The sequence below is a fragment of the Mycoplasmoides fastidiosum genome (genome assembly GCF_024498275.1).
Classification (GTDB): Bacteria; Bacillota_I; Bacilli_A; order Mycoplasmatales; family Mycoplasmoidaceae; genus Mycoplasma_N; species Mycoplasma_N fastidiosum.
The window spans coordinates 115,344-230,686 of the sequence record NZ_CP101809.1 but is presented as its reverse complement, the minus strand read 5'-3'; the positions used below and the strand labels follow the sequence as shown (position 1 = coordinate 230,686).

Sequence of the window (115,343 nt, the reverse complement as noted above, 5' to 3'; positions counted from 1 at the left end):
TAACAGACTTGGCTCAACAAATAAACCCTTTTTACTACTTCGAGACATAATAATGTACTTGATCCTTTATTATTTACGCTTAGATTTCATGTGACGGGATTTCACAATTAAAGAATTAGATGGTTTTTTCTTGTTGCGGGTTCGCACTCCCATATGCGGTTTCCCCCATGGTGTTCGGGGTTGTTTACGTCCAACTGGACTTCGACCTTCTCCCCCACCGTGAACGTGATCGTTCGGGTTCATGGCTGATCCCCGTACGGTTGGTCGAATTCCTAACCGACGAGAAGCACCAGCTTTACCTAAATTCACTAAATTATGATCAGAATTAGAAACTCGACCAATAACCGCGCGACAATCTAATAAAAATTTGCGCATTTCATTAGAAGGTAATTTAACAACAACATATTTCTCGGTTTCATCGCGTCCTAAAACTTGGGCTTGACTTCCCGCACTTCGCACTAATTGAGCCCCCTTACGTGGAGCTAACTCGATGCTGTGAATGAAGGTTCCTTCAGGGATTTGACCTAATGGTAAGCAGTTACCTGGTTTAATGTCAATGTTTTCATAACCAGAAACAATTTTATCGCCCACTTTTAATCCATCAGAGTTCAACACATAACGTTTAGTTCCGTCTTTATAAGCCACTAAAGAAATAAAAGCGGTTCGGTTTGGATCATATTCAATTGTTTTCACAGTTGCTTCAATGTTGGGTTTATCGTAGTGAAAATCAATCATCCGGTACTTACGTTTGTGACCACCGCCACGGTGACGGGTAGTAATTTTACCTAAGTTATTTCGTCCCCCCGTTTTCTTTAACGTTTTGGTTAAACTTTTTTCGGGTTGGGTCGCAGAAAGACTACGTTTATAATCAATTAACCGGATATTACGGCGACCACTACTACGTGGCTTAACGTGTTTAATTGCCATACTAATTATTTATCCTCTTTCTTCGCCACTGACTCTTGTGTTAGATCAGTTTTTGGTTCAGCGGCTTCTGCGGTATTTTCAGCTGCTTGATCAGCATACAACATGACACCTTTGTCAACTGAAATATACGCAATTTTCATTAACTTAGTACTACCCCGACGACCTTTGTTCACGTATCGGGTTGGTTTTGGTTTGCGCAAAGTGGTGTTAATTGCCACTGGTTCGGTTTCAAAGATTGCCACAAAAGCATCATGAATGTGTTTTTTAGTTGCTTTTGTTGCGACCACAAAGGCATATTGGTTTTGTTGGTTTCGTAACAAATACGCTTTTTCAGTATTTAAGGGTCGTAAAATTACTTTTGTTAAATCCATGATCTATTGTCCTTTAGTTGCTGGTTGGGAATTGGCATCGAACAAATTCAATTTCATTTCCAAGTTAGTGCGTAAACGAATAATTGCTTGAAAACCACCCAATTGCATCACTACGTGTTTATTATTTAGTAAGTCACGTACAGAAACACTTGAAGCAGTTTTCACAATTAAATTTTTAATGTTACGGGCTGCTAAAAATAAGTTAGGATTGTCATCGTTCACAACAAACAAAACCTTTTGTTTAGTTAAATTAAAAGTTTTTAACAAGTCGTTAACTGCTTTGGTTGAAGGTAAGCTGTCACGGTGAAAATCATCAGTTAATAAAGTTAATTTTTGACTATTAACAGTTTGTGAAAAAGCAGACAAAAATGCTAAAGCATAAACTTGGCGATTCATACTTTTACGGTAATTACGACCTGGTTTAGGACCAAATACAACTCCACCGCCCACAAAATGCGGGTTGCGACGAGAACCTTGACGAGCATTACCAGTGTGTTTTTGGGCTAATGGTTTTTTACCAGTTCCAGAAACTTCTGCTTTAGTTTTAGTAGAATGAGTGCCTTGACGCACTGAAGCTTGTTCTAATAAAACCGCATCAAATAAAGATTGATTGTGAATTTCTTCAGCAGTTAACAATTGTTGAGATAACTCTAATTCACCAACTGTTGCACCATTACTGTTTGTAATTTTAAAATTCTTCATAGTTCACTTCCTTATTTAGTTGCGCCAGAATCACGGACAAACATTTGGAAAGGTGTTTTGGTCGCTTTTTTCGAGCGGGTAGTAGTTTTAATCCGTAAAACTCCCTTATTACGTCCAGGCACTGAACCACGAACTAATAATAAATTTTGTTCTGGTTCTAGTCCTACAATTTCTGAATGAATTACTGAAACAGTTTCGTTCCCGTATCTTCCGGCCATTTTTTTCCCTTTTCACACACGTTGCGCACTCGCGCCACCACGACCAGCAGTTAATGAACCTTGGTAACGGTGGGGTCATCCAGCCCCGTGAGAACGGGCTCCCATGGAAAAGTTTCACAATTTAATTGCTCCAGTGAAACCATGACCACGTGAAGTTCCTTGAATATCCACGAAATCCCCAATTTGGAAACTATCTTCTAGTTTTAACAAATCACCAACGTTATAACCAGTTACACCACGTAATTCAATTAAATGACGTTTTAATGGTTGATTTGCTTTTTTGAATTGCCCCTTAACTGGTCTAGAAACTAGTTTTTCGCGAATATCGCCATATCCCACTAAAACTGCATCATAACCATGAGTTGATTGGGTTTTCACTCCTACTACCACGTTTGGTTCAACGTGAATCGCAGTTACTGCAATTAAAGTCCCATCTTGACTAAACATTTGGCTCATACCAACTTTAGTTCCGATTAATGATTTCATCATCTTACCTATTTACTTCTATTTAATTTCAAAATTTACTTCTAAATCCGCTGGTAAAACTAATCTTTGAATTGCTACCATCACATCATTATTGAAGTTAGTTAAAACGATTAACCGTTTGTGGGTGCGTCGTTCAAATTGTTCCATGGAAGGTTTGTTAACGTGGGGTGATCGTTGAAAAGTTCAAATTTCTTTTTTAGTTGGTAGGGGAATCGGGCCTTTAATTTTGACATTATTGGCGTTAGTAATTTCAATAATTTTTTTCACTCACTGATCTAATAGCCGGAAATCATATGAGATTAATTTAATTCGAATTTCATTCATAAAATGTTAAAAACAATCTTTTCTTTTTTAGTCAAAAATCATTTATCAACAAGATTTTAGTTCCATAAGACACAAATAAAACTAAGTAACTTCACCTTCGGTTAGTTACTTAATTTGTATTTTTTATGAAACAAAATGCTGATAAACTGGCAAAAACACTCGTATTTTCCAAGAAAAATCACAGTTTAACCTGGATTGAAAATCGTGAGAAAATGCAACAGTTTTTGGCGTATCATAAAGATACATTCAACAGACAATTGTACAAGAAATTTTCTTTTTTCCAAATTAATTTACTATTTTTTCACAAAAAAACACGCTTAAAAGCTGTTAGAGATGGTTTTGAAAAGATCATTTAAATCCCAATTCAGAAGCAAAACTGCTAATTTAAATCTTTTTTGCATTCTTTTAGTAATTATTTAGAAATTTCCCAATAAAATAAAAAACACAGGTGATCCACTGAATTTGATCTAAATCGCCATTTATCAAATTTTTGAAATTCAAATTAATCCAATTTGAGAATTTATTAAGAAATATAGACATACACATGGGTAACAAAAATAATAAAGAAACCAACCAAGATAACCCCACTAAAATTAAACAAACGGTTTTACAAGCTCAGACTACTGAAGTAAATCCTAACCAATCAAAACTAAAGCAAAATCAACAAGCTGTAACAAATCCCCAACCAGTTCAGACTGTGCAAAATAATGCCACCGCAGCGAATAAGCAAAATAAGCCAGCTGCTCAACAGTCAACTAAACAACCCAATCAATCAAAACAACCCGTAGCTAAAAAATCAACAGTTACTGAAAATAAAAATTCTACTCCTAAACCAGTTCAAACAAATAATCAGCAACCTAAAGATGCAACGGTTTTACAAGCTACGTCTAAAACTAGTCATCATCCAGCTCAAAACAAAGTTGAACCTGTTGTAGTTTCACAACCCCAACAAATACCAACTGGTTTACTAACACAATTAAACCAACCACAAATACACCCAGCAACAGCTATTGTAAATTCAGTTCCAGTTAATTCTGATGAACCTAGTTCTTTAACTTCTAATTTAGCAAGCAAACCTAATCCCCAACTAGGAATTAAATTAAAAGATAAATTAGATGATTCCAAAGAAAAACTAGAACTACCGTATTACACTCAAAATAACTTTGTCTGTCCTTCTTGTTTTAAACGTCGTAATCAAGATTGGTTATCAATTGAAGAATTAGTCAAATTAGCCCAAACTAGTCCCCAATTACAAAAATCAGGCTGACAAGAAAAACTGAAAACATTCAATGATAATAGTTTGAAATTGTCTTATTGTAAAAACTGTAAACGGTTTGCTTATTGAAACATTGAATATTATGACCAATTCAAAAAAGAATTCCGTCAGTTACATGGGGGTAATGAAAAAGCTTGGGATATGGAAAAATTTTATAAAGTTTGCTCCAACTTACAATTAGTCTATCCCGTCCGTCATCTGAATGTTATTAGTCAACCTAATCTGGATATGGATAATTTGTGCATTAATCTCTTCAATGAAGCCGCTAAAGTTTATGCGATTTCACCTCGGAGTGCTGCTGTTTTATTGCGGGTAATCATGGAGCAAATGTTTCAAACTATTTGTAAAAATAACACTTCAATTGGGGTGAATTTAAAAGCAATTGAAGAAAGATTATCTGATCACTTTAAAGAAAATTATTTAGAACAATTACATGCAGTTGTTGATCTGCTAAACAATGCCTCACATTGTAAATTGAAAGAACTGCCCCAACAGCATGTGTTGTTAATTCATAATACTTTTGAAATTATCAACCGGCTAGCAGACGAGTTATTAACCAGACCCCGCATGTTAAACCAAATTGCATCCAACAAAAAAGAGGTTAATTCATAATTAACCTCTTTTTTTATTCTAGTATTGGTTTCATTAAAGAAAATTATTTATTGAAGTTTCTAGTTGCTGTAATTTCTTTATCAAGTTGTAATGCCTTCTGACGACGGTTGTATTCTGCTTCCCAATTCGAGATTAATTGTTGACTAATCCGGGCTTTGACATTCCGCACTAAAACATAGTTCCGGAAACGAATCACAATTCCCATTCCCATAACAAAAACAACAACTGGAATTAATGTGGCTAAAACTAAACGAATAATACTTGCATCACGGGTGCTGGTTTGGTGTAGTTGCTGAAAGCCTTGTAACACAATCCCACTGTTCACCAATTCTACATAACCCTGACTAGTTAATTCTTCGCGGGGAATGAATTGATAATCAAAACTAATGTTATTATCTGCATCAACTATAGCTGAACCTTCATGATAACGCATGATTGTTTTATGCGCTTGGGTTTGTGGTGTTGGGTTTGAATTAGTTTGTTGTTCAGTTACAGCATCAGGACGTTGGACAAAGAAAAGTAATTGGGCTGTACCGATGGTTTCATCATAAACGTAGTAGATAATTTTTGGTAAATTATTTAAAATACTACCACTGAAACTAAAGTATTTAGCTAGGAGACTAGCATCAATTTGTGATGCTAATAACCCCGAACGAATTGTTGCTAATTCTTGATTATCTAGTGCATTAGGAATTAGTGGATCAAAAGTTTGCACTTGCCGGCTAAATTCTTGGGTGTTAATTTTAAATCCCGAAAAAGTTTGACTAAAACTCGTAAACCCTTCAGTAAAGTTTCAGTTGTTAAATGCAAAATCAACGCGTAAAGTTCCTAACTGATCATCAGCTGTTAAATCAACTCTCAAATCAACTGGATTATCACGATAGCGTTCTAGCACTGCTGAAGAAATAAAAGCAAATAATTGTACGCGGTGAATTAATGCTTGTAATCTAGCAACATAAGTGCTAAATTCTGAAGCTAATAATTCTGTTGGAGGTGGTAATTGATGAGCTAATTCTCCAGGACTAGTTGCATTCGGGGTTTCTAAGTCATTGAAAGATTTTCAGCTTAAGAAATATTCAGTCCGACTTGTTTGGGTTGTTTGGGTTGGCGCAAATCCCCTAATCACATGGTGAATTCGTTTATTAGTTACTAACCGTACTTGGCCCGTAGTTCCAGGAGTGATTGTTTCTGTTCTTTCAATGAAATTAGGAAAGAATAAAGTAACTAGTAATTCTCCTTTGGAATCATTTGGCGCTAATGAAATACTGTAATCACTATCAGCTGCATTTTTAGAAAGGGTGATTAAACCACCTAAAATACGGTTCGTATCACTTAAAGTGTTTGCGGTTCGGGTTAATAAATCTGATTGGGCAACTGCAGACGGAACTAAATTAAATAAGTTTTGTTCTTGTGGTGGATTGAATCGGGCTAAATAATCTTCTTTATTAATGACATTGACTTCAAAAAGATCATCTTCTGTTAAAGCAGATCTTTGGAAATTTTGGAAACGATGGCTATATCTTAGAGTGCTTGTATGACCTAGTGGTTTGGTTAGAATAATTTCTAAATCCAAAAGTCCTAATAAATCTTGGGATTTAGTAATGCTAACTGCACCAATTAAATTTCGCACTAAAGGTGAAACTTTAACTAATCCCCATTCTTCCACAACTAATTTAATTTTGTCCTCTAGATTTGCTGCATTTCGTAATCGGTTTTCTAATGTTGAAGGAGATAACGAAGGTGTTACAGCGCTGTGAGTAGCAATTTCTTGGGAAGTGTTAAAGTATAAAGCAATTGCTTGGTTGATTTCAGGGGTTGCTTTAAAGACATTATCAGTTTTTCAAGTAATTGAATTACGAGTCACACTAATGGCATCTTTATTACTTGGTAAATGAATATTTAAATTAGTGAACTCAAAAGTTAAAGTAATTACTGCATTACCTTCAGCTTCATTTGGCAAAATTTGAACTGTTTGTTTTTGGGCTGCTAAAAAGTTAGAAAGGGTAATGAAGTTGTTACGTAAATCATCTTGTTTTAAATCTGCCGGGCTCATTTCCCGGAATTTATTAGCAATTTGGTTAACATTTAAAGGATTTAATGTGTACGCTAAATTATTCAGATTTTCCCCGATGGAAAAATCATTATAAGTAAAATCATAAATCTGGTTAGTTAATTGGGTATTTGTGCTATTCATAGTTTTTCACAAATGACCAATGTTAACAGTTAATCTTAAGGTTCCGTTGGTATCATTAGGATGAAAATTTAGAGTAACATTTCTGGTCCCATTGCTTCTTAAATCATAAATATCAACATTAGTTAAATTTAAGAAACGATCAATTGCGGCATTTAAATTACGTGGTTGCGAATAAAAACTTGCTACATTAGATGCTAAAACAGTGTGACGATCAAATACATTTGTTTTAGCAGCAACAGTTGCTGCAGCATTGTATAAAAAGTACTGATAACTTCCTAAAAAAACTCGGGGTGATGCATTAGAAGTTCCACCAACATTATTTGTGGTAGTGTTAACTGTGCCATCAGCTGATAAATGACGGAGTCTTTGATAAGCATTTACTGTAACAGCATGAGAATAGTTAGCACTTGTATCCGTTGGAGTTGCTTGAATAAAATCAAATTCTAAATTAGGTTTAACCCCTTCATAAGCTGGAACATACTGCACCATTTTTTCCCAGTCTTGTCTGTAAGTACTTTGAAAATCACTAAAACTTTTAGTGAAATATTTCGCTCCATCTACAATTTCGGTTTGGGCTGTAAAAGCAATTGGTGTTACTAATTCAAAACCATTATTTTGGGAAAGTTGACTCACATATCCTGCAAATCCTCCATTATCATAAGCCATGATTTGCCCGTCAGATAAGTAGAATAAATAATAATGAACACCCTTCACTAACCGAATAATTTGATTAGCATTAGTTCCAATTTTTTGGTAATTATTCACTAAAGATAGTACTGATACAAAATTAAAAGTTTCATCTAAACCAATCAATAAATCATTATCACTCAGCGCCAAATAAGTGGTGTTTGGCAATAATAAATTGGGATTGTGAATTCTGACAATCCCTTTTAAATGTCGTCCATTTAAATGTGGAATAGTTCGTTGAATTGGGGTTGCACTTGTACGAGCATTATTTAGGTTTAAATTCATGGATAATTCGTACATGAACAAACCAGTATCACTGGAACTAGCAGTTCCAGAAGTAGCAACACTAGGTTGTGCAGAACTTGTTGTTGTATCAGGGGCAGTTGTTCCAATTAAATAAGTTTTGTTTTCATCCCTTCAAAGATTGAAAAATGTTTGTTTTCCACTGATTAAATTTATTTCAGTGGAAATCGGTGCATTTAACCGAGATCCGTTTAAAGAAAAACTATAGATAGTAGCTTTAGTTGGTGGTGTAGTATTTTCTTTATGTTGGGTAATTAAAACTAATGCTCCATCTAAAATGAAGGAATTAGTTACAATAATTTTTCGATTTCCCTCATCTTCTAAATACTTTGCATCTTCAGGTGATAAATTTGCATTTAATAAAGAATTCACCCCACCACTCACACCATTTTGATCAACAAAAACTCCAACAAAATCCTGACGGATTTTAGTATTAGCATTTGTTGTTGTGTTTGAATTTTCGCTTAAAGATTTATAAAATTGGGTTCGTAAAAGAAGTAACACCGGATTAGTGCCATCACGATTAATTTCTAAGTGACTAAAAGGCCGGTTTTTATAATCAACATTCCCTGTATTAGTCATTTGAATATTATTGCGCGCAGAATCAAAATAAACTGAAGCAACTCCATCAGTTCGCTTAATTCTGAAAATTACGGTTGCACCATTATCACCATCATCACTACTATCAGTAGAAGTTAGAACCGCAGCTGCTAAAAAGAAACTATCAGATGCTGCGGAATAAACCACTTTATTTAAAATCAATTTAGCTGCTGTTTTGGAAGTAACACCATTACTAGTACGGTTAGTGTTTAAATTAGTAATTAATGCGCTGCTTTCTCATGCTCAAACAACGTTATTATTTGTGCTATTCAAATAAACTAGACTATCAATTAATTCTTCTGGTTTTATTGGGTCTGTACTAGAAGTACTTCCACCTGAAGCCGATTTTTTCTTAGCATAGAGTAAAGAAAATTCTGAACTAGCAACATTATATAAATTACGCACATTGTAAGTACTTAAATGTTCTCCCCCAACAAACTCTACAGTTGGAAAATGAAAATTAGATAATGAATTAGAACTACTGTTAGGACTGAAACCATTGTTAGTTGCAGTGAACTGAGCAGCTTGGGTTTGGGGTTTTTGGTTCACTAAATTTTGGTGATGAGCCGAACTTAAAAAACTTGAATTAGTTAAACTGAAAAAGGGAATAAGACTGAAAATTAAAACTATTTTTGCAAAAATAGCTTTTTTAAAACGTTTACAAAAATTTCAAAATTGATTCATAATCTATTCCTCGCTTTTGAATTTTTTCTTCTTACTATTAGTTAATTTTTTCTCGGTGTCAGATGCTAAAAAGTGGGAATTTTTTAATCGTCAATTACGAATTAAAACATAGAGTCCAGTAACTAATAAAATGCCAAATAAACCACCACCAATTGATGAACCAATCATTAAGATTTCTTGTTCGGTTAAAACATCGCCTAAAATTTTTGGTGATTGGTTATTAGAAAAGATGCGGCTGTTGCCCCCAGTAAAACCATCAATGCGGAACCGAATAACTTGGTTATCCGGATCAATCGCTGTTTCATCATCATGCAAAACTTTAGTTTTAAATGCTTGATTAGTTGGAGTTGCAGAATTATTATTTCTGTTGGCATTATGGGTTCCACTAGTTAAATCATTTCAATTTAAACTAACTTCAACAATAATATAATCACTCCCCCGTTCAACAATTTGAATATTATCTTCAGATAACAAACTAAAAATTTGTTCTGGTAAAGTGTCAAATAAATTGTTCAAAACATCTTTAGGAGTTAGATCAACAATGCTTGCTGGATCTTTAGCTAAAAATTCTGAACTTAAATTAATTAATGGAGTAAAGTTTAGTTCTAGTTTGGTTTTCAAAATTGTGTTAATTTTAAAATTGGTAAATTTGTAACTAAACTGGTATTTTTCAATGTTATTGAATTTGGGAAAAATAATGGAAACAATTAATTCTCCCAAGCGATCATTAGCCGCATAAAAGAAAGTTGCTTCATCTAAAGGACTGGTAAAATTTTGACCACTTTCTGGAATACGAAAATTAAATAAATTACGGATTTCATCTAACGTTAATTCACTTGCCAATTTATTTGAATAAATATGACCTTGAAACGCAAAATTAGGATTTGGTCGTAAAGTTGCTTGTAAAGCTGAAGGAACAATTGTAGCCTGAGAAGATGGATAAAAATACTTTCGGAAAATTTTATCTTTTTCTTGACCAAATTGAGCGAATTGAACTTGTACCAAAATGCTTTCGGTTGTTTGTCTAGTTGTGGGATTTGTTACAGAGTTAACACTTAATGAAACTTTGGCACCTTCGTTTCTTAATGAATCATATTTCGCATTGTATTTATCTAAAATATATTCAGAGCCAGTAAAGAATTGTGACACAAAAGTTTTAGCTTGTTCGGTATCAACAAAATTATTTAAATTAGAATTAGCAGGATCTAATCCAGCAGTTTCTTGGAAAATACTTACTGTATTAGCGGGAGTTAAATTCGCATATTGCTCGGGTAGTTTATCTTTTCAAGAAAAGAATAAAGACTGCCCCGTATCAACATTCGTTTGAAACCCTTGATAAATAATGATTTCTGGAGTTCCTTCAATTAAAGCGCCACTTTCAGTGGGACTAGTATAGTGGACTAATAAATTTAAAGTTCCTGCTCGATCATTGGGATAACCTTCAATTTTGGTAATACCAAAATTGGATAAGTTCCCAAGGTCTGCATCCCCACTTTTCTTGCCATTAAATGTTAAATAACCAATTCCTTTTTCCATGCCTTCTTCTTTTGAAAGTTCCAGTGCAGGTGTATTCCCATATGTACTACTATTAATAGTTTCGCCATTAAACAAATCAACAAAATTAAATAAGCGTGTTTGTTTTTCTGGGGAAGTTGGGGTTGCAGCCGAACTTGAACCCCCAGATGCAGCTGGAGAGGTTGCAGAAGCTGATGCTGCAGGTGCAGAATTAGAAACGCTTGTAGCAGGTGGATTAGTTGTGGTTGTTGAAGATGATGGTGTTGATGGGTTTGCACTATCCAAACTCATTTCTGGTTTTGGAGTATATTCGATTGTTGCTATGCGATTAGCATTCACATCAAAAAATTGTGATGGCAGTAAATCCTTGACCTGTCTGTTAACATAATTAACTTCTAGTACGCCACTACCTGAATTTCAAACTGGTTGTTTAATTACCGCATTAGTTAAAACTTGTTCTGAGATGTAATTTAATTTAATACCTTGATTAGGAATTGTTGAACCACTAAAGCCAAAAAAATTGCGTTTAACTTCTTTAATGGAATTGCGGTATTTGGGGTCTAGTTTAATTGTTACTTCTAATTGACCATTGGCATCATTGGGTTTACGTTCTACTGTAAATTGGGGCACATCATGATTATGTGTTGTGTTATCAAATGTTCTTAATACACTAACCAAATAATTTTTGACATCAGTATCAGTAACTTCTGATGCTTTTTTACTAGAATTACGAATTCAGTCATTAACTAACCGATCGGTTTTTCAAGCAAAAATGAATTCATCTTTTTTTAATGGAAATTGATCAGTTGGTAAATACCACACTGAATTATCAACTGGTGTTGTCGCTGTTCCGCTTTTTGCTGACACGTCCCGAGCAGCCCGAACTGGCGCAGCCGGAGTGGAACCACCTGAAGATGAAGTGGTTACTGCAGGTGTTTCAGTTGCTGGTGTTTGGGCTGCTGGAGCAGCCGGAGCAGCGGGTTGGGCAGCAGTATTCGATGCAGCCGGAACTGGTTCAGGAGTTGTTGGTTTAGTGCCATATTTAGTTGGTGGTAAAATCACAGCCCGATACTGACTAATTTTGTCTAAATTAGCCGTACCACGACTAAAAGTAGATCCTTCAACCGTATATGTTTGCAAAGTTTGATAAACTCGGAATCCTAAGACTCCAGCTAAATCATCAACTTCCACAATTTCAATTCCAATTGAATTTAAACTTGAAGCAGTTAGAGTGCCTAAACTAAAACCTAAATCCGTATTTAAATTATTTTTCTCCACCGATTCATAAGTTTTGGAATTATCAGTTTTCAGTTTTTCGAACTTATAACCCGAATTATCCTGGGTTGGTGTTTCTGCACTATTGTTTCCACTTCCTGCTGGATTAATAACTAATAACTGACGAATTTTTTCGGCTGTGATTTGTGACGCCAATAATAAATTGTCTTGATCTCATGCATGCTCACTGTCAGTTAAACTAACTGAACTTGGTAGATAGATGCTGGTAGTTGGACCAGTTACACTACTGCTGTGTGTGACTCTGGTCAACATGTGGGAGAGCAATGGATTGGCAGTTTTAGCACCATTTAACTGGTGGTTTAAACCTGTGGTTTGTTGTTGATTTATTGTATGTGATGACAACTTGACTTCAGTTCCAGTTATGGAAAATGAAATTAACAAAATCGTAAAAATTCCTAAAAACTTCACTTTACGTTTTGTCATTCGGAAATCCAACTTAATTTTTAAAAACTAAAAATTCTGGATATGAATTTTTCAACTTTGAAGCTTATAAATTATTCAATCGTAATTCAAGCGTATCAACCTGATTTGTAACAGATGTACAAATAATATGAAATTTTACCATTTTTTTCATTTAGATCTTGTCTCTGATGACAGAATTAACCCTTGAATAATCAAAATTATTCAAGGGTTAAAGTTGTTGATATGTTAAGAGTAAAATCTAAAAATAAACTGATAAATCTAACCTAAATTTTTGGCTAATTTAATTGTTTTATCTAGTTCATCAATTTTTTTCCGACGGTGGTTTTCTGCTTCCCAATTCGAGATTAATTGTTGACTAATTCGGACTTTCACATTGCGTACTAAAACATAGTTACGATAACGGATCACAATCCCCATTCCCGCAGCGAAAACAACAATTGGAATTAGTGTTGCTAGAACTAAACGCATAATGCTGGCATTCCGTGTGCTGGTTTGGTGTAATTGTTGGAAGCCTTGTAACACAATTCCACTATTTGCCAATTCTACATAACCCTGACTAGTTAATTCTTCGCGAGGAATAAATTGATAATCAAAAATGATGTTATTATCCGCATCAACTGTTGCAGATCCTTCATGATAGCGCATGGTTGTTTTGTGAGTTTGGGTTTGCGCTGTTGAAGCAACATTATTTTGCTGGCTAATAGCATCAGGACGTTGGACAAAGAAAAGCAATTGGGCTGTACCAATAGTTTCATCATAAATGTAATAAACAATTTTAGCTAAATTGTTTAAGATGCTACCACTGAAACTAAAGTATTTGGCTAATAAGTTGGCATCAATTTGTGATGCCAATAATCCCGAACGAATTGTGGCTAATTCTTGATCGGATAAAGCATTAGGAATTAAGGGATCAAAAGTTTGTACTTGCCGGCTAAATTCTTGGGTATTAATTTTAAATCCCGAAAAAGTTTGACTAAAACTAGTAAACCCTTCGGTAAAGTTTCAGTTGTTAAATGCAAAATCTGCTCGTAAAGTTCCTAACTGATCATCAGCTGTTAAATCAACTCTCAAATCAACTGGATTATCACGATAGCGTTCTAAAACTGAAGAAGAAATGAAAGCAAACAATTGTACCCGATGAATTAAGGTTGGTAATTTCGAAACATAAGTACTAAATTCAGAAGCCAATAATTCTGCAGGTGGGGGTAATTGTTGGGCTAGTTCTCTAGGATTAATTGCATTAGGTGTTTCTAAATCATTAAATGATTTTCAACTTAAGAAATATTCAGTCCGACTAGTTTGTAATGTTTGGGTTGGCGCAAATCCCCTAATCACATGATGAATTCGTTTATTAGTTACTAATTGTACCCGACTTGTACTTGATGTGCCAACTGCTTCAACTTTTTCAATGAAATTCGGAAAGAATAAAGTAACTAGTAATTCTCCTTTAGCATCATTTGGCGCTAGTGAAATACTGTAATCACTATCAGCTGCGTTTTTAGAAAGCGTAATCAGTCCACCTAGAATCCGGTTAGTGTCACTTAAAGTATTTGCGGTTCGAGTTAATAAATCAGATTGAGCAACCGCAGAAGGCACTAAATTAAATAAATTTTGTTCTTGTGAAGGATTGAATTTTGCTAAATAATCTTCTTTATTAATTATGTCAACTTCAAAAACATCACCTTCAGTTAAAACTGATTTTTGAAAATTTTGAAAACGGTGTGTGTATTTTAAATTATTTGTATGACCCAAAGGTTTGGTCAAAATAACTTCTAAATCAAAAATCCCCAATAGATCTTGCGATTTGGTAATGCTAACTGCACCAATCAAACCGCGGACTAAAGGTGAAACTTTCACTAATCCCCAAGTATCAACAACTAATTTAATTTTATCTTCTAATTTGGTTGCATTTCGCAATTGGCCTTCAAGTCCTGAAGGATTTAATAAAGGAGTGGCCGCATTATGAGTAGCAATTTCTTGCGAAGTATTAAAGTATAAAGCAATTGCTTGATTAATTTCGGGAGTTGCTTTAAAAACATTCCCCGTTTTTCAAGTGATGGAATTTCGGGTAACACGAATTGCTTGGGGATCATTTGGTAAATGAATGTTTAAATTATCAAAGTCAAAAGTTAAAGTGATTACCGCATTCCCATCAGCTTCATTAGGAAGAATTTGAACGGTTTGTTTTTGGGATGCTAAAAAATTAGAAAGGTTGATGAAGTTATTTCTTAAATCTTCTTTCTTTAAATCAGCAGGACTCATTTCCCGAAACTTATTAGCAATCTGGTTAACATTTAAAGGATTTAGTTTGTAAACTAAATTATCAGCATTTTCTCCAAGAGAAAAATTATTGTAAGTAAAAGTATAAGTTTTATTGTTTTGTAGACTGTTAGCGCTACCTGATGTTGTTCATAGATGACCAATATTAACGGTTAAAGTCAATACACCAGTTGTATCATTAGCATTAAAATGTAAAACTACATTTCTCTTGCCATCAGATCTTTGGTCATAAATATCAACATTGGCTAAATTTAAAAATCGATCAATTGCCGCATTTAAATTACGTGGTTGGGAATAAAAACTAGCAACATTCGAAGCTAGAACAGTTTGCGGATCAAAAACATTAGTTTTAGCAGAAACTGTGGCAACACTGTTGTATAAAAAATATTGGTTGCTGCCCAAGAAAACTCGGGGCAATGATGCAGAATTTGTGCCAGTGTTAGTATTCACTGTTCCATCGGCATTTAAACTTCTTAGTTTTTGATAAACATTAACTGTAACAGCATGAGAGTAATTTGCCTTTGCATCTGTTTTATTGTTGTCAATAAAATCAAATTCTAATTCGGGCTTAACTTCATCATAAGCTGGAACATATTGCACCATTTTTTCTCAATTACTTTTATAAGATGTTTGAAACTCACTAAAAGTTTTAGTGAAATATTGTGCTCCATCTTTAATTTCAGTTTGTGCCAAGAAAGAAATTGGTGTAACTAATTCAAAACCATTAGTTTTGGATAATTGACTGGCATATCCAGCAAATCCCCCGTTATCATAGGCCATAATTTGACCATCAGATAAATAGAATAAATAATAATGAATCCCTTTAACTAACCGAATAATTTTATTAGATTTGTTGCCACTTTTTTGATAGTTGTTAACTAGAGCCACAACTGATACAAAATTAAATGTTTCATCTAAACTAACTAATAAGTCATTATCACTGATGCCCAGATAAATTGCTTGGGCTGGTAATAAATGGGAATTATGAATTCTGACAATTCCTTTTAAATGTCGTCCGTTTAAGTGAGGAATAGTTTTTTCAATTTTAGTTGCGGTTGTGCGCGCATTATTGAAATCCAAATACATCGATAATTCATACATGAATAAATCAGTGTTAGTTGGAGTTGGAGTTCCAGCACCAGCGGGATTAGGTGCAGAAGAAGCAGACGTAGTATCAGGTGCAACTGTACCAATTAAATAAGTTTTAGTTTCATCCCTTCAAAGATTGAAAAACGTTTGTTTACCATTGATTAAATTTATGTCAGTGGCAATTGGCGCATTTAATCGAGCTCCATTTAAAGAAAAACTATAAATTGTTGCTTTAGTTGGTACAGTAGTACTTTCTTTTCGTTGGGTTACTAAAACTAATGCTCCATCTAAAATGAAAGAATTAGTTACAATGATTTTTCTGCTGTCGTCTCCATCAAGATAAGTTTGATCTTCAGTTGATAAATTAGCATTTAATAAAGAATTAACTCCCCCACTAACTCCATTTTGATCAACAAATACACCAACAAAATCTTGACGAATTTTAGTGTTGGAATTTGCTTGATTAGTTGAACTATCACTTAAGGTTTTATCAAACTGTGATCGTAAAAGAATTAACATGGGATTGCGACTATCACGATTAATTTCTAAATGACTAAATGGGCGATTTTTATAATCAACATTACCTGTATTAGTCATCTGAATTTCATTTCGTGCAGAATCAAAATAAACCGAAGCAGTCCCATTAGTTCGATCAATTTTGAAAACAACTGTTGCTCCAGCATCGTCATCATCACTATCATTTGTCATTTTTGCCGCAGTTGCTAAGAAAAAACTATTTGCTGCAGCAGAATAAACAACTTTATTTAAGACAAGTTTAGTAACGGTTTTAGAGCCAATGCTATTACTGGATCTGTTAGTGTTTAAATTAGAAATTAATCTACTGCTTTCTCAAGCTCAGACAACAGTATTATCATTGCTGTTTAAATAAACTAAACTATCAATTAAATCTTCTGGATTAGTAGAAGAAGTTCCTGATTTAGTTCCGCTTGGGGTTTTTTTAGCATATAATAGTGAAAATTCTGAATTAGCTACATTGTATAAGTTACGAATATTGTATGTGCTTAAATCTGCACCAGCAACAAATTCTACCGTTGGAAATTGAAAATTAGCCACATTATTAGAACTAGTTTCAGGACTGAAAGTAGTGTTAGTTGCTGTTAATCGGGCTGATTGTAACTGGTTTTTCTGATTAACTAAATTATGATTATTGTGAGAAGTTAAAAATCCTGAATTAGTTAAACTCAAAAAGGGAACTAAACTAAAAACTAAAACGGTTTTAGCAAAAATAGTTTTTTTAAAACGTTTGCAAAAATGTCAAAATTGATTCATAATCTATTCCTCTTTTTCGAATTTTTTCTTCTTAGTCTTAACTAGTTTTTTCTCTGCTTCAGAAGCTAAAAATTGTGAATTTTTTAACCGTCAATTCCGAACTAAAACATAAAGCCCTGTTATCATTAAAATACCAAACAGCCCTCCACCAATGGATGAGCCAATCACTAAAATTTCTTGTTCTGTTAAAACATCACCTAAAACTCTAGGTGATTGGTTATTAGAAAAGATGCGGCTGTTGCCCCCAGTAAAACCATCAATGCGGAAGCGAATAACTTGATCATCCGGATCAACAGCTTTTTCATCATCATGCAGAATTTTAGTTTTCCGTGCTTGAGTGGTTGGGGTTCGGGAATTAGCATTTGTTTCATTAGTTAAATCATTTCAGTTTAAACTAACTTCAACAATAATATAATCATTGCCCCGTTCAACAATTTGAATGTTATTTTCAGATAGTAATTTAAAAATTTGTTCTGGCAAAGTATCAAACAAATTGTTTAAAACATCTTTGGGGGTTAGATCTACAACACTTGCTGGATCTTTAGCTAAAAATTCTGCACTTAAATTAATTAATGGAGTGAAGTTTAGTTCTAGTTTAGTTTTTAAAATTGTATTAATTTTAAAATTGGTAAATTTGTAACTAAATTGGTACTTCTCAATGTTATTGAACTTGGGGAAAATAATGGAAACAATTAATTCACCTAATCGATCATTAGCTGCATAGAAGAAAGTTGCTTCATCTAAAGGACTGGTAAATTGCTGACCATTATCAGGAATTCGAAAATTAAATAAATTACGAATTTCATCTAAAGTTAATTCACTTGCCAGTTTATTAGAATAAAGATGGCCTTGAAATGCAAAATTAGGATTTGGTCGTAAAGTTGCTTGTAATGCTTGGGGAACAATTGTTGTTTCAGAAGAAGGATAAAAATATTTTTGGAAAACTTTTTCTTTATCTTGGCCAAACTGAGCAAATTTAACTTGAGCTAAAATACTTTCAGTTTCTTTATTTGTGGTTGAGTTTTTGACTTTATTAACGCTTAATGAAACTTGAGCTCCTTCGTTTTTTAGCGAATCATATTTTGCATTGTATTTATCTAAAATATATTCAGAGCCAGTAAAGAATTGTGACACAAAACTTTTGGCCTGTTCGGTATCAACAAAATTATTTAAGTTAGCACTAGAAGGATCTAATCCCGCTATTTCTTGGAAAATACTTACCGTATTAGCTGGTGTTAAATTTGCATATTGTTCGGGTAATTTATCGTTTCATGAAAAGAATAATGATTCTCCCGTATCAACATTAGTTTGGAAACCTCGATAAATAATGATTTCAGGAGTTCCTTCTACTAAAGTACCATTTTCAGTTAAAGTTGTATAGTGAACTAGTAAGTTTAAAGTTCCGGCTCGATCATTGGGATAACCTTCGATTTTAGTAATACCAAAATGTGGTAAATCACCTAATTCTGTATCACCACTTTTTTTACCGTTAAATGTCAAATAGCCAATTGATCCGGTCGTATTATCACCTTGTGAAACTGTAATGGCTGTTGTATCTCCATATGTAGTACTTTTAATAATTTGACCATTAAATAAATCAACAAAATTAAATGGACGAGTTAATTTTTCTGGTTCAGCAGAAGTGGTGCCAGCAGATGAACTTGCTGATACAGTTGGTGTGTTTGAAGATGAAACAGAACTAGAAGATGACGGTGTTGTAGAAGGTGGGGTTGGTGCTGTAGCTGATGAAGTGGTTGTAACAGATGGAGTAGTAGAAGAAGGTGGAGTTTGATTTTTATTTGAATTTGTTTCTGGTTCTTTTGTGTATTCAACTATTGATTTACGATTAGCATTCACATTAAAGAATTGTGATGGTAACAAACTCTTTACCTGTTGACCAACATAATTAATTTCTAATTGACCACTCCCTGAATTCCAAACCGGTTGTTTAATTACTGCAGTTGTTAAAACTTGTTCAGGCAAATAATTAAATTTAATTCCATGATCAGGAATTGTTGCTCCATTAAATCCAAAAAAAGTTCGTTTTACCTCTTTAACAGAATTGCGGTATTTGCTATCCAACGTAATTGTTATGTCCAATTGGCCATTAGTTTCGTTGGCTTTTTTGGTTATTGTAAATTCTGGCACATCTCTGTTGTGAGTTGTATTGTCAAATGTTCTTAATACACTGACAAAATAATTTTTCACATCATCATCTGTAACAGCAGATGCGGTTTTTTTAGAATTACGAATTCAGTCATTAACTAATCGATCAGTTTTTCAAGCAAAAATGAATTCATTTTTTCTTAATGGAAATTGATCAGTTGGCAAATATCAAGTTGCATTATCTGTTTGAGCAGTAGTTTTTGCATCTACAGCTCTTTTAGCACGGGGAGCTGGAACTGGTGAAGTTGGTCCAGTTGTAGTAATTGCAATGTTTCCAGCTGGTGCTGCAGCAGCTGGTGGATTTGATTGTTGAGCAGGTACAGGAGCAGCAGGAGCAGGTGTAACTACTTCGGGTTCTTGGGGTTTAGTGTTGTATTTAGTTGGCGGTAAAATCACAGCCCGATACTGACTAATTTTGTCCAAATTAGTTGTACCGCGTTTGTAAGTTGTTCCATCAACTGTATATGTCTGTAAAGTTTGATAAACTTGGAAACCTAATACTCCTGCTAAATCATCAACTTCCGTGATTTCAATTCCTAAGGAATTTAAACTAGAAGTAGTTAACTCACCTAAACTAAAACTTAATTCTGAATTTAGACTGGTTTTTTCCACTGGTTGATAAGTTTTAACAGACCCTGTTTTCAGTTTTTCAAACTTATAACCCGAATTAGTTGCTGTGGGAGTGCCAGAAGTATTATTTGCACTTCCTTCTGGATTAATCACTAACAATTGTCTAATTTTGTCAGTTGTGATTTGCGAAGCCAACAATAAATTATCTTGATCCCAAGCATCTTTAGTCTCAGTTAAAGTAACTGAACTGGGTAAATAAATACTGGTAGTCACTCCAGTAGTACTACCACTTTGTCTCACGGCTTTCAATGTGTGACTTGGTAGATAATCTGCAAGTCTAACTCCATCAGAATAATGGTGTTTTAATGCTTGGGTTGTTTGGTGACTGGTTGTTTGTGATGCTAACTTGATTTCAGTCCCCATAACAGAAAGTGAAACCAACAAAATCGTAAAAATTCCTAGGAACTTAACTTTACGTTTCGTCATTCGGAGATCCAACTTAATTTTTAAAAAACTAAAAATTCGGGATGTGAACTTTTCAACTTTGAAGCTTAAAAACTATGTAATGATAATTTAAGCATATCAACCTGATTTGTGACAAATGCACAAATAATAGGCTATTTTATCATTTTTTAATTTAAATCAGGGTACTGATTACAGAAAAAACCCTTGAATAACAAGGATTATTCAAGGGTTGGAATGGTTAAAAAACTTAGATCAAACCAAGAAATGAAAATAAATTTATTAACGCAAATTTTGGGTTAATTGAATTGTTTGGTCTAGTTCTTTCATTTTTTGTTTTCGCTATAATTCAACATCCAAATTTGCTTTTAGTTGCTGACTAATTCGGTGTTTTAGTCTTCGTACTAAAATAAAATTACGGAATTTTAAAATTAATGGGAACAAAATAACAAAAACAAGTACGGTGATGATTACCAAAACTAAATTAATAAAACTAGTTTCACGAGTGCTTGTTTATAAAACTGGTTGAAATTCTTTTAAAATTGCGCTCAATTTTAGTATCTGTTAAATGAGCATTATTGCCATCTAATTGCATTGATAAATCATACATTAATAATTTTTCAGTGGTAGTTGTTTTCCCAAATGAAGTTGTTGTTGCTCTAGTTAATTGATTAGCTGTAGTGGCAATTAAATAAGTTTTATTTTAATACTTTCACAGCTTAAAAAAAGTTTGCTGATTAGCAAAAAATTCAAGATTAGTTTCAATTGGTGCATTAATACGATTACCATTTAATGAAAAACTATACGCAACCGCTTCAGTTGGTAGTGTATTATCTGCACTAAATTGTTGGGTAATAAACACTAATGCTCCGTTCAAAATAAAGGAATTGGTCACAACGATTTTATTGTTAGCATTAGCATTAATAAAACTAAGATCAGTGGCTGATAATCTCGCATTGGATAAATTATTCATAATTCGTCCAGCACGAATTAACATCACTAAAAATCCTTGTTGGATTTTATTACCCTGATTAATTCCAGTAGCTGAGGTTTGATTAACTATTGTGCTTTCATCAGTTAAAGCTTTATAAAATTGGGTTCGAGAAACAATTAGGGTTGGAGTTGTGCCATCATTTTGGATCTCAATATTATTAAACGGGCGTTCTTTATAATTAACATTGCCCGTATTGATCATGTCGACAATAACTCGTGCAGAATCAAAATAAACCGAGGTAGCTCCAGTGGTTTGGTTGATTTGAAAAATCACTGTATGTCCTTGATCATTGTCATGATTATTGGTTTGTGCAGCGATTGCTAAATAAAAATTTTGAGAACGAGCCGAGAAAACTACTTTATTAAAAATAATTTTAGTTGCCACTGTAGCACTAAGATGATTAGCAGATCGATCTGTTGTTAAAGCAGTTATTAGATTAGTTGCTTCTAAAGCCCAAACTACTTGATTTGTATTAGTATTTAAATAAACCAAACTATCAATTAATTGATCTGGTGTTACAGTGCCTGTAACAGAATCAACAGCAGTTTGTTTTTTAGCATATAACAATGAAAATTCTGAATTAGCAATGTTATATAAATTGTGAATGTTATAAGTGGTTAGTTTATTACCATTAACAAATTCTGGAGCAGGAAAGCGATAATTACTAACAGTAAAGTGAGTAGTTGCAGGTAAAAAAGTTGTTGGGGTTGCAGCTGCTTGTTGAATTTTTTTTGCATTGCCAGAATTTAAAGTTGTTTTTGATGGTTGATTAACAAATTGGATAGAAGAAAAAAACGGCAATACTCCAACCAACATCAAAAAAACTAATACAAATCATTTTTTCAATTTTTGAAAGTCATTTAAAAACCGTTGCACTGTTAATGCTCCTTTTGGAATAGGATCAAGAATTTGACAATATTTGTTGAGTATTTCTCTTAAACAAAAAAGTTATTAACTAAATTAAAAATGAGAGTTGATTTCTGAAAATCTAAAAATAATAATCATTATTTTTTGATGATTTTTAATTTGTCATTATTAGCTTTTAAACTGATATTTTGATTAATAAAAATGCATTGAAAATGTAATTTTTATCATTACAATTCTAAATTTTGACAAGTGTTGTAATTGTATCAGTTCCTAAAAAAAAAAAAAAAAGCGCCTTAGTATTGAATAATTTCTGGTGATAAATTTTGTGAAATTTTTAGTTGAATTGAATTTAATTTCCCTTTATTTTTTTAATAAACAACAAAAAAATACCCACAAAGTTTACGGGCTTTGTGGGTATTAAATGAGGATAAAAATAATGCTTAATTAAAAGTAATTTTAACGAATAGTGCGGGACATTTCAATGCTCTCATCCAATTCCATAATTTTTTTACGGCGAATCATTTCGTTTTCTAAATCAGATTGCAATTGGACACTAATTCTTCGTTTTACATTTCGAACCAAAATATAATTTCGCAAGCGAAGAATAATTGGCATCAATAAAATAAAGACAATTGCTGGTACAACTGTTGCAATCACTAAATTGATAATACTACCTTCACGAGTACTCAATCGAGAAGTTGTACGAAAACCATTTAATAGTGCGTTCGCATTAATCAATTCCACATAACCCTGTTCTTTTAAAGTCTCACGGGGAATAAACGAAGTATCAAAAGTCACTTCTCCGTTTTCACCGGTTGTGACGTCGGTTGCTGCGTGCTGAACTAAAGTTTGTTGTGCTAGTTGCTGGTTGGGTGTGCTAGAAATTTGGTTTTCACTTTCAGGTGTTCGGACAAAGAAAATTACTTCAGCTGTCCCCGCTGCTTCATCATAAATAAAGTAAATAATTTTGTGTAAGTTATTCAAGATTGTGCCAGTGAAACTAAAGTAACGTGACAAGATATCCGCATTAACTTGTGAAGGCAGTAAACCAGAACGAATTTCACTTAATTCCCGATCAGTTAAAGCATTGCGCACTAAGGGATTAAATTCACGCACTTGACGGTTAAATTCAGTGTTATCAATTTTAAATCCTGAAAAAGTTTGACCAAAACTAGTAATTCCTTCGGTAAAGTTTCAGTTATTAAACACCACATTAACTTCTAAAGTCCCTAATTGATCATTTGGTGAAAATTTAATATCTAAATCACTGGTTTCCACATTGCGGTATTTTTCAAACACAGTGGCAGAAATAAAAGCAAATAATTGAACGCGATTAATTACTGATAAATTTTGCACAATTCGCACATATTCAGTTGGCGATAATTGACTTGGAGGTAATTGGGCTTGGGGAATTTCTCCAGGTAATTCCAAATCTGGACTAGTTAAATCGTTGAAGGATTTTCAACTTAAAAAGTATTCGGTTTGATTAGTTTGAATGTTAGTTGAACGAGCAAATCCAGTGAAAATTTGATAAATCCGTTTACTGTTTACAACTTGAATTTCTTCACGTTTAGTAATTGGGTTTTGGACTTTTTCGATGAAATTAGGAAAGAATAAAGTTACTAACAATTCACCAGTTGTATCATTCGCTGCTAAAGTGGTACTAAATCCTGCTTGAACCGCATTCGCTGAAATATCAATCAAGCCACCTAAAACCCCATTAGTTTCGCTTAATTGGTTTTGATTCCGGATAATTAAATCAGATTGGGTCACTAAAGATGGTACTAAACTAAATAAGTTTTGTGAACCTTGAGGGTTGTACCGGGTTAAATAATCTTCACGATTAAGGAAAGTGACACTAAAAATATCTTCATCAGTTTTAGCTGTGCGGGCAAAATCAGTGAACGAATGAGAATATGAACGCACATTAGTACCAGGTAATGAATCTTTTAAAGTAATTTCTAAATCAAAAATGCCTAATAAATCCTGAGGTCGAGTTACTGTAATATCACTAATTGCCCGACGTACAGTGGATGAAGCATTGACTAAATTTCATTCATTAGTAATTAACCGAATTTTTTCTTCAACAGTTGCAGTGTTTTGAATTCGGGTAGCAATTGCGGTGGGTTGCATTAATTGGGTTGCTGCACTCTTGCTAGCAATTTCTTGAGAAGTATTGAAATAAAGCAAAATTGCTTCATTAATTTCTGGGGTTTGTTTGAAAACTGACAGGGTTTTTCAAGTAATGGAATTGCGGGTAACATTAATTAAATTAGGATCAGTTTTTTGGGGTAACTGAATATTGGGGTTGGTGAAGTTGAAGGTTAAAGTAACAACCGCTGTTCCAGTCACTTCATCAGGGAGAATTTGCACCGTTGGAGTTTGAGCTGCTAAGAAATTAGATAAGGTAATGAAGTTATTACGTAAATCTTCATACCTTAATTCACTCGGACTCATGCTGCGGAAACGCTCATTAATCCGATCAATCGCAAAGGGGTTAATTGTGTAATCTAAATCATTATCAGAAACCCCGATGGTAAAGTTATTAAAATTAAAAGTGTAAGTTTGGTTTCCCAGACGCACACTATTATTATTTTGGTTGACGTATAAAAAACCAACTGCTACAGTTAAAGTTAAAACACCAGTAGCATCATTCGAACTAAACTGTAACCGCACATTTTGGAAGCCGTTTGTCATTTTGTCAAAAATGTCAACGTTTTCAATTGTTAAAAACCGCGTAATTGCTGCACCGAAATTTTCAGTTCGGTTATAAAATTCAGCAACATTGGAAGCTAAAATGGTTTGGTTTTCAAACACGTTTCTTTTTTGTTCTAGTTTGGAAACACCATTGTACAAATAATAACTATGATGCCCCAAGAAAATGCGGGGACGGTTTGTTTCAGCATCTGCTTGATAAACTGTCCCATCCGTACTTAAATTACGTAAACGTTGGTAGACAAAAACATCAACTTCTTCAGAAAAATGGGTATCAGCAGCCGTAGCTTCTTTTTTTATAAAATCAAATTCCAATTTGGGATCAACCCCAATATATGCGGGCACATATTGTAGTAAGCTGCGTCAATTAGTTTGAAACGTAGTTTGAAATTGAGCAAAACTTTGAGTGAAATAATCAGCTCCGTTACTAATCTCTTTTTGATCCACAAATGAAATGGGAACAACTGCTTCTAAGCCTTCAGCTTTAGCTAAATTAGCAGCATATCCAACAAACCCACTGTTGTTATAAGCAATGATTCGTCCGTTTGATAAATAAATTAAATAATAATCGCGTCCACTTACTAATTGGTTAATTGTTGTGGCATTAGCTCCAGTGGTGTTATACATGTTGACTAATGCAACAACGTTAACAAAATTAAAATTAGCATCTAAAGCTAGCAGTTGTTGATTATTACTAATTGTTAAGTAGTTCACATTCAAACTTAATAACCGACTATTAGTAATTGGTACAATGCCTTTTAATTGTGAACCATCAAAATTCGGAATGGTTTTACTAATTTTGGTTGCAGTTAAATTAGCATTGTTAACTACTACTTGCATTCCCAATTCATACATTAGCAAATCACTGTTATTGGTTTGATTAGCTTGGGGTTGAGTGGGAATCGAAGTGGTTGTTAAATAAGTTTTACCCTTATTATTTCAGACGGTATAAGTAGTTAATTTATTGTTAATCACCTCTAAATTTTGGGGTAATGGTGTGTTGAACCGGTTTCCATTTAAAGAAAAACTATAAGCTACAGCTTTAGTAGGTAAAGTGGTGCCTGATTGGTGTTGGGTGATTAAAACTAAAGCATTATTCAGCAAGAAAGAGTTGGTAGCAATAATTTTAGCATTAGGATTATCTTCAATAAATTTCGTATCTTCTGCTGAAAAACCAGCATTTAATAAATTGTTTAAAATGCGTCCTTCAGACATTAACATCCCCACAAATTCTTGACGAATTTGCACCCCATCTTGAGCAGTACTGTTATCACTTAGGGTTTTATAGAATTGGGTTCTTAAAACAATTAAAGTAGGATTAGCACTATCGCGTTGAATTTCAATGTTGCTAAATGGTCGGGTTTTATAATCCACATTACCAGTATTAATCATATTAACACTCGTACGGGCTGAATCAAAATAAACTGTAATTCCCCCGTTATCGCGATTAATTTTAAAAATCACCGTATGACCTTGATCGTTTGTGTGTGTAGCTGTTTGCGCAGCAGTTGCTAAAAAGAAACTGTTAGTTGCTTGGGAAAAAACCACTTTGTTAAAAATAATTTTGGTTGCAACTGAGTTACTTGCTCCATTTGCTGAGCGGTTGGTGGTTAAATTACTAATTAAATCATCCTTAGTTACAGCTCAAGTCACAGCATTATCAGCTTGATTTAGATAAACCAAACTATCAATCACTTGATCTGGAGTCGCATTAGTGTTCAAACTACTGGTTACAGCACTAGTTTTTCTCGCATACAATAATGAAAACCCAGTGTTCCCAACATTATAAAGATTACGCACATTATAAGTACTTAATCCGGTTCCTCCCGCAAATTCTACAGTGGGAAAATGAAAGTCATTAACGGTGTATGAAGAAGATGGCACACTAACTGCATCAACTTGGAAATGTTTAGATTGTCCCATTAAAGCCGGTGGATTAGATGGCATTCTACCCCAATGACCCATTAAACCCAACATAGGAATAAGTGCTAATAAAACAAAAATTTTAGCGCCAATGATTTTTTTAAACCATTTGATTCAGTTATAAAATTGTTGCATAATTATGCACCTCCCTTCGTTTTATTTTTCTGTTGGCGATTGACTGGAGGAGTGTCATCAGACTTCAAAAATTCTGAACGACGTAACCGGAGGTTGCGCACTAAAACATAAAGTCCAGTTAAAACAATAATTGTGAATAAGCCACTGCCAATTGCTGCCCCAACAATGATAATTTGATTATGGTTTAATACATCATCAGGTACTTTAGGTGATTGGTTATTGGCGAGTAAAGCATTGGTGCCACCAATAAATCCATCAATCCGAAACCGAATCACTTGGTCAAAAGGATTTGCAGGTGTTTCATCTTCATGCAAAATTTTTCTAGTTGCACTTTGTTGCTGAGCAGGATTGCTAGGGCCAACATTAATTGCTTGGTTGGTTAAATCATTTCAGTTCACATTTACTTCCACAATAACATAATCTGTACCCCGTTCAACAATGCGAATGTTGTTTTCAGACAGTAGTTTAAAAATTTGTTCTGGCAAATTATTAAACAAATTATCTAAAATATCTTTAGGAGTCAAACTAACAATACTGGTTGGATCACGTGACAAAAAATCCGCACTCAAATTAATTAATGGAGTGAAGTTTAGTTCTAATTTGGTTCGTAAAATATCATTAATTTTGAAGTTATTAAACTTATAACTAAATTGATATTGTTCAATATTATTGAATTTGGGAAAGATAATGGAAACTGATAATTCACCTAATCGATCATTAGCCGCATAGAAAAAAGTGGCATCGCTTAAAGAACTAGTATAAGGCGATCCCCCCTCAGGAATCCGGAAATTAAATAAGTTTTTAATTTCATCTAGAGTTAATTCACTTGCTAACTTACTAGAATAAATATGGCCCCGGAAAGAGAAGTTGGGATTTGGTCGTAAAGTTGCTTGTAAAGAAATTGGCACTAAAGTATTGGTAGAATTTGGTTCAAAAATTTTAGTGAAAACTTGTTCAGCAATTTGGCCAAACTGGGCAAACTTAATTTGTACTTGTAAATTAGAAGTACGTAAACTGGGATTAACTGGATCAGTGGTAGTAGAAATGCTTAATGAAACTTGAGCACCTGTTCGTGCAGCTAAGTTGTACCGTTCATTATATTTTTTGAAGACATATTCAGAACCAGTGAAAAATTGGGTAACAAAATTTTTAGCTTGTTCATTATCGACATAATTAGTTAAACTCGGATTGACACTTTGACTTCCCGCTGCTTCTTGAAAAATATTAACTGTATCTGCAGCTGTTAAGTTGGCATATTGTTCAGGAATTTTTTCGTTTCAAGCAAAATATAAAGATTCTCCCGTATCAATATTGGTGCGAAATCCGCTGTAAGTTAGAATTTGTGGAGTCCCCTCAATTAAGGTTCCATTTTCAGATAAGGCACTAAAATAAACTAATAAATTTAAAGTCCCTGCTCGATCATTTGGATAACCTTCAACTTTGGTAATCTCAAATTTATCCAAATCGGCCAGATTGCCCTCACCACTTTTTTCACCATTAAAAGTTAAATAACCAATTGATCCAGTTTGATTTGCTCCCTCAGTGACTGAAATTGCGGGAGTATTACCATTTTGGGGTGATTTAATTTCTACCCCATTGAATAAATCTAAAAAATTATATTTGCGGTTAATTTTAGCTGGCTTGGAATTATCATCAGTTTTCTCGGGATTATCAACCTCGATCATGATGTTTCTAGTTGCGTTAACATTATAAAATTCAGAAGGTAATAATTGGTTTACCTGCTGGTTTAAATAGTTCACTTCATTGCGTCCCGACCCAGAATTTCACACCGGTTGTCGAATGATGGAGTTAATTAAAATTTGTTCAGATAAAGTATTTAAAACAGTTCCCGCACCTCGGGTAACTGTGGTGCCAGTAAAACCAAAAAAGGTTCGAGTGATACTTTTATTAGAATTGCCATAACCAGCAGGCAGTTGGATATTGATGATTAATTGACCATTACCATCATTTGCAGTTTTGTTAATAGTGTATTGGGGAGCATTATCTAAAGTAGAATTGTCTACTGTTCTTAGTACGCTAACAAAATAACGTTGAATTTCGTCATCACTAACTGTAGAGGCCCGTTTGTTACTATTCCGAATTCAGTCATTAATTAACTGGTCACTCTTTCATCCGAAAATGTATTGGTTCTTTTTTAGTGGGAATAAATCTGGTAAAGTTCAAAGGGTTGAATCAACTGTAACTGGAGTTGGTTGTTGCTGTTGTTGATTAGTTTGACTTGTATCTGCACCATCTTGTTGATCTCGAGTTGATGTGGCCGGTGCTGGAGTAGGTTTTGGTTGGTAATTAGTTGGCGGTAAAATTAGGGCTCGATAACTACTAATTGAATTAGTAGCTTGAGGATCACGTAAATAAGTTCCATCTCTAATCGTGTAAGTTTGTAAAGTTTCATAAACCCGAAAACTTAATGTTCCGTTTAAATCATCAGCTTCAACAATTTCAATTCCCGCTGAATTAAAATTAGACTGACTGATCTGACCCAAATCATATGTAGTTTGGGTTTTTAACGCATCGTTTTGAATTTCATCGTAAGTACCAGGATTATTAGTATTAATTTTTTGAAACTTATAACCCGAAGTAGTCGCTGTAGCTGTGCCATCAGCGGAATTTTGTGGCACAATTGTTAAAATTGAGCGTAATTTCTCAGCAGTAACTTGAGAGGGTAGAACTAAATCATTCTGGTTTCAAGTATCTTTATCCGTGGTAAACGTTAGCGAACTAGGACGATAAATATGAGTTCCGGTTTCGGCTGCGTCAACCACAGTAGCATCAGTATGATGTACTGTACGCAATCCAGAATGGTGAGCGATTAAAGCGGGAGACGGATTTATCAAAAGTTTAGCGCCAAGTCCTATGGTTGAAAGGGTTGCTAAAAGCGCAAAAAAAACTTTGATAAGCTTAACTTTACGTTGAGTCATCTAAAAACACAATTTCACCGAGCCATTTCTTAGTTCAAGAAATCTCTTAGTGATCCATCTAATTAACAATTGGGAATAAAATCCAAATTATTAATTTTTTCTTATAAATAATTTGCTGTAAATATAAAAATTAAGTTTGGTCTAAAAGCCCAAACTTAAATTAACGCTATTTTATCATTTACAAACCTAAAATTGCGCGTAAATTGCCTTTTAAACCGGAAATAAAGTGGGAGAAAACGCCAAAATGGGTTGTCAAATATTTTTTAATTCAACCTAATTGTTGTCTTATTTTATTGACTAAAAAACAAAAACAGGCGTTTAAGCCTGTTTTTTAAGAAATGCAATTGGGATAACTAATAAATCTAGAACTAAATTACATTAGTCACAACTAAAATCATGATGATTAAGGCTACTAGCGCCACTAAAGAAGTGCTGGCCATAATCATTCAGCGTTGTTGATCATTTAGTTTGTTGGGTTTTTTATCAACATTATGTCCATAATCATGGGGTAAAACAGGGGTTGGTTCACGATTAGCGGGATTAATAGCTTCTTTAATTTTGTTAATTTCAAGTTTAGTTTTTTTCAATCGTGCCATGATGATCCGGTTTAATTATCAGTTTCTTCGTGACTAACTGTTGATTCGTCCCCTAAAACTTCGGTTGGTTCAAGCACATGAACTTCAGAAGAAGTTTCTAAAACTAATTCAGCAGAATTCAATAATTCTACTTTCGGATCATTCAGTTTATTTAAACTCACTTGGCTGCGTTTTTTTAATGAACTCAATAATTTAGGGTTCAAAACTAAACCATTGAAAACCAATTTTTGATTTGGATTAAAGCCATCTGGATCTTGTTTTTCACTGCGGCGTTTCCGAATTTCATCAGCTCGAGCGCTTATTTCGTCACTGGAAAAAATTTGGGGATGATCATTACGATATTCAATGAAAGCTGGCTCTAATTGTTCAATTAATAATTCGTTTTCTTGTTTTAAACTTTTCTTCAAAAAACTAATGCGTTTTTGGTTGTCAAGAATTAAAGCATCCAAATCAGCCTGTAATTTGTGCGCATCATCGTTATAACGATCTTTGTCTGCCAACATTGATTTAATTTGGTGGGTATTGTTATAAATTTCAGTGAATGCTTTTTGGGATTGAACCTCTTGGAAAGAAGTATCTGCCATTTTTTGAAATAAACTGCGTTTAGCAGTTTGATTGTGAATTTCAACCTCTACTTTAACATTTTTGTTTAAAGTTTGGGCGATTTTATTGATGTTATGAGCATCATAACTACTAAATTTATCAGTGATGCTAAATTTAAAATCTTTTTTAGGGGTGTAACTAGCATCTTTAGTATGTTTTAAAATAATTTTTTTACGCATTTGGGCGACATCAATCCTTGTTATGAAATGCATTTAAGTTCGGTTTTCAAGCAATAAAATCCCGAAAAACCCGACATTTCCTTTAATTTTACCTGTTATTAATTAAAACTTAGAAATATTTTTTGTGAAGTTGGGATTTTATCTAGCAAAAATAATTTTTTTGTGATTACAAGATTGTTTTATCGTATATCATATAAATTGGATTTATTTTTTTATAAATCCACCTTTTCAATTGTTGTTAATCTATCAAACACAAGGAAATAAGTCCATATAAATGGCAATTAAATATGTTTGGCGCGTAGATAGCCGAACACCTGAAGAAATTTTTCAACATGGGTTTTCTGGTCGGGGCAGTGATCGGAATTTTTTTCGTCATATTTTAGGCACTGGATTTCGAAATGACTTTTTTATTTCAACTTCAGAAACTCCTACCGCAGCCATCCGGTTTTTTGGCAGTTGGTTAAGATCACCATCACCTGAAACCGGTAGAACTGCGTATTTGTACCAAATTCGCGCTGATGAGCGAGTTTATAATGCCCGGAGAACGGGTGAGAATTTATATGATTTGGTTATGAGTAACCAAATTGTTCATGAATCTGGTGACCGAGGTCGGGCAACAGTTGCCTTAGATTTTTTACGGACCAGTTTTGCTTACCAACGCGAATGATTTTCAGACGGCCCCATTAATGGTAACCAAGTCCGTTCAGCCTGACGTTTAGATACTGTTTCGATTGATCCAGATCATATTCATCATCCGGTTGGTCGGGTAGTGGAATCAACCCGAATCAACGATCCAGAAATTATGAATGACCGCTATGTTGATGCTGAAACTACAGTAAACGAAGAACCATGATTACCAACCAATCCAGCACAAATGGCTACACTGCTAACCCCGCCAACTGAAGCTGCAATCGCTGATGTTTCTGGCGGGGTAAGTAGTTCGCTTGCTTTTGCTTGTCCTAGTTCAAAAACAGCCGGAACCGCCCGGTTACGACGATCCACTAACCGAAAGGATCCGGACTATGATGAATGTATTGCCGAAACGATTGATTGCTATACCAATCTTTCTAGAATCCCTTCTTTTGCTCCGAGTATGGATGAGATGGGTAAAACCGAAATCTTTCTTGTGAACCGAGACGAAAGTAAAACTTTTCGGTTATCAGGAGTTTTAGGTCCCAACCAAAAAGTATATTTAACCGAAAACAGTAGCACTGCTAAAACTCCACCACTTTACTTCTTTCATGATTCTTATGGTCGGATTGTTGCGGGAACATTGATTAATGATTCTTATTTTGAATTTGCCCTAACCTTAGTTCCAACTTCAATTGCTGGACAATTTCAAATCAAATTACAACTAGCAGTTACTAATGAACCATTGCAAAATTGACTTGTTTAACCTGCAGATTTAAAACGCATGAGCTATCGTGTGTCCCCCCAAACTGTTGGCGGATCTGATATGGCCTTATATTATGATCCATCCAAGCCTCTAGATGTTTATAACCTATTTGTTGCTCCTGTTAAAAATCATCCCGCATCATGACAACCATTAGTCATTAAAGTTGGAAATGATCGTACTAATTTATCTTTTATTACCACTCGAGCTAGTGCAACTCATTTTGTCGATTTACGCATGCGGTGGTTTCTTGGGGGTTATTACTACAAACCCTTATTAAGTGGTTGATCTAGCGTTGGTTCGCCTCCGCCTTATACAATTATTTATGATTATCGAACTTGTAAAATTTTCTGATTTACTGAAAAGAAAGAAATTTTTTGCTTACGTAATAAACGCGATTTTCGTTACAACAGTTGGGACTGGGTTCAGTGGGTTAAAAAACCCGATTTATCCGAAGATAACATTGAATATAAATGGTTTTTCTCCTATAAAAATTTAACTGTTTCCAGTTTTTTAGAACTAAATTACCGTCATATCCGTTCATTTAAAAATGGTGACTGATTAAAGGTAACTGCTAATGGGCCCCGGTGGGGAGCGTGATACACCACTCATTATGAAAATGATTATAATTCCATCACGCGATTTGATTTGAAAAAAGGTTTTGACGAATAATGAATGGGTTTTAAGTACCTTTTTCTAAAAACAAATTATTCTTAATTTAATTCAAAACCTTCAAACAAAACAAAAACAACAAAGTCTGGAAGGACTTTGTTGTTTTTTTGATTAATAACTAAATTAGATTAACGAATATTACGTCATCGCATTAATAATGATAATAAATAAGCAACATCAAGTAATTGGATGAAAATGGTAAAAGCAAAAAATAAACTTCAGTTGTTAACTGCATGCGGATCTGCATAGTCAATCACAGCCGCAATTTTGCGAAATTTAAAAAAACTCACAATTGGCATTAATAAAACCACAACTCCAAAAAGCACCATGAATAATAATCCTGCATAAGGAGAAAATCTATTGCCCAGATTACCTGCAAAAAATCATAAAATAAAGTATGAAATGAAAAGCACAATCATAATTGTTTGGGAAATAACAATTATTCGGGATAAATTTTGTGCTGTTTTATTACGTTTAATAAAGAAACGACCAATTGCAGCTGGAACTAAATAAACTAATCAGCTTCCAGCAAACACAATTAAAGTGTTTCGCGCAGTTAAATTAAAAATTGCTCCATAAGTTAAACCAAGTATATTATTTTGGTTGACAACATAAACTAAATCAATTGCTGTTGCAAAAGATAAAGCCAAAGAAATCAATAATAAATAAGCAGCGCCTAATAAAAGAAAACTTCAAACAATAGTGTTTCTGCTAGCATATTCAACATCATTTGATCATTTTCGATAAAAAGCATGACCAGCAAAAAGGGGTACAAAAGCAAGCAATCAAGCAAAAGACTGTAAACTGCCAAACCCATTGTTACTACCAGCTAGTCGAACAATTAAAATTCCAAAACCCCAAGTGGTAAACAAAGCAAGAATACCAAATACCAAAAACATTAATGAAGCTTTGAAAAAACTTTTAAGAATAAAGTTACTTGAAGCAGAATTCAGTTGGGCGTGAAAATGACGTTTCACATCTCATCCAGAACTGCTAAAGTCATTTGGTGAAGGATAGTTCATAAAATGATTTTCCTTTCATAATTCGTGATAACGAAGATATCCGAATTATAGCACGAAACCACAAACTCTGTGGTGAATCAACTGATTACAGCGTTCAGGTTAAAAAATATTTTTGTTTTTATTGCAAAATAATTAACAATAACTTAAACTTCGAACTTGATTATCGGCTGCTTTTTTAGTGTTTAAGTAGTGACATAAATTATTAGTAGAAACTGGTGCTTCCGCTGTTTTTGTGTTAGATCCATTAATCAGATCATATTGTTTCCCAACAACAAAACGAGTGAAATAAGTTAAATCACCAGTTGAACGATAACCCCGAGTTCGATTCAAAGATAAATCAGTTGTATTTATTGCACTTAATTGAAAACGAGAATTAAGTGGTTTGTCTGGATAATAATTTAAAAAAATGGAACCAGTTAATCCCGAAGTGCTCTGTAAATTGTGACCATAAAATTCATTCGCTGGATTGTAAAAAGTTTCTCAAGCAGAACCTGAATTTGTTGTTCGGACATTCAGTAAAGACCCATCCACTCCTGTTGTTTTAGAATCTAAAACCAAATTAGTAGTTGATCATCCATTCACTTCTAAATTTAGAGTTGATACTTGCTGATTATTTCCAATTTGGGGAAAAGCAACTAAATATCCTTTCCCATCAGTTTCAGCATTAAACAAAGTATCATTTTCAGTTTCAGCCACATTTTTTTGCAAGTAGTCCAAATAATTAGTCATTCCTAAATTTTCTTCATTTTTTGCCTTATTATAAGCTTGACTAAAATTTAGTTTAATGACTGAAAAATTTAATGCAAATTTTTTATTGTCATAAGATTCAGCTTCGCCCGAATGGTCTTGCTGACTAAAAGTTGAACCCCTTCGAGTTGAAGACGGTGATGGTGATGATTTAGTTTGATCTGATGGTGTAGTAGTTGGAGTAGGGTCTGATTCAGTGGCGGCTGGTGTTTCACTTGAAGATGCTGTTAAAACACTTGCGGTCGTTACTGATTCAGCTGGTTGATTTTGTTGACTTTGACCAGAATTTCTGTCAGTATTATCTTCTTCGTATTTAAAATATTGGTAAAAATTAGTTTTGAAATTAGTAGCATTTCAATGTAATTCATCCGCAGTAAAACTAACTGGGTAATAATTCGAAACATTTCGACCTAAACGTTGTCATGATCGAACTGATTCATTATTTAAACCTAACAAATTATTTTCTCCAGGCAATTCATAATCTGCTAAAAATTTTTGGAAAAAAGGACTGTAACTAAATTCAAAAAAATTGCCAGTGGTTGTGTTTTTTCAAAAGGTATTGGCCAAACTAGTACTGGTTAAAACATAATAACTACGGTCCTGATTTTTGACAGTAGCTTGGTTAGCTGCGCCTAAAATTCAACCAGTCCCATAATTAATTGTTGGAGTTGTTACAGTTGCTGATGGTGAACTTGGTGCCCGAGTAACTAAACTAATTGCTCGAGAATTAATGTATTTAAAAACTTCTAAATTTTTTTGATAATCGGGCAAACGATAAAGATTATTGCGTACATCATGAGTGCGAATCTGGTTTTGAACTCCATTCCAACTTGTAGTTCTTGTAGCTGGAGCATTAAAAACCTCTGGAGCTTTTTCTCCAGTCTCAGTGCCATCATTATTGTGAGATGGATCAGTTCATCCATCATCATTTTCAAATTTAGAATCAGCGAATGGGTCAACTCCCTGGGAGCAAGCTGTTAAAATTAGTCCGCTTAAGCTGACTATTGTAACAAAGCGCTTTCAAAATCGCATGTTTAAACTGGTCCATGTAATATAAACAACGTTCTAGAGAACCCAATTTTAACTATATGTTGATTATAATTGAAAACTAGAGCTTCTTGTGGCAAAATTATTTTCGAATAGTTTTTTAATTATTTGGGAATAATTTCATTACTCAAGTTGTGCAAATCACATGTCAAAACTAAATTAATTCGAATAAAATTATACTAACTGCTTTGTCTTCAATAATTATGACCGATCATAACGAGGTGTTCTTATGCATCAAAAACCAACCTTAATTATGAATGGTCGGATTGCTGGACAGGCCTGGTTGGCTGAAACCAAGCAAAAAATTAGCCAGTTGTCTACCCCGCCTAAACTTGTAATTATTCAAGTGGGGAATCATCCTGCTTCAACTGTTTATATTCAAAAAAAAATGACTGCAGCAGCCGAAGTGGGCGCAATTGTGCAGCACATTCAATTAGCTGAAGCTATTAGTCAAGTGGAATTAGTTAATTTAATTAACCAATTCCAAACTGAACAAACTCATGATGGCATTTTAGTCCAACTTCCTCTACCCAATCACATTAATGAAGAAGTAATTTTAAAAACTTTAAAAGCCGAATTTGATGTTGATGGGTTAAGTTGAGAAACAACTGCACAAACTTGAATGGCCAAGAAGTTTGATCCTTTAGCACATGTATTACCTTGCACCCCCAAAGGGGTTATTCGTTTATTACAACATTATGGTGTGAGTTGTGCCAGCAAAAATGTGGTTATTATCAACCGTAGTAATATTGTGGGCAAGCCCCTTGCTGCCATGTTGATGGCTTTAGATGCAACTGTTACTTTATGTCATTCCCGAACTCCCAATATTTCCGCGCACACTTTAGCTGCTGATTTAGTCATTAGTGCGGTTGGGCGTCCTAATTTTATTCAACCCGAGCAAATTGCTACTGCAGCTTATGTTATTGATGTTTCAATTAATTTTGATGCTGAAAATAAAATTGTTGGTGATGTCCCAAAAAAAAGTTTATTAAATAAATGTGCTGGTTATTCACCTGTTCCAAGCGGAGTAGGACCAATGACTGTCGCTGCAATTTTTGATAATTTATATTTACTAGCTAAAAAGAAAGAAGAGCAAAAATGCCCAAAATAATTTTACGTTCTCGCGAAGCTCGCGATAAGATCTTAAGTGGTCTAAACTTAGTTGCTGATATTATTGCTGCCACTGCTGGACCCCAAGGTCGCAATGTCATTTTGCAACAAAAAAATTTATTAGTCCCTTTAATCATTAATGATGGAGTTACAATTGCTAAAGACATTAGTTTAATTGATCCATTTGAAAACATTGGTGCAGCCATGGTTCAAGAAGTGGCTAATACAACTAACCAAGATGCAGGTGATGGTACCACTACTGCCACCATTTTGTTACAAGCTTTAGTTAATCTCGCCTTTGAAAATATTGAAGATTACCGTGATCCAATCACTTTAAAAAAAGAAATTGCTGAAGCTGCACAAATTGCTGTTGGTTATCTTAAAGAATTAATTAAAAAAATTAAGCATAACGAAGAAATCATCTCAGTTGCAACAATTGCTTCGGCTAATCCAACTTTAGCCCGATTAATTGGTAAAGCTTATGAAATTGTTGGTAATGATGGCATCATTAAAATTGAAACTGCGCAAACATTTGAGTCTAGTTTAGAAGTAAATAAGGGTTTTGAGTTTAATGGGGGGTATTTATCTCGGTACATGTTAACTGATTTAAACCAGCCTGAAATTAATTGATATGATGTGAAAATCTTAGTTTATAACGAGAAATTTCACAACTTAAAAGCGATCTTTAAAATTCTAGAAGAATGTTCTCGTACTAAAACCAAATTAGTCCTAATTGCCCAAAGTTTCAGTGATGAAATCATTGCAGTTTTAGCAATGAACAAAATGAAAAACATCTTAGATGTCATCGCAATTAAACCAGTTAATTACTTTTCTGATACCCAATTAATTCTGGATGATTTAGCTGTAATCATTGGTCAAAAACCAGTTTATTTAGAAACTGAATTAACCCAATTAAGTTTAGATGACTTAGTTATTGTGAACCAAATTAAAATTACTAAAGATCAAACAACAATTATTCATCAATTAGCCGACGAATCTGGATACCATACTTACTTACAAAAATTAGTCAATCAGCAACAACAATTAAGTCCTAAAACCCGCGAGTATGATGATTTGCAAAATCGCATTGCTGCTTTACAAGCTAAAATTGCCATGATTAAAATTGGCGGACAAACCGAAGTCGAGCAACAAGAGAAAAAATACCGCATCGAAGATGCTTTAAATGCCACCCAACATGCCATTAAAAATGGGGTTGTTCCTGGAGCCGGGATGAGTTTGTTTTATGTTGCCTACCAATTAAGTCAAGCTTATCCCAAACCTAATGGGGGAACTGAAATTTTAATTCGTGCTCTAAAAACTCCGGCTTTACAAATTTTGGCTAATGCTGGAGTAGGATCACAAACCAAACGCTTGTGACGAGAAGATCGGTATGATGATCAAGAATTAATTCAAAAACTAACTTCGCTTGAACCTTGAATTTATTTAAATCACGAAACTAACAAAATCACTGATGCTTGAAGTGCAGGTATCTTTGATCCTTACACTGTAGTTTTAACTGCTTTAACTAAAGCAGTTAGTGTGGCCACAACCTTAATGACCACTGAAGCAGTGGTGGTTGAAGCCGTGGAAAAACAACGCTTTGTTTTCCCTGATATTCGTTAATTTTTAACTTCTATTCATTTATTAATCCCCCTTTTAATTTTTGGAATTAAAAGAGGGATTTTTTGGTGAACCACCAACAGAAGCTAATTTATGTCTTATAATTGAATTAGCTGATTTCTAAATCAAATTTACATAAAAAATAAACTAATCACATGAACTTAAAAATTAATACAAATTATTTAATTGATACCACTAAAGAACAATTACACGAACTGTATCAAAACCGTATTCAAGAAATTTTTACTGCTTGAAACAACCGCACCGCTTCAGGTGCTGCGGCTTGGTCTGGTTGGTTAAAATGAGTCGATATTGATCATGAACCAATGATTCAAAAAATGGAGGCAATTCGGGATCAATGACTTCAATTAGGGGTTAAACACGTCGTCTGTTTAGGGATTGGTGGTTCATACATCGGAACCCGAGCAGGAATTGAATGATCCAAAGGATTTTTTAATGAATCTGGATTAAACTTAATTTTTGTCGCTACTTTTTCCCCAAATTATTTGGCTGCTTTACAAAAGAAATTAGGTAGTGAAAAATTTGGTATTGTGGTTATTTCCAAATCCGGAACTACTTTAGAAGTGGCCTTAGGGTTTCGTTTATTTCGTGAACAACTTTATCATCATCACCCTGAATTGGCCGCAAAATTAATTGTTGCTGTTACCGATAAAACAAAAGGGGTTTTGCGTAATTTAGTTGATCAAAATCAATATCACAGCTTTGTTGTCGAAGATGATATTGGCGGACGATTTTCAACTTTAACTGCTGTTGGTTTATTTCCCAGTGTTTTAGTTGGCGTGAATGTACGCGAATATTTAAAAGGAGCTCAACAAGCTAAACGTGATTGTTATCATGGTGATTTAGTAAACAATCCCGCTGCTTTATATGCAACTGTGCGCCATTTCATGTATACCCAACAAAAAATGGCAATGGAATGTTTAGCTACTTATGATCCTGATGCGATGTTTTTATTAGAAAAAGCTAAACAGTTATTTGGAGAATCTGAAGGTAAACAAAACAAAGCCTTAATGCCAGTTGTGCTAAATTTCACAACTGATTTACACTCTGTGGGACAATTATTACAAGAAGGTGATAAACGTTTTTTTGAAACCATTTTACGAATTAAAAAACCTAAGTTTAATTTAGTAGTTCAACTTTCTTCATTTCAAGATGATGATCAGTTAGATTGATTAGTTAATAAGGATTTTGGTTTCATTAACCAGCAAGCTTTTCAGGGCACCATTGAAGCTCACACTAAAATCGGTCATGTCAATAATTTAGTGTTAGAACTAGAAGATTGATCTTTAGCTAATTTTGGTTACTTCTATTTCTTCTTATGTGTTGCCACCACTTTCTCAGCTTATTTACTAGAAGTTAATCCCTTTGATCAACCCGGTGTAGAAGCGTATAAATCCCGCATGTTTGCCTTATTAAAACAATAAGAATAAACTTAATTAAACACAAAAAAATCCTTGGTTACTAACCAAGGATTTTTTAATGTTATCAAGATGAATTATGATTGAAATTGGTGTCGAATTAAATAATTTAAGCCGATCAAAACTACATCATCACCTAAAGTATCAAATACTAATTGAGTTTGGGCGTATTGGTTTGGTCATGATAAAGCTTTTGCCCGAGCAAAAGCTTTTTCGACAAACCACTGGTTATGAATTCCCACTGAACCGCCCACAACAAATAAATTTGGCGCAGCAAATGCCATCGAAGTAGCAAATAAATGGGATAAAGTCACAATTGCTTCATCAACAACTTGGGTAGCAACTGGATTTTTTTGATAATGGTCAAAAATTCATTTGGCATTAACCCCTTTTAAACCCAAAGTATCAGCCCGATTCACCATACCTGTCCCACTGGTAAATAACTCTAGAGCATGGGGTGATAAATTTCAAGTTTGTTTGGTTACAAACGGAGCTAATGGTGCTCGAGCTACTTCTTGGGCCAAGTGATTATAGCCCCCAAAAATTTCGTTTTTATAAATTAATCCGGCTCCTAAACCAGTTGAGATGGTATAAAATTGGGTCACTCCATTTATGGTTTGACCAAAATAATGATGTACCGCGTAAGCGGCTGCATTTGCATCATTTTCAAAAATCATTTCCCTAACTTTAGTGTGTTCTTGAAAGAGTTTTTTCAAGTTTAAATTATGTCACCCCGCCAAATTAGGTGGATCAATAATAATCCCTTCACCATACTTTGCCGGACCCGGACAAGCAATTCCTAATGTTGTAATTTGATGGTCATTCACTAGTGCAAAAATTGGGGTTAAAGTTTTAATGGGATCAGTTTGATCAACACTAAATTTTTCAAAAAAGACAACTTGATTATCTTCAACCAAAGCAAATCGAACATTGGTTCCACCAATATCAACACAACCATATTTTCGTGTTTGTTTCATTGTAATGTTTCCTTAATCAGCACAAAAAAACAACAAAACTTTTTTGTTGTTTTTTTTGTTTGAATTTTTTCTTAATTATTTTCGTTTCCCGAAAATAACATCATATGCAACTGCAAGCACTAAAATTGCTCCCTTAATTACATATCGTAAGTTAACGTTCACACTTAGGATGTTAAATCCACTATCAATAACACTTAAAATGAAAGCTCCTAAGAAGGTATTACTAATTGTCCCTACACCACCATAAGCACTAGCTCCACCAATAAATACAGAAGCAATGGTATTTAATTCTTCACCAACTCCAGTATCACCAACTGCAGATGAATTATTAGCTAAATTCATAATTGCAGCAATTGCGGTTAAAAAGCCCATTAAGATAAAAACTTGGGTTGTGGTTTTACGAGCATTAATTCCACTTAATTCGGCAGATTTACGGTTTCCCCCAATTGAAAAAACATTTCGACCAAATACAGTTTTAGTAGAAACAAAAATAAATAAAACAAAACCAATTAATAGATAAATGGTTTTCCAACGTAAGCCCGCATCAGAAAAACTAATCAATAAACCAATAATTAAAGCGCCAAGAACTTTTAAACTGTTAGTTAAAATAAAGACCCAAAGTTTAGGAACTAACAAACCATATTTAACTTTTTTAATTCGAGATCGTAAAGAAGTAGCCACCATCACAACTGAAATGATGATGAATAAAATAATCGAAACTAAATGAAAGCCTCGAATTGTATAATCCGGAATACTATTTTCTATAGCGTTCCGAAAACTTTCAATAGAAGCAATATTAAAACTATTAGAGTCAGATTCAGTATTTAAAATGTATTTTTGTAAACCTGCATACAATAACATTCCCCCTAAAGTGACAATGAATGACGGAATGCGTAAATACCCAATTAAAAATCCTTGGAATCAACCAATGAAGATTCCTAAAAGAAAAATAATTGCGACTGTTAAAACCGGATTATAAGACCTAGTTAATAGCAATCCCGCTACTGTTGCTAACAGTCCCATTAAGCTTCCAATCGAAAGATCAATGTTGCCACTAACAATCACAAATAACATTCCAAAGCCTAAGAAGAATAAATAAGTATATCTTCCCAATAAAATGTTATTAAAAATATTTGGTCGAACAATATCACCCCGAGTAGTAGCAATAAAAATAATTAAAATAAGTAGTCCAATATAAAACATTGAATACTTATTTAAATTTTTTGTAACTCCTAAATAAACCGGATTAGTGTCTAATACTTGATGCTTTCAATCTAAAACTGGTTTAAATACTTGTGCGGTTTTTTCGCGCACTGGTCGCATCATTCGATCAACACTTTTGTGAAACTGATGTTGACTAGTTGTTAAAAAAAGATTAATGCGATTTCCCAAATTAATAATTTGTGTACTAGTCCTACCCAAAAACCCCTGACTGGTTTTTGTTGATTCTTCAAATTTTTTAGTGTTTTCAATATTCATAATTAATAATTAAAAATTAAGTAATTGCGATTTGCATAATTTTTTCTTGAGTTGCTTCTTTTGTTAAAATTTGGCCTTTCACTTTACCCTGATTCATGACATAAATGCGGTCAGTAATGCCTAATAATTCCTCTAATTCTGAAGAAATAACAATAATCGATTTGCCACTTTGGGCAAGTTTAATAATGATGTTATAAATTTCAAATTTAGATCCAACATCAATTCCTTTGGTTGGTTCATCAATAATTAAAACATCAAATTCAGTTGCTAAAGCTTTGGCAATTAAAACTTTTTGCTGGTTACCACCAGATAGTGAACCCATTTCATTTTCAATGTTTTGAGTTTTAATGTTCACTTCTTCTTTTAAACGTTGAGAAGTTTTAATTAAGCGATTTTCATTGACAACATTAAATAAATTAGAATACAAATGAATTGATGCATCACCAATATTTCGGTGGATTGAAAACTTTTGAATCAATCCTAAATTTTTGCGATCTTCAGATGCATACATAATTTTGGCTTTAATTGCATCGGCTGGTAATTTAAAATTCACTTCTTTATTCTTATAAGTAATCCTACCAGATTTACGTACTCCATAAGAATTACCAAACATTGATAAAAATAATTCACTACGTCCTGAACCAACTAAACCACTAATACCTAAAATTTCACCCTGATTTAAAACAATGGATGCATTGTTGACAACAACTTTATTATTGTCTTTTTCTACAACAGTAAAATTATCTAATTTTAAAATGGGTTCACCAATATTCGGTTCACCCCGTGGGGGAAATTTATTAGAAAGTTCTCGACCAACAATGTCTTTAATTAAACGATCTTCTGAAATGGGATTTTCTTTACTATTAGAATACTGGGAAATAAATTTTCCGTCACGAATAACAATGACTTCATCAGAAACATATTCAACTTCTTTTAGTTTATGCGAAACAAAAACACAAGTAATGTTATGTTCATCTCTTAACTGTTTCATGGTATCTAAAAGTAAAAAACTTTCTCGATCATTTAATGAAGAAGTTGGTTCATCAAAAATAATTAATTTAGCGTTTTTACTTAAAGCTTTAGCAATTTCAATTAGTTGCTGATTTGCAACACTTAAATCTACTGCTTTTGTTTCAAGATCTATTTTAGGAAAACCAACCATATCCAAATATTTTTTGGCACTACGAATCATGGAATTTCAATTAACTATTGGTCCAATGGTTTTTAAATTTCCTAAATAAACATTTTCATAAATTGATAAATATGGTGAAATAGAAAGCTCTTGGTGAATAATTGCAATTCCCGCTTTTTCAGAATCTTTCACATTTTTAAAGTTGGTTCATTTCTGATCAAACATCACCGCTCCATCATAACTACCATATGGATAAACCCCGGAAATTGTTTTTAGAAGCGTTGATTTACCCGCTCCATTTTCACCAACAATCGAAATAATTTTACCTTTAGGTAACACAAATGAAACATCATTTAAAGCAATAACTGGTCCAAATTTTTTAGTAATTTTATGTAATTCTAAAATGTTTTCGGTTTGCATGAATGTTTATATTTCTTGTATTTAAAATAAAACCCTATATTAAATCCATCAGTGTTTTAATATAGGGCTTTTGGTTAATTCTTAATAATAAATTAAAAATAAGAAATTAGTTTTAATTTATTTAAACTTGTGGTGTGTAATATTTATTAATGTTAGTTTTATTAACTAAAATTGGATCTAGTAAAAAAGTAAATACTGCAGAACTTGGATTGTCTTTTAGTGTTTTATAAAAACTATCATCTAGTTTAATAAATTGGTCAATTCCAACCCCTTCTCTTACTGCATAACTTTTGAAAATATCATCGTTTTTAATATTGGTTAAAATTTCTTCAGCTAATGCTTTGGTTGGTGCAACAAAATCACCTTTTTTCAACAAGGTATCTACTCAAACCCCAACTACTCGAGCCATTCATAAATCCGGCTTGGATATGGTCATTGTTTGATCTCCATCGTTAATGAATTTTAAGTTTTCAGGATTAGCATCTTGACCAGTAATTATATAATTTTTTGGATCAAGTCTTCTAGCCTTTAAAACATTAATCACTGCTGAAGCCATACCATCATTTGGAGTTAAAAAAGCTGCAACTTGTTTTAATTGAGTTTCATTAGAAGCAAAAGTTTCCACTCGTGTTTGAGCAGCTTGATAGTTTCAATCAGCAACTGAAGCTTGAGTAAAACTTCTAGGTTCATCTAGTTCGTTTCCGTTTCCTTTATAAGCTCCGTTAATAATTTTAACTTTCCCTTCAGATGCTTCTGTTAATTTATTGATAACACTTACTGCACCACCAAAGAAAATGCTTGAATTATTGTCGGTTGAAGCTCCACCTAAAGCATAAATATTTTTGTTAACATAACTTTTTGTAGTAGTTTTATTTGCTTCAACTGCAAGTCAAGTATCAAACTGACTAACTTCAGTAAAATTTTGACCAGTAATTCCGTTAACAATCGCTAAACCTTGTAATTGACCTACTTTAAAATTATCAAATGATGCATAAAATTTATAATCGGTTGTATTATTGATTAAACGATCATATGCTAAAAAATGAATGTTATCACGACGTGCTGCTCGAACAAGAGCTGCAGCTTGATCGTTAACTGCTCCCACAACAATCGCTTTTGGTTTTGGAGACAAGTTCATTTGGGTTTCAACAAAAGAAGTTTGATCCGGTTGTACTTTAGTAATATCAGAAGTAACTTTATAAGATTTTCCAGTTGAATCTTTGAATCAATTGATTCCTTCAGTAATTTGTTGACGTGCACGAACTCAACGTGGATTATCAGGATCTGCTACTGCTAAAACAATTCGATCAGTATCACTATCTCCTACAGTTGAGCCAAGATTTCCACCACAAGCTGCTAAAACCAGTGAGCTGGACATTGTCAAAAGACCAGCTAACACGCCAATTTTTTTATTAAATTTAATTTTCATAGAATTTTTTCTTCTTTTTATTTAAGTTAAAGGTAAAAAATATTTTTATTTATCTGCAAAAAATTTAAATTCAAAGTTTAAAACTAAATAAACCTAAATTTTTTATAAAAATATAGTTAGCAAACAAAATTAATAAAGTTATAACTTCATTGTCAATTGACGAATGAATTGAACTTTATTTTCGATAATTATTGAAATTATTTTATGTAATCTAGTTCGAAATATTTTGTATTCCCAAACTATATATGCATAATTATAATGAATTTTTCACTTTTTGGGTTTTGATATGTCCATCCCGAATTAAAAACTGATTAATCAGTTTTGTATCATAAAACAGGGTTTTGCCAAATTAAATTTAGTTTTTTCAGCAAATTCTGGTATATATGGTTCGGATTTATGAAATTTATCTGCTCAAGTTAATTAAATTTGGTTTGAGCCCAAAAATTGTTATAAATTTGACAAAATTTGAAATTATTTTAATCTTTTCCGTAAATTGGTAAATAAAAATATTTAGAAAAAGCTTAAGTACATCACTTATCAAATTAGATATTTTCTTGCTTACTTATTAGAAAAAAATCAAAAATTAAAAGGATTTTTCAATATAATTAGGGACGTAATATTTTGATAGTATTATTGAAGAGTGAAGCTGTTCAATAAGAAGAACAAGATTTTACAAATTATCGTAACAACGACGATGTTTTTTACCATAAGCATTTTTCTTTATCTTAACTCCAAGATAAAAATTCTTGTTAGTGGACTAGATGCAGTAATAGTTTGCTAACTTTTTTTATTATCCTAAGCAGCCGTTAAGAATGATTAACAGGTTGATGCGAAAGAGCATTTTAAAGAATTTTCTTTTTCCCTAATTACAACGCGATTAACCTTTAATAAAAAGAATTAATAAACAGATTAGTTGGAAACAAATACAACGGTTTAAAAATTATCAACGTTAATGATTGAATTGTTCAATTGTTTTGATCTTAGTTCTGACAATTAAGCAAGCTTTAGGGGTTTAAAGCTAATTACTTTTGTTAAGTAGTTTTAAACGCTTATATGATGTATTAATTGCTTTATATAATATAAGATTAACAACTCGATCTAATAACAAAGATGATTCGCAAATTGTTATTGCTGAATCCAATATAATCTTAAAAAAATTGTTTTATTAAAACCTAATCAAATTGTAGTTCTTACTTGTGAAAACAAGTTTAAAGCATTTTTGCTTTCGAAAATTCTAACGATTAAATCTTTTAAAACAACCCTTATAATTATCCCTTAACCTAACCTTAAATGATAAGCTCCGGAATTATTATTTAAAACAGTTTTGAATCCGAAATTTGCCTATTCACAAAAAACAGAAGACTTGCGAAAATAAGCTGGAAAATTGCGTTTGATTAACGAACTATAATTCTACTGTTAGGTATTACGTTAAAAGTCATTGTGAAAACTATTGCTGCATAAGCAAACGAAAATAACCCTTTGAAAAAAGGGTTATTTTTTTGTTTTCTTTGGATGACTTTTAAAAATATTTTATAATTTAAATTTATGATTAGTACAAGTCCAAAAATTATCGTTGCCTTATCTGGAGGAGTTGATTCAGCAGTAACTGCTGTTTTATTAAAGCAACAACATCCTGAGTTACAAGCTGTTTACATGCGGAACTGGGATGTTTTATTAAACAACGATATTTTAGGACATAAAAGCGATCAAGAACCGTGTACTGATGCAACTGATTTAGCTGCAGTACAAGCCATTTGTCAGCAATTAGATATCAAATTAAAAGTTTATAATTTTGTTGATCAATATTGAGAAACCGTTTTTGTCCCCAGTTTGGAACAACTAAAAGCCGGACAAACCCCGAATCCTGATATGATTTGCAATGCCAAAATTAAGTTTGGCATTTTATTAGATCAGCTAATCTCAGATTTTGGCCCCAACATTAAGATTGCTACTGGTCATTATGCTGGAGTTGTGGAAATTGATCAACAATTTTATTTAACAACTGCTGCTAATCCTAAAAAAGACCAAACTTATTTCTTAAGCCAATTAAATCAAAAACAGCTTAGTCACGTTTTGTTTCCTTTAAGTCACATTAAAGATAAAAATGAAGTACGCGCAATTGCTAAAGCACACCAGTTACCGGTATGAAATAAAAAAGATTCAACCGGGATCTGTTTTATTGGTAAACGAAATTACCGACAATTTATGAGTAATTACTTATCTTTTCAGGATGGTTTAATTTTAGACATTCAAACCAAACAAGTGGTAGGTCAACACCACGGAGTTAGTTTTTATACTTTAGGTCAACGCAAGGGTTTAGAACTTTCAGGTTATGAACAACCAATGTTTGTTTGTGCTAAGAACATTGAAAAAAACTTCTTATTTGTTTGTCCCCAAAATTTAGTTCACAAATACTTATACAAATCCCAAAGTCGGATTTTAAATATGCATTGAATCAATGAGCCACTAACCATTAATACTCCGGTTCTAGTTCGGTTTCGTCATACTGGAACTTTAGTTTCTGCTACTATTAGTCACATTGATCAAACCACCATCACCCTAACTCACCAATTAATTAACACCACTGCTCCAGGACAATATTTAGTCTTATATTCAACCGATCAAAAATATTGTTTAGGGGGCGGCATACTAGACGAATCTGATTGAGGCAATATTCATGATTAAATTAAGCAGTCAAGAATTAAGAAATCTTTGGATTGATTTCTTTAAAAAACAAAACCACTTATTTGTAGAGCCCCGCTCATTAATTCCTGATAATGATCCTTCATTATTATTTATTAATTCTGGAGTGGCAACCTTAAAGCATTATTTTTCTGGTCAGATTGAACCTCCCTCCAAACGACTGGTTAATGTGCAAAAAGTCATTCGAACCAACGACATTGAAAATGTTGGTTTAACTTCACGCCATCATACCTTTTTTGAAATGATGGGATATTTTTCAATTGGTGATTATTTCAAAAAAGAAGCAATTCAATTTTGTTATGACTTTTTAGTAAAAGATTTAAAAGTTGATCCCCAACTTTTATATTTCACAGTCTTTGAAGCTGATGATGAAGCATATCAAATTTGATTAAGTTTAGGGATTGATCCTACTCATATTATTCGTTGTGATCGGGATCGTAATTTCTGAGATGTGGGTATGGGCCCTTGTGGTCCTTGTACTGAAATTTTTTATGATCGGGGTGAAAAATATGACCCTGCAAAATTGGGAACTAAGTTATTTTTTGAAGATCTAGAAAATGATCGATTCATTGAAATCTGAAACATTGTTTTTTCTGAATTCAATAATGATGGACAAAATAACTACACTCCTTTATTACAAAAAAATATCGATACTGGAGCAGGATTAGAACGAATTTTATCCATTTCCCAAGATGCTCCAACTAATTTTGACACTGATTTATTTCAATCCATTATTAGTGCTGTGCAAAAATATGCAACTGTGCAATATGATGTTGCCAATTATTTTAGTCACAACCCCCAACAAACTAAAATCAATTACATTTATCGGGTAATTGCTGATCATTTACGTTCCATTGTTTTAATGGTGAGTGATGGAGTAGTTTTTGATAATAAAGGTCAGGGTTATATTGCTCGCAAACTTTTACGTCGGGTTGCTGGGTTTGCAAAAATTTTAGAATTAGATGATCACTTTTTAGATGCTGGCATTAATGCGGTAATTGAAAATTTAGGTTCTTATTATTTAAACCTTAATCCCAATAAAAATAAAATTCATCAATTAATTAATTCAGAATTTAGTTTATTCTTAAAAACCTTAGAGCAAGCCTGAAAAATTTTAGACCAAATGATTGAACAAGCTAATGGTTTCATGTTGGATGCTAAAGAAGTTTTTCGTTTAGTTGAAACTTATGGGTTTCCCAAAGAATTATTAGATGAAATTTTGTTACAAAAAAATTACCAATACGATGCGGATCAATATGAAATTTTTTTAAATGAACATAAAAAAATTTCTAAAAAACTAAAAAATGAAAATGCTTTAGGAACCCAAAATAATAGTTTATTAAATTTTGTGACTCCATCAGAATTTGATTACTTGAACACAGAAATTAGTGCTGAAGTGATTGGATTATTTAACCAAAATTGAGAAGTAGTTGATCAATTAAATCACGAGCCGGGTTATGTCATTTTAGATCGTACTCCGATCTATGCTTTAGGAGGTGGTCAAGAATGTGACTATGGTTGAATTGATCAATTTTATGTCAGTGACGTGACTAAATCACCCAACAACCAAAACGTGCATTATCTAGCAGCTGCTACTTTAAAACTGCACCAAAAAGTAACTGCTAAACATGATCCGGTGCGACGGCTGCAATTGTCACGACAACATTCAGCTGAACATTTATTACATGCTTCATTAAAACAAATTTTAAGCCCTAATATTAAACAAGAAGGTGCCGCTAAAGCTGTAAACAAAATTAGTTTGGACTTCCGCTGACACATTAAACCTCAACCTGAAGATTTAGTGAAATTTGAAAATTATGTTTTGAATAAAATTGCTGAAGCTCATCCAGTAACAACAGTGTTAACCACTTTAGAAGATGCTAAAGCCCAAGGTGCTAATGCTTATTTTGAAGATACTTATAAAAAACAAACTGGTTTATTACGACTAGTGAAAATTTCTGCTGAAAGTTTGGAATTATGTGGGGGAACTCACATTAGTAATAGTCGGGAAATTGAAGATTTTTTAATCTTCAATTTAGAATCAAAAGGGGCGGGATCATGACGAATTGAAGCTGTTTCAGGTAAAGAAAAAGTTGCTGAATTTTTAATGAACCAAAACCAAAAACTGCATAATGAATTCAGTGAAGGACTAGCAACTTTAACTAAATTACAAACCCCTGCAACAATCATTGAACAATGAACGCACAAATGAAACAATCAAAATACTAAATCTAGTTGAAATGCTAATAAAGAATTAGTCAAAGAACTAAAACAATTTGTGAGTCAAAAATTAGTAAGTTTTAATCAAGAACAAAAAAAACAGCTGCAATCTTTTTTAGCGCAAAAATTATTAAACCAAACTCCAACTGGTTTAGTTGTGGCATTAGAATTAGAAGACCAAGATCCTAAAGCAATCAACATGGCTTTAAATAGTTTTTTTAATGAGCTAAATCATTATTTAGTGGTTGTTTTTAATTACAAAAATAATACTAATCAGTATTATTTAGCAGGTAGTAAAACTTTTTGAACTAGTCACAACACTTCAGCTAACCAAATTGTGCAATTAATCAACCAGCAAATGCATGGTTCTGGTGGTGGTCGGTTGGAAGTGGCCCAAGGTTCGTTTACTCAACCCCATACTGCGGCTGAAGTCATTAATTTAATTGAACGAATAGTCAAATAAGCTGTTGGTTTTAATTGATAATAAAAAACTACTAGACTGTTGTATCTAGTAGTTTTTTTATTGTATGAATTAATTTTTTTCGTCAAAATAGGGCTGTTTATCAATTAGCTAATAAGTTATTGCTTCAATGATTTTTTCAGACGCATGATGTTTAACGTATCAGCAGTCAAACTAAAGCCCTTACAACCTAAACGCACCAATTTTTTCAAATAACCAACCGTGTTTAGTTTGGCTGCGAAATCTTCAGCAAAACTGCGAACATAAAATCCCTTAGACACTTCTAATTCCACAGTTAAATCAGGAAAACTAAATTCAAGCAATTTTAACTGGTGGATTTTAACCTTGCGGGGAGTGATTTCCACTGGTTTTTCGGCTCGAGCGTATTCATATAATTTTTTACCATTCACTTTAATTGCTGAGAATTGGTGTGGGGTTTGGTTGTATTCTAAACCGTTAAAATGATTGATTATGGTTTGGATTTGTTTTAATTCAACCACCACATCGCGTTGTTCAATTACTTCACCTTCTTGATCTGCGGTTTTGGTTTTTTGGTTTAAGCCAATGACAGCTTGATAAATTTTAGCATCAGTTAAATATTGATCTAATTGTTTAGTTGCTTCATCAATCCCGACAATTAATAATCCTTCAGCTAAAGGATCTAAAGTTCCGCCGTGACCAATTTTTTTAACTCCCAAGAAGTGTTTTAAAAAACTAATCACATCCTGACTAGTCCAGTATAAGGGTTTATGAACTGCAAAAATTTTTGCTGTTAACATTTGTTGTTTTCAAGCTGCAATTTCAGCGGGTGTATAAAGTTGTTTAAACGAATTGTTCATGTGATAATCCTTCAAAAAACAAAAAACTTAAGTTTTTAGGCTTAAGTTTTTAATTAATTTTAATGGTATTTTATTGGGGAATTCATAAAGCAAAGCTGTATGAATAATAAGTAATAATTAGTCCTGTAGCAATGACAATGAAAATACCCGCAAAAATTAGAAACATAATCATGAAATAATGGAAATTCCGGGATTTGTCAACATCTTTAATCACCACAAACCACGAAGTGAATAAAAAGAAATACGGGACAATTAATAGAATAATTGCCAAGGCTGAAAAGACATAAGTAGCTGTAGAAATACTGTTTAACGTACTGCCAATTAAGGAATTGTCAGTTAAATTAAAGGCTTGACGGACACTAGATAACAATGCCATAAACACCACTGATAAACTGAAAATTAATAAGGTAATTAAAATTTCAATCGACCAAATCTTTCGTAGTGAACGGTTGTTTCTTAATTGTAAATCCGAATAAGTTAAAAAATCACCATGCATGATTTCACTATTACGATGGCGTTTAATTCGGGTCCGTTCGTAGTTTTTTCAGTCATCAGTTTCTAATTGGTAATTAAATTTAGATTTATAAGTTTGGTTTTCTAAATTAAATAAATTAGTGAACTGTTTCCATTTAGCTTTCACTCATTTTTTGCGGTAATCTTCAGCCAATAAGTGCTTAAAAACAATTTGCTTTTTTTGCACATCAGCTAAAGTTTTCCGACGTAAAGCTTCATCAATTCCGGTCACCAGATTAGTGGCTTCAGCTTCTTCGTCCACACCAGTATCAATGTTAGTAAACGCCGCTTCGGGATTGTATAAGGCATCATTATTGTGGACAATAAATAAATTGGCTAGTTCTAAATCACTCTTATGAGTGACTTCTTGACCAACTAAATCTAAGCCATCTTCAATAATTTCATCATCGCCGAGTGGTTTTTTATTATCATTCATCGTGAATTTTAATCCTTAATTTTTTTGAGTGATTCATTGATTAACGCTTCAATTTTATTGGCGTGTTCAATCACTTCATCAAAAACAAATTTGATTTGGGGAATCCGATAAATCGTTAACTCTTGTGCGAGTTTATTGCGAAATAAACCTTTAACAGCATCTAATTTAGCAATTGCATTAGAAGCGTTTTCAGGATCTAAGTGATCAACATAAACCGTCAACCAACTTTTATCATTGCTTAATTTTACCGCAGTAAAAGCAATGGTCATAAAAAAACTATCATCAAGCTCACTAACTAAAGTTTCGTTCAAAATACGAAAAATTGTCTTTTCTAGACGTCGGATTTGAATACGAGTTTCTTTCATGCTTGCTAACTCTTTTTGGCTTTATTTTTGCTAGTTTTTTCTTCGACAACTAAACCTTCATGTTGGGCTTCAAATTTAGTTTCAAAGGCTTCAAGAACATCGTTTTCTTTAATGTCTTGGAATTTTTCAATGATAATTCCGCAATCATTATTGATTAAAATTTCCTTCTCATCCTTTTTGCCATGTTTTAAAGAAGCAATTCGGGAAGTGTAAATGACAATCCCATCCCGTAAAACCCGCACTTTAGCATTCCGAGTAATTTTCCCAGCAGTCACATGACAACCCGCAATCACTCCCACATCAGAGTGTCGTCATAATTGACGAACCACTGCTTCACCTAAAACCGTTTCAATCTCGACTGGGTCTAAAGATCCTAACATTAATTGTTGTACTTCATCAATTAAAGTGTAGATTACGTTATGGAACCGAATCATAATTTTTTCTGATTCAGCCATTGTGCGGATGATTTTAGTTGGTTTAACATTAAAAGAAAAAATCGTAGAACCAGAAATTTTAGCTAATTGTAAATCCGACTCATTAATTGAACCCGTGTTTGAACTCACAATGTTTAAATTAATTTTGTCAACATTCAGTTTATCCAATGAACTCTTAATTGCTTCTAAACTTCCATGCACATCAGTTTTAACAATGATGTTAACTCGTTTATGACCATCTGCTGTTACTGTTTGGGTGTTTAATAAGTTAAAAATGCGTTCTTTCCATTTCTTTTCTGAAATTTTTTGGTAAACAATTTTGGCACTTTTTTCATCTTTTAAGGCAAAGAATTTATCCCCAGCTTGGGGAATATCTAATAATCCAGCCACTTTTACTGGAGTGGATGGTCCCGCTGCTTCAATCACTTTTAACTGATCATTATGCATGATCCGAACTTTACCAGTGGTGGAATTTAGGGTTAAAAAATCACCCTTCAATAAGGTTCCGTTTTGTACTAAAAAAGTGGCAATCGGGCCATAACCCTTATCTAAACGAGATTCAATAATTGTTCCGTGGGCCAAACGTTTGGGATTAGCTTTCAGATCTGCTAGTTCAGCTACAAACAGAATTAGTTCTAACAATTCTGCAATTCCCTGGTTTTGTTTTACTGAACCAGCCACACACGGCACATCACCGCCCAATTCTTCAACCACTAGTTTCTGATCATATAATTGAGATCGGACTAAATCCGGATTTGCCCCTGGCACATCCATTTTGTTAATAAACACAATAATACGCACTCCCGCATCCCGAGCGTGGTCTAAGGCTTCAATGGTTTGAGGTTTTACCCCATCATCTGCTGCAACAACTAAAACAACAATATCAGTTACACTAGCCCCACGAGCCCGCATTTTTGTAAAGGCTTCATGACCTGGAGTATCTAAGAAGGTAATTTTTTTGCCGTTTTTAGTTACTTGGTATGAACCAATGTGTTGGGTAATTCCAGCATGTTCACTTTCAGTTACATTAGTTTGTCGAATTTGATCTAATAAGCTGGTTTTCCCATGATCGACATGACCCATAATAGTTACCACTGGAGGCCGCGGTACTAAATCAGCTGGATCATCATCAAAGGCTAAACTATTCAACAAACTTTCTTCGCTAAGTTCTGCATCACGTTTTTCGAAATCATAGCCAAATTCTAGACAAAGTTCACCAATCTGCTCTTCAGTTAGAATGGAGTTAACCGTTACAATAATTCCTTTTAAGAACAAAAACTTAACAACTTCAGCTGGATGTTTGCCAATTTTAGATGCAAATTCATTCACTGAAAGCGCTGAAGTAAAAATAAAAACATTATTTTTTAATCCAACTTGGGGTGCTTCAAAGGACTTTTTCACATCAATTTGGGTTCGTTGATCGGGTTTTTTTCTACCAACAAACCGGGAATTAGTGGGTTTGGCACCATGGGGTCGAGTGGATGCTTTCTTATTATTAGGCTTAGCACTAGAACGACTAGGTTTGGTTCCTGGTTTTTTCTGGTTCATATCTGGCCTCCTGGATGTAATTAATTTTTAAGTTTATTCAAGATCTTCTGCATCAAAATAATCGTCTTCTTCTGCATCTTCTTCGTAATAATCGTGACGTTGCTTGCGGGGTTTGGTTCGCTTGGTTTCGGTGGTTTCAGCATCATTTAATTCTTCAATGAAATCCTGATAACTTACATGGTGTTTTTGGAAGATTCGATCAGAAATATTGCCCCGCTCATAAGTTGTGTTATCAATTGTTTGATAATTGATTTTTTCTTCACGGGCTGCAGCAACTGTTTTTACTTCAATATTTCAACCAGTTAAAATGGAAACTAATTTAATATTAGCGCCCTTTTTCCCAATTACCACTAAATAATTTTCTTCATCAGTAATTAAGATGATTTCTTTTTCATCTAAAATTTGATAACCCAAAATTTTTCCGGGAGTAACTGCTTGAACAATTAATTTAATTGGATCAGCATTTCATTCCAGAATATCAATTTTTTCATTCAGTAACTGGTTGGAAATGGTTTTGATTTTACGGCCGTTAGGACCAATACAAGAACCAACTGGATCAATCACTTCATCATTAGAATAAACCGCAATTTTGGTTTTAATTCCTGCTAATCGGGCAATGCCACGAATTTCAACAATGCCTTCACTGATTTCTGAAATATTTTGAGCCATTAAATATTTAACAATCTCAGGACTAGTTCGGGTTAAATTCACGGGTCAACCAGAAGAAAACTCATGCACATCTTTAATGTAAAACAAATAAGTACTGCCCGGATTTAAATTTTCCACAATCCGGTTACCTGAACGATCAGACGTTTGGATCATGTCATAACGAGTAATATAAGCTTGAGTTGATTCGCCTTCGGGATTTTCTAATAAAATCACTGCGCCTTTGAAATCTTTGTTATTGATTTCATCTAATTTTTCAACCCGACCTCACATCACTTGACCTTTGTATTTAATCCATTTTTCACAAACATTTTTATTCACTGTTTCAACAATCAGTTGGTTAAAAATGCTTAAAATGGAGCGCACAAATTTTTTGTCAAAACTTTCTAAATCAATGCGTTCCCGAATGAAGTCATTCAGTTGGATTTTGGTTTTTTTCTTTTTTGCTAAAGCTTGAGCTTTAGATAATGGAATTAATGTTTCATCATCTTCGTCACCGTCATTATAAAAGAAATCATCAGTTACGACTTTAACATAGCGTCACATATTAATTTGCCCGCTTTGCAAATTAATTTCAACCTGAATTTGGTTACTAGAAAATTCTTTTAAATAAACTTTTTTAAAAGAATCAGCTAAAATATGTGCCACTTTTTCAATTTCTAAATTATTTTTTTGGGCAACTTCTTCAATATATGTAATTAATGAATTGGTTTTAGTTGGATTCATCGAATAAATGGTTCTTCTGAATAATTAAAAACGATCTAAAATCTTCTAATCATACAAGAAGGAGCAAGATTTTTGAAATCTTGCTCCTTAATTTTTTTGTACGAATTTCACTAGTAATTATACAAGAAAACTGGCAAAATTGATTAATTTTTAGTGAAATGATTAAAATCAATTAACTAAATAACCCATTAATGCCTAAAATCCAATTAAATAACAAATAATTAATTCACCTTTTTAATGAAAAATCAATAATAAATAACTACAGGAGGTGAGTGATGCAGTTTTATCAAAACCGAGGCATGTTTACTGAAACTTTAGTTAATAATACGATTGATTGGTATTACATGCAAAATATTGCCTTTTTCAAGAAAAATCATGTTCCTTTAAAACTTAATAAAATTGATAAATCTAACCGACGGATTTATGGACAAATTCTTAAAGCCGGATTAGATTATTATGGACTTTATCAAGGTCAGTATATTGAATTTGAAGTAAAAGAAACCCAGCAACCTGATTTTATGTTAACTCAATTAAAGAAACATCAATTTTACCAAATGCAACGCATTGAAAAATTTGGTGGGATCACTTTTTTAATTTTAAATTTTTTATGTGCTGAAAAAATTTATTTCATTCCTTTTGCAGCAATTGAAAAACTCAAACAAGAACAAATTAAAAAAATTAGTCTAGAATGGTGTCAAAAAAATGCCAGAGAAATGCAAATTCATTTTCCTGGCATCATTAAATGGTTAGATTTTTTAAATAAAAAATAAAACTATTTTTTCACTTTAGAACCCATTTTAATTTTTAATGCTTCAAACTTTTTAATAATCACTTTAGCTGGGCCTTTTTGGTATCACAATTGTTCATTGCGCTTTTTCTCCAGATAAATGGCATGTTTCTGAGCAGCTTTTTCCGCGCGTTTTTGCTCTTCTAAAGCTTTGTTATCATCAAGGTGTTTAATTGGTTTGATTCATGCCATTTCTTTTTCCATGTCCAATTCTTTATTGATGATGATTTTGCGACTGGTATTGCGCTTATCAATTGCATTTTTCAGAATTTCCACTTCAATTGCTTGAGGCTCTAATAATTCGCGAGTTCGGGGATTACGGGTTCGAAAAATCAGTACATAACGTTCTCGAGTGGAGTTGAACGGATCATTTGGATCAGTTTCTTTTTTGAAAACTTTGTTACTAATTTTTTGAACCAACAATTTTACACTCGATGCTTTAGTTTTTTTTGTTTGGTTTTTTACAACCACTGGACGGTGTGACTTATTAAAAAGAATTGGTTCTAATTTTTCATTTTCAGAAGAAGTGCTAAATTCTTCACGCTGAAATTTACTTTTTTCAAACGTTTCAATTGCTAAATTTTCGAAATAAGCTTCTAATTCAAATTTTTCAGGAATAACTGGAGCTTGATACTTTGTTTTGGTTTGTTTAGCTTTTTGTTTAGCATCGAAAATTAATGCTTGTTTTAAACGTTTATGTAAATCCCGTTGACGAGGTCGTTGGATTGAATAGGTGGAAACAACTTCCAAACCTTTTTGCTCTTTTTGTTTTAAAAATTCTTTAATTGTTCGTCAAACTTCGTCCCGCTTTTCGCCTTGACCAGTATTTGAACTATTTAAGTCTTTGCTTTTATTGCCTTTTCCCTTTTTCACAAAGAAGAAAATCAAAACTGCAGCGACAATGACAACAATAATGATAATTTGATTCATGAATTTTTAAAAATCCTAATATTTTCCCAGTTCCAAATTATTTAATTAAATGATACACCTAATTGAATATCTTCAATAATAGGTTATAATCCAGATAATTAATCCTGATTAATTTCGTTATTTAATTAGTATTCTATAATATAATTAATTAGTTAATTTTACTCGTGCGCGAGTAATTTTTAGAACTGTACTAATAGTTAATTTTAACCGTAAAAAAACAAAAATTTAGAAAAATGAAAGGACCTAGATCATGGCAAATATTAAGTCAAATGCAAAAAGTGCTGAACGTGCCCGTGCAGCTCGAACTGTTCACAAAGCTGAAAAATCATATTTACGTAATCGCATTAAAGAAGCTAAAGCAACCGGTAATTCTGACAAAGTTAATTTAGCTTTTAAAGCTTTAGATAGCAAAGCTAGCAAAGGTTTAATCAAAAAATCTACTGCTAATCGTTTGAAATCTCGTTTAGCAAAACACGTTAATAAAATGAATTCTCCTCAGAATAACAATCAATAATTCTGATTTTGCAAAATTAATATTAGGCAGATGCATGATCTTTTTCTAATGCAGAATTGATCACTCAATTTTAATAAGAACGGGAGGTGAGTAAATCAATGGCAAAAATTAAAGTAGTTAACAACGAAATCGAACAAGCTCTAAAAGAGTTTAAACGTGTTTCTAGTGAAATTCGTCGGACTAAAAAGAAATATGATTTTTATTTACGTCCCGGTCTAAAAGCGCGTGAAAAATCTAAAGCAGCCGCAAAACGAAGACGAAAATATTAATTTCACAAACTTCATTAATTGGTATACGACTTGACATTTATTAAAGTAAATGAGTTATTTCCAATTTAAAAATTACAAAAAATTAAATTATTAAAGATAGAAATGAAAATTTTAAATTTCACCACTGATAAAAACACCACTTTTGTAACTGTGGAAACCGAACCAGAAATTTTTGAAGAAGTTGGGAAGAAACAAATGCGGATTTTAGCTAGTGAAGTTAAAATTCCTGGTTTTCGTAAGGGAAAAGTTCCTTTAGAAATGGCCGAAGCATCTGTTAACCGCAAAGTTTGGTTGGAAAAAACTTTAAATAAAGTTTCTGTGGCTGCTTCTAACTGATTAGAAACCAATGAAGATGCTCGCTTAGAAGAAATTATTGGTGAACCAATTAGTTATGAAATTACTAACTTAGATGCTAAAACCAATGTTGCAACCGTAAAAATTGGTTTTGAATCTTTACCAACCGTTACCATGGGAGATTATTCTAAAATCCCAACCGATTTAGCTGATGTACAGTTAACTAAAGTGACTGATGCTGATGTTGATGCTGAAATTCAAAAAGAATTAAATGCTCACACCATGTTATCTTCCACTGATGCAGCATCTACTGCTAATGATGTTGTGGTTTTTGATTTTGAAGGTTCTTTAAATGGCAAACTAATTCCTAACGCAAAAGCCGAAAACTACGAATTAGATTTAGCTAATTCCAATTTTATTCCTGGTTTTGCTGAAGAATTAGTTGGTTTAAAAAAAGAGGAGGAAAAAACTTTCACTGTCAAATTCCCTGAACAATATCATGCAGAAGAACTAAAAGGTCAAGATGTGCAGTTTGCAATTAAAGTTCACGATGTAAAAACTAAAACTGTTCCCGAATTAAACGATCAATTTGTTAGTCAATTTCCTTATTTAACCGATAAAACAGTTAGTGGTTATCGTAGTTTAATTAATAAAAAATTATCTAAAGAACTACGCGAACGTAAAAACAAAGCTTTAAAAGATGCAGTTGTGCGCTGATTAATTGCTAATCCTGAACACGATCTTAGTTATTTCCCACAACGAACTGTACAAAAAGAGTTCCAAACTTTCTTCCAAGAATCAGTAGATATGTTGAACGAAACATTTAAAGCTTTAGGTGGTTATAAACAATACATCAAAATGATTAACATTAGTGAAGAACAACTGAAACAAAACATTTTTTATGACACAGTAAATGCTTTAAGACTTTATGCTTTTACTTATGCTGTGGCTAAAAAAGAAAATATCACTGTTGAAGATGCTGATTTAGAAAGTGCTAAAGAGGAATTAGCTAAACAAAATCCCCGATTTGCTAGTGCCATTGAAGATAAAACTGCTTTAAAAAAACTAGCATTACAACAAAAAGTCATTCAATTTTTGACTAAAAATGTTGTTTATGAAGAACCAAAACCTGAAGATCAAAAAAATAAAAAAACTGCTGCAGTTAAAACTGCAAAATAAATCAATTGGTTCACCGATTTTAAATCTGTTTTAATCCCAAATTTACTGTATTTAAATTTCTAAGTAAATATAATTTTTATATTTTAAACACGATTGTTTTTCTAAACGAATCAATTCGGATTAAAATCCATTTTAGCGGCTGATTAAAAGAGATTTTTTTCTTGTTGCTGTTTTGATTATCTAGATTCTTTAACTAAAAAATCATATATAATTAAAGCGCATACATACATCAATTCATTCTTTAAAAATGTGTATTGATAACAAAAAATTAATAATTTTAAGAATTCTTAAAAAATAAAAAAGCAAGGTTTTTATATAACAAATATGGAATCAAAAAAACCAGTCTATCCTGATGAAAATTCATGATTAGTTCAATACATTATCCGCTATTTTAAATCACTTAAAGCACAACCTGATTACAGCTTATGAGACGAACTAGTTGTCTTCAATAAATCAATGGATGGTTCATGTGATTATATTTATGATACTGAACAATCTGACAACACTTTATATCCGGTTTTATCTTATGATGAAAAAAATCATAAGGTGATCTTAAATGATTTTGAATGAATTTGTAGTGTAGTTTATGATTTAAAAACTGGTAATTTTTTAAGCTTTGATGAAAAAGCAGTATCAACTCCGGTTCAACCAATTGAAACCCGCACTGAAGCTCATAAACCTCAACCTGTTAAATCAGTTGTTCCTGATCTTCAAACAGAAGAAAAATTAGGCTTTTTTGCTCGATTGATTCGTTGATGAAATCGTAGAAAAGAAGTTGCAAAAACTTCAAATGCTGAATCACCAGTAGCAACTAGTGCTAATGTTGCTTCTAGTCCAAAATATACCAGCAGCTCTAGTTCAACTAGAAAAATGTCTGAATTTGAAGATAACAATATTCCTAATTTAGACATTGATCGTTACGCGCAAAATCTTGTTGAAATTAACGGAATTGATTTGCACCAAGCTAAAGAAATTTTATTGTCTTCATCTTATAATCGCCGCATTAATTCTCGATTATTTGCTAATCATTTAGAAAATGATCTAGAATTGGGTTTACCTGTTTTAAAAGTTAAATTTGATATTTCTTTCCTATACAACTCCGGAGTTTTAAATTCTGAAATCGGAAAAGAATTCAAAAAATTGTTAGATAACAAAAAACAAATTGAGTTAGAATTCGAAATTGATACTCCTGAAATTATCATTGACCCACTTTTAGAAGAGACTCAATTAATCAAAATTGCTAAATAATTAAATTTAGTAATTTTTAGAAAGGAAAAAGTGATTTTATGAAGTCATATATTGAAGTTGAATCCAACGAACAATTTCAAAGTTTATTAGCGAGCGAAAAACGTGTTATTGTCGATTTTTATGCAACATGATGTCCTCCATGTACAATGTTTAAAGATACTTTAGAACGTGTTTATGAAGGCAATTCTTTAGCAGATGATATTCAAATCATCAAAGTTAATGTTGATACTTTAATCGACAGCGCTCGAGCACACAGTGTTCACAGTTTACCAACTGTTGTTTTCTTTCAAGATGAAAGAGAAGTGCGACGATTTTTAGGCTTTCGTCCAGCTAAAGATTTTTTAACTGAAACTAAAGAAGCTTTTGGCGATTCTGCTGTTAAATAATCTTTAATTTGAAGCAATCAAAAAACCACTTGTTACTACAACAGGTGGTTTTTTCTTTTTCATCGATTAACAATGATCTGTTTGATAAACTCTAACAAGCCACTGTTTCTTGCACAAAATATTTTAATTATTGTAAAATTAAAAATATGTAGATTGTAGAATTACACCAAATATGAATAATCACGTTGATGCGGGTGGTCCACCAATTGGACCGACTCAAGCGATTTTAATTTTTTTAGGTTTTGTTGGACTAATTTTTGTTCTTTCCCTAATTAAAAAAATTTGGTATCGCATTGTTTTAAAAAAACAATATTATATTATTCCTCGAACTCAAATTAAGGGTATTACCAATATCGCGATGGTCATTTCGATGTCGGTTGCGATTATTTTTACTTTAACAGTTTTATCAGCTAACTCATTAGGAGTTTTATTCCGGGTTTATGTTGGTAGCCGAATTACAATTGAAAGTATTTTGATTCGAATTGGCGGCATTTTGTTTGGTCCCTTATTAGGTCTAATCATTGGTGCTTTAACCGATTTATTAACTGTTATCTTAACTTCAGGAATTTTCCACTACGGTTATTTTGTTGCGGCGATGAGTTATGGATTTTTAGCTGGATTAGTTAAAACTTTCATGATTTATTCCCAAAATAAAAATTTTAATTTTGCAGTTATTTGTACAAGTCTAATTGGCTTTTTAATTGCTTTAACTTTAGTTGGCTTCCAATTTCTAACAAGCAACTTTCAAATTGAAAGCATTGTTAGTTTTACCTTTTTATCCCAAAACATGATGAAATGAATTTTGGTTGGTTCTTGTGTCTTTATTGTTTTTTTGATCTGGGTTTTATATCCGTTATCCAAATACAAAGTGACCAGTCGCAAAAACCAACCAAAGTTCATTAATTTAGCTAAATACGGCAAAATCAATGTTAATATGGTTGGGCACAATACCAGTGAACGTAATTGATACATGATTTTCATTGCCTCACTAACCATTAATCTGATTAGTCAAATTAGTGTTGATATTTTCTTATTACCGATCTTTGATATCACCACTTCTACTTTTCCTTATAATCAATGATTAATATTGCGTTTCTTATTAGCTTTGCCAATGCTAGTTTTCAATACCGCAATCGTGTTCTTAGTTGCTTCTACTATTTTGCCAATTATTAAATACGATTATGTTCAAGATATGATCGAAGATTTAAGAGTAGTCAATTATTCTTAAAAACTCATTAACAATAATTTTTAAGCAATAAAAAAACTCCTTTGATATCAAAGGAGTTTTTTTATTTGAAAGATTGGATATTAAAAATGCATTTTCATTATTTTTTATAAAGCTGATCTAAATTTTTTGATTTAGATAAATGTTCTTGTTCAGCAGCGGCTTGAGTCACGGCTGCTTCACGTTCTTGCTCTTCTTTCATTTTTACTTTAGCTTCGATATAACCATTGTAAAAAGAATATAAGAAGAATAAGATAATTCCCACAATAATAAAGACATCTGGAAAATTGAAAACAGCTCCACTAGCTGACATTTGTCAGTAGTCAACTACAGCATCTCGGGCAATATACATACCGTTTTCAGCAGCTGTTGAACCTTGAACAAATTGTCCAAAAACATCAGGTAAACCGCGGTCAATTACATTTGATAATCCCGCAGAAAAAATTAAGCTAAGTCCAACTGTTGCAAAAAAATTAATGTTTCTTAGTAAGGCAAGACCAGTTAAAATTACGGGTAAAATTTGTAAAACATAAACCCAAGCTGAACCAGTTAACAAGCCAAAAGAAATTCCTCGGTTAGCTAAAATAATTCAACCATTTAAACTAGGTTGAAAAGTGGCATTAATTGCATTTTGCCGTAATAAAAATGCTGCTAAAAAAATCACAGTCATAATTATTAAACTTAATGCATAATTTAGCAAGAGTTTTTTGCGATTAACAACATAAATGTTGTGTAAATACTCTTTAATTTGCACCCAAGTTTCTTGCCAAAACTCAGGAGTCATCAGTCTTTTAATTTTTTTCATCAATTTTATTTCTGATATTTTTCAGGATGTTTTTCTTGCATTAATTTTAAAAATTCATTTTTAGCTAAGTTTTTGTAATTTTGGTACAAACTTTGACATTCTTGCAATTCTTGTATTGCATATTTAACATCATGAAACTGGCCAACTTCAACTTTTTTCTTTTGTAAGTTTTTATAAGTGGCAAAAAAATCTTTGATCTCATCTAATAAATGAGGTGGAACATCAGTGATGTTTTGATAAGTACTATAACGAGGATCAACATCGATCACCGTAATTAATTTAGTATCTTTTTCCCCACCATCAATCATACTCATCGCGCCAAGAATGCGCGCAGGAACAATTGAACCAACTTGAAAAGCTTGATCAGCAATAACTAAAGCATCTAGTTCATCACCGTCTCAGTCAATTGTTCTTTCAATAAAACCATAGTTTTGAGGATAAAAACTAGCGCCATATAAAATGCGATCAACATAAAGACGCTGATCAGCGCGGTTGTATTCGTATTTGATGTTGGAATCTTTGGGAATTTCGATCACAACATTAATTGCAAATTTTTGATTCATAAAAATCCTTTCACTAAATTTTAATTATATCGGTAAACCACACATTTTTAGCTGATTTAGCCAAATTTTGCATTTTTCAATGCGAAAATCTGATTGCTTTATTAATTAATCCAGTAAAATTAGATCTATGAAGTTCAAGCAAATTAAATACATGGTACACGCTTATAAATACAATGGTTGGTTGTATCGCATTGTCGAATATCCCTATTTATTGTATGAAACACCAACCATTTTGTGTTTGTATTTACCACCTAAAAGCGTTTACTCGATTAAAAGTGAAGAAGACAGTGCTCGTAGCTTTTGTTATAACAACAGTGTGCCGCGCTTTTGATTTTTCTTTAAGAAGAAATGATTTAACATTGTCGTTCATGTTTTTGAAGACCGTCATAGCTTTTATGTCAATATTGCTTCGCCTTATATTATTGAAGAAGGCGCGATCAAATATGTTGATTTGGATTTAGACTTTCGCATTCAAAGTAATGATCATTGCAAAGTTTTAGACCAAACTGAATTAGTTGCCAACATCAAAAAATGAAAATATCCAAAACGATTAATTAATAAAATTGATGAAGCACGTCGTGAAATTTTGTATTTAATTCAAACTAAATGATTTCATAAATTATTTAATTTGCACCAACTAAAATTTGCTAACAAATTGATTTTAGAAAAATTTGCTGATGTCCCCGAATTGCGATCGGTTATTCAAAAATTAAAACCAAAACCGCCCACTAAAAAACACTTTCATAAAAAATTTAAGCCGAAGAATAAATAACAATGTATCCTTCTCGAATTGAAAAAGAATTAATTGAAATTAAAAACTATCTTGCAACGGGGGAAATTGAAATGGCCCGTGGTATGTTGGAACAATTAGAAGAAATTGCTGATTTAGACCCAACCACTTCTAAAAGATTAAATCAATTTATTCTCAGTTTTAATCAAACTTTTACTGAAGACGAAAAAAATTTCCAGCAGCTGCTTGCAGCCGCTTTTTTTGATGATATTTTTATTTCTCGTTATTTCTTTCAGTGAGTTAAACAAGCTCTGGCTAATGCAACAACCGAAATTGTCATTGATCAAAATCTTCAAACTAAAATTGCTAATTTTTTCAGTCATCCCTCCATTCATGATGTTCCTAAAGCTTTTGTTTTTGAATCCTTTTATATGGTTGGTGTCAGTTTGGATGTAAAATATTTGAATGCTCGTTTAAAAACTACTGATCAAATCAATACTCTGGAATTGCCGAACATTCCAATTTATCAGAAGAAAAAAGAACTTCAAGCTTTACTAAAAATCAAAACCCAACAAAGTCCAGTTGAAGAACAGTTATTGAATGACATGTTGATGGAAATGTATGGGTTTTGTTTCCCTAATGATTTTGCATTTGAAACAGCTGAAATTGCTGAATACACTTATGTTTATTTACAATATTTACTAAATCCTGAAACAGCTCAACAATTTGAACATCTAACTAATCACGATTTACGTAATTTTATTTTATTTGTCTTTAACGAAAAAGAGAGTCAGTGAATTGATTTTGCTGCCTTATCCAGGGTTTAATTCGACAAAAAAACCTTCTAGTTTTCATTAGCTAGAAGGTTTTTTTGATTTATTGGTTGTTGTTTCGGTTTTGATGCTGGTGGATTTTCTCAGCTTTGGACAGAATTAGTTTTTTGATTTTGTATTAAAGTTTTTTTAAAAGCCATTTCAAAATTAATCACTTCTGTGCGTCAACAACCAGGATAATTAGGTCTACTTAACCAATAACTCATTGTGCGGGATAAATGGCGATAATGAGAAGCAGTCGGAATTGGTCGTTTTTTCTGTCTTAATTCTTCAGGATGAATCCGTTTGTAAGAAAGAAGTCAATAAGAATCAACATGCATTAATTTAGTAACTTGAATTCGTTCTTTAATGTTAGTTAAAATTAAAAAATTTTGAATCACATTTAATTTCATTAAATCTGGAACACGATTTGGAAAATCAGTTACATGATGTAGGGGACAAATGCCAATTTTATCTTCGAAACAAACATAAACAGCTTTGTCAGTAATTTTAAAAATTCGTCCGCTCACAATTTTAGAAACAGGCATTTTCCCAATATTTCGTTTCAAATTATTTTTGGAATGATTTTTATTGACTGGAACAATTCGTTGTCCTGAACATGTTTTTTGTACAACTGCATTTTTTTGTTTGGAACAAGCTTTACGAAGTGGTTTGGGTTTTTTGCAACCAGGTAGATAAGTTCGATACATAAAAATTAGTAAGTATTAATATTGTTGTCAACTAATTGAAGCATAGACCTCACGTACATCTAATAAGTCTTTGCTCAGTTTATACTTTTTCCAGTTAATTTGGTCAATGAACCGGTTATGTCATTTTCGTGCCACTTGTTTTGACATTTTTAGATTCGCCTGAATCATTTCGATTTGTTGGGTATCAATGATTAAAGCTAAAAAAAGCTCCAGCTTTGCATAATTTAATTTTCAACCATACGCAGGCAAATAAAGTATTGTTGGCTGCGCGCATTCAGCATTATGACAAATAAAATGTTCTTGAGCTTGATTGTAAATAAATTCCCGGGAATGACAAGTTCGGCAAATTCTTGGTTTATGAAGATCATTTAACAGATCATCTAAAATTCTTTTAGCCTTTTTAGTTGTTGACAACCCGGGTTTATAAATTGTGAAAACCGTAGTTTTCTTTTTCTTTAGTTCGTTCATGTCATTTTTTAAAGCAAAAATTAACGAATATCTTCAATGCGAATGCGGTAAGGATTAGGAATTCCCCGCACTTCTACAATATCACCAATTTTATAACCAATAATAGCTTTAGCTAAAGGTGAATCATTAGAAATCTTATTTTGTTCAGGATTAGTATCAAATGAACCAACAATTTCATAAGTCACTTGTTTGTTCTCGGCTAAATCAAATAGAGTTACACTGTTGCCAACAGAAACTGATTGACCTTTACGTTTTTCGGTAGGTTTGTCTTGAATAATTTCATAGTGATTCAAGATTTCTTGTAATTCTTGAATTCGGGATTCGATCACTGTTTGTTGTGCTTTAGAAGCCTCATAGTCATAGTTCTCAGACAAGTCCCCCTGTTCACGGGCTAACTGAATTTCACGGATAATATTTGGTCGTTGAACCTCAACCAAATTGCGTAATTCACTTTTAATTTTCTCTAAACCTTCAACAGTTAATAGATTGATTTTCATCGAAAAATTCCTTAATTTTCAATCCTTATATTATAAAATATAAGTGTTAATCTTGGCGAATTATTAATTCATTACTTACTAGTCTTTAGCTGATTAACATTCGGGAGTGTCAAGGTTTCGACGTGATTTTTGGACATGTGAATGCAGTGGGGTTAGCCCCTTATAGCTGAAGGTCTTAATAACCGCAAATAAACAAACAAACTACGAAGAAGTGGATGTAAATCTACTGGCTTCACAAAGCTTAGCTCTAAACGTTTAACTTTTTACAAATAAAACTTATATACGTTTAACTTTTTAAGCAAAAACTGTTGGTTAGTGCATAAATAACTAACTTTTATCCCTTATGCTCTATCAAAAAGCCTGATTGAACTTTTTGGTGAACTTTTCAATCTTACTAATTATTTGACTCGTTTCAGGTTTTAATAGTTAGGAAATTCTAAATGAAACTAAACTGTAGACTTCATTTGGAAGAAAATTGCGGAAAGGGGTTCGATTCCCCTCACTTCCACCATTTTATTACTAACCACCTACTAACCACCAACTTTATAGTTGGTGGTTTTTTCTTGTTTTATGAACACTAAAGCCCTGATTAATTACTTGATATTTATTCCCTAAATTTTTTTATCAACAGCTAATTTTTGTAAATTTTGATTTAAATTCGTTATAATTGAACCCGTCTATTATCTTTTTGAATTGAGTTTTATTTTTTAGCTGATCTAAAAAATTCTTCCTTAATTCAATCCATATTCCTATTTAAAAACTTCATTTCCTGTTTTTTATTAAAGACAGGTCTTTTTTGCGTTGAAGTTTTTAATTAATTGTTTACGATAAAACATTACATTTGGTTTTCATCTGCTCCTTTTTTGGCATTGAAATCATTAACGTTCATTAATAATAAGCGGCAAAATCAAATGTCTATTTTTATCTTTTTATTTAGAAAAATACTTTTTTAATCCTACATATGAAATTTAAAAAAAAGAAGTACTCTTTAATTAAGGGTTCACTACTATTGTTACCGCTTGCTAATCTAGCATTAGCTGCTTGTGGTCAGGTACAAAATTATAAAATTTTGTCTAACTATAATGGTCAAGCCGACTTATTATTATCTTTACAAGTAACTCCTGATTATTATCCTTACCAATATCGAGAAAACAAACTGCGTGAATATATTACTAACCCAGCTAAATTTGTATTAACAAATGACAATACTAGTCAAGTTAAACAAGCTTTTAAAACTAAAGTTAATAATCGCTTTAAAAATTTATTAGAAAAAGCTGAACACGGTCCAAGTTTATGGAATAATGCAATTTACACTGAAGGTGTTGTTACCAGAAACGATCAGTTTTGAACTAATAAAGCCGCTGAATTAATGTTTATGGAACGCTTTGTTCTTGATGACTACAAAACAGTTGCTGCGGCAAGAAACATTTTGCCAAGTTTCGAAAGTTTAATTCAAACTAATTTCCGAGCCAGCCGTGATCCATATACTACTTTTGGACCTAAAGTATATGAATATACTAGTGAAAAACCTTCTGAAGCTACAGCTGGAACTACTGAAGCAAAATTAGCCAATGGTTTAAATCAGTATGCTACCGATTTTCCTAACACAGAAACTCCTGATGCATTGTATCGTTACAACTCCTACATGAATTTCTGAGACGAAAATATTGCAACTAATGCTGAACGTTTAAATTTAGCTGGTTTCAATCACTGAGTTAAAAATCAACCTAATACTCCTCAAGTTCCAATCTTTTTCCCAGGTAATGAAGATGCTGATAAAAAAATTGGTCAACTTTATCAAAAAGTAATCTTGAATCAAGATGAAGTAAAAAAAATTGAAAGTTTTAGCGGTCAAACTAATTGGAAAATCAATTATGACTCTTTAAATCCTAAAACCACTAATACAACCACTGTTCCCCAAATTGCTAAAAAAGTATTACATCACCACCCAGCATTTGAACAACAAGCAACTCCAGGATCATCTCCGGCTGCTGAAGGTAGCCAACGTGACACAATGGTTTACTTATTTCAATTAGCATCTGGTTTGGATAAATACACTAAAACTGCTGCTTTTGAAAAAAACTTCAAAGAAGACATTCGTTATGAATTCATGAAAAGTGCATTGGCTAATGTTTCTTTAATTTCTGCTAATTTACGAGAACGCTTAGCAGCCATTCGCGAATACTTCAAAAAAATTAATGTAGTTGATACAAATTATGATCCAGATAATAACAACTACACCAACACTAATTCTAAAGTTTTAAGTTTAGTAACTTTCCCGCCATCAACTGGTGGTAGTGGAAATGCTACAATTCAAACTATTTCCAAATTTGGCTTTATCTACCATGATATTGGTTTAAAGCAACCTTTACCAATTGATGCTACTCAAACTAGCACAACTAATCAATTAAATTTAGACTACAATGCCCAAAATGGTGTTCGATACGCTGGACAAAACCAAAGTTTACCAGAGGATGACCGTGGTGCTGAATTATTTAATATTGATGATAATGGTTGATGATGAAACTTAGGTAAAGGAATAGACGATACCACTAATTTACAAAGTTTTAACAAAACTAGTGATACTGTAATTATTACTGCAGTAAATCAAGACTGAAGTACTTTGATTGGACAAGCAACATCTGGGTCTACTCCTTATGTCAAAAGTTTAGCAAGCCTTTCTAAAACTTATAATGTGAGTGATGAACTTAACAGAATTAATTCTGATGAATATTCAGTTCATCATGTCGAATATGGTCTATGAAACGAAGGTTTACGTTCACCATTTTCAGTTAACATGGTTTTAGATCAACTAGTTAACATTTATCAAAAACAATTTGATAAAGATTTCAAAACTGAAGCAAAAGATTTATATGCTAAAGCAATGGATTGAGGAAGTTATTGAACCGACTATTTTGTAGATGGAAAATCTTACCATCCAGTTGATTTAACTAAAACTTGAGTTCCTTTAACAACCCAACCAAAAACCACTTCAACACCAGCTGCAACAACAACCAAATAATTAATTTTTTCTAAAAATTTTTTTATCACTGTTTGTAAAAAAAGAATCTCTTTTTATATCAAATTTTTAAACTTACTTCTAACATTTTTTGTTAGGAGTAAGTTTTTTATTTTTATTAATCTTAAAAAATCATGATATAAAAGGGTTAGATGAGGTTTAATTTTATCTCCTTCTTAATTTTTACAAGCAAGTAAAGAACCATAATTTAGTTCATTAATAAATTTATTTACAAATTTTAGAATACTTGTATAATAGTGAAGTTAACCAACTAGGTTGCTTCTTTTCACAAAATATCATTGGTCATTTTATTGTCAATCAATAAAACCAATTCATAATCAGAACCCGCACCATTGTTAATGCAAATGCTTTAACAATGATTGAAAGGAGTCTTTATGACTACTAATCAAAAGGTTTCACAACACCAAAAAAAACTAAATAAATATCGCTTAGTAAGACGAAGATTAGCTTTTTTGGGATTTCATTTTTTAACCATTCCTGCAATCGCTGCTTGTGTGAATCCAACTCAAACTATTAGCCAAATTTCCCAGCCGCTTGAACAAGCGACAATGACTAATAATTATAAGATCGCCAGACATACTGAAAATTATTCTAAGCCGCCCAAATCCGAATTACCAGTAAGCATTGATACTAAATACTCCAGTTTGACTCCATCTGAAAGTAATTCCGATTCTTGGCAATATGCCATTGATCCAGCATTAATTCCTCAAGGTCGAGCTTATCGTCAGCGCATTGCTGCTTTAACTGAAAAAGACATTCGCGATGATATTCATGATTCTTTATTAGAGGTCATGGAAAATAATCGAAATATTTTTATCGACTTTGAAACACTAAAACTCAATTTCTTATTAACCAAACAAAGTTCAGTCACTACTTTTATTAATTCATTCTTATTAGAATTTAATATTACCAACAATGCTTTTGTACCGTTTGATTTATTTGGTTCAATCAGCATTGCCCCCCAGTCAACTGTTGCCTTAACTATTAGTTTATTTGAAGGAGTAATTACTCCTGATTATAGTGTGACAAGTAATGGTAATGGTCTGCCTAACTCTTATGCAGCTTCATGATCAATTGCTGCTAAATCCTATAATTTTGTAGTGACCATGGAAGCCATTGCGGGAATCACTGCTGGTAATAAAATTAATTACAATCCTAAACAAATTAATTTTATTACTTCACGTAGTTATGCCATTAATACCTTCTATCTGGGTTTTAGTTCTGGAGCAAATTACGAATTTTTACGTCAAAAAGTTGGTCGTACCCTTTTTGAAATGAAACCAAGTGATTATAAAAAAGATGTAAATGATTGGTTTACTCAATACTTCCGATTACAAGCTAGTTTAGGATTTCAAGATGTTGAAAAAATCATGAGATTTTTAATTACCCCTTCTGTGGGAGATAACACTGGTAAATTACAATCACCATTACACATCTTTTTAACTGATAAAGTAAAACGTGATGAAATCTTAGATTCAACGTTACACAATCAATTAATCCGTCGCATTTTAGATGCCATTTTAGACACTCATGATGGCAAACGTACTTTACCATCGACTGAATCTGTTTCTGCTTGAATTCAACAAATTTTGGATTTAAATTTATCCGATTATTTCGATAAAAATTTACGAATTGAAGTACAGTGAATTCATGATCCTCAACTATTCATTTCTGATTTAGAAAACCCGCAAATCTCTTACGAATTTAAGGTTAAGGTTACTTTCTTAAAAGATTTAATGATTAATTTTGTTGGTAGTCATCAATTCAATGGTCAGAATCAAAGTTTTGATTTAAATAAATTATTTGATTTTTCTGCAATCATTAAATCTTTAAGTCAAGGTGAAGAATCCACTAATTCCAACACCAATTTATTTTTAACGAATTTTGCTAATTTCTTAATGTTTAACACAATTGGTGTGAAAGCTAATGAGTCTGTTTCTCTAACTTTTAAATCATTGCATTCTCCTTTAGACTTATCAATCAATTCAACTCTTGATGTTCGTAAAGCCCAAAATGTTAATTTAGGTTGACAAGCCTCAGATTCATCAATGACAATTGATCTGTCTCAAATACCAACATTTTGAGAAAAAATTTATCATAAAATGAATCAGATCAACCATAGCGGTACTAACCAAGGCGCAAATGCTGCAGTTGGTGCACAATATGTTTTAGGAAAACTACACGATCGGTTTGATAAAGGTGATTCTTCAGCTTTATTCGAAATTTTAAGTTACTTATTTGTTCACGATAGTGATCGGTCTAAAGTAAACCAACCCAATCATCCCGCTCGACCTGTAGAAGTATTATTTAAAAATTTAGTTGAAAAACAATTTTTAATTAAATCTGTACCAATGGTTGTCAACTTATCCCGGGCTTTTTATCATTTACCTGATACTTTTAATAATCAACCATTATGAAATCCAGTAGCTGATAAGCTTGAAACTTTTGTTAATAATCCACATTTATCCCAAAGAGCATTAATTCCAACCCTTTCATATAACATTGAAGAAAAAGTTGGTGATCTTCAAGAAGATCAATACAAAAACCAAAACAACTTCAATCTGTTATGAAAAAACCCAGAATTTTTCGATATCACTAATGCTTTCTTATATTATGGGATTTCAGCCCAAACAAGTGTTTATAAATACGAAGCCGCTAATGCCCAAATTGACGCACTGTTAGAGGGTGTAAAAACCAATGATGAACTTTATAGTTTAGAGCCACAAATTCGTCAAATCGTTAAAGATAACTTCATTAATAATAGTGGCAAAGAATTTAATCCTGAAGTATCGATTGTAAAAATTACTTTGGGCGAAGCTGTCCGCTCAGTCTTTCGCATGCCTGTAAAAGCTAGTGTGCAAGAATTAGCAAAAATTGCTATTTTCTTTGGTAAAACCGAATACAACATTGCTGCGTTAGCTGATGATTTGGTGCAATTAGACCCCCATGTTGTTTTAATTAATATGAAAGTACCTAACTTTTTCTTAAGCGAAAATAATAGTGGTGTTTATGGTGACTGGGCTTCAAATATAACTACTAAATTTGTTGCCCCAATTATTGATGCTTCTAAAATTAAAATTTAAGCAAATAAAAACAGCTTAGTTAAAGGCTGTTTTTTTATTTGTAGTTTTCCCTCTTTAGAGCATAGGATTTTATTTAAATGAAAAAATGATACTTGGTCTTTATAATCTAAATTATCTTCTACATTTAATGAAATGTGAAAAACAATATTAAAAAGAAAATTCATTTCCATGAAAAAAATTAACCTTTTTAAAACTAGCCAATTATGATTAACTAGTTTAGGTTTAGGCTTTATAAGTAGTCTTATTTTATCTGCTTGTGCTACACAAACACCCACTCAGAAATCTGAGAATAATACTGAATCCTCTCAACCTAATTCTGCTTCTAAATCTAAGTCCAGTCCTGATACAAATACAGATTCTAAAAATGATAAGAATTATCAATCCGATCAATCTAATAATAAAACAGATCCCAAATCTGATACTAAAGCTCCTTTTTTCCCAAAAGCTACTAAAGAACAAATTACCAAAACAGAAACTCTGGTCAACAGTAAAGAATTTCAACATTTATTAGAATATGAAAATCGTGGCAATAGAGATCGAATTTTTTCCTTCTTCTTTGATACTTTAAGTTTGCAAGATATCTTCAATGCCGATGATACAATTCAAAATGTACTCCCATATTTCAATATTCAAAAACCCAAGTTTAATTTCCCCATTTTAGTTAAACATACTGAATCAACAAAAATAACTACAATTTCATCGTTAATAGATCAACTAAAATCTAAAATTAATAGTGTTTTTACAAAAGAAGAAAATAGAGTTCAAAAATCCAGTTTTCAATCTTATTTTGAAGAATTAAACACAAATATTCAGAATTTAATTCAAAAAATCACTAATTTTGTTAACGATGGTTCAAAAGAAGATTTACGAAACAAACAGGATAAATTTATTTCTAATATTCACAAATATTTAACTATTACACCCGAAGCTTCAGAAAAATCACTAATTCAGGTTTTACAGGATCAAGAAAACTATTTAAATCAAGTAAGGTTACTTGCTGATAAACTACTTTTTATTGAAAAAAGTATTATTGATCTTCAGGTAACATTAAAAAAAATAAAAGATTTTCAAACTAACAATAATGATCTTTTCACTAACAATAGTGAAGATAATGGCTTTATAAATGACTTGCAAAATTTTCTAAATACTTTAGAAAATCAAGTATTACTTTTAAATAACAAAACACAAACCCATGTAGATAATGATGTAATTTATTTTGGCAATTCTTTACTTGAAAGAATTCAAAAAATTTTGCATGATTATAAAAAAATTACAAACGAATTACAAGAAACTGTTCAAATAATCACCTTTAATAAAAATTTATTAATTAATAATTCAGAAGCAATTAACTTATTAGCACTAAATATTGATACAATCCTTGATAGTGATGTAGTTAGTTTGAAAAAAGTTAATAGTGATCAAAATAATAAAAAACTTTATGATATTTTGACAACTACAACTCAATCCCAAAATAGTTTCCAAATCATTACAGAAGCAATTAAAAAACTTGCAGATGCTGATAAACAAAACAAATTAGAAAATGAATTACATGAATTTAAGAATAAGTGAGAAAAGTTTAAAAAAATACTTTGAGAAGTAGATAACAAACAAAAAACTACTTATCCATTTGTAAATTTAGCAAAACAATTAGATGAAGCAATTGAACAATCCTCAACTTATCGGGATGTATTAAAAGTATCTGCATTAATTAATGAAATTAGAAGTCGATATTTTCAAATCACAAATTTTGTGAGTACAAAAGAGAATTCTTTTGCAAATTTTGATGGTACTGATTATTTTAGTATTCCATCAGAGAATCCTAAACCAGAAGATGTAACAACAATCCCTGAATTTAAAACTTTCATGGAAAAATTAGATGCATTAATTAAACAAGAAGGCAGTCAAACTCAAACAAGCGATAGTTTCTCATTTACTAAACTCAAAACCGAATTAGTGAAACTACAAAATGATGGATGAGAGTTTAAAACTGATAATTTCACTTCCTTATCAGAAGTGGTTATATCTATTAACAAACTTTCAAAGTATAATCTTCTAATGCAGAAAAATAAATTGAACCTTGAATTAGCCAAAAAATTTAATTACGGAAAACAATAATTAAAAAAACAAACCAATTCAAAATTGGTTTGTTTTTTTAATCTACTAGCAGCTAAATTCTTAATAAGAAAAAATAATATTACATCTTTATAATTAAAATTAATTTCTGATTTTAATTCGATGTTAGAAAAATTAAAAAGAAAATTCATTTCAATGAAAAAATTTAACTTTTTTAAATCTAGTCAGCTTTGATTGACTAGTTTCATTTTCAGTTTTATAACTAGTTTTGTTTTATCAGCTTGTGCTGAACAAATACAAAATCAAAAATCTAATAACCAAACTGAATCTCCACAATTTAATTCTAAATCTGATTCAAATAATAATTCCCAAACTAATAATAGCAATCAAGCAAATAATAGCCAAACAAATTCTCGTCCAGAAGCTAATTCAAATTCTGGGAATGATGCTGAAACTAACAACAATACCCAAGCAGACCAACCTAATATTCCCAAAAAAAATGAAAAATCTGATAATACAAAACCCCAGACTCCAAGAGCTAGTGCAGAACAAATAGCAACAACAAAACTTTTAGTTAATAGCAAAGAATTTCAACATTTATTAGAATACGAAAACCGCGAAAATAAAAATCTAATTTATACTTATTATTTTAATTTTCTAAATTTAGTGGAAGTTTTTAATAACGATAGAATAATTGAAAAAATATTGCCTTATTTAAATATTCAAAAACCTGAACTTAATTGGGGTTCTTTTGTTAGAAAACAAGCAAACAAAATTATAACTACAACAACTCCAATTTCATCTTTAATAACGCAGCTAAAATCTAAAATTGATAATGTTTTTTCAAAACAAGAAAATGAAAATCAAAGAACCGGTTTTCAATCACTTTTTCAAAAATTAATCACAAACATTGAAAACTTAACCCAAAACATTAATGATTTTATAAGTGATAATTCAGATAGTGTTTTTGAAAAAACTAAAAATGATTTTATTATGAGTGTTCATAAATATTTAAATACTGAATCTCAGAATCTACAAGAAGTATTAGGTCAAATTTTACAAGAAGAACAAAATTATTTCAATCAGATAAAATTGCTTGCTGATAAATTATCTGCTATTGAAAAAAATATTATGAATCTTAAATCTTTATTAAAAGAGATTAATGCCTTTAAATCAGCTAATAATAATCTTTTTGTTAATAATGAAACTGATAAAGATTTTACAAACGATTTACAAAGTCTTTTAAACACTTTAGAACAACAAGTTTTACTTTCATCTAATAATTCAGCACCTAATACTAATACTTCTGATAATTCTTTACTTGATAGAGTTCAAATGATTTTAAGTGACTATAAGAAATTTAAAAGTGAATTGCATAAAATTCTTCAAGTAATAGTTTTCAATAAGAATTTATTAACTAATAATTCAGAGGCAATTAATTTATTAGCATTAAATATTAATACAACTTTTAATAACGATGTAAATAATTTGAAAGAAGTAGATAAAGAAAAAAATCTCTACAATACTTTAACAATTAAAAATGAGTCTGAGCCTAGTTTTCAAACTATTTTTGAAGAAATCAAAAAAATTTCAGATGCTGATAATCAACACCAATTAGATACAAAATTAGATGAATTTAAATCTAGATGAGAATCATTTAAAAAATTAATTTGAGAAAACAATCATCAAACAAAAACCATTTATCCTTTTATAAATCTAGCTAAAAAATTGAGTGATGAAATTAACAAAGCATCTACTTATCAAAATGTATTAACAATATCTGCAATCATTAATGAAATCAGAAATTTCTATTCTAAAATTACTCACTTTGTAAGCACTAAAGAAAATGTTTTTGCAGAACGTGAAGATACAGATTTTTTTAATGAATTATTTCAAAGAGAGACTCCTTTAGTCAATGAAGAAGCAATGTCAGAGTTGAAAACTTTCATGCAAAAATTAGATGAATTAATAAAAAAAGAAAAAACTGAGACTCCAACAAATGCTAATTTTTCTTTTACCAAACTAAAAAATGAATTAGAAAAATTACAAGATGATGATTGAGAATTTAGGGACAACAGCCTTAATCCCTCATCAAAAATATCTACGTTTATTTTAAAGTTAACAAATTTAAATCTTTTCACTCAGAAAAATAAATTACATTCTGAATTAGCCGAAAAATTTCATTTTGGAAGAAAATAAATTAAAAACAAACCAATCATTGATTGATTGGTTTGTTTTTAAGATTTTTTAATATTGAAACTTTCTTAATATCGAAAATACTACTTACCAGTATAATTAAAATTAGTTTCTACATTTTATGCAATGTGAAAAATTAAAAGAAAAAATATTTAATGAAAAAAAATAGACTTTTTAAATTTAGTAAACTTTGACTATGTATTTTAAGTTTTGGGTTAATAAGTAATTTTGTATTATCAGCCTGTTCACAACAAGTTCAGTCGCAAAAATATGATAACAAATCTGAAACCAATTCCAAATTAAGCAATGATTCAGGACACAACAAAAATTCTTCAATTGATTATTCAAATAATAATAAAAATAATCCAAAGTCTCAATCTAATCTAGATTCAAATAAACAGTCCCAAATTGATGATAACTTTCCGTCCGATCACCCCAGTGATAATCAATCAGATTCATATAATGAATCTGATTTAAAATCCAAAATCAATAATAGCCCTCAAAAAAATAATTTTAATAGTGCTAAAACAGATTCAAAATCTGATAAAAAAAATACTATTGCAAGAGCCAGCCACAAACAAATTGAAGAAATAGAAGTTTTAGTTAAAAATAAAGAATTTCAGCATTTGTTAGAGTATGAAAACCGTACAAATAGAGATCGAATTTTTTACAATTTGTTTGATAATTTGAGTTTATCGTTTTCTTTCAAGAATAACCGTGTAGTAGAAAAAACATTATCTTCCTTAAATATTGACAAACAAAAAAATCGGCATAAGTTTTTTAGCAGACAATCAAAATCCACACCAGTAATTAAAATTCCAAATTTATTAGAACAATTAAAATCTGGAATTGGTGGAATTTTTACAAAAACTGAAAATAAAAACCAAAGAACTAATTTTGAAACTATTTTTAATAAACTAATTACAAATACTGAGGATTTAATTACAAAAATCAATGGAATTCTAGATGATAATTCACAAGATAATCTTCAAAGAAATCAAAATGATTTTATTTCAAGTATTCAAAAATATTTAACAGCACCCCCTCAAGATTTAGAACAAGTATTAGGAGAAGTTTTAAAAAATCAGGAAACTTATTTTGAAAACCTAAATTTATTAGCTAACAAAATAATTATTATTAAAGAAAGTATCATTCGCCTTGAATCAGCACTAAAAGAAATAAAAAATTTTAAAAATATTAATAGCAGTTTATTTAGCCACAATGATGACAATGAAAATTTTTTGAATAATTTTCAAAATTTTTTAGATGCTTTGGAAAATCAAGTTTTATTTCTAATCAACAGAAATAAAAATGACTCTGATCCCGATAAATTAAAGTCAGATAGTTCTTTACTTGGCGAAATTCAGCAAATTTTAGAACAATATGAAATAATAAAGAATGAATTATCTAAAACTGTTCAATTAATTGTTTTCAATAAAAATTTATTGATTAACGATGCAGAGGCAATTAATTTATTAGCATTAAATTCCAACAAAATATTGAATAATGATATTAATGCTTTAAAAATAGCCGATAAAAACCAAGACAATAAAAGTATTTATGATGTTTTAACAAACGTAGATCAAAATCAAACAAGTATTAAAACTGTTTTAGAGAAAATTCAAAAAATTTCTGATGCTGATACAAATCACAAATTAACCACAGAATTAGGTGATTTTCAAATAAAATGAAAAACCTTTAAAAAACTAATTTGGGAAACAAGAAACGAACAAGAAACTATTTTTCCTTTCATAGAATTAGCTAAAGAATTGGATAATCAAATTTTAAAAGCATCTAGTTATCAAGACGTTCTAAAAATATCTGCAATAATTAACGAAATTAGCAATATTTATTCTAAAATCACTAATTTTGTAAGTCAAAATAAAGATAATTTTTTAGGATTTGAAGATGTTGATTATTTTAGTATTTCTTGAGATGATTCCATTTCAGAAATTGAAGAAGAAACTTCAGAAATTAATATCTTCATGCAAAAGTTGGATACACTAATTAAGCAAGAAAAAAATGACACTCCAACAAACAATGATTTCTCTTTTGCTAAGTTAAAGACTGAATTGGAAAAATTGCAAAATGATGATTTAGAATTAAGAAATGGTAATGCTAATTTTCTATCAAAAGTATCTGAAATTCTTGCAAAATTATTAGATTTAAATGTTTTAACTGAGAAAAATAAATTAACATTAGAATTGGCTGAAAAATTCAATTACGGAAGAGCATAGATTAAAACTAACCAACTTAGTTGGTTTGTTTTTTTTGTTATTTTTCCATAGTTAAATTCTTAATGTCAGAAAAAAATTCATCATTATAATTAGATTTAATTCTTATATTTTCGAAAATATAAGAAAGCAAGTTTAAAAGAAAATTTATTTAATGAAAAAAATCAATCTTTTTAAATCAAGCAAACTACAATTTGCTGGTTTAAACTTTGGGTTTGTGAGTAGTGTCTTATTGTCAGCTTGTGCTGCACAAACACAAATTCAAAAACCTAGTGATGATTCTGAATCTAATCATTCTGAATCAAATAACAACATCAAAAATGATAACAACTCCCAATCAGACGATGCCCAAACAAACTCTAAATCTGATTCTAAAACTCCAAGAATTCCAAGAGCTAATCAAGAACAAATTTCAAGAGCACAAGCTTTAGTTCATAATGAAGATTTTCAGAACTTATTGGAATATGAAAATCGTTCAAGCAGAGATCAAATTTTTAACTCTTTTTTTGATATTTTAGATCTAGCAGCTTCTTTTAAGAATAATGAAACAGTTAATAAGGCATTGCCATATTTAAACATTCAAAAATCAACATCTCTACCCCAATATATTTCCAGACAGTCCCAAGAAGTTTCCCCAACTAATTTACCAAATTTAATACAACAACTAAAAAGTGAAATAAATAATTTCGGAACTCAAGAAAAAGATAATTTTGAATCCATTTTCAATCAGTTGATAGATAAATCTGAAAATTTAGTTAAACAGATTACTGATCTTATTCGTGATAAATCAGAACATAATCTGAAAACAACAAGTGATAGTTTTATTTTGGCAATTCATAAATATTTAATAGCTCAACCTAATGATTTAGAACAAATTTTGAGTGAAATTTTAAGTGGGCAAGATAGTTATTTTAAAAAATTAAAGATTCTTGCAGATAAAATTGAAATTATTGAAACAACCATTATTAATTTAGAATCATGATTAAAAGAAGCAAAAAATTTTATAACTAATCATTCCAGTCTTTTCACCAATAGTAATGGCTTTTCTAAAAATTTTAAAAATTTCCTAGATATTTTAGAACAACAAGTTTTATTTTTGAAAGACAGAACACAAAACAACAAAGATCCCAATTCCATCGATCTTGATTCTTCTTTACTTGGTGAAATTCAAAAAATTTTATTTGAATACAAAGAAATTAGTTTGCAGTTAAATAAGACTGTTAAAACAATTGTTTTTAATAAAAATCTACTAGTAAATAATTCAGAGGCCATCAATTTATTAGCATTAAATCTTGATGTGATGCTTCCAGAAGATATTGCAATTTTGAAAAATATTGAAAAGAGTGAAATTAGTGACAACATCTACAATCTCTTAACTACAGATAATCAAACTGATACCAATGTTAAAAGTACTTTAGAAGAAATTAAAAAAATTTCTGACAACGATACTGAAAATAAATTATCTACAGAATTAGCTGAATTCAAAGATAAATGAGAAAAATTTAAAAAATTTATCTGAATTGAAAATAGTAATAAAGAAATTATTTATCCTTTTTTAAATTTAGCAAGGGAATTAGATGCTCTAATTTTAAATTCATCTAACTACCAAGATATTTTGAAAATATCTGCAAAAATTAATGAATTTAGCCATTTTTATTTTAAGATTATTACCTTTGTGAGCTCTGATCGGAATATTTTTTTAGCATTTGAAGATTCTGATGATTTTGATATTTCTGAAGATTCGTTATTTAGGCCCGAATCAGTTGATCCAGATATAGCAAGAACTCCAAATATTGAAACTTTCATACAAAAATTAGATGAACTAATTAAAAAGGAAAATACTCAAACTCACTCAAATGAAAATTTTTCTTTTAATAAGTTGAAAACAGAACTAGAAAAATTACAGACCAATAATTCGAGAACAAATTCTGCTAATCCTAAACTTTCACAAAAGATATTCACAATTATTGGAAGCTTATCAAGATCCAATCTTTTGTCACAAAAAGATAAATTAACTTTTGAATTAGCCGAACAATTTAATTATGGCAAATAAAAAATTAAATCAAGTCGTTAAACAATTGACTTGATTTTTTGTATTTCATTTAAAAATAAATTTTTAAATAATTAAAAAGTTTAATTAGATCTAATTAAATTAAATTTGTAAAAATTTAATTGTTTTTTAAAATCATAGAAATTACTTATTAATGAAAAAAATTAATTATTTTAAATCTAACAAATTAAAATTAATCAATTTAAATTTAATTTTTTGGGAAGCATGATTTTATCAGCCTGCGCAGAAAATCCAATGCTTTCTCATTCTCAAACTGAAAAACAAACTCAAAATCCACAAAATCAGTTGAATCCAGAAGAATTTTCTAAATCATCTGAAAAACCTAGACAAGAAAAATCGTTTAATTCAGCTAATCAAAATAATTCTTCAAATGATAAATCTAATAAAAATCAATTATCTAGTAAACCAAAAACTAATAATTTAACAGATGTAAAAGATAATATAAAAAATAAGGATCTTCTTAAAGAAGAGACTTCATTTCCTGAACAAAATAGTGAATCAATAGATTCCAAAATAATTGGACACAAATCTGATAATTTTTCTAAAAAAAGTCAACCTAATTCTGTCAAGAAAAAAAATAATTTAAATATTCATCCGACTAGTTTACAAAAAGAACGAGCAAAAATTTTGCTAAACCGTGCAGAAATTAAAAATTATTTCTCAAAACAAATATCAGAGAGCAGTCAAAATTTTTTAAGAGATCTAGGATTTATTAGTCAAGCTACTCTTTTTGATCAATCAGATCTTCTGGAAAAATTAAAGCAATTGTTTCATTCTGCTAAAAATGATAAAAATTTAATTCCAAATCCATCAGAAATATCTCCAGAAATTAATTTAATGAAGGATCTCCTAAAACTAATTCAAGATGATCAAAATCATATTTTATCCACAGAGCAAAAAAATGTTATCAATAAAATTTTGAAAGAAATTTCAATTCAATCTGAATCATTATTTAATAACTTATTATCAATTTTTGCAAAACAAAATAATGAATCGTTTGTTGAATTACAAACAACATTAGAAACTCAAATAACAAATTTTGTTTCTCCGCTTGATGAAGTGACAAAAGTTAATTTGAATACATTTTTATCAACTGTAAATCAATATTTTTCTTATATAAATGAAATTACTAATTATTTAACAAATTTAAAAGATATTGTTTTTAAATTTAATAAGCAAACAGAAGAATTAGAACAATTTATAAGTACTAATCACAATATTTCAAAAGAAAATGATTCAAAACAACAGTTTTACAACAAATTAACAACATTTAAAAACAGTTTAAAAATAAATATTTTGAAATATCCTATTGATAGTTTTTCTAATCAATTTTTTAACAATGATTTTTTAAATAAAAATCGTGGATTTAAAATATTTAACTTTAATTTACAGCTTTATAAAATTGATGCATTTATAAAAGATAGAATTAAGATAATCAATAAATTATCAGAAAATATTAAAATCTTAATTTACAACAGAAATTTATTAAATTTCAATGATTCAGCTTTAAATTTATTTGCAGCTAATTTAGACAATACAATTTATGAAGATGCTAAAAAAATAAAGAGTTATTGAGAAAGCAGCCAAAATAAAATAAAACACTTTTTAGAAACAGAAAATAACATAAGCCAATTAGAAGCAATTTTAAAAATAATCTCCAATTATAAAACAGATCCATTAAACAGTTTGCTTAAAACTGATCAAGAAATCAAAAATTGAAATGACCTTGTGATTCAATTTAACGAAATTTGAAGGCAAACAAAAACTGTTTTATGAAATCATGATGAAAAAGGCCAAGTTTATTTCCCTATAATTAAACAATATCAAGAAATAAATCAACAAATAAATATTACGAATAATTATCAGCAAATTTTAGAAATTTTTGGGACATCTGAAGAATTATTTTTCACTATTTCACAAATTTTAGAAATTTTTTCAGAAACTTCCTCTTCTTATGGCGCATCTTCATTAATGGATATAATTAACACAATTTGCTCAACTAATGACATTACACTTTCTCAAAAAAATAAAACTGACGGAATTAGTTTCATCGAATTTAAAACAGAATTAAATAAATTACAAAAAATAAGCAATGATACATTAAATCAAATGCCAAATTTTTTGATTGAGCTGTTAAAAATAAATGAATCAAATGTATCAACTGTATTAAATAAAAATTTAGCTCTAATTTTTAACAATGGGATGATTATCTCTAGTTAAAATTTCCTTACTTAAAAATACAGATTATTCTATTGATTGGTATTTTTAATGAATAATTATTAAAAACATAAATTATGAAAAATTATTTGTTAACCAAATTTAAATAAATATTTTATGATTTAAAAAATATTATGACTATATATAATTAATTTCAGTGAATTAAATTTATAAAAATTTAATTGTTCTTTAAATTTGCAGAAGTATTTATTAATGAAAAAAGTAATCTATTTAAATTTAAAAAATTTAGATTGATGAATTTAGTTGGAATTTGATTAGGAAGCATGGTTTTATCTGCATGTGCAGAAAACTCAAAATTATCTGATTCTTTCACTGAATATCAAAAAAAACCAGAAAATCCAATCAATGAACTAAAGAATTTTCCAGAATCTGAAAATAGTAACGCTGATGATAAATTGCATTCATTAGATCAATCTCAATATCAAACTGAATTAAGTCAAAATAATTCTTCAAACTATTTAGAAAAATCTGAAATTGAAAGAGAAAATCATGATTCCAAGAATAGTTCTTTAAATGATGAACGTTTAACAATAAATAAATCCAGTGAAACAAGTACTGATACTTCTTCAACAATTCCAAATAATGATAATCCGTTAAAAAATGAAATAAAAAATCATAACTTAATAGAAAAGAGGGGTTCAGATTCCAAACAAAACAATAAAATGGTCGATGTAAATTCATCTGGCTTCTCAGGTTCTAGGCCCGATGTTTCTTCTAAAGAAAATAATGCCAAACTTCAATTAGGAGAAAATCCTAACAATATCCAACCAACAGATGAACAAAAACAAAAAGCTAAAGATTTATTAAATCTTCTTGGAGTTAAATTTTATTTTTCCAATCAAATAGAACGTATAGGAGAAAATTTTTCAACTAATTTAGATATTCTTAGTCAAACTGCTTATTTTAATCAAACAGACCTTATTGAACAATTAAAACAATTAGTTGTTGTTTCTCAAGAAATTAATTTAAATCAATATGAAATCGAACAAATTTCATCAATTATTTCAATAAAACAAATTGAAAAATTAGTTCAAGAAAATTTAGAAACTATTTTTTCCAACGAAGAAAAAATCAACTTATTAAAATTCTAGAAGAAATTTTTGTTGAATCCAAAACATTATTGAATGGTTTGTCTTCTTTTTCTGAAGAAGAAAATAAAAATTCATTAACTGAAGTGCAAAATGAATTGAAAGCAAAAGTAACAGATCTTGTTTTCAATCATGAAAATATTGAAAATTTTAATTTAAATGCAATTCTGTTACTTGTGAATAATTATTTATCTAAAATAAATGAAGTTAATCAAAACTTAGAAAATTTAAAAAATGTTGTAATTCGTTTGGATAATAAAACCATTCAATTGGAAAACTTTATAATAAGCAACAATAAAATTTCAGAAGAAAATTCTACAAAAAAAGATTTTTATGAAAAATTAACAAGGTTGAAAAATATTTTAAAAATTAACATTTTAAATCGTCCAATTAGTGATATTCTTAATTTCCCAAATCCCTTTTCTTCAGCTAAAAATTATGATTATGAAGATTCTATCATTAACTTCAAACTTTATAAAATTGATGAATTTATAAAAAAACAAAATCAAATTTTACAAAAATTTTTAAGTGATATGAAAATTCTCATTTATAACAAAAGTCTTTTAGATCATAATCAATCAGCTTTAGATTTACTTGCTACTAATTTAAATAAAAAAATATCCAAAGATACTGCGATAATAAAATCTTATTGAAATAACAACAAAAATAAAATAGAATATTTATTAAATGCAAATACTGTTGAAAGTGAATTAAATGCTGTCTTAGTAACTATTGCTCAAATATTTTCTGATTACCAAACTAGTACGTTAATGATAGACTCATCAAAAAGTAATCAAAAACCCGAAAATTTAAATAATTATTTAAATATTTTTCATCAAATTTGATCAAAGATAAAAAATATTCTATTTATTCGCGATAAAAATAACCATGTCAGTTTTCCAATAATAAAAAATGCTCATGAATTAAGCCAAAAAATTATGGGAACTGAAAGTTATGAACAATTTTTAGAAATTTTTGGTAGATCTATAGAATTAATTTTTGATATTTCTCAGATTTTAGAAATGTTTTCAAACTTCTTATTCTGATGCAACAATTTCATTAAAAGATATTATTAATAAAATAATTACAATGAATAATTCGCTTATGCCTAATTCATCAGAAAATAACCAAATCAACTTTCAGAAATTAAAACAGGCGATTGAAAAACTGCAACAAATAAGTAATACTTCGTTGTCTCAAATCCCAGTATTTCTACAAGAATTAGTGAAAATCGATAACTATAGCGAATCAACTGTTCTAAATAAAGAACTAGCATTAATTTTTAATAATAAAAATGATTTATAAAATCATTCAAACTTAAAAACTTCAATTGCAAAACAGTAGATCAATAAAATGATCTGCTGTTTTAATGAACAAGTTAAATTTAAAAAATTAAATTTTATTTTGATTTATATAAGTTTATTTTTTTGAATCTATATAATTAATTATTACGAATTAAATTAAATAAATTTAATTGTTTATTATTAATTTAAAGAAATAATTTATTAATGAGAAAAAGTAGTCTATTTAAATCTAAAAAATTTAGATTGATGAATTTAATTGCAATTTGATTAGGAAGTATGGTGTTATCTGCATGTGCAGAAAATGCAGAACTATCACACCCTATAATTAAAAACCAAGAGAAAAAGCCAGAAAATTCAATCAATAGACAAAAGAATTTGCCAGAATCTGATAATAACAGGAATGAAAATAGAATAAATCCATTAGATAAATCTCATGATCAAATTGAATCAAATCCAAATGATCATTTAAATTTTTTAGAAAAATCTGAAATTAAAAAAGAGAATTATAATTCTAAAAATAATAATTTAGTTGATGAAAACTTAACCACAAATAAATTAAATGATTCAAGCAATGATACTAAAAAAACAAAAAATAATGAAAATCAATCAAAAAATGAAACAAATGATCAAAATTTAATTAAAAATAACATTTCATCTTCTAAACAAAACAATGAATTGATCGATACAAAAAAATCTAATCCATCGAAAAATAAACTTGATGTTTTTCCTGAAACAATTACACCTCGAGTCAATTTAGAAAAAGATATATTAAATACCCAAATAACTGATGATCAAAGACAAAAAGTTAGAAATTTATTAAATACTACTGGTGCTAAAATTTATTTCCTAAATCAAATAACATCTATAAAAGAATATTTTTTGACAAATTTGGATGTTCTAAGTCAAGTAGCTTATTTCGATCAGTCAGAACTTATTGAGCAACTAAAACAATTGGTTGCAACCACTACAAAAGATAACTTGAATTTAAATCAAGTTGAAAACTTTTATATTTCACCAATAAAAGAACTTGAAAAACTAATTCAGAATGACCAAAATATTAATTTTTCTGAAGAACAAAAAAATAATCTTATCAAGATTTTAGAAGAACTTTTTACTGAATCTACTTCTCTATTAAATTCTTTAATTTCTTTCTCTGAAAAAGAAGAGAAAATTTCATTAAATAATTTACAAACAAAATTAAATGAAATTGTAACCAAATTTGCCTTCACATATGAAAATGATGAAAAAATTAATTTAAATCAAGTATTAACAGCTACAAATAACTATTATGTTGGAATAAATGAAATTATTCATAATTTAGCAAATTTAAAAGACGTTGCAATTCGAGTTAACAATAAAACTCTTGAATTGGAAAATTTTATAGAAGTCATTCAAATTTAAAAGCAACCAACTTTATAGAAAGCGAATTATTTCAAAAACTAATTTTATTAAAGAATAGTTTTAAGATAAATATCTTAAAACATCCAATTAGTGATTTTTTTAATTCCCAAATTGCTCCCCTTTCCTTTACTCAAAATTATGATTTTAAATCTTTTGATGCTACTAATTTAAAACTTTATAAAATTAATGATTTTATAAACAGTCAAACTAATAATTTACAGAAATTTTTAGAAAGTATCAAAATATTAATTTACAACAAAAGTCTTATAGATTTTAACGAATCTGCTATTGATCTACTTGCAGCTAACTGAAATAAAAATCTGCCTGAAAGTGTTGCAAAAATAAAATCATATTGGAATAACAATAAAAGTAAAATAGATTATCTCTTAAAGGCAAATACTGATAATAACGAATTTAAATCTGTTTTAACTACAGTTGCTACAGAAATTTCTAATAATCAGATCGATGCATTAATAGCAAATTTTTTCAATAGTTATCAACCAACTGAAAATTCAAATTCATTTATTCAGGTTTGAGAAGAAATAAGAAATATTTTATTCACTCAAAATAATCAAGAAAAAACTGAATTTCCTTTAATAAAAAATGTCCAAGATTTAATGCAAAAAATTATGAATGCAGAGAGTTATGGGCAAATTTTAGAAATTTTTAGTATGTCTGAAGAATTATTGTTTATGATTTCACACATTTTAGAAACTTTTGCAAATTCTTCTGATTTAGATGCCACTATTTCAATAAAAAACATAATTAATGAAATAATTGGTATGAATGATTCAAATCATTCTCATCAATCCAAAAATGAAATACTTAATTTAGAAAAGTTAAAAAAAGCATTGAAAAAATTACAACAAATAAGCAATAACTCATTAACTCAAAGTCCATTGTTTTTCGAAGAAATGTCAAAACTCAACCAATCTAATGATTTTATTAATTGAAATAAGGAATTAGCATTAGCTTTTAACAATGGAAAAATTGATTATAAAATTTCCAAAAATTAAAACATTTCTAATTAATTGAAAATATCTAAAAAATTAATTTATATAAAACTTTATGCCGTTTTAAGCAAGATTTTTTTGTAATCTATATAATTAATAATTTGTGAATTAAATTAAATCCATTTAATTGTTTTTTAGAATCATAAAAATGTTTATCAATGAGAAAAAAGAATCTTTTTAAATCTAAAAAATTTAGATTAACGAATCTTCTTATAATTTTATTCGGAAGCATGATTTTATCTGCTTGCGCTGAACAATCCAAATTATCTAATTTTTCTCTTGAAGCTCCTGTAGAAAAATCTGAAACATCAACAAATCAAAAACATATTCCTCTAGAAATAGAAAATAAACCAACTGAAGAAGAATCTGATTCATCAGAAATATTCCAAAGTTCAAATGAAATTAGTGAAAAAAATTCTTATATTCATTCAGAAGGAACTCAGATTAGTAATAAAGATGCAAAATCAAAAAATGATTTAACAACAGATAAATCAGAAGCAAATATTTCTCGAAAAACAGATAACAAAAATCAATCTAATGCTCAAGCTCAAAAAGAAACTATTAATAATGAAAAAGTTTTATCTAATGAAAATAATAGTTTTTCTAAAACAAAAATATTAAATACTTTACCAACTAAACTTCAAGAGCAAAGAAGTAGCAAATTATTACAATGTCCAGGAATTCAACGTTATTTTTTAGTTCAAATACAAAATGTGAAAGAACATTTAACCAAAGATTTAGATGTCATTAATCAAATTGCCTATTTTAATCAAACAGAACTTATCACTGAACTACAACAATTAGTTGGATATTCAGAAGAAATAAATTTAAATCAATCAGAAAACACTACCCCAATTCCCTTTATTCGCGAATTACAAGAATTAATTAAAGAGAATCAAGACAGTATACTTTCAGAAGTACAAAAAAATAATCTTCTTAAAATATTAGAAAACATTTTTACTCAATCTCGCTTATTAATAAATAGTTTAATTTCTTTTTCCCAAGAAGAAAATAAGAACTCACTGTATGGTTTACAAACAAACTTAGAAGAAGCGGTATCAGATTTTGCTTTTTCCCATGAAAATTCTTCTAATTTCAACCTTGATCAAATTGTTCTAAAAGTAGACAATTATTTTTCCAGAGTAAAAGAAATTAGTGCTAATTTAATAAAATTAAAAGATACCACAGATCCTTTAAATAATGAAACTACAAAATTAGAACATTTCATAATAAATAATTTCAACGTCGCAGAACTGAACTCTGCAAAGAAAAATATTTATGACAAACTATTGATATTAAAAAATATTCTTAAAATAAATATTCTTAAACATTCCGTTGATAACTTTTCTCATCTAACAAATTTTTCACCTTCTTTTATTAAAGGTTCTGATTATCAAAAATCTGATTTGTATTTTCGACTTTATAACATCGATATTTTTTAAAAAATCAAACTAAATTTGCGGAACAAGTTCTGGATGATATAAAAATAATTACTTATAACAAAAGTCTTTTAAATTTTAATGACTCAGCTTTAAAATTATTTGCAGCTAATTTAGATCAAAAAATTTTGGATGATGTTACAGTAATAAAATCTTATTGAAATAACAATCAAAATAAAGTTAAGTCACTTCTAGAAACTAAAACCGAAAATATTGAATTGAACAATATTTTAAAGATACTTTCTAGTTATTCAATAGATAAATTAGATAATAATCTTCAGACCAATCAAAAACCTGATAATTCTGAGTTAAATTTAAATAACCTTTTAACTACTTTTCATCCAATTTGAGAAGAAGTAAAAAAATTCTTATGAGCATATGATGAAGATGGATCCATTTATTTTCCTATAATCAAAAATTTTAAAGATTTCAATCAAAAAATTTTAATTGCAGAAAGTTATGAGCAAGTTTTAGAAATTTTAAGTACAGCCACCGAATTATCTTTAGAGATTGTGCAAATATTAACGGCTTTATCCAATCATTCTTCATCAGATCCAACTATATCTTTAATCGATATAATTGACGAGATTATTTCATTAAATAACACTGAAACATCCAATAAACAAAAGTTAGATCAAATTGATTTCCAAAAATTAAAACAAGAATTAGAAAAGTTAGAACAAATTAGTAATCAACTTTTATCTGAAATACCAATGATTTTAGATAATTTATTAAACACAAATAAATTAAATTCATCCACCAATTTAAATAAGAATTTGGCATTAATTTTTAATAATGGTAAAATTAATTTCAAAACTACTTAAATCTAAAATTAGTTCATAAAAACAGATCAGTAAAATGATCTGTTTTTTTTATTTAGATTAAAAATTAATACATTTATCATCAAAATCATTAGTATAAAAAATTATTTTTTATATAAAATAGATCAGTATCTACCAAAAATTTTTTTGGTGTTTGTTATAGCAAATAAATTTTATTTAATGAAGAAAATTAAATTTTTACAAAAATCTCAAAGATGAATTAATTTCCTAAGTTTAAGTAGTTTGAGCAGTTTATTTTTAGCAGCTTGTTCTACAAATATTCCCAATGTTCAACCTGAAATAGAAATAAAAGAAAAACCCCAACAAATCAGACTAATAGTAATTCGAATTTTAATAACCAGCAAGACAATAACAGCAATCAGGATTTTAATAAATCAAGTAATAATACTTCTAATCAAAACTTATCTGAGTTTCAACCGCCCGTCATATAAACGATTCAATTACCTTTGATTTATTCGATTGAAAAACACTGGTAACTCAATCTGATTTCAATGTTTTAACTTTGTTACAATCTAATGATAATGATGCCATTAAAGCTTTAAACAAAATTTCAAATGGAATTACTGACTATGCTGAAATTTTAAGTAAGTCAGCTAACAATTCTGATTCTAAATTAGTAAAAGATTTAAAACAGCTTGAACAATTACTAACAAACAATGTTCAAACAACAGTGACTCAAACAAATAGTGATGTAAATAATCTTAAAACTAAAGTCATTAATTTAAAAGCAGCTGCTGAAACATTGTCTAATAAATTTGACAAATTTAGAAAAATTTGGGAATCAACTAAAATTCAAGATCATTTATGAATTAAAGTGAATGATCAGTTAAATTTTCCATTAGTTAATCTTACTAGTGCTTTTGCTTATGGTATCAATACTGCCAAAAATTATGGTGATTACATAAAAATTTTTAGTATCGGTTCTGATTTAGGATCAATAATTTCAAATATTACTGATAATTTATTTCCAAAAGCTGGCGATATTGATACTGTGAAATCTTCTCTAAACGAACTGCTTCAAGAAATCACAGGAAGCGGGGCAGTTCATAAATTTCAAAATGCACTTAATGAATTCGCCAGTGTAACTAGTTGGCCAACAACAACAACAACAACTCAAAATGATAATTCTAATAAAAACATAACCCCTGATGCATTAGCTAAAAATATTGCAACTAAAACTGTAGGGGATAGTCCAACTTATTCTGGTTATCTCTATCAAAAAGGGATTGTTAAGTCCACTTTATCTAATGCAAAAATTTCATTAGAGGATTTTTCTAAAGAATTATTTAAATTTGATTTTGCTGAAGATACTAAAGTTTTAGCAAGAATTAATGTTGCTTTAAATAATCAACTACGGTTTCTTTCTAAAACTCAAATAACTACACTTAATAATCGATTAATATCAATTTTCAATAATGGCAATGTTTTATTTGAAAAATAAAAATTAATTTATTATATGCAAAAACAAAAAGGATCATTATTTTATGATCCTTTTTGTTTAGATTTAATTTAATTTATCCCCAATTTTTTCCACAAATTTTTCGTTTAAAAAACAGAAACTAAAAACAGTTTATTAAAATGTATTCTAATTGCGTTAAAAGCAAATTAGGCATGATCAATTTGTTTTGCGCAAAAAAGGAATTTTTGTTTATGAAAAAACTGAAATTATTTACTAAAAAAAGATTTTTATTAGTTAATTTGGGATTAGCTGTTACTAGCAGTTTAATTCTTGTTGCATGCGGACAAAATACTAGCAACAGTGCTGGTGTGAATTCTAGTAATAATGGACGATTAAATAATCCCCAAATTCCCAACTTACCTAATAACCAAAGACGAGCTACTGAACCCCAACAAGAAACAGCTCGTAGTTTATTAAGAGAAGAAGCAGTTAAAACTGTTTTAAGATCTCAGCGTGACGCTGCTGTAAAAATAATTACAGCTAATTTTGATTCAGTTGCCCGGATTAGTCTTTTTGTAAAAAATGATGTTAAAGAATCAATTGAAACCTTAAAAAATGAATCAACTACTAATACTCAAAGTCCAAATACAGTGATTGATTTAGTTGCAACTTTAAAAACAGCAGTTACTGCTACTGGTTCAAAAATTTCAATTGATAAACAATCCCAAGCAACTGCTTTTCTAGATTTAATGACTCAAAAAACAACTGATCTTTTAGACGCTTTAAATAATTTGCCAGAAAGTTCAACTACTAATTCCTTATCAACTTTAAATAACGAATTTTTTACTGCTTTAACCAATTTGGCAACAGCTAATAATACTAATTGAACAATTTTTTTAGAAACATTTTTAAATATTCAAAATCGATACCAAACTAGATTAAATGAATTAAGCCCCAATTTACAAAAAATTCAAACTAGTGCGTTTGAATTAGATAGTGTAACAGCTAGCTTTGAAAAATTTATTAATAACGAAGCACCAGCTTTTTTATTAAATGGTGACAAAGCTAGTGCTAGTGCTGAACATATAAAAAGTTTAGTTTCTAAGGTGCGCAATAAAGTTTTAGGTGAACAAGGCGCTGATTTGTGAAATCAAGGGGATGCTCCAGAAACAATTGTAGGTAATGAAAAAAGAAAAAAAAGTACAAAAATCTACAGTATTGTTGCTGGTTTAGCTAACAAAAATAAGGCATGAGCAATAATTGAAGAACAAATTAAAGTTGTTACTTTCAACCAAGCTTTATTATTAAATGATAACAATGCTATTAATTTATTAGCACTATATGCACAGGAAAATGTTCCTTTAGATGCTGCTCGTTTAAATGCTTTTTTAGTTAATGAAAAAAGTAATCCTGCTCATTTATTGCAAACAAGCACAAACAATCAGGGAAGTATTGTTAGCATACTACAAAAATTAAGTACTGGACTTGATCGTTATGAAACTGTTTTAGGCAATACAACTAATTCTAAATTATTAACTGATTTAACAGAATTAGTTCAAGAATTACAACCTGTAAGCACTGAAACTGCTGATACAACTAAAAACAGTCAAATAACAAACATTCAGAAATTAAAAACTGCAAGTGCTACATTAATAAATAAATATCAATCATTTAAAAATGAATGAAATAAATTACAGCCAATTTTATGAAAAAAAAGTGGAGAAATAATTAATTTTCCACTATTAGATGATGCCAATACTCTAAATCAAGCAATTGGTTTAGCAAGTGAATATGGCCATGTTTTACAAGTTGTAGGTCATGCAAAAGAATTAAGTGAACAAATTCAAAAAATAACTCAATCAATCCAACCAACTTCTACAGATGCAACTAAAACTAATGAAAGTGTTTTGATGAAATTATTAGATGGTGTAATTAGTGAATTAAAATCAGATGGAGCATTTGCTAAAGTGGTTGAAGAATTTGCCAAAGTTACTGACTGAGATAACAAAATTAAAACTAAAGCTCAAGCAATTGCTAAAAGTGAAAATAGTCAAACAAGTGGTTATTTATATGATTTGTTAATTAAAGATGATACAACAGAAAATAAAGCACAAGCTGATGCTTCTGCTTCGATGGCTTCTTCTAGTTCTTCATCCTCTTCTTCTCAAACTGCAACAGTTGTAGTGCAAGCAGATACTGTTACTACTGCAGGACAAGGAGCACAACAAACTCCACCTGCTGCTGGAACAACTCCAACTGATCCAGTCCAAAAATCAACTCAATTGAGTTTACCAGAACTAAAAACTGAACTGACCAAACTGCAATCAGGTAGTGATAAACAATTGACAGTCATTTTAAATTTATTAAATCAACAATTTAATTTATCTAACCAAACTCAAACCCAACAGTTAAGTTTAAAATTAGCCCTAATGTTTAATAGTGGTCGAGTTCTTAACTAAATAATTTGCAATAATTAGTTTCTTTAAATACAACAAAAAAACAGATCATCAAGTTGATGATCTGTTTTTTTGCATTAATAATTAATCACGTATTTGTTATTAAAAACTATTGCAGTAATTTTAGTAAATAATGTTTAATAACAAAGTTGGTGAAAGGACTTATTTTTTACCAACTCTTGCTAAGTTAACTGGTTTAGTTTGTTGTACAACAAATAAATCATTTTGGTCAACTGAAAGAGTGCCTTCAATTAAGTCAGCCTCTTTACCTTCAGCTAAATTACGTAAGTCACGACCAACTGCACTAGAATGAGTTTCAGCGTACAAGCTGCTGTCATCTTGATAAGCACCAGCTTCAGATAAGTTAGCAATGGTTCGGCTTAAATCTTCGCCGTGAGCAAATTTAGCGCCTTCACGAGAATTTTTACCACTGAATGAGCTAGAACTTAGATTTTCTAATAAAAGAGTTAAATTGTCAATTTCAACTTGAATTTCAGCAACACGAGTTGAAAGAGAAGAGTCTAATAATTGTTGGGTTTCCAATAATGATTGAATTCGCATGCGGTTTTTAACAACTTCTTGACTTAATTGCATTTGTTTTTCGTAGTTCTGAGCTACAGTGTTGTATTCTTCATCTAAATTTAATACGCCACTTGCAATTTCAAATTCAGTTGCATCACTGTAACGATTGCGGATTAAAGCTTGAGTTTCAGAAATTAAGTGTTTTGCTTCAGCAACTTTAACACTTAGAACGCGGTTGGTTTCAAGTAAAATTTCTACTTCTTGCGCAATTTCTTCACTTAAATTATTGTAAGAAGAAACAACTTCATCACGGGAGTTTAGCAAGTAGTCTAAAGCTTGATTCAAGTAAGGTTTAATAATTACTTGGTTCACTTGAAGAGATAAATGAGCCGCTTTGTCTTCAATTGAAAGTTGTAATTGATTTAGTGACTGTAAAGATCTAGTTTCAGCACTAGATTTGTGTTCAACCATTTTTACTTCAACTAGTTCTTTGTTAAGATTTTCCATAGTTTTAGAATAAATTAATTTTTCCTTTTTTCTTATATTAAAAAAATTTTTGAATTTAATCGTAATTCAAATTATCCAACCTAAACTTTTAGATCTTACTGCACATTTAAAAGCGACACAGAATAATTAGAAATCTAAGGACGAATAATCTATTTCAGATTATACCATATCTAAACAGCTAATCTAATTTTTGCGTCGTTTTTATTAGTAAAAACCTGATACGAAGACAGAATTTTGAAAATTTTTTGAAATTAAAAAATCGGGTTAAAAAACCCGATTTTTAAGCATGATTATTCTTCTAAAATTTTGATGAAAACATCCTGAGGGACATCAACCACTCCAATCGCTTTCATTCGTTTTTTCCCCTCTTTTTGCTTATCTCATAATTTCCGTTTTCGGGTAATATCACCACCATAACATTTAGCAGTTACATTCTTTTTTAACGCTTTAATTGTTTCCCGAGCAATTACTTTGGTGCCAATTGCGGCTTGAACCGGAATTTCAAACAGGTGTTGAGGAATAATTTCCTTTAATTTTTCAACAATCCGTTTAGCTTTGTAATAAGCACTTTCACGATCAGTGATGAATGATAAAGCATCAACCGGATTTCCGTTCAGTAATAAATCTACTTTTTGTAATTTCGCGGGTCGCAAACCAATTAATTCATAATCCAATGAAGCATAGCCATTAGAAACTGATTTCATTCGATCGTGAAAACCATAAATTAATTCACTTAATGGCATTTCATAAACAATTGTACGCTGAACTGCTGAATCTAGAAGCATGTCAGAATAAATTCCCCGCCGCTCTTGGCATAATTCCATAATTTTGCCAGTGTATTTCTCAGGAATCGAAATTTTGGTTTTAACATACGGTTCATAAATTGTTTTGATTCGGGATAAATGAGGAAGATCAGTTGGATTATGAATTGTCAAGATTTCACCATTAGTTAAATGAATTTCATAGCTTACCGAAGGAGCAGTGGCAATTAAATCAATTTTGTATTCCCGGGACAAACGTTCTTTAATAATGTCCATGTGTAACAAACCTAAAAAACCACAGCGAATTCCGAATCCTAAAACTTGAGAAGTTTCGTATTCAAAAACTAATGATGCATCGCTTAGAGCAATTTTATTCATGGCATCTTTAAATGCTGCATACTGGGAAGTATCAATTGGATATAACCCACAAAACACCATCGGTAAAACCTTACGATAACCCGGTAAAGCTTCAGCAGCTGGAGCATCAGTATGAGTGATTGTATCTCCAACAGCTACATCGTGTAAGTTTTTAATATTAGCTGCAAAATAACCAACTTCACCAGCCCGTAGTTCGGCAACTTCTTCAAATTTAGGAGTTTTAATTCCTAATAAAACTGCTTGCATTTCCTTGCCTGAAACCATGAACTTAATTTTGTCATTAGTTTTTAAAACTCCTTCAATGATCCGAATAAAAACAATCGCTCCCTTATAAGGATCATAATAAGAATCAAATACTAGCGCTTTTAAAGGTCGATCATTTGGAGTTGGTGCATTGGGTACATACTTAATGATTGCATCTAAAACTTGTTGACAGTTTAAGCCAGATTTTGCAGAAATTTGGGGAGCATATTCACAACTTAAACCGATTCGGGATTCAATTTCTTGAATGGTTGCTTCAACATTAGCTCCTGGTAAATCAACTTTATTTAGTACTGGAATAATTTCTAATTCATTTTCTAAAGCTAAATAAACATTAGAAATCGTTTGAGCTTGCACGCCTTGTGAAGCATCAACAACTAATAATGCAGCTTCACAAGCGGCTAAACTTCGGGAAACTTCATAACTAAAATCAGCATGACCAGGTGTGTCAATTAAGTTGAGTTCGTATTTTTCTTTTGTTACTGGATCAGTATAATTTAAGCGCACCGCATTTAGTTTAATGGTAATACCCCGTTCACGTTCTAGTTCCATTGAATCAAGTACTTGAGCAGTCATTTCCCGTTTGGATAAAGCTCCAGTCATCTCAATTAACCGATCAGATAAAGTTGATTTACCATGATCAATGTGCGCGATGATACAGAAATTTTTAATTTTTTTGTTCATCTAATATTTTTTCTTATTTAGTTGTTTCATTGTGCATTTGTTGTTCAATTAAATTAACAATAGTATGGCTGTCATCACCAAAAACCATTCTTAATTTTAAATCTGAACGCATCAAACCTTTTGCTCCTAAAGCTTGTAGTTCTTGCAATTGAACTGCTTCTCATGCTTTTAGTTCAACACTAATTGTATTGACAACAGCACTGATGTTGGCAATGTTTTTGACTCCACCTAAAGCTTGAATCATTGCAGTGATATCAACAGTTGTGGTTTCACTAGTTTTCAGTTCATTTCGAACAGTTTTAGCTTCTAAAAGTGCTTGTTTCTTTGTGAAAAAGCGTCCGTTAAAAGTGATGATTTTTCAAAACCATTTTCTTAAAAATTTCATGGTTTAACTCCTGTTTTTAACAAGTTAATTAGTAATTATAAACCAAGATTGAGATCATGCTTTTTTTGTTGATAAATCAGTCTTTAATTAGAATAGGATTAGTATTTTTTAAGAAAAATAGAACTTAGTTTTTTAATGTAAGTTTGACTATCACAAGCAAAATACAATAATGCTTTAGATTCCACTAAAGATAATTCAAAAGTTTCAAAATTATCACTACCGTCTAATTCAATTCCGTCTAAACTAATTCGGAATTTTCGGTAATTATCTGTTGCCTGTAATTGAATTTGTGTCGTTCAAGATAAAATGATGGGATTGTTAACCGTATGAATCATTGATGTGCCTTGAGCAAATAATTCGTTCATAATTCAGCCATGAACTTCAGGAAAAATCACTGGACCGTTAGCTGATTTGTTATAACCGGTTGAACCGTATTTTGTGCTAAACAATAAACCACTACCCCGGTAGTGTTCTAAAAAATTATGATCAATTGCAACATCAAAAGCTAATAAGTTTTTAGCAAAAAAGACTACATCGTTAAAAGCAAAATGTTCTTGATTATCAAATCGAAGTCTAATTAAATGACAAGTTTTGTAACATAAACATGTTAAATCTTGTGGTTCAATAATATTCAAAATTTTTTCCAAATCATTTTCACCAAACATGGAAAAAAAGCCAACATTTCCTCCATTAATTCCGATGATTTTTAGATTCTCTTGAAATGCATATTGGGTCACTGCATGCGCAAAAGTGCCATCCCCACCAATTAAGAATAAGTACTCAAACGTTGCATCATTTTCTTGGTGATTTTTTAAAATGGCTCGTAATTTATTAGCAATTTTTTCAGCTTTTTCGTATTGAGCAGTAATAATTTTATATTGCATAGGATGAGAATAAAAATAGGGTTTCTTGAAATTAAATGAAGAAATTTAAAAATGATTTTTGGGTTTTTGGTTGCTGAAAAAATTATCTTTAGCAACTTTTAAAGATTGCATCATTTCACGTTGTAGTTCTGTTTTTTTGCGACCAATATTAAAACAGTTAGAACATCGCGCTTCATAAGAATCAGTGTCACCAATCAAAATTTGATCTAAAACCATTTCGGGTTTATGAATTCGATAAGTACGAGTTGCATCAGAACCACAATTCAAACAAATCGCAGTTAACTTGCGGACTTCATCTGCGATAGCTAATAAGTTTCCCATTGGTCCGAATGGTTGATGGTTAGAATCAGTATCCAAACCTGTAACTAAAACAGTAATTTTTAAAGCTGCTAAATCCCGAACAACATTCACAATATCAGCATCCAGAAATTGGGCTTCATCAAATGCAACCACAAACGGAAAAACTTTAATGTGTTTTAAATGTTCTTTCACTTCTGCACTGTTTTTAATGACAATTGCTTTCATTTCTCGTCCATCCCGAGATTTAGCAGTGCCTTTAGTGCGACTATCAATTTGGGGTTTAAAAATAATGTAAGGGACACCGGAGTATTCTAATCGTTTCAATTGGCGTAATAATTCTTCTGATTTGCCAGCAAACATTGGTCCACAAATCACAACAATTTTGCCCCGATTGTTTTTCAGGGCATTTGGTTTTGGTAATTGCATTGGGGTTTTAAATTTCATATAAATTAAAATTAAACATTAAATTTGAATAAACAAACATCACCATCTTGCATCAAATATTCTTTGCCTTCAGAACGCATTTTGCCATTTTCTTTGACACCTGATTCAGAGCCATAATGAATCAAATCATCATACCGCATAATTTCTGCTCGAATAAAACCGCGTTCAAAATCAGAATGAATAATTCCTGCACACTGAGGTGCTTTCAAACCATTTCGAAATGGCCAAGCGCGAACTTCAGTTTTACCAAAAGTAAAATAGGTTGACAAATTTAATAACTTAAAAGAAGCACCAATAACTTTATTTAACCCAGTTTCCTGCATACCCAATTCATTCATCATTTCTGTAGCATCATTAGGGTCTAATTGGGATAGTTCGTTTTCTAATTTAACTGATAAAGCAATAGCATTAGCGTTAAGGCTTTGTGCATAAGCTAATAATTTTTGAAATTGTTCATTCGCTTCAGGATTAGCAATGTCATTATCATTAACATTACCAATATAAAGCATTGGTTTTTGGGTCAGAAAATTATAAGATTTCAAAAATGTTAATTCATGTTCATTAAATTCCATTAAACGAATTGGTTTTTCTTGATCTAAGAATTGTTTAATGCGTTCTAATAAATCTCACGCATCAACTTGATTAGTCAGTTTTTGTCCCATTTTTTTAGGCAAATTATGGAGTGCTTTTTTAACCACTTCTAAATCAGCATAAATCAGTTCTAAATCAATTACTTGAGCATCCGTAACTGCATCTAATTGATCAGAAGTTGATAAAATGGTTTTGTCATCAAAACATCGTACCACATGACAAATAGCATCAACATCGCGAATATTTTGCAAAAATTTATTACCCAAACCTTCTCCTTTAGAAGCTCCTTTAACCAATCCCGCAATGTCAACAAATTTAAAAGTTGCATATGTAATTTTATTAGGTTCAATGATTTGGGCTAATTTGGTTAATCGTTCATCAACCAAATTCACTACACCAACATTAGGTTCAATTGTTGCAAACGGATAATTTTCGACTAAGATTGATAATTTGGTAATTGTATTAAAAAGCGTAGATTTACCCACATTTGGTAAGCCTACAATGCCCGCTGATAATGCCATAGATTAATTTGTTTTACTTTCATAATTTTTTTAAATAATCCCCATACTCAAGCCCACAATAATTGTAATTATCAAAACAATTAAATAGACCAAACCAATCGATAAACAAGGGATGATTGATTTCTCTCTCAAAACTTGACTATAAGCTTCTAAGGTAAAGGGTTTTTCTTGATTTTTTTGGTGATTTGAACCAAAACCCTTTGTCCCTGAATGATGTATATTTCCTCCGGATTGGTGGGTTCAACTAGATCTTAAACGTCTGTTTCCTAGTTTCAATTTTTTCAGCGCTTGAATTCCAATTGCAAACCAAAAACTGAAAACTAAATAACGATTAGCAAAAATCAAAAAATTAATGCCCACTAAAATGGCTGATGCTGTGGATAAAGTATTAATTCACGAAAAGTTACGATGAATGACTGGATATAAGGTAATAAATCAAAACACAATCAAACTAGCTATTCATGAAAACGATAATTTTCACTTATCAGTTTTAGCTCATTGGTCTTTTAGAAATTGTTTGGTTCTCAATCCCCGGTTTTGGGTGAAATTAGGGGTTTTTTTCTTATTTTGCTTCAAAATTACCTCACCTCCCAACTCTAATTAGCTTCAATACATTAAATGCTAATTATAATACATTAACAATTTTAAGCGCTGCTAATCCGTGGTGTTTCTGCTGATTTCTACTTGAATATTCGACTTTTTCAACTGAAAAATTGGTGTAAAGGCAGTTTAACTTAATTAGCAGTCGATAGGTTAGATTGCTAATTTTGGCAAAATTATGGTAGAATTATTAGTGTTTTAGGAAACATTAGAAAACTAAACAAGGAGTCAAGATATGGATTTTAACTTCAAAAAAAGTAGTGACTTACCACCTTTAGAAGAGTTTGGGAGAAACTTGAATAAAGAAGTTGCTAATAATAAAATTGATCCAGTTATTGGTCGGGAAAACGAGATTCGCCGGTTGATTGAAATTATCTCCCGTAAATCTAAAAATAATCCCATTTTAATTGGTGAACCAGGTGTAGGTAAGACCGCTATTGTTGAAGGATTTGTTCAACGGATTGTTGCTAAAGATGTGCCAACTAATTTATTGGATAAAGAAGTTTATGAAATTTCATTGTCTAATATTCTATCTGGAGCTTCTTTTCAAGGTCAATTTGAAGAACGCATGAATAAACTAATTAAACAAGTGCAAGAATCAGAAGGCAAAATTATTTTATTCATCGATGAAATTCACCAATTAGTAGGTGCAGGACGAACTAGTGGCGCAATGGATGCAGCCAATATTTTAAAACCACTAATGGCTCGGGGTGATTTTAAAATCATTGGTGCTACTACTTTGAATGAATATCGTAACTATATTGAAAAAGATGGCGCTTTAGAACGTCGCATGCAAAAAATTTTGGTTAACGAACCATCTAAAAATGAAACCATCACAATCATGCGGGGATTAAAAGAACGTTGAGAACTATTTCACGGGGTAAAAATTTTAGATTCAGCGATTGTTGCTGCAGTTAATTTATCTGATCGGTACATTACTGATCGCATGTTGCCCGATAAAGCCATTGATTTAATTGATGAGGCTGCAGCCCGAATCAAAACCGATATGCATTCCCAACCAAAAGAATTAGATGTTTTAAACCGTGAAATCATTCACTTAGAAACCGAACGAGCTGCTTTAGCTCAAGAGGATACTGAAAACAGTCGGGAACGTTTACAAGAAGTCGATAAACGCTTAATTGAATCTAAAGATCGTCAAGCCATCATTCAAGAACGATGAAAAAACGAAAAAGAATTACATAAGAAACTGCAGAAATATAAAGAACAAATTGATAAAGTTAAATTAGCAATTGAACGTTATCAAATTGAAGCTAAATTCGAAGAAGCATCTAAACTACTGTATGTTACTTTGCCAAATTTAGAACGTGAAATCAAAGCCATTGATGAACATTTACAAAAATCTTCTAAATTAGTTAAAGATAAAGTAACTGAAGAAGAAATTGCAGCCGTTATCTCTGATGCAATCGGAGTTCCCTTACAAAAAATTGTTGAATCTGAAAAAGAAAAATTATTGCACTTACGAGACACGTTAAAAAAAGAAATTAAGGGTCAAGATAATGCAATTGAATTAGTGACTAATGCTGTTTTACGGGGACGAGTAGGTATTAATGATCCAGATAAACCAATTGGTTCTTTCTTGTTTTTAGGTCCAACTGGGGTTGGTAAAACCGAAGTTGCACGGGCATTAGCTTTTGCTTTATTCGATAGCAAACGCAAAATGGTACGCATCGATATGTCTGAATACATGGAAAAACATTCTATTTCTAAATTAGTTGGTGCTCCTCCTGGATATGTTGGTTATGATCAAGCTGGATTATTAACTGAATCAGTTCGACGCAATCCCTATTCTGTAATTCTTTTAGATGAAATTGAAAAAGCGCACTCTGATGTTTTGAATTTGTTATTACAAATTCTAGATCATGGAGAAATTAAAGATGGTCAAGGACGGTTAATTAATTTTAAAAATACCATTTTAATTTTGACCTCAAATATTGGAGCTAAATACATTTTGGATAATGAACCTGAAAAAGCTTTAGGTGAAATGCGTCGCTATTTACGACCCGAATTTATTAATCGTTTAGATGAAATCATCATTTTTAATAAATTAGAATCCAATGTGATGTTTGAAATTGTGAAAAAATTCATGAACGAACTAATTCGACGCATGAAAAAAGACCATTATTATCTAACTTTCACCCATGAAACAGTTCATCATATTATTGAACGCAGTTATGATATTAATTACGGAGCCCGACCAATTAAGCGCTTTATTCAAACTCATGTTGAAAATTTATTATCCCAAAAAATCATTAATGATGAATTGGTGAAAGAGAAAAAGTATTTATTAGATTGGGACAAACAAAAACAAGAATTGATATTAATCCCCGAATAATTCACTGTAAATCAGATTTTATTTTATTAATACAGAAAGACAATGTTATATACTAACATTGTCTTTTTTCTTGTCAAATCCTAACCAAAAAGTTTTCTCTAAAAAAATTCATTCTTCTCGTATAATAGATGGGATTTAATTGGAAAAAATTAATTTTCAAAACATGAATAATAAACTTGATTTAGGTTCTAAATTGGGTTGAAAAGAGGTCTAAGTTGAAATTCAAAAAATTAAAGGGAGTTTGACTACCATTAAGCATAATTTCTGGATTGATTTTATCTGCTTGTTCTGGTTTATCCGAAGCTAATAATCCAACCAAAGTGAATTATGTTGCAATTGGTGATTCAGTAGCTGCTGGATATAATGCTGATTTAGGTGGTTTAGAAACTAGCGGAAATTTTAATCAAAGCACTAATGCAGTCAATGGTTGAAGTTATCCGTCATTCTTAGCTCATTATATTAATCAAAACTCAGTTGAAAAATTAGAAGATTACACAAATCTAGCTATTTCTGGAGCACGTACAACTGACTGGTTACATTTTTTAAATAAAACACCAGAAGGTTATGATGTGAAATCTCGAAGTGATTATTTTAACTTTGTTCAAAAAACTAATGCTGATTTAAATAGTCCGTTTAAGGATCGTCTACCTAAATACTTTGGTGATTTTAGCACAGGTCAATATAACAAAATTTTAGAGAAAGTTCAAAATGCTGACTTAATTACTGTTTCATTAGCTGCAAATGATTTTTTTGCTGAAATTCCATTGACTGATTTAGCTGATACTAGTAATTTACCATCATTGTATTTAAAATTGGGTAGTACTAATAGAAAAATCATTAAAAGTTATGAAGATTTAATTGCAAGAATTAAAGAATTAAACCCCAAAGCTAGAATTGTTTTAACAGGTTATCCAATGCCATTAATTCGTATTAGTAATGCTTTAAACAATTTAGTTAATAATTTAGCTCTTGGTGGTGGTACTTCTAGTTCAAGTGGTAGTCGTAGTATCGGTTTTAATATTGGAAGCATTCTAAGTTCTTTTTTAAAGGATAAAGAAGCAACTCAATACATTCTTAATTTAGTTAATCAAACAATCATTAAAGACGTGGCAAAAAAAGCTAATGTTGATTGAATAAATGTCGATGATCCTAATGATTGAAATAAAAATGCTACAGTTTATGCCCATAATTTATTTGATATTCACCCAACTATGTATGGTCATAAAAAAATGGCACAAGACATTTTCTTAAAGTTAACTTTAAAACAAGACAGTGAAGCTGATGCACAGGTAAAAAATTGAAATACCTTAAATCCATTGTGAGATGAACAATACTTGCGAACTGATGTCAAAGGTTTTAAACAATTTTTACATTCTGATTTAGATGAAAGAGATTTAGTTCGTACTGTAGCTGGAGTACCAGGACAAACAACAATCAAAACTCAAACACCATTAGAAAATAATCCTGCATTAGTCGATGTTTTTAATTTAAATAAACGCGGTTCTTCTTTTGTTACTTTAGTTAAAACTGGTGGTTACAATTTATACGATAAACTTTTCAAAGTTTGAATGGGCCTTGAAACCGAAACTACTTGAAACAGTTTTTTAGGAAGTAACGGTACCTATAGAAATTTTGCAACTTGATTAGTGTCTCATCCTGATTTAACTGATTTACTGGTAACTAATTTGGAACATAGTTTAGATAAATATGGTGATCAACGTTTAACTAATGAAAACTTAAAAGATGGTTTTCACTTATTGAACGCTAAAACTTTAAATGCAAAAAGTTTAACCACTATTCTAGTGGCAATGAAAAATTTATTGAACAGTAATTTTTTCAAAAATGATACTTCTCATAATTTTTCAAATGCTTTTAAAAAGAATGGTGCAATCAATAAATATTTAACTAGAAACATTAAAAATCAATTCGTTGAATTCTTCACTGCATTCAATGCTGCTCTTCTTGAATTGCACTCAACAACAGGGACAAATCACACTGAACTTCAAACTAATGGGTCAAACGCTAAATTAAGTGAATATCAAAAAGCAAGTAATTTAGACGATAAAATTGCAGATTGAATTGAAAAAGTAGCAACTGATCTTTTTACTGATTCAACTAAATCTCAATATATGAACGCTAGTTCGACTGCTGATTTAGTCAAGCAATGGTCAGAAAAGAATGTAACTCTTTTGAAAAATTTTTATACTAGTTTTAGCACAACAAGTGGCGGAACAACCACAACTAGTGCTTCCGTGACAGCAACAGCACCTGTTGCAGCTACTCAAACTGCATCTAAATAATACATTTATCCAAGATAATAAAAAAAGACTTCAGAGTATTTCTGAAGTCTTTTTTTATCTTTTCTAGCCAGTCTAATTAATTACAAATTTATTCAAAACTAGCGACAACTAAAATTTCACCACTTAGATTTTTTCGACCTTTGAGTGAAGCTAATTCTACACAATAAGCGCTTCCTACAGGAATGCCGCCAAGTTTACGAATTAAATTTTCCAAACAGTTAGTGGTTCCACCTGTTGCTAACAAATCATCCAGAATTAAAACTCGTTGACCTGGTTGAATTGCATCTTTATGAACATGAAAGGTTGTAGTGCCATATTCTAGAGTACAAGATTCACTAACCGTTTCGCGGGGTAATTTATTTGGTTTGCGTGCTAACACGAAACCTAAATTGGTTTCTAAAGCAACCGGAAGTCCAAATAAAAATCCTCGGGATTCAGGAGCTAAAATAATGTCGGCCTGAATAGTTCGAGCAAAATTAGCTAATTCTTGAATGATTTTTTTAAACAACTTTGGTTTTAAAAATAATGGGGTAATATCTCTAAAATTAATCCCTTTAATCGGGAAATCAGGAACGTTAATAATTTCTTGATAAATTTGATCTAAGTATTTTTTTTCCATTTTTTAATTGGTTTTGTTGATCGCTAATTTTGTCACAGAACTAAATTTTAAACCAATTTATTTTGAAAATTAAATAAAAGTCAAACTAAAACTTTATTATCGATATTTCAAAAATAAAACCCCACTAATGCAGTGGAGTTTTGTAGAATGATGGTTTCAATAAAGGTTTTTTAAAGCGTTTCAACATAAACTCCATAAGTTTGGGGCCCAGTATGAACAAACACCACTTTAGGGACATCAACTATGCCAATTGTATCTACAGCATATTCTAGTTTTTCATTAATTAAACTAACTAAGTTTTGAATAATTTCTGGTTTACCCAAACCATTGTAAATAACAATCTTTTTAATGATACTCTGGTTAGTATTTAACCGTTTAGCAATTGCTGCTACCATTTTAGCAATGGCACCCTCTAGAGTTCGAGAAATGGTTTCTAGAGAATTTTCATCAGTAAATAAAATAACTGGACGAATAATTTTGCCAAAATATTTTAAGATCTTTTTACCACCCCGACCACTTCGAGCAATGTATTTAATATTTTCACAGGTGAAATAACTAAAATTCTTAGTGCGAAAATCCCGAATCAATTCGCTAACTTGCTCAATTTTGAAATCTGGTTTATTCACTTGCTCAGCTAACTGAGTTGCTAAAACTTCTAAACCATACCCAGAATTAGCCGAATCAAATACCAATAAATTATCATTGCCAAATTCGGTTTTTAAAATATTTAAAGATTGGGAAAATTGACTAGAAATTTTTGAAGAAAGTGTCAAATAAATAATTTTTTCGTATTGTTTAAATAAATCCTCAATTGTTTGCACAAATAAGCCAATAGGAGTAGTACTGGTTCTTAAAAACTCACCACTTTCCATTCTTCGACCAATCACTTCTAATGACAAATTATTGAAATGGTCAAATCCTGCTTCATCAATCATGTTTAAGGGCAATAGGACAATTCCATGTTTTTTTGCGGTTTCTTCATTCATTGTAGAAGAAGTATCGGTCATAATGCAAATCTTTTTGTTCATTTAAACAATCCTTTCAGTTTTCAATTCGTTCGAATTGATTAATCAAATTTGTTTGCTATTTTAATACCAAACAACATTATTTTCATTCAAGAATTTTTTAACTAATTGATTAACTTCAACTTCACTTTCTAGAGTTAAGGCTTTAGCAGCTAATTCTTGACAATCTTTCATACTAATTTTGGAAACAAGGTATTTAATTTGGGGAATTGAAGAAGCAGACATTGAAAATGCATCTAATCCCATTCCCATTAATAATGGCACAGATAAAATTTCTCCAGCCATTTCCCCACACATACCAATGATTTTTTTACCCCGATGACACCCATCAATTGCAATTTTAATCATCGATAACAAACCTGGAAAGTTTGGTTGGTATAAATAGTTGACATCCTCACTCATTCGATCCACTGCTAAACTATATTGAATTAAGTCATTTGAACCAATAGAGAAAAAATCAGCATGTTTAGCAAAAGTTTCAGCTAAAACTGCTGCAGTAGGAATTTCAATCATCATGCCAATTTCAAAGTTATCTGCAACTTGAAAACCTTCTTGACGCAAATCATTGGCTAATTTTAAAGTCAAATTTTTAGCAGTTAAAAATTCTTCTACAGTCGCCACCATTGGAAACATAATTCCTAATTTCCCATAAACAGAAGCGCGTAACAAAGCTCGTAGTTGGGTTTCAAAAACATCACGTTTATCCAAAGATAAACGCAAAGCTCGATAACCTAAAAACGGGTTCATTTCTTGGGGAAAATCAAAATAATTTAGATGTTTGTCTCCACCAATGTCTAAAGTACGAATGATAACTACTTTATCACCCATCTTCTCTAAAGCCTGTTTATAACTTTGATACTGCTCGTCTTCAGTTGGTCAATTATTAGCTTCCATGTATAAAAATTCACTACGAAATAAACCAATTCCTTGCCCTCCATTGCTCAGAACTTTTTCAACATCATGAGGATGGCCAATGTTACCTTCAATTAAAACTTTAACCCCATCAGTTGTAGTAACTTCTTGAGTTTTATATTTTTCTAAGCTAGATAAATATTCGCCAAAATTCTTTTGCTGTTTTAATCAAGCATCTTTGGTAGCATCATCATTGATAACTTCGACCACTCCGTTACTACCATTCATGCCTAACAAAACATTATTAGTAACAACATCAGTAATATTTTTTAATGAAACAACTGCGGGAATTTCTAAAGTTCTTGCCATAATAGCAGCATGACTAGTTCGGCCACCGATGTTGGTTAGAAAACCTTTAACAAATTGGGGATCTAACTGAGCAGTTTCACTAGGAGTTAAATCGTGAGCAAGAATAATGCATTCAGAATTAATTGACAATAAGTCGGGTAGTGCTAAATTTAGTGCAAACGCCAACAAACGTTTTTTCACATCATAAATATCACTAGATCGTTCTTTAAAATATTCATCTTCCATTGCTGAAAAGATTTCAAAATATTTGTTGTACACTGAATCAATTGCTACAGCAACTGGTTTTTGTTCTTCTTTGATTAAGGTAATAATTTCTTGACGAATTTCTTCATCATCAATAAGTTGTTTATGCGCTTCAAAAATATCAACTTTTTCTTGACTTAATTTAGCACTAGCAATTTCAATGATTTGATCAATCGCCTGTTTAGCTCTTGTTCGTAACTTTTGGTACTTATCTAACTCAGTTGTTACATCACTAAAAACTTCGTGCTCTAAGTTAAAAACTAATTCTTTTAAAACAAAAGCAGGTGCAATTGCAATCCCATTACTTGCTCCAATTCCTTGAAATTTTTTAACCATAATTATTTAAATTCCCTACTAAAAAACTAGTTTAATTGTAACACTTTTATTTAACCATTTGGTAGATTAATATCCCCGTTGCCACTGCTACATTAAGTGATTCCACTTGTTTGATCATGGGAATTTGAATTTTAAAATCAGTGTTTTGAGCTAATAATTTACTAATGCCATTACCTTCATTACCAACAATTAAAACTGATTTATCAGCATAATCAACTTGATCATAATTTTGGGTACCATCACCTAATAAAGAAGCATAACTTCAATAACCAGCTTTTTTCAATTTATCCAATGCCGCATTTAAATTACTAACTTCAACCACATCAATTAATAATCCAGCACCTGCTGACACTTTTAAAACAGTGGTAGTTAGTTTCACTTGATTGCGATTAGCTACAATGACCCCATCAACATTAGCAGCTGCTGCTGTACGTAAAATTGCACCAAAATTATGGGGGTCTTGAATTTGATCTAACAATAAAATTAAACTACGTTTTTGGTTTTGAGTTCTAGTAATTAATTGTTCTAAACTTAATGAAGCTCGTCCCCGAATAATCAAACAACAATTTTGATGATTTTCATTCCGAAATTTTTTCTCAAATCAATTTTTAGTAACAATTTCGACCCCAATTTTTTCATCTTGACATAATTTAATTAAGTGTTGTTGGGAAGAAGTTAAATAGATTCGATAAATTTTAGATCTTAAAAATGAATCACTAATAGCATCGCCTACAGCTTTACGTCCGACTAAAATCAAATTATGATTTGTGGTCTCATTTGTTTTGATTTCGGGTTTTTTTGAGAAATGGGATTTCATATTTACAAAACTCCTGTAGCAATTAATTGTGCGCGAATTACATCGGCTGCTTGATAGTTTTTGGCGTTCAATAACTGTTTTCAATCAGTAATTAATTGTTTAATTTCTGGTGTATGTAAATTAGGCACATCAAATCCAAAAGCAGTTAAGTGATAAATTAACTGATGCATCAACTGAGTCATTTGCTTGTTATCATTTTGTTTAATGGCTTTGTTCAAATCATTACGGACTTGTTGTAAATAAGTTAAGTAATTAGGTAAGTTCAAATCATCACTCAAAACCTCAATCACTTCATCAGCTAATTGTACTTTTGTAAAATCACATTTTTTTTCATTAAGCAATTTAGTACGAGCAACATGAATTGGATGTAATAAGCTCTGAATTTCTTTTTGAGCTTCTGTCATTTTTTCTCAAGTAAAATTAGTCGGATTACGATAATGGTTTTGACAGAAAAAATAACGTAATGCATCCGGATTGAACCGAGCTAAAACATCTTTGACTAGAACAAAGTTTTTTAATGATTTAGACATTTTTTGATCATCAATAGTGATTGTGCCCACATGCATTCAGATTTTAGCGATTGGTAGTTGACAAATGCCATAATTTTGAGCATTTTCGTTTTCGTGATGTGGAAATTTAAGATCAACTCCACCACCATGAATAGTTACTTGTGGTCCTATGAACTTATTAATAAAATAAGAACACTCACTATGTCATCCTGGCCGACCAGTTGATCATGGAGTATCTCAATTTAAACCAACATTGGTTTTTTTTCATAAAACAAAATCCAGTGAATTTTGTTTTTCTTCATTTTGATTTGCTTCTCGGCTGTCAGCAATTAGTTCGGCAATATTTTGTTTGGAAAGTTCACCATACTGACTAACTTTATTAATCGAAAAAACAACATCATTTCCAGCTAAATACCCATAGTCATTATTAACCAATTGCTGAATATAAGCAATAATGCCTGAAATATTATCTGAAACCTTAGGCATAATTTGTGGCAATAAAATATTCATATGTTCTAAAATGGCTAAATAATGTTCGGTATATTTAATCCCAATCGCCATTTCTGATAAATTCTCGTCTTTAGCACGTTGAATAATTTTGTCATCAATGTCAGTAATATTGTGCACGTATAAATATGGTTGATTAACTAGTTTTAAAAAACGCACTAACATGTCAAAAATAATTGGTGAACGTAAATTGCCAACATGAATATCGTTATAAACTGTGGGTCCACAGTTATAAAGTGTGATGGGTGTGTCTTCTAAAAATTGTTTTGTTCCAGTTTTGCTGTCAAAGATTTTAATTTTGTTCATTGTTAATAATGGCTTTCACTTCTAATTCATTTAGAATTGGAATATTTTTATTATTTGCTTTTTGAACTTTGGAACCAGGATTATCACCCACTAATAGAAAATTAGTTTTTTGATTTAAATTATCTTGGACTTGACAATTAAATTTCGCAATTAAAATTTGAGCTAATTCCTGACGAGTGATTCAAAACGTACCAGTAATAACAATATTTTGATTTGTCAAAATTGAAGTTTCAATTTCTCCATTTTGGGGTTGTGCTTTTGTTTGGAAATTGACTCCAGCTGCAATTAATTTTTCAATAATGATTTGGTTCTTGGAATCTGCAAATCAAATCACAATTGCTTCTGCAATTTTTTCACCAATGTCATCAATAGTTGTCAATTCAGCAACTGTTGCTTGTTGCAAATTTTCAATTGTCAAATATTTTTCAGCAATTAACTTAGCACTTCGTTGCCCAACATGTTGGATCCCCAAAGCAAAAATAACTTTGGCAAAATCATTTTGTTTGGCCAATTCAATTGCTTCAACTAATTTATCAAATAATTTGTCTTTAATTTGAATGTTGGCATCAAAAATTAATTGACGATGGTTTTTAATCGTAAAAATATCAGTGATATCTTTAATAATTTCTAATTCAATGAATTTCATTAAAATTTTTTCAGATAAGCCAACAATGTTCATTGCATTTCGAGAGCAAAAATGAGTTAATTGTCCAATTAATTTAGCCTGACATTGCGGATTAGGACAAAATTCATCGACTAATTCTTCTGAACGAAATAACTCTGAACCACAACTAGAACAATAATCATCTGGTACTCAGCGCACTGCATTTGGTTTACGAGCATCAAAATCCACACCAATAACTTTAGGAATAATTTCTCCAGATTTATAAACCGAAACCAAATCACCAATTCGTAAATCTTTTTCCCGAATGTATTCAGCGTTATGTAATGTTACTGAACGCACAATTGTGTCATTAATATTCACCGGAGCTAAATCGCCAACATAAGTAATTTTGCCAGTACGACCAGTGGTTGGATAAATATTTAATAATTCTGTTTTTTTAATTGTTGTAGGAAATTTAAAAGCAATTGCTCATTTAGGAAATTTAGAAGTATAGCCAATTTGTTCATATGTATTTAAGTTGTTAACTTTTACAACCAAACCATCACACGGAATTTCTAAACGATCTTTTAATGTTCCGAAATTAGTAATAAATTTTTCTAATGCTGTTAAATCACTACTATGATAAGTATAGTTTTGATCAGGAGTTTTAAAACCTCAAGCCATTAATTTTGCATGCACTTGAGTTTGAGTGACAATATTGTATTGTTGTGGATGAATGATTTGATAAAAAATAGCTTGTAAAGGTCGTTGGGCAACAATATTAGGATCTAATAAGCGCAAAGTACCTGCTACAACATTTCGTGAATTACCAACAGTTGGTAATTTGATGTCCTTATTTACAAAATCTTTATTGCTGCTTTGTTTTGCAATTTTTTCTTGTTGTTCTTTAATTAGTTTTTCTAGAGTTAGATTTTTATAAATTTCATATTCTGATTTACTAATAAAAATTTCACCCCGAACTTCAAAATCACCTGGACCATTGGGTGTATGATGAGGAATTGATTTAATTGTTTTAACATTTGCTAAAATGCTCTCACCAATTACACCATCACCCCGAGTAACCGCATCAACTAACTGATTGTTTTGATAAATTAAACTAATGCTAGAACCATCAATTTTGGGTTCTAAAACAAATCCCTCTAATTCTGCACTAACTTTGTAACAATTATTAAAAAAAGTCATTAATTCGTTTCAATCAAATGCATTATCCAATGAAAGCATCGGTATTTGATGGGCCTTTTTGACAAAAACATTTTTTGCTGTTGTTCCCACAACTTGGGTCGGTGAATCAGCAGATAGAAATTCACCATGATTTTTTTCAAGTAAATTTAATTCACGTAATGCAGCATCATAAACTTCATCATCAACTAAGATCTGTCCTTTGTAATAAGCATCATTTCATTCATTGATTTGTGCTTTTAGTTTTTCAATTTTTTTTAATAGTTTTTGATTCATAGTTGTTGTTCAATTTTTTCATTTTTCATTAAATGAATTAAACAAGAAAATTACCAAACACAAAAATTTGTA

Annotated in this window: 80 protein-coding genes, 1 other RNA gene and 1 pseudogene (1 of these 82 only partly in view); 37 read left to right on the top strand and 45 right to left on the bottom strand. The window is 31.0% G+C overall.

Going from position 1 to position 115,343, the window contains the following annotated elements:
• From rpsS to rpsJ, 6 genes and pseudogenes are all read right to left on the bottom strand, one after another.
• Positions 1-48, bottom strand: partial view of a 30S ribosomal protein S19 gene (rpsS, locus tag NPA10_RS00945; protein WP_256547675.1) — the start only. The gene continues 225 nt to the left of window position 1, outside the view; 48 of the gene's 273 nt are visible here — the first part of the coding sequence; its start codon is at positions 46-48; its stop codon lies off the left edge, out of view.
• Between the two features lie 21 nt (positions 49-69).
• Complete coding sequence (rplB, locus tag NPA10_RS00940; protein ID WP_256547674.1) at positions 70-927, bottom strand: 50S ribosomal protein L2; 858 nt, start codon at positions 925-927, stop codon at positions 70-72.
• Positions 928-932: 5 nt separating this feature from the next.
• Positions 933-1,298, bottom strand: coding sequence for a 50S ribosomal protein L23 (gene rplW / locus NPA10_RS00935; protein WP_256547673.1), 366 nt, complete (start codon positions 1,296-1,298; stop codon positions 933-935).
• 144 nt (positions 1,299-1,442) lie between these two features.
• Positions 1,443-2,000: pseudogene (gene rplD, locus NPA10_RS00930) on the bottom strand (50S ribosomal protein L4); the annotation flags it as partial.
• Positions 2,001-2,011: 11 nt separating this feature from the next.
• Positions 2,012-2,707, bottom strand: coding sequence for a 50S ribosomal protein L3 (gene rplC / locus NPA10_RS00925; protein ID WP_256547671.1), 696 nt, complete (start codon positions 2,705-2,707; stop codon positions 2,012-2,014).
• 15 nt (positions 2,708-2,722) lie between these two features.
• The gene (gene rpsJ, locus NPA10_RS00920) at positions 2,723-3,028 is read right to left on the bottom strand and encodes a 30S ribosomal protein S10 (RefSeq protein ID WP_256547670.1); all 306 of its coding nucleotides are present in this window, start codon (positions 3,026-3,028) and stop codon (positions 2,723-2,725) included.
• Between the two features lie 125 nt (positions 3,029-3,153).
• On the opposite strand from rpsJ, the gene NPA10_RS00915 reads away from it, so the two are divergent.
• Entirely contained in the window at positions 3,154-3,384 is a 231-nt protein-coding gene (locus NPA10_RS00915) for a hypothetical protein (RefSeq protein ID WP_256547669.1), read from the top strand.
• Between the two features lie 188 nt (positions 3,385-3,572).
• A complete protein-coding gene (locus NPA10_RS00910; RefSeq protein ID WP_256547668.1) occupies positions 3,573-4,916 on the top strand; it encodes a DUF4145 domain-containing protein in 1,344 nt (447 codons plus the stop codon).
• Positions 4,917-4,959: 43 nt separating this feature from the next.
• Here NPA10_RS00910 and NPA10_RS00905 read toward each other — a convergent pair whose 3' ends face one another.
• From NPA10_RS00905 to NPA10_RS00865, 9 genes are all read right to left on the bottom strand, one after another.
• Positions 4,960-9,384 (bottom strand): hypothetical protein, encoded by a 4,425-nt coding sequence (locus tag NPA10_RS00905; protein WP_256547667.1) that lies wholly within the window; start codon positions 9,382-9,384, stop codon positions 4,960-4,962.
• A 3-nt stretch (positions 9,385-9,387) separates the two neighbouring features.
• Positions 9,388-12,618, bottom strand: a complete 3,231-nt coding sequence (locus tag NPA10_RS00900; protein WP_256547666.1) for a lipoprotein 17-related variable surface protein — start codon at positions 12,616-12,618, stop codon at positions 9,388-9,390.
• Between the two features lie 258 nt (positions 12,619-12,876).
• Positions 12,877-17,277, bottom strand: a complete 4,401-nt coding sequence (locus NPA10_RS00895) for a hypothetical protein (protein WP_256547665.1) — start codon at positions 17,275-17,277, stop codon at positions 12,877-12,879.
• Positions 17,278-17,280: 3 nt separating this feature from the next.
• Entirely contained in the window at positions 17,281-20,499 is a 3,219-nt protein-coding gene (locus NPA10_RS00890) for a lipoprotein 17-related variable surface protein (RefSeq protein ID WP_256547664.1), read from the bottom strand.
• 679 nt (positions 20,500-21,178) lie between these two features.
• Positions 21,179-22,345 carry a hypothetical protein gene (locus NPA10_RS00885; protein WP_256547663.1) on the bottom strand — a complete coding sequence of 389 codons (1,167 nt, stop codon included), beginning with the start codon at positions 22,343-22,345 and terminating at the stop codon, positions 21,179-21,181.
• A gap of 447 nt (positions 22,346-22,792) precedes the next feature.
• Entirely contained in the window at positions 22,793-27,109 is a 4,317-nt protein-coding gene (locus NPA10_RS00880; protein WP_256547662.1) for a hypothetical protein, read from the bottom strand.
• A 2-nt stretch (positions 27,110-27,111) separates the two neighbouring features.
• Complete coding sequence (locus NPA10_RS00875) at positions 27,112-30,048, bottom strand: lipoprotein 17-related variable surface protein (protein ID WP_256547661.1); 2,937 nt, start codon at positions 30,046-30,048, stop codon at positions 27,112-27,114.
• Positions 30,049-30,416: 368 nt separating this feature from the next.
• Positions 30,417-30,644: a hypothetical protein gene (locus NPA10_RS00870; protein WP_256547660.1), complete on the bottom strand. Its 228-nt coding sequence runs from the start codon at positions 30,642-30,644 to the stop codon at positions 30,417-30,419.
• A gap of 11 nt (positions 30,645-30,655) precedes the next feature.
• Positions 30,656-31,426 (bottom strand): hypothetical protein, encoded by a 771-nt coding sequence (locus tag NPA10_RS00865; RefSeq protein ID WP_256547659.1) that lies wholly within the window; start codon positions 31,424-31,426, stop codon positions 30,656-30,658.
• A 274-nt stretch (positions 31,427-31,700) separates the two neighbouring features.
• Here NPA10_RS00865 and NPA10_RS00860 point away from each other — a divergent pair, with 274 nt between their 5' ends.
• Complete coding sequence (locus NPA10_RS00860) at positions 31,701-32,822, top strand: hypothetical protein (RefSeq protein WP_256547658.1); 1,122 nt, start codon at positions 31,701-31,703, stop codon at positions 32,820-32,822.
• An 18-nt stretch (positions 32,823-32,840) separates the two neighbouring features.
• On the top strand, positions 32,841-33,491 hold the full coding sequence (locus tag NPA10_RS00855; RefSeq protein WP_256547657.1) for a hypothetical protein: 651 nt from the start codon (positions 32,841-32,843) through the stop codon (positions 33,489-33,491).
• 128 nt (positions 33,492-33,619) lie between these two features.
• Here the strand turns inward: NPA10_RS00855 and NPA10_RS00850 are convergent, their stop codons facing one another.
• Positions 33,620-34,513, bottom strand: coding sequence for a hypothetical protein (locus NPA10_RS00850; RefSeq protein ID WP_256547656.1), 894 nt, complete (start codon positions 34,511-34,513; stop codon positions 33,620-33,622).
• Between the two features lie 132 nt (positions 34,514-34,645).
• The gene (locus NPA10_RS00845; RefSeq protein ID WP_256547655.1) at positions 34,646-36,292 is read right to left on the bottom strand and encodes a hypothetical protein; all 1,647 of its coding nucleotides are present in this window, start codon (positions 36,290-36,292) and stop codon (positions 34,646-34,648) included.
• A gap of 244 nt (positions 36,293-36,536) precedes the next feature.
• Between NPA10_RS00845 and NPA10_RS00840 the strand changes: the two genes are divergently transcribed.
• From NPA10_RS00840 to NPA10_RS00830, 3 genes are all read left to right on the top strand, one after another.
• Positions 36,537-37,418: a bifunctional 5,10-methylenetetrahydrofolate dehydrogenase/5,10-methenyltetrahydrofolate cyclohydrolase gene (locus tag NPA10_RS00840; RefSeq protein ID WP_256547654.1), complete on the top strand. Its 882-nt coding sequence runs from the start codon at positions 36,537-36,539 to the stop codon at positions 37,416-37,418.
• Positions 37,406-39,040: a chaperonin GroEL gene (gene groEL / locus NPA10_RS00835; RefSeq protein ID WP_256547653.1), complete on the top strand. Its 1,635-nt coding sequence runs from the start codon at positions 37,406-37,408 to the stop codon at positions 39,038-39,040. Before NPA10_RS00840 ends, groEL begins: the two co-directional genes overlap by 13 nt.
• Before the next feature lie 152 nt (positions 39,041-39,192).
• Positions 39,193-40,482, top strand: coding sequence for a glucose-6-phosphate isomerase (locus NPA10_RS00830; protein WP_256547652.1), 1,290 nt, complete (start codon positions 39,193-39,195; stop codon positions 40,480-40,482).
• 71 nt (positions 40,483-40,553) lie between these two features.
• Here the strand turns inward: NPA10_RS00830 and NPA10_RS00825 are convergent, their stop codons facing one another.
• The 4 genes from NPA10_RS00825 to NPA10_RS00810 form a co-directional block, all read right to left on the bottom strand.
• The gene (locus NPA10_RS00825) at positions 40,554-41,453 is read right to left on the bottom strand and encodes an ROK family protein (RefSeq protein ID WP_256547651.1); all 900 of its coding nucleotides are present in this window, start codon (positions 41,451-41,453) and stop codon (positions 40,554-40,556) included.
• A gap of 75 nt (positions 41,454-41,528) precedes the next feature.
• Positions 41,529-42,932: a sugar ABC transporter permease gene (locus NPA10_RS00820; protein ID WP_256547650.1), complete on the bottom strand. Its 1,404-nt coding sequence runs from the start codon at positions 42,930-42,932 to the stop codon at positions 41,529-41,531.
• A 16-nt stretch (positions 42,933-42,948) separates the two neighbouring features.
• On the bottom strand, positions 42,949-44,484 hold the full coding sequence (locus NPA10_RS00815) for a sugar ABC transporter ATP-binding protein (RefSeq protein WP_256547649.1): 1,536 nt from the start codon (positions 44,482-44,484) through the stop codon (positions 42,949-42,951).
• 121 nt (positions 44,485-44,605) lie between these two features.
• Positions 44,606-45,913 (bottom strand): substrate-binding domain-containing protein, encoded by a 1,308-nt coding sequence (locus tag NPA10_RS00810; RefSeq protein ID WP_256547648.1) that lies wholly within the window; start codon positions 45,911-45,913, stop codon positions 44,606-44,608.
• Between the two features lie 1,545 nt (positions 45,914-47,458).
• Between NPA10_RS00810 and mnmA the strand changes: the two genes are divergently transcribed.
• Positions 47,459-48,598: a tRNA 2-thiouridine(34) synthase MnmA gene (gene mnmA / locus NPA10_RS00805; protein WP_256547647.1), complete on the top strand. Its 1,140-nt coding sequence runs from the start codon at positions 47,459-47,461 to the stop codon at positions 48,596-48,598.
• A complete protein-coding gene (alaS, locus tag NPA10_RS00800) occupies positions 48,591-51,299 on the top strand; it encodes an alanine--tRNA ligase (RefSeq protein WP_256547646.1) in 2,709 nt (902 codons plus the stop codon). The genes mnmA and alaS overlap by 8 nt, the downstream gene beginning before the upstream one ends.
• A 116-nt stretch (positions 51,300-51,415) precedes the next feature.
• Here alaS and truB read toward each other — a convergent pair whose 3' ends face one another.
• The 5 genes from truB to nusA form a co-directional block, all read right to left on the bottom strand.
• Positions 51,416-52,135, bottom strand: coding sequence for a tRNA pseudouridine(55) synthase TruB (gene truB / locus NPA10_RS00795; RefSeq protein WP_256547645.1), 720 nt, complete (start codon positions 52,133-52,135; stop codon positions 51,416-51,418).
• Positions 52,136-52,205: 70 nt separating this feature from the next.
• On the bottom strand, positions 52,206-53,084 hold the full coding sequence (locus NPA10_RS00790) for a hypothetical protein (RefSeq protein ID WP_256547644.1): 879 nt from the start codon (positions 53,082-53,084) through the stop codon (positions 52,206-52,208).
• Positions 53,085-53,092: 8 nt separating this feature from the next.
• Positions 53,093-53,449: a 30S ribosome-binding factor RbfA gene (rbfA, locus tag NPA10_RS00785; RefSeq protein WP_256547643.1), complete on the bottom strand. Its 357-nt coding sequence runs from the start codon at positions 53,447-53,449 to the stop codon at positions 53,093-53,095.
• A gap of 5 nt (positions 53,450-53,454) precedes the next feature.
• The gene (infB, locus tag NPA10_RS00780; protein WP_256547642.1) at positions 53,455-55,431 is read right to left on the bottom strand and encodes a translation initiation factor IF-2; all 1,977 of its coding nucleotides are present in this window, start codon (positions 55,429-55,431) and stop codon (positions 53,455-53,457) included.
• Positions 55,432-55,464: 33 nt separating this feature from the next.
• Entirely contained in the window at positions 55,465-56,823 is a 1,359-nt protein-coding gene (nusA, locus tag NPA10_RS00775) for a transcription termination factor NusA (RefSeq protein WP_256547641.1), read from the bottom strand.
• A gap of 275 nt (positions 56,824-57,098) precedes the next feature.
• Between nusA and NPA10_RS00770 the strand changes: the two genes are divergently transcribed.
• Positions 57,099-57,593 (top strand): Holliday junction resolvase RecU, encoded by a 495-nt coding sequence (locus NPA10_RS00770; protein WP_256547853.1) that lies wholly within the window; start codon positions 57,099-57,101, stop codon positions 57,591-57,593.
• 2 nt (positions 57,594-57,595) lie between these two features.
• Here the strand turns inward: NPA10_RS00770 and NPA10_RS00765 are convergent, their stop codons facing one another.
• A complete protein-coding gene (locus tag NPA10_RS00765) occupies positions 57,596-58,540 on the bottom strand; it encodes a DUF5385 family protein (RefSeq protein ID WP_256547640.1) in 945 nt (314 codons plus the stop codon).
• A gap of 250 nt (positions 58,541-58,790) precedes the next feature.
• Between NPA10_RS00765 and rpsT the strand changes: the two genes are divergently transcribed.
• The 6 genes from rpsT (at position 58,791) to NPA10_RS00735 (ending at position 63,658) form a co-directional block, all read left to right on the top strand.
• Positions 58,791-59,054 carry a 30S ribosomal protein S20 gene (rpsT, locus tag NPA10_RS00760; RefSeq protein WP_256547639.1) on the top strand — a complete coding sequence of 88 codons (264 nt, stop codon included), beginning with the start codon at positions 58,791-58,793 and terminating at the stop codon, positions 59,052-59,054.
• Positions 59,055-59,152: 98 nt separating this feature from the next.
• Positions 59,153-59,323 carry a 30S ribosomal protein S21 gene (gene rpsU, locus NPA10_RS00755; protein WP_256547638.1) on the top strand — a complete coding sequence of 57 codons (171 nt, stop codon included), beginning with the start codon at positions 59,153-59,155 and terminating at the stop codon, positions 59,321-59,323.
• 102 nt (positions 59,324-59,425) lie between these two features.
• A complete protein-coding gene (gene tig, locus NPA10_RS00750; RefSeq protein WP_256547637.1) occupies positions 59,426-60,796 on the top strand; it encodes a trigger factor in 1,371 nt (456 codons plus the stop codon).
• Between the two features lie 324 nt (positions 60,797-61,120).
• Entirely contained in the window at positions 61,121-62,044 is a 924-nt protein-coding gene (locus NPA10_RS00745) for a hypothetical protein (RefSeq protein ID WP_256547636.1), read from the top strand.
• Positions 62,045-62,082: 38 nt separating this feature from the next.
• Positions 62,083-62,430, top strand: coding sequence for a thioredoxin family protein (locus tag NPA10_RS00740; RefSeq protein WP_256547635.1), 348 nt, complete (start codon positions 62,083-62,085; stop codon positions 62,428-62,430).
• Positions 62,431-62,602: 172 nt separating this feature from the next.
• The gene (locus NPA10_RS00735) at positions 62,603-63,658 is read left to right on the top strand and encodes an ECF transporter S component (RefSeq protein ID WP_256547634.1); all 1,056 of its coding nucleotides are present in this window, start codon (positions 62,603-62,605) and stop codon (positions 63,656-63,658) included.
• Between the two features lie 97 nt (positions 63,659-63,755).
• Here the strand turns inward: NPA10_RS00735 and NPA10_RS00730 are convergent, their stop codons facing one another.
• Both NPA10_RS00730 and NPA10_RS00725 read right to left on the bottom strand, forming a co-directional pair.
• Positions 63,756-64,460, bottom strand: a complete 705-nt coding sequence (locus NPA10_RS00730) for a signal peptidase II (RefSeq protein ID WP_256547633.1) — start codon at positions 64,458-64,460, stop codon at positions 63,756-63,758.
• Between the two features lie 5 nt (positions 64,461-64,465).
• The gene (locus tag NPA10_RS00725; protein ID WP_256547632.1) at positions 64,466-65,023 is read right to left on the bottom strand and encodes an inorganic diphosphatase; all 558 of its coding nucleotides are present in this window, start codon (positions 65,021-65,023) and stop codon (positions 64,466-64,468) included.
• Positions 65,024-65,150: 127 nt separating this feature from the next.
• On the opposite strand from NPA10_RS00725, the gene NPA10_RS00720 reads away from it, so the two are divergent.
• The gene (locus NPA10_RS00720; RefSeq protein ID WP_256547631.1) at positions 65,151-65,795 is read left to right on the top strand and encodes a DUF402 domain-containing protein; all 645 of its coding nucleotides are present in this window, start codon (positions 65,151-65,153) and stop codon (positions 65,793-65,795) included.
• A gap of 2 nt (positions 65,796-65,797) precedes the next feature.
• On the top strand, positions 65,798-66,580 hold the full coding sequence (locus NPA10_RS00715; protein WP_256547630.1) for a DUF3196 family protein: 783 nt from the start codon (positions 65,798-65,800) through the stop codon (positions 66,578-66,580).
• A gap of 17 nt (positions 66,581-66,597) precedes the next feature.
• Here the strand turns inward: NPA10_RS00715 and NPA10_RS00710 are convergent, their stop codons facing one another.
• From NPA10_RS00710 to greA, 3 genes are read right to left on the bottom strand one after another with little or no spacing between them, the layout of a single operon-like run.
• Positions 66,598-67,275: a hypothetical protein gene (locus NPA10_RS00710; protein ID WP_256547629.1), complete on the bottom strand. Its 678-nt coding sequence runs from the start codon at positions 67,273-67,275 to the stop codon at positions 66,598-66,600.
• A 15-nt stretch (positions 67,276-67,290) separates the two neighbouring features.
• The gene (locus NPA10_RS00705; RefSeq protein ID WP_256547628.1) at positions 67,291-67,743 is read right to left on the bottom strand and encodes a hypothetical protein; all 453 of its coding nucleotides are present in this window, start codon (positions 67,741-67,743) and stop codon (positions 67,291-67,293) included.
• Positions 67,744-67,763: 20 nt separating this feature from the next.
• The gene (gene greA / locus NPA10_RS00700) at positions 67,764-68,240 is read right to left on the bottom strand and encodes a transcription elongation factor GreA (RefSeq protein ID WP_256547627.1); all 477 of its coding nucleotides are present in this window, start codon (positions 68,238-68,240) and stop codon (positions 67,764-67,766) included.
• Between the two features lie 102 nt (positions 68,241-68,342).
• Here greA and ssrA point away from each other — a divergent pair.
• From ssrA to NPA10_RS00615, 17 genes are all read left to right on the top strand, one after another.
• Positions 68,343-68,751, top strand: a transfer-messenger RNA (tmRNA) gene (ssrA, locus tag NPA10_RS00695).
• 450 nt (positions 68,752-69,201) lie between these two features.
• The gene (locus NPA10_RS00690) at positions 69,202-71,262 is read left to right on the top strand and encodes an iron ABC transporter substrate-binding protein (protein WP_256547626.1); all 2,061 of its coding nucleotides are present in this window, start codon (positions 69,202-69,204) and stop codon (positions 71,260-71,262) included.
• A 392-nt stretch (positions 71,263-71,654) separates the two neighbouring features.
• A complete protein-coding gene (locus tag NPA10_RS00685) occupies positions 71,655-74,363 on the top strand; it encodes a hypothetical protein (protein ID WP_256547625.1) in 2,709 nt (902 codons plus the stop codon).
• A gap of 168 nt (positions 74,364-74,531) precedes the next feature.
• The gene (locus NPA10_RS00680) at positions 74,532-76,478 is read left to right on the top strand and encodes a hypothetical protein (protein ID WP_256547624.1); all 1,947 of its coding nucleotides are present in this window, start codon (positions 74,532-74,534) and stop codon (positions 76,476-76,478) included.
• A gap of 153 nt (positions 76,479-76,631) precedes the next feature.
• Complete coding sequence (locus tag NPA10_RS00675) at positions 76,632-78,635, top strand: hypothetical protein (RefSeq protein WP_256547623.1); 2,004 nt, start codon at positions 76,632-76,634, stop codon at positions 78,633-78,635.
• Positions 78,636-78,787: 152 nt separating this feature from the next.
• On the top strand, positions 78,788-80,869 hold the full coding sequence (locus NPA10_RS00670; protein WP_256547622.1) for a hypothetical protein: 2,082 nt from the start codon (positions 78,788-78,790) through the stop codon (positions 80,867-80,869).
• A 151-nt stretch (positions 80,870-81,020) separates the two neighbouring features.
• Positions 81,021-82,919: a hypothetical protein gene (locus tag NPA10_RS00665; protein ID WP_256547621.1), complete on the top strand. Its 1,899-nt coding sequence runs from the start codon at positions 81,021-81,023 to the stop codon at positions 82,917-82,919.
• 222 nt (positions 82,920-83,141) lie between these two features.
• Positions 83,142-85,157 (top strand): ligand-binding sensor domain-containing protein, encoded by a 2,016-nt coding sequence (locus tag NPA10_RS00660; protein ID WP_256547620.1) that lies wholly within the window; start codon positions 83,142-83,144, stop codon positions 85,155-85,157.
• A gap of 251 nt (positions 85,158-85,408) precedes the next feature.
• The gene (locus NPA10_RS00655; RefSeq protein ID WP_256547619.1) at positions 85,409-86,266 is read left to right on the top strand and encodes a hypothetical protein; all 858 of its coding nucleotides are present in this window, start codon (positions 85,409-85,411) and stop codon (positions 86,264-86,266) included.
• A 95-nt stretch (positions 86,267-86,361) separates the two neighbouring features.
• Positions 86,362-87,339 (top strand): hypothetical protein, encoded by a 978-nt coding sequence (locus NPA10_RS00650; RefSeq protein ID WP_256547618.1) that lies wholly within the window; start codon positions 86,362-86,364, stop codon positions 87,337-87,339.
• A gap of 13 nt (positions 87,340-87,352) precedes the next feature.
• Complete coding sequence (locus NPA10_RS00645) at positions 87,353-87,568, top strand: hypothetical protein (RefSeq protein ID WP_256547617.1); 216 nt, start codon at positions 87,353-87,355, stop codon at positions 87,566-87,568.
• Between the two features lie 245 nt (positions 87,569-87,813).
• Complete coding sequence (locus tag NPA10_RS00640; protein WP_256547616.1) at positions 87,814-88,968, top strand: restriction endonuclease subunit S domain-containing protein; 1,155 nt, start codon at positions 87,814-87,816, stop codon at positions 88,966-88,968.
• Positions 88,969-89,597: 629 nt separating this feature from the next.
• Complete coding sequence (locus tag NPA10_RS00635) at positions 89,598-89,984, top strand: hypothetical protein (RefSeq protein WP_256547615.1); 387 nt, start codon at positions 89,598-89,600, stop codon at positions 89,982-89,984.
• Between the two features lie 227 nt (positions 89,985-90,211).
• Positions 90,212-91,423, top strand: coding sequence for a hypothetical protein (locus NPA10_RS00630; RefSeq protein ID WP_256547614.1), 1,212 nt, complete (start codon positions 90,212-90,214; stop codon positions 91,421-91,423).
• Positions 91,424-91,548: 125 nt separating this feature from the next.
• Positions 91,549-92,244, top strand: a complete 696-nt coding sequence (locus NPA10_RS00625) for a hypothetical protein (RefSeq protein WP_256547613.1) — start codon at positions 91,549-91,551, stop codon at positions 92,242-92,244.
• 520 nt (positions 92,245-92,764) lie between these two features.
• On the top strand, positions 92,765-93,703 hold the full coding sequence (locus NPA10_RS00620; RefSeq protein WP_256547612.1) for a hypothetical protein: 939 nt from the start codon (positions 92,765-92,767) through the stop codon (positions 93,701-93,703).
• 209 nt (positions 93,704-93,912) lie between these two features.
• Positions 93,913-96,120, top strand: coding sequence for a hypothetical protein (locus NPA10_RS00615; RefSeq protein WP_256547611.1), 2,208 nt, complete (start codon positions 93,913-93,915; stop codon positions 96,118-96,120).
• Between the two features lie 159 nt (positions 96,121-96,279).
• On the opposite strand, the gene NPA10_RS00610 is transcribed toward NPA10_RS00615, so the two are convergent.
• From NPA10_RS00610 to NPA10_RS00580, 7 genes are all read right to left on the bottom strand, one after another.
• Positions 96,280-97,146 (bottom strand): hypothetical protein, encoded by an 867-nt coding sequence (locus NPA10_RS00610; protein WP_256547610.1) that lies wholly within the window; start codon positions 97,144-97,146, stop codon positions 96,280-96,282.
• Between the two features lie 290 nt (positions 97,147-97,436).
• Positions 97,437-99,230 (bottom strand): translation elongation factor 4, encoded by a 1,794-nt coding sequence (gene lepA, locus NPA10_RS00605; RefSeq protein ID WP_256547609.1) that lies wholly within the window; start codon positions 99,228-99,230, stop codon positions 97,437-97,439.
• A gap of 13 nt (positions 99,231-99,243) precedes the next feature.
• On the bottom strand, positions 99,244-99,615 hold the full coding sequence (locus NPA10_RS00600; RefSeq protein WP_256547608.1) for a PTS sugar transporter subunit IIB: 372 nt from the start codon (positions 99,613-99,615) through the stop codon (positions 99,244-99,246).
• Between the two features lie 98 nt (positions 99,616-99,713).
• Positions 99,714-100,499 carry an NAD(+)/NADH kinase gene (locus tag NPA10_RS00595; protein WP_256547607.1) on the bottom strand — a complete coding sequence of 262 codons (786 nt, stop codon included), beginning with the start codon at positions 100,497-100,499 and terminating at the stop codon, positions 99,714-99,716.
• Positions 100,500-100,544: 45 nt separating this feature from the next.
• Positions 100,545-101,243 (bottom strand): thymidine kinase, encoded by a 699-nt coding sequence (locus NPA10_RS00590; RefSeq protein WP_256547606.1) that lies wholly within the window; start codon positions 101,241-101,243, stop codon positions 100,545-100,547.
• 11 nt (positions 101,244-101,254) lie between these two features.
• On the bottom strand, positions 101,255-102,355 hold the full coding sequence (gene ychF / locus NPA10_RS00585) for a redox-regulated ATPase YchF (RefSeq protein ID WP_256547605.1): 1,101 nt from the start codon (positions 102,353-102,355) through the stop codon (positions 101,255-101,257).
• Between the two features lie 30 nt (positions 102,356-102,385).
• Positions 102,386-102,931 (bottom strand): hypothetical protein, encoded by a 546-nt coding sequence (locus NPA10_RS00580; RefSeq protein ID WP_256547604.1) that lies wholly within the window; start codon positions 102,929-102,931, stop codon positions 102,386-102,388.
• Between the two features lie 259 nt (positions 102,932-103,190).
• On the opposite strand from NPA10_RS00580, the gene NPA10_RS00575 reads away from it, so the two are divergent.
• Both NPA10_RS00575 and NPA10_RS00570 read left to right on the top strand, forming a co-directional pair.
• Positions 103,191-105,308: an ATP-dependent Clp protease ATP-binding subunit gene (locus NPA10_RS00575; protein ID WP_256547603.1), complete on the top strand. Its 2,118-nt coding sequence runs from the start codon at positions 103,191-103,193 to the stop codon at positions 105,306-105,308.
• 215 nt (positions 105,309-105,523) lie between these two features.
• Positions 105,524-107,608 (top strand): SGNH/GDSL hydrolase family protein, encoded by a 2,085-nt coding sequence (locus tag NPA10_RS00570; protein ID WP_256547602.1) that lies wholly within the window; start codon positions 105,524-105,526, stop codon positions 107,606-107,608.
• Positions 107,609-107,696: 88 nt separating this feature from the next.
• Here NPA10_RS00570 and NPA10_RS00565 read toward each other — a convergent pair whose 3' ends face one another.
• The 6 genes from NPA10_RS00565 to ligA all read right to left on the bottom strand — a co-directional run bounded on the left by NPA10_RS00565 (position 107,697) and on the right by ligA (position 115,271).
• Complete coding sequence (locus NPA10_RS00565; RefSeq protein WP_256547601.1) at positions 107,697-108,227, bottom strand: adenine phosphoribosyltransferase; 531 nt, start codon at positions 108,225-108,227, stop codon at positions 107,697-107,699.
• Positions 108,228-108,397: 170 nt separating this feature from the next.
• Positions 108,398-109,255 (bottom strand): DegV family protein, encoded by an 858-nt coding sequence (locus NPA10_RS00560; RefSeq protein WP_256547600.1) that lies wholly within the window; start codon positions 109,253-109,255, stop codon positions 108,398-108,400.
• Between the two features lie 60 nt (positions 109,256-109,315).
• Positions 109,316-111,052: a phosphoenolpyruvate--protein phosphotransferase gene (gene ptsP / locus NPA10_RS00555; RefSeq protein ID WP_256547599.1), complete on the bottom strand. Its 1,737-nt coding sequence runs from the start codon at positions 111,050-111,052 to the stop codon at positions 109,316-109,318.
• A gap of 46 nt (positions 111,053-111,098) precedes the next feature.
• On the bottom strand, positions 111,099-111,869 hold the full coding sequence (gene rlmB / locus NPA10_RS00550) for a 23S rRNA (guanosine(2251)-2'-O)-methyltransferase RlmB (protein ID WP_256547597.1): 771 nt from the start codon (positions 111,867-111,869) through the stop codon (positions 111,099-111,101).
• Between the two features lie 2 nt (positions 111,870-111,871).
• Positions 111,872-113,191 (bottom strand): cysteine--tRNA ligase, encoded by a 1,320-nt coding sequence (gene cysS / locus NPA10_RS00545; RefSeq protein ID WP_256547596.1) that lies wholly within the window; start codon positions 113,189-113,191, stop codon positions 111,872-111,874.
• A complete protein-coding gene (gene ligA, locus NPA10_RS00540) occupies positions 113,178-115,271 on the bottom strand; it encodes an NAD-dependent DNA ligase LigA (RefSeq protein WP_256547595.1) in 2,094 nt (697 codons plus the stop codon). The genes cysS and ligA overlap by 14 nt, the downstream gene beginning before the upstream one ends.
• Positions 115,272-115,343: the final 72 nt, after the last annotated feature.